The following is a 110,219-nucleotide window of genomic DNA, read 5'->3' on the forward strand; positions in this document are numbered from 1 at the left end:
AGACGACGAGAACGGCGAACCTCGGAATTGGGGTGACCACGGAAACCTCGACTTGCACGGGTGGGCGTTCGACCGTTTCACGAGGCTTCTTGACTACAAGGCGCAAGCAGAAGGCATCGACGTGGAGTTGGTGTCGGAACGCGACACGTCGAAGTCGTGTTCGGCGTGCGGTCAAACCGACGACAACCAGCGTGTCGAACGCGGACTGTACGTGTGTCAGGAGTGCGACACGGTTGCGAATGCAGACGTGAACGGTGCTGAGAATATTCGACAAAAGGTACTCCCGAGTCTCGTCACGGATGGCGGTGATAGGGATAACGGCTGGTTGGCACAGCCAGCGGTTCACCTGTTCGACTGTAGTGAGGGCGTTTTCGCCCCACAAGAACAGGTCGCTAACCGCGAACCATAATATCCCAACTCAACGGTGCGGTGCCGTGGGATTCCCGCGTCTTCAGGCGCGGGAGGATGTCAAACGGACGCTCACCGGCACGAACGGTCGTCGGCCACACGACTCGCCACGTCGGTGGCCACCAGATAGCTCCGCGCTCGGTTAGTGGAAAGGACTTTGAACGCCAGTGCAGACGGTTCACACATGATAGACGACACCGTCCAAGAGATCGAGGAGATGCAGACACACTCCTCGTCGGTCGTGGCGGTCAAAGCGGCGCAGTCGTTGACCGAACTGTGCGACCGCGACTACGTGACCGTCGAGGAGTTCCAGCGAACGCTGGACCGGAACGCACAGGCGCTTCGCCGGGCGAACCCGTCACACGCCTCGTTGTACAACGTGATGCGCGAAATCGTCGAAGCGGTCGAGAACGCCGACACCGAAGACGTCGACGAGGCGAAAGGCGCACTCATGGCGGCCATCGACACCGCGAGCGAGACCGTCGACAACGGCAAGCGCCGCGCCGCCGAGAACGCGGCGGACATGTTCGAGGACGGCATGACCATCCTGACCCACGACTACTCGTCGACGGTCCTCGAAGCCATCGAACTGGCGACGCGCGACGGCGCGTATCTCGACATCTACGTCACCGAGGCACGACCGCGCTATCTCGGCCGCAAGACCGCACGCACCCTCTCCGAGAACGACCGCGTCGAGACGCACCTCCTGACAGACAGCGCCGCCGGCTACTACATGAAGGAGTGCGACCTCGCCGTCTTCGGGATGGACTGTATCGTCGGCGACAGCCTCTACAACCGCGTCGGCACGTTCCCCATCGCGGCGACCGCGGCGACGGTCGGCGTGCCGGTCCTCGTCGTCGGGTCGAGTGCGAAAGTCATCGAGGACGGGTTCGTCTTCGAGAACGAGTACCGCTCACCGAGCGAAGTCATGCGAGAGCCAGCAGAAGGGTTCGACGTGAAGAACCCGGCCTACGATGAAACGCCCGTCTCGTTACTGGAGGCCGTCATCACGGACGACGGCCGACGAGAGTTCTGAGCTAGCTGTTTCTGAATCAGCGGTCTGGCTCGGGCGGCTGGTCGCGCCCGACCGTAATCTCGTGGGCTTCGACGTCTTCGAGCGCGGCGACTTGGCCACCGACGGTGACGATACCGTCGTCGGTCTCGACGGTCATCCCGGCGACCTCCTCCGTCAGTTCGAAGGAGATGTCCTGGATCTTCCCCTGAACGAGGCGCGGCGTCCCGGTCTCCACGTCGCGGCCTTCGATGGTCGCGTAGAACTCGCCGCCTGCCTCCATGAGTTCCTTGACTGCGCGCCGGATGGACGAATAGCGGCGCGGGAACGGCCGGTCGTCGCCGTTACTGTGGAGTTCTTCGGCCGTCGTCCAGAGGACGGTGCCGAAGAAGCCAGAGACGAGGAACCCGAGCGCGGAGCGGTTGAAGATGACGCCGTAGCGGTCCTGGTCGTCGCGCAGGGCGTCCTGCGTCGCGTAGATGGAGTAGGACCCGTCGGCGACGGCCATGACCGGGCTGGTGATGCCACGGCGTGCGCGGACCGTCGTGGCGATGCGGTCGTAGTCGAACTCGTCGGGGACAGGTGCGCCCGAGGCGGGCGTGATGAGGAGTTCAATGCTGATGCCCTCGTGGTGGCGCGTCGCGAGCAGGTCCTCGAACCGTTCGAGGAGGTCCGGCGTGAGCGACAGCGCGAGTTCGTACTCTGCGGCGTCGATGACCTCTTCGAGGTAGCGGAGGATGGTCGAGCGCGACTTGACGAGCGAGACGGCCTCCGTGTCTCGTGCCGGTGCCGTGTAGCGCGCGCCGAGTTCGTCGACCATCTCCGACAGCGACGACTGCACGTCGGAGAAGGCGTCTTCGGGGTCGACCGCGATGATCTTCATGGGTCGCGATTCGCGGAGTTCGACCAGGCCGCGGTCCGAGAGACTTCGCACGGTGTCGTACACGCGCGGCTGAGGAATCTCGGTCCGGTCGGCGATCTCGCTCGCGGTGAGCTGGCCGTGTTCGAGGACGGTGAGATAGGCGTCTATCTCGTACTCCCCGAGGTTGAACCGGTCACCCACACGTTCGATGGTCCCGTGGAGATCGTCTGATGGCATATCACCACCTCCGTCCTCCCGACCTAAATGATTTACTGAAATCCGAGTAGCACTGCGTTCCAGAATCGACTCCTGTGTGTAAAGATGGCATGGTTGCGTGGTCGGCGGCCCGGGCGTCGACGGCTGCTTCTCGTGCCCGCTTCCCAACCCTTATCTCGGGGCCGAGAGAGGGACAGTGTATGCCATCGGGCGTGGCCTTCGCGCAAGAGTCGAACAACTCGTCCACGACGACGAGTGCGACGACTACGACCGAAGGCGGTGGGTCGCCTCCGATCCCGTCCACCACCCGACAAGAACCCGGTACTGACACTGGTGGGAACACCGGAAGCGAGGCTGCAGCGGACGGGAACAGCCTCGAATGGCTCAGCCGCGAGGTGTCGAAGTTCCTCCGGGAATACCTCCCGGAATGGATTCCGACGGCCGACATCGTCAACATCGTCCTCGCCGTCGCCGTCCTCTTCGTCGGCTGGTACGCCTCGAAGCTGTTCGTCCGGGCGTTCGGCCGAACCATCGCCCAGCAGATCCAACGACCCAGCATCACACGGACCGTCCTCCGGATGGTTCGACTGTGTTTCCTCGCCATCGCCGCCGCACTCGCGTCGACCTTACTAGGACTCGGCTTCGGAGACATTCTGCTCTCGGTCACCGTGTTCTCAGCTGTGCTGGGTATCGTCCTCGCGCCCATCGTCGGGAGCATCATCAATGGGGTGTTCGTGCTGGCCGACCAGCCCTACGAAATCGGCGACATGATCGAACTCGCCGACCGCGGCACAAGGGGCTTCGTCGAGGACATCACGATTCGCTACACGAAGATTTTCACGCTCGACAACACGTTCCTCGTCATCCCGAACTCCTCGATTCGCAACCGCGACGTCATCAACTACTCCGCCGAGGACGAGCGAACGAGACTCTCGCTCCAGCTGACGGTCACCTACGAAGGTGACCTCGACGAAGCGCGAGGGTTGATGGAAGACGCGGCGAAGGAGGTCGACGAAGTGATTCCGGGCGGGCCCGACATCCGTATCGGCTCGGCACGCTACCCGGCGGCCCCGACCGCGTACATCGATAACTACGCCGACCACGGCGTCCTCATCACGCTCCGGTACTGGGCGAAACAGCCGTACAAGCTGCTTACGGTGCGCTCGAAGGTACAGGAGCAGGTCTGGACGCGACTCGACGAGGCCGACGTGGCCATCGCCTACCCGCACTCGCACGTCGTCTTCGACGAGACCAGCGGGAGCCTGCCCATCTCGCAGCGCGACGGAAGCAGTGGGAGTGGTCGGCGAGCGCGCAGTAAGGCACGGTGGAAAGAGGGACAGTCGCGTCGGCGACAGGGAGCAGGGAGACACGAGTCAGACGGCGGTGAAGAGCGCTCGACTGGGGGCGAGTGAGACGAGAGGTAGCGAATTCTGAAGTCGGCAGTGCAATAGAGCGGTCAGTCGGCGCGAACCGTCACGACCTCGCAGTCGAGGTGTTCACGGAGGTACTGGTCGATGTCCGGGTCGTCGACCAGTTTCTCGAGCATCCGTCGCCAGCGCCCGGACTGCTTGCTGCCGATGACGACCACGTCGGCACCTTCTGCGGCGACTTCGTCGAGCAGCGTCTCTTCGACGAGGAAGCCCCGACGAACGACGTACCGAGCGTTCTTCTGCGGCCCGAAGGCCTCCTCGACGGCCTCTTTGAGGTCCAGTCGTTCGACACGACGGGACTCCTGATACATGTTCACGTGGAGGACGGTCAGTGCAGCCTCTCGTTCCCGCGCGATGTCGATTGCGGCTTCGAGTGTACGGCGCGAGTGTTTCGAGAGTGGATAGCGGACGGGGACCACGACACGCGTCATTGTCAGAGACCACTCGACCGCCGGGGGTAAAGTTTCTCACTCGGTCGGCGTCACGCTGTCCGCGTCGACGTCGCCGTTCCAGACGACGCGGCCCTCGATAGTCGGTGAGAGACCGTGTTCGCGGGCGTAGGCAGCGAGCACCTCGTACTGGACATCGTCGGCAGAATCGGCCGCGTCGGCTGGGGCGTCGACCCGGTGGTGTTCGTCGAGCGCGGGGAACTCGTGGTCGGTGTGGAACAGGTAGTCGGTCGTGGCGAGGGTGTATGTCGCGTCCGGGTCGACCGGCTCGCCGGCGACTGTCGCCGAGACGAGTTCGTTGGTCCGCCGGTCCCACGTGACCGACGCGCCGGAGATGTGGGCGTGCCACCAGTCCGGTTCGCCGAAGGCGACGTTCGCGCCGCTGGCCTGTCGAAGAGTGTCGAGCAGTTCTGTGCCTGTGAGTTCGGCGACCGAGAGCGGCTCTTTGAACGGGACGACCGAAACGAGGTCGGCGACGGTCACCTCGCCGACGAGTGCGTCACCCTCGCGGATGCCGCCTGAGTTCTGGAGGCCGACGTCGGCATCAGTCGCCCAGCGATAGGCGTCGGCGACGAAGTTGCCGATTCGGCTCTCGCCCCGGAACGCCGCGGCGTTCGTCCGTTCGATGGGGTCCTCGACGTGTGCGACGACCTCGTCGAGGTCGGCGTTCGCCATGCGCTCGCGCAGGGCGTCGGCGACCGGTTCGTCGAGCGGGCCGTCGGTCGGGTCGTGGCGCGTTGCAGTCGGACCGCCCGCGCCGTCCGTGTCGGCCGGGTCGAGGTCGACCTCGTACACTGCCGCGCCGTTGACGCCCGGCCGGACGAGCAGTGTGTCGTCGATTCGCTCCTCGACGATACTGTGGACGTGGCCGCCGAGGACGACGTCCACGTCGACCGTCACGGCCAGTTCCTCGTCGTCCCGGCCGAGGTGCGAGACGGCGACGACGTAGTCTGCGCCGGCTTCGCGGAGGGCGGCGACCGCGTCTTCGGCGGCGGCGATGGGGTCAGAAAAGGAGAGACCGGTCGCTGCCGGATTGATAGACGGTGTTCTGGGGTCGGTCACGCCGAAGAATCCGACCGTCGCGCCGTCGACGTCACGGAGGGTCCACGGTTCCGTGTACTCGGCGGCGAACCGGTCGCCGTTCTCGTGGACGTTCGCGGTCAGCCACGTCTGCGGTGAGTCGGCGACGATGTCGCGAGCGGCGTCGGCCCCGAAGTCGAAGTCGTGGTTGCCGAACGTCTCGATGTCGGTAGAAATCGCGTCGAAGAAGTCGCATGCCTGTCTCCCTTCGTAGGCGAGTGCGAGAACGCCAGGTGCGGTGTTGTCGCCGGTCCCGACGACGAGCGCGTCGTCGCCATCTCGGGCACGAATCGTGCCGGCGAGTCGCCCGATTCGTTCGGGGTCGTCGTAGGCGTTCTCGACGTCGGAGTAGTGGAGAAGACGGGGGGACATACGAAGCCAGTTCGTATCGCCGTGCAAGTAGGTTTCGACACGACCTCGGTTCGCGCCGGAGCAGCCGAAATCGGTCAGTCCGCGCCGCCCCGGACGAGCACGGCGTCGAGTTTCGGTCGCTCGATGCGGCCCTCGATTTCGGCCTCAACCCCCTGCACTCGGGCGTACTCCACGATGGCCTCGTACTGCGGGCCGAGGCGGTCGGTCACGTCTGCAGGACCGAATGCGTCGAACAGGTGCGTCGAGTCGACGTAGTACCCCGAAGTCGCCAGCGAATAGGTCGCATCGTCGTCGACAGGCTCCCCGCCGACACGGACGTCCCGGGGCTCACGCGCTTCGTCGTCCCACACCAGCGAGAGGCCACTGGCGTGGCCGAAGCGACGCTGGTCGAGTTCGTCCGGGTCGTACTGTGCGAGCCCCAGATTGGCAGCCGTTCGTCGGACCTGTTCGCCGGAAATCGAGAGCCTGACGAGGTCGTTCTCGAACGGACAGACACCGATGAGGTCGGCCGCGGTCACCGCACCGACGAGCGGGTCGACCGCCCGAAGGCCGCCGGTCGAGTGGACGGCGATGTCCGTCTCGGCCACCCACCGGTAGGCGTCGGTGACGAAGTTGCCGGCCCGACTCTCGCCGCGCTTCGAGTTCGCTTTGGTGACCGGTAGTGGGTCGGCCAGCGTGTCGACCACGTCGGCCAGCCCCGCGTCTCGCTGGCGCGTTTCGAGTGCCTCGACGACTGCCTCGTCGACGGGCGCGTCGCGCAGCGGATGTCGGTACGCTCGCGGTCGGTCCTCGAACACGACTTCACCGAGACCGCTGGCGTTCGGCCCGGGGCGGACGACTAGCGTCTCCTCGATGCGAGCGATTCTCTCGTCGTGCGCGTGACCGCCCAGAATCACGTCTACGTCGAGTGCTTCGGCGAGGCTGTCGTCCTCGCTCCCACAGTGAGAGAGCAAAACCGTGTGGTCCACGTCACGCTCGCGGACGGCCGCCAGTGCGTCGCGGGCCGCGGGAATCGGGTCACGGAAGTCGAGCGCGTCGGCGTTTGGATTCATGTCGGGAGTCCCCGGCGTCGTGACGCCGACGAGCCCAACGCGATACTCACCCGCCTCGACGACCCGCCACGGAACCGTGCCCGATTCGCTGGCGAACAGTTCGTCGCTGCCCTCGGCTTCGAAGACGTTCGCACAGACCCACGGCATCGGCGAATCGGCGACGACCTCGCGGGTCGCCGCAATCCCGTGGTCGAAGTCGTGGTTGCCGAAGGTCTCGGCCGCTGGCTGCAGCGCCTCGAACACGTCGAGTGCGTGCTTCCCGCTCGTGACCAGCGAGAGGACACCGGGGGCAGTGTCGTCGCCAGCGCCGAGGACGAGCGTTTCGTCGTCGCGCAACGAGTCGACGAGGCCCGACAGTCGCCCGAGCAGTTCGGGGTCGTCGGCCGCACGTTCGAGGTCCGCGTAGTGGAGGAGTCGGAGGGACATGCAGCCCAAATCGTCACCCGGTTGGCTAATCTGTCTTTCGCTCGATGGTGTCGCGGTCGAGCCAGTCGGGCGACTCGGTCGGAATCCCCACGATGGCCGCCTGCGTCGCCATCGCCTCGTGCACCTCGCCGGGGTCGTCGACGACCATCGCTTCGGTGAGTGTCGGGAACTCCACGTCCTCGACGACGAGGTAACGAATCGTCGTCAGGGTGTAGCTGTCGTCGTCTCGGACTCGCTCGCCGCCGACGCGCATCTCGCCGACCGTCTCGGTTCGCGGGTCCCAGTCGAGTTCCACCCCGGCGAACTGACCGTTCCAGTCCGGGTCGGCTCGGTCGAGGTGGGCCCCGGCAGCCTCGCGGGCGACCGCCCGAAAGTCGGCACCCGAGCATTCGACGGTCACGAGGTCTCCCCCGAACGGGACCAGCGACCGGAGGTCGGCCCGCGTCACCGCACCGTCGAGCGGGACGCCACAGTCGCGGAGTGTGAGGCTGTTGATGAGCCCCACGTCTGCGTCGCCCAACCGCCGAAACGCGGCTGCGACGAACGTCCCGACCGGCGAGGCACCGTCGCCGACGTGGCGCGAGAGTGGCCCGTCCACCCGCGTCACCACGTCGTCCAGTCCGAGGCTGGCGAGTCGGTCGCGCAACGAGTTCGTGAGGTCGGACGCGGGGTCGAACTCGCGCACGTCGTGCCAGACGGTTTCAGTTTGGGTCGTTCCGGCCGGCCCGTGGATGTCGACTCGCACCTCGACGAGTCGTTCGCCCGCGGGACCGGGCCGGACCACTCGCGTGCCGGCCACGACCTCGTCTCGCGTCGCGTGGTCGTGCCCGCCGAGAATCACGTCTACGGCTGCTGCTTCCGCCAGTTCGGTGTCGTCGCCACAGTGCGAGACTGCGACGACGAAATCCGCGTCCTGCTCGCGCCGCAGGCTGTCGGCGAGTGCAGTACCTACAGACACCGGGTCTCGCACGTCGTAGTTGAGGTGCGGTTTGATGTCGCAGAGGTCCGGCGGCGAGAGACCGAACAGGCCGACGCGGCCCGCGGGCGTGTCGACCACCGTCGACGGCGTGGTCACATCGGCGGCGAACCGCTCACCATCGTGTTCGTACAGGTTCGCGTTGAGCCACGTCTGTGGCGACTCACGAGCGAACCGGACTGCCCGGCCGGGGTCGCAGTCGAACTCGTGATTGCCGAACACGTCGACCGTCGGCTGGATGGCCTCGAACGTCTCGACGGCGTGGCTTCCGTCGGTCTCCATCGAGAGGACGCTCGGGCCGGTGTTGTCGCCCCCGCCGGTGACGAGCGTTCGGTCGTCGCGCAGTGTGTCGACCGCCGTCGCGAGACGACCGACGCGCTCGGGCACGTCGTAGGCAGCTTCGAGGTCCGCGAAGTGGAGGAGGCGCAGTGTCACGTCTCGGGACGGGGTTTCGGGCACGAAATGTCTTGCGGGCTGTCAGTGCGAGCCTGTGATGGCAGGCAGTGGCGGTATCTCTGCGGGAGTGCTCTATCGTGTATGTCGTGGGACGAGGAGATAAGCCGGCTCTCGCTGCCGACAGTAGACAGGACGCTCGCACTGTTTCCGGGCGGTGTCCACACCAGAGACCGCGCCGTCGTCGACCTCGAACTGGTCGCCGGTGACGACGGTCCGCCGCACCTGCAGGCGACGCTCTGGAACCAGCACGACCACCCACGGACGGTACTTCTCGACGACCTGCCGTTTCACAAGTCGTCGGAAGTGGTCGACGTCCACGTCGGCGGCTCGTACCACCGAGACCGACCCGAACTATTCCTCGTTCCGACTCCGAACCACCACTTCGGACCCTGTGACGTCGAGACCGAGCAGTCTCCACGTGGGGTGTGGCGACTCACCGAACGACCAGACTACGAGTCCGTTCGGAGTCTGACCCTCGCTCCCGACGAGTCTGTCCTGTTCGAGTACGCCCTGCTTCTCGGACCGGACGGCGACGAGATACCCGTCGGACAGTACCCACTGCGAGGCTGGCCCGCACATCGCTTCGTTCCGGGACTCCGGACGTGGGCCACCCTGTCCGTCTGGCAGACCAGCCGCCCCGGTCCAGACGAACCATCGAGGTTCGCCGACGAGTCGTTTCCGTCGGTGCCACCACACTTCGACGAGACGACGTGGTTCCACGACGCCACCGCCACGACCGAGGTCTATCTGCGGCCGTCCACGGAGCGGGCAAGCTTGCCAGCCGCGGTCGAGTTCACCCTCGTCAACCGGGGCGAGCGACGCCTCCGCGGCCCGGACCTGAACTGGGGACTCTACGAACTCGTCGACGGTGACTGGGCGGCCAGACACACGCACGGGGCGGTGGACATCGAAACGTTCGTCGAAGTCGGCGAGGAGAAGACGTGGCGACTCCGTGCTCGCCGCGACGAAGTGCTCCACTGTGACCCAGACGACTACGCCGAACCGAGCGTGGGGAATCTCTCGCCGGGACGCTACGCCTTCTGGGTCGAGTATGGGACCGGAGACGGGCACGACGGCTTCGGTGCCGTCGTCGAGTTCGAGTGAGCACTCACTGACACCGCCAGTCAATCAGTGAAACCGATATTTCACTCACCTGAAAACCTTTACCGCTGGCTTTCGCCAGCAACGTCATGGACCGCCGTCACTTTCTCGCCCTCTCCGGGACGGCCCTCACGGCCGGCTGTTCCGGCCTCGTCGACGACTCGGGACGCGAGCCGTTCACCGTGGAGACGACCGCCGAACCCGAGACGACATCCCCCACTGCGACCGAGACAGTCGACACGACGGACCGACCTGCAAACCGGGGAGAACTGTCGCCGGTCGACGGCGGCAGATTCGAGTCGAGCGTCGTCGACTTCGAAACCGGGAATCGGACGGTCGCACTCACCCCGACGATGGCGTACGTGCCGGACGGGCTCTCGGTTCGGGCACAGTTCGACGCGACGGCGACGGCCGATGGTCCGGCCAGATTCCGGGTCACGGTCGAGAACACGCGTGAGTGGGTCGAACACGACCACACGTACCAGATTCCCCTGTTCGACCCCCGTGGGCTGGCCCTGCGCATCGACTCGGCGACCGGCCCGAGGGGCCGAGAGACACTGGCGTACGTGCCGACCGAGAACCACCCGCTGGCGGCCACAACCCCATCGTACGAACGGAGCGACGACGGCTTCTGGCGGCTCACGGAGAACGCGCGCGAGTGGCTCGAAACCAGTCTGAAACTCGGTCCGGGCGCCACCATCACCGGGGAGTATTTTCTCCTGCAACACCCCGACGAGTCTGGGTTGACGCCAGGCGTGTACCGACGAGCGGACGACCGCCCCGCGTTCGTCGTCTGGGAGACTGACGCGCCCGGTATCGAGGTGCAGTCGAGATTCGCTGGTGAGACGGTCCCGAGACTCTGGACAGACGCAGCGACGAACTGGTACCACGAGACCGACCGGTCGACGCCCGTGTTCGTCCAGCCGTCGACCGAGGCCGAGACGCTCCCGGCGCGGGTGGACTTCGACCTCAGGAACCACTCGAAGCGGACGCTCAACGGGAACGAGTACTTCTGGCAACTGTTCAAGTTGCACGAGGGGTCGTGGAAGCACCTCCGGTTCGGGGCGATTCCCTCGACGTCACGACCACTCCCCGCGGGACAGTCGATGGACTGGTCACTCTACGCCTTCCACGGCCCGGCGGTCGCGACCGACGAGGGTGAGGACGTCGGCTACCTCGGTGGTGGGACGTACGCCTTCAGCACCGGGTACAAGTCGGAAGAAGCCGTGGCCACACCGACGGCGCTCGTCGAATTCGACGCCCCGGACGTGACCGTCGAACCGGAGTCGGACATCGAGACCACGCGTGACGGCGACACCGTGACCGTCGAGACGCCGACGTTCGACGCCGATTCTGACCCCATTTTCGTCGTCGAAACCGCTGAATCCGGTGACGGGACGCTAATCGCAGAGCAGATCATGCAGCTCGGCATGCTCAGAAACGCTCTCCCGTACCTGAACGAAACCGGTGCCCGAAGGGTTGAGGTAAGGGGCTCGGGGCACCCGATGCTGCCCACGTTTGCCCAGACTGACCAGTATCGGTTCACCTATGACGGGAGCGCGTACCGCCTGTTCGAGCAGTCGGACGAACAGACCTAAGCCGGGTCCGGTCCAAGCCCGTTCCATGAGTGATGCCGCGCTCGACGAGCGAAGGACCGACGACGGCGAGACGGTGTACGTCTCGCGACGAGAGGGCGACCGTGGGGACAAGGGGCCGTTCTTCGTCACCTACCGCACCTCGAACCAGGAGCGAAAGTACGGCTACTTCTGTGGCAACTGCCAGACGTTCGATAACGCGATGGACTCGATGGGCCGCATCAAGTGCAACGAGTGTGGCAACATGCGCAAGCCGACGGAGTGGGACGCCGCACACGAGTGAGCTGTCGGCCCCCGATGCAGTCCCGTGAATTCGTTCGAACCGGAAACTCCGTATCTTCCTGAAATCGCGCGAATAGGCGGGTCAATACTTATTATGATGGGCGTGGTAGGTTGTACCGAATGTGCCCTGTTAACAGGAAGCGCCACATCGGCGAACAGGCCAGAACGATTTTCAGCCGTCTGGGGTACACCGTCGTCGGGGACGGGGACGAGTTCCGAGCAGAACGCGACTGGAAGGTCGTCTTCGTAACAGCCGCGACCGACGTCCGTGACCCACCGGCAGCGGACGCCAGTACACTGCAATGTTTCGTCACGGAGAAAGAACGTGCGTCGCGTCTCATGCGTCGCCTCGACCGTGAGAAGCCCGAGTACGAGTGGGCTGTCATCTCGGTCGACGACGAGAGCGACGAGTACGAGGTCGAACGCGCGCCGAGCGCCGCAGTTTAGAGTCGCGCGCTCGTCGCGGCGATACCTGCTTCTGCATCCACGTCAGCGCCCAGTTCGTCGAGCGTCGCGGCCAGCGCACTGACGAGGAAGGAGACGTTCTTCGGCCGAGCGGAGTAGCCCATGCAGCCAATTCTGAAGATGTCGCCAGAGAGGTCACCGAGACCGCCAGCGATTTCGAGGTCGTACTCGTCGAGGAGTCGTGAGATGACTTCGCCGTCTTCGACGCCCTCTGGGACGCGCACCGCGTTGAGGCTCGGCAGCCAGTAGTCGTCCGGCGCGTTCATCTCCATGCCCATCGCCTCGACGCCGGCTTTGAGCGCGCTGGCCATCTCCAGATGGCGGTCCCAGCGGTTCTCGATACCTTCCTCGGCGACCAGTCGCAGGGCCTCACGAATCGCGTAGACGTTCGTGATTGGCGCAGTGTGGTGGTACGCGCGCTCGTCGCCCCAGTAGCCTTCGAGCAAGGAGAGGTCGAGGTACCACGACCGGGCGGGTTCCTCGCGCGACAGGACCTTGTCCATCGCGTCGTCGTTGAGCGTTAGGGGCGAGGCTCCCGGCGGACAGGAGAGACACTTCTGTGGACCCGCGTAGGCCACGTCGATGTCCCAGTCGTCGACGCGCAACTCGACGCCCCCGATGCTCGTGACGGTGTCGGCGATGACCAGTGCGTCGTGCTCGTGCGCGATGCTCGTGAGTTCCGGCACCTCGGGCTGGCGGACCCCGGTACTCGTCTCGGCGTGGACGAACCCGAACACGTCCGGCTGGTGGGCGTCGAACGCGTCGGCCACGTCGTCGGGCTGGAGCGGTTCGCCCCACGGCGCGTCGACTTCGACGATTTCGCCGCCGGCACGACGAGCCATCTCGGCCATCCGGCCACCGAAGTAGCCGTTCGTCGGGACGAGCATCGTGTCGCCCGGTTCGACCACGTTGCCGATTGCGGCCTCCATGGCGGCTGAACCGGTGCCAGACACCGGAATCGTCCACTTGTTTCCGGTCTGGAAGGTGTACCGGAGTAACTCTTGTACCTCGTTCATCACCTCGATGAACGACGGGTCGAGGTGGCCGACGAGCGGCGTGCTCATCGCACGAAGTACACGAGGGTGTACGTCGCTTGGACCGGGACCCATCAGTGTTCGGTTCGGCGGCGTCAGCTCGCCCACGTCGGGCGCGTCGGGAACGTCTGCCATGACAGGCTGTTTCGTGGGTCGGACGAAAAAAGGTCGCCTCTCGTCGAAATCGGTGGGGTTCTCAGTTCGTGTCTCTGGAGAGGGGCCGACCATCGCCGAGCATGGCACCGGTGGGCTTGGAACCACTACTGCCGGCGGAACAGAACCGCCCCTCCCCAGTTCCTCCCCTGGTCCCGCCCTGCGCTGTCCTCCCGAACGACTAAATCTCGTGCACTGTTCACATTCGACAATGGCGACCGACCCGCGCTCTCCACGCCCCAGCCACGACGCCCTCGGGTTCGACCATCCGGACGACGAGCGATACACTGCACTCGCGGCCGACCTCCGCGAGGCGGTCGCCGGCGACGTTCGCTTCGACGAGTACGCACAGGTGCTGTACGCCACCGACGGGAGCATCTATCAGGCCCGGCCCGCTGGCGTGGTCGTGCCCGAAGACGCCGCCGACGTGCAGGCCGCCGTCTCGGTCGCGGCCGAGCACGACGTCCCCATCATGCCCCGTGGCGCGGGCACCTCGCTCGCTGGGCAAGGTATCGGCCCGGGCTGTGTCGTCCTCGACTGTTCGGTCGAGATGGATTCTGTCCGCTCGGTCGACGCCGACGCGCAGGTCGCCCGAGTCCAGCCCGGCGTCGTCCAAGACGACCTCGACGCGGTGCTCAGACCACACGGCCTCCAGTTCGCTCCCGACCCGGCCTCGTCGGCTCGGGCGACCGTCGGCGGCGGCATCGGCAACAACTCGACCGGCGCGCACTCGGTCCGGTACGGTATCACCGACGCCTACGTCCGCGAGGTGGCGGTCGTGCTGGCCGACGGGACGATGACCGTGTTTGGCGACGTGGTGCTCGACTCGCCCGAGTGGGACGAACTGGTCGGTGGCGACGACAGAGTCGGGAAACTCCACCAAACCGTCCGAGAAATCGTCGACGAGAACGAGGGCGAAATCGCTACTCGCTACCCCGAACTGAAGCGGAGCGTCTCCGGCTACAACCTCCACAAAGTGATTCGGGAAGAAGACAGCGAACGCGTGATGAACCTCGCCAAACTCGTCGTCGGGGCCGAGGGCACACTCGGCGTCGTCACCGAGGCCGAAATCGACCTCGTGACTCGCCCGGAAAAGCGGGCACTCTGCGTCTACGCCTACGACGACCTCGTGACCGCGCTCGCCGCCGTCCCCGATGCACTGGCCCACGACGTGAGTGCGGTCGAACTCGTCGACGACCAGGTCGTGGCGATGGCGCGCGACTCCCCGAAATACGCGGAGTTCGCCGAACCCATCCCACCCGAATCGGCCGCCTTACTCATGGTGGAGTTCGACTCCGAGTTACACCCTGACTTCGCCGCGGCGATGGCCGAGGTGACGGAGACGCTTCAGACCGAAGGGTCCGCATTCGACCGCATCGAAGCGTTCTCTCCCGAGGAACAGGCGAAACTGTGGAAGCTCCGCAAAGCGGCGATTCCGCTGCTGATGTCCATGCCGGGCGACCCGAAACCGTATCCCTTCATCGAGGACGCGACGGTCCCCCCCGAGCAGTTGGCCGACTACGTCCAGGAGTTTCAGGACGTGCTGGAACGTCACGGCACCTCGGCGGCGTACTTCGCCCACGCTGGCGTCGGGACGCTGCACATCCGGCCTATCCTGAACCTCAAATCGGAGCACGACATCGAGACGATGCACGCCATCACCGAGGACGTGACCGACCTCGTGCTGGACTACAAGGGCGCGTTCTCGGGCGAGCACGGTGACGGCATGGCCCGAACCGAGTTCTCGCCGAAGATGTACGGCCCAGCTCTCTGGGACGCGTTCAAACGAGTGAAGACTGCCTTCGACCCGAACTGGCTGTGTCACCCCGGCAACGTCGTGTATCGAGAGTCACCGGACGACCACGGTCCAGACAGCGACCGCGGCGTCGGCGCAGACATGCGCGAGAACCTCCGCTACGGCCCGACCTACCAGACCGTCGAGCCACAGACGACGCTCGACTTCGACGACGACGGCGGCTTCGCCGAACTGGTCGAACTGTGTAACGGCTGTGGGACCTGCCGTGAGACCAGTTCGGGGACGATGTGTCCGACCTACCGCGCCAGTGAGGAGGAGATTCAGGCGACCCGCGGGCGGGCGAACCTCCTCCGGGCGGCCATCTCGGGCGAACTCGACGAGGAAGAAGTTCACTCGGAGCGGTTCCAGTCGGAGGTGTTGGACCTCTGCGTCGGCTGCAAGGGCTGTTCGAGCGACTGTCCGACCGGGGTCGACCTCGCGAAACTGAAGACCGAACTGAAACACAAGCACCACGAGCGCGAGGGGTCGAGCCTGCGCGAACGGCTGTTCCGCGACATCGACCGCTGGGCGAAACTCGGGAGTACACTCGCACCGGTGTCGAACTGGGCGACGAAATTGCCCGGGTCGCGCGTCGTCGCCGAGCGAGTGGCGGGCGTCGCACCGGAACGCGAACTTCCCGAGTTCCGACGCGAGAGTCTCGTGGACTGGTTCGCCTCGCGAGGGTCTGCCGTCCCGGCCAGCGACGCCGACCACCGCGTCGTCCTCGTCGCCGACACCTACACGAACTACACCGACCCTGCAGTCGGGAAGGCTGCCGTTCGGGTGCTGGAAGCCGCGGGCGTCCACGTCACCGTGCCGGCCGACCTCGGCCCATCGGGTCGGCCCGCGTACTCGCTCGGCTTCCTGCACGACGCCCGTGCTCGCGCCGACCGGTTCGTCACCGCCGTCGCCCCGCGTGTCCACGACGGCTGGCACGTCGTCTTCCTCGAACCCTCGGACGCCGTGATGGTGCAAGACGAGTACGGTGACCTCCTCCCGAAATGTGACGACTGCGACGCGGTAATGGCCGCCACCGCGGGCATCTGTGGCTTCCTCGACGAACAGCGCCTGGACGAGGAGCTGACCTTCGACCCACCCGACGAACGACTCGTCTATCACGGCCACTGCAACCAGAAGGCCATCGGGCGGGACCACCACGCGGTCGGCTTGCTCCGACGGGTTGGCTACGACGTCGAACCACTCGACTCCGGCTGCTGCGGCATGGCTGGAAGCTTCGGCTACGAGGCCGAACACTACGACCTCTCGCAGGCCATCGGCCGACTCCTGTTCGAGCAGGTCGACGCCGCGGCTGGAACGCCGGTCGCACCCGGCGCGTCCTGTCGGACCCAACTCGGCGACCGACCTGGGGCCGAGAAAATCCCGCATCCAATCGAAAAAGTCGCCGAGGCACTCGACTCTTGACCATTTCACATGCACTGCGGTTCGAGACTGTGGTGAGGGCGAGAGACAGAGAAGTTGGTGAACGGTCGTGGCACGTGTCTTTCCCGTGTGAACTGGTCAATCAGTTCCCAGTGAGTGACCAGCTAACACGACCGGCGAGTAGCTTATCCGGCCCCACATCGTACCAGAGTCAGACATGATGGTCGGTCACGCGTTGCTCGCCTTCGCCCTCGTCGCGCTCTGTGCCAGAGCGGTCGGCGGCGACGAGCGCCGCGCGTTGCTCGCTGGCGTGATCGCTGGCGCATTCGCCGTCGTCCCCGACGCGGACATGGTGTACGCACTGGTCGGCCTCGCACAGGCGGACCTCACCGGCGTCTTCGCCGTGACGAACGCCTTCTGGTCGGCGAGCACACTCGTCCACCGCGCGATGACGCACTCGCTCGTGGTCGCGCCGGTCGCCGCGCTCGCCGCTGGCTGCTGGGTCGTCCGCGGCCGCTTCGCTCGTATCGCCAGAGTCCTCGGCACCGCGCTGTTCGTCAGCCTCGTCGTGGTCGCCGCGGCGAAACACGCCCTGCTCGGTGCGGTCGTGATGGGGACGTTCGTCCTCGCGGCCGCCGCCGTGGCTGCTGCGGTCCGCGACCTGACCGACTTCTCGGCTCCTGTGACGGTCGCCCTCGCGCTCTTCGGCCTCGCCAGCCACCCGTGGGGCGACCTGTTCACGGGCGAAGCACCGGCGATGCTGTGGCCGCTCGATGCGGTCCTCGTCGGCGAGCGCGTCGCCCTCGCCAGCGACCCGACACTTCACTTACTCGGGGCGTTCGCGCTCGAGCTCGCGACCGTGTGGCTCGCACTGTGGGTCGTCCGTGACCTGACTGCCCTCGACCCCCGGCCCGACCCGCGCGCGCTCGCAGGACTCGCCTACGCCGCGGTCGTCTTCGTCCTGCCGCCGCCGACGCTCGACGTGTCGTACCACTTCGTCTTCTCCATCCTCGGCGTCGGGACGGTCCTCGCGGTTCCGGACGTGGCCCGGGCGCGACTGCTCGCCTCGCTTCGGCGACTCCGCCGCGAGTGGGACGGTTCACGGCTCGCCTCCGCGGTTCTGAACGGGCTGACGACGGTGACAGTCGCACTCGCGGCGTACACCGCACTGTACGCACTCAGACTCCTCGTCGTCGGGTGATTCCGGCGGGTAGCCTTTTACGGAGGCGTACCGAACCACCTGCCATGTCCGGGCAGGACCTCTCTCGGCTCTTCGAAGAACACCGGCTGAACGCCAGACTGGCGTGGCTGCTCGTCGTGGTGGTCGCGGTCACGGCGGTGGAAGAACTCCTCGCCGGACAGTTCCTCTGGGCCGCCTTCGCCGTCGTCGTTGCCGCCGTCGCACTGGTCCCACCAGTCGCCTACCGGTCCCCGCGCGTGATGCTCCCGTGGGAGGTCCTGCTCATCGCTGCTTTGCCCATCGTCGGCCGCGTCCTCGCCGGTGTGTTCCTCGGCGGATTCACCACGCAGTTGGCGACCATCCCCGAGTTCGGGCAGGTCCTCGTGACGACTGTAGTGGTCCAGAACGTCGCGACCTATCTCTCGGTCGGCGCACTCGCGCTCATCCTCGCGGTCGAACTGCACGTCTTCACGCCGGTCCGGATGACGGTCGGCTTCGCCATCCTCACCGTCGTCATCATGACGCTCGCGGCGGCCGGCGTCTGGGCCATCCTGCGCTGGGTTTCACACCTCTACTTCGGGACGGCGTTCTACGCGGAGGACCAACTGGACCTGCTGATGATGGAGTTCGTCTACTCGACCATCGCTGGCGTCCTCGCCGGTGTCACCTTCGAACTGTACTTCCGCCGACGCGAGCAGGTCGCTCGGCGGGCACGCAGCGCGGCCGAAGAGGCCGCCGCAGAGGCGGACGCGGCCGTCGGTGTCCGCGACAGGGGCGACGAGGTGACGGACGAGTGAAGGTCAGGGAGTTCTTCGGCGTCTCCGAGTCGACCCAGCGCGCGGTGACGCGACTGATGCAGACGTCGCTCGTCGGCCTGTTCTTCGTCGGCCTGTACGAGGGAAACGTCGGCATCGTAGTGAACGCCGGCGTCGGCGTCGGCGTCACACAACTGCCAGCCATCCTCGAACGCGACTACGAGATACCGATGGACGCTGGGTTGACGCTGTGGATAACTGCCGCAGCGTTCCTCCACGCGCTCGGGACCGCAGGCCTCCCCGGGATGTCGAGGAACCTCTACCTCGCGCTGCCGTGGTGGGACCACGTCACGCACACCCTCTCGGCGTCGCTGGTCGCGGCTGCGGGCTACGCGACGGTCCGGGCGCTCGACCTCCACCGCGACGACATCTACCTGCCGCCGGAGTTCACTCTCGTGTTCGTCCTCTCGTTCGTGCTGGCCTTCGGTGTCCTCTGGGAAGTCCTGGAGTTCGTCCTCGGCTTGCTCGGGGACCTCCTCGGCGGAAAGGCAGTCCTCACCCAGTTCGGCGTCGAAGACACCATGGTCGACCTCGTGTTCGACATGCTCGGTGGCATCGTCGTCGCGGTCTGGGGACAGGCACACCTCACGGACGTGGTCGGTGCGATGCACAGTCGATTCGAAGATAATTCACCCTGACAGGTCACCGGTATCGTGTTCGGTTTCGCACCAGAATCGATAGACCCCGTGAGCGCTTACACTGTTGTAGAATGTCAGATTCCACAGAATTCAGAGGAATCGACGAAGATTCCCCCTGCTACGACAGACGAACCATCCTTCGGGTCGGGAGCGCCGGACTGGCAGCGACCCTCGCCGTGCCGACGCTCAGTGGGGTCACGGCGGCCCACTACCCAGAGAAACTCACCATCGACGTGCGCCCGTGGACCGAGGAGAACACCATCGACCCACATGGCCGCGGTGTCGTCCCTGTCGCCGTCTACTACACCGAGTTCCAAACCGAAGCCGGTGAGACGGTGGTCTTCGACCCGGTGAAACGGCCGAAACGATACCGCTTCGGGTCACCCGCCGCGGTCGACGATGGTGGCGGCGCGCGGCCGGTGTGGCCAGAGGTCGAACACGACGCGTCCGGTGATGGCTCTCCCGACCTGGTCTTGCTCTTCCCGGTAGAGGACACGGGATTCACCGGCGACGAAACCGTCGCGAAACTGGTCTGGGAAGGCGACGAGAGTGGGAAACACGGGTTCGCGGGAACCGACAGCGTCTCTATCGTCGGTGGGCCGCCCGACCGAGAGAAACCGATACCGCCCGGGGAAGCGACCCCAGATTCGCCAGCCAGCGCGGGGTAGCTTTACGGTGCTGTGCCGAGTGGTACCACGCGTAATGGTCTTCAAGAAGATAACACTCATCGGCACCAGCGACGAGAGCTTCGAAGCGGCCGCAGACAACGCCATCGACCGTGCACAGGACACCATCAACAACGTCCACTGGATAGACGTGAAAGAACTCGGCGTCGAAATCGCGACAGCCGACGACCGCGAGTACCAGGCGGAGGTCGAAGTCGCATTCCAACTGCAAGAGTGAGACGACGCAGTCGGTAACTCGACCGTTCCACACACGATGCGATTCGGGGCATCGGTCGGAGGATGAGGCGTGACCGGCCGTTCGTACTCACGCCTCGTAGGAAACGGCCAAACGAACGTGTGAATCAGGACGTATTTTTGTTCGATTGATGGACCATAATCGATAGACGTGGGCCGGGGGTCACTGTACCTGTTGATGACGAACGAATCTGAAGCGCAGAAACAGTCAGAAGAAGCAGCGAACGGCCCCCGTGTCGGAACCATCGGTCGTCGACGCCTCATACGAACTGTCGGTGGCGTCGCTGTCGCAGGTCTCTCGGTGCCGCTCCTCTCCGGTAGCGCCACCGCTCACTTTCCCGAGAGCCTCTCTATCGACGTCCGGCCGTGGCGTGACTCCAACCGAATCTCGCGTGCACGCGGCGTCGTCCCTGTCGCCGTCCACTACGTCGAATTCGAAGATCATCACGGTGAACAGGTCGTTTTCGACCCCACGGAACGGCCAGAGCGGTACCGATTCGGCGCCCCAGCGGCCATCGAGACGGGCGACGGCGCGCGCCCGCTCCCTCACTCGTTCGAACACGACCTCACCGGCGACGGCCACGACGACCTCGTCCTCCTGTTTCGACTCCGCGAAGCAGGGTTCGACGGCGACGAGGAGCGAGCGACGCTAGTCTGGGAGCGGGACGAGAGCGGCGACCACGGGTACTCGGGGACCGACCACATCGACTGCTGCTCCGGTCGTCGGCGTGGCGACTGGCGCTAACGGCGACGACTGCGAGACAAGAAAAAATACGTTCGACCGTTTTCTACGTCCGGAACGACTCCCCACAGCCACACTCGCTGACGACGTTCGGGTTCTCGACGTGGAAGCCAGCGCCCTGCAGGCCGCCTTCGTAGTCGAGGACACTCCCACCGATGTACTTCAGACTGGCCGGGTCGACGAACACACGCAAGCCGTCGTGTTCGAAGACCGTATCGTCGGACTCCGGTTCGTCGTCGAAGCGCATCCCGTAGGAGAGCCCCGCACAGCCACCCTGCTGGACGAACAGCCGAAGGCCAGCCACCGCCGTGTCCATGTCTTCGCCCTCCAACAACGCGAGGGCCTCGCTGACGGCGTCCTCCGTCACGGTGATGCGAGGCGACGCGTCTCCGTCCGCGGTTCCCGTACTCATGTGTGTACCTATCGTCTCGACGTGTGTTAACTGTGTTGCCGGATGGGGATAGCCGATAGCTTCAATGCCGATGAGCAACGTCTCTCGACAGATGTCGGCAGCCATCCGTGTGCTTCACGTCGACGACGATTCGGCGTTGTTGGACCTCACAGAGACCATGTTAGAGCGTGAGCACGGAAACATCGACGTGCGGACGGAGACGACCGCTGCCGACGCGCTTTCCTCCCTCGACGACGGCGCGAACGTCGACTGCGTCGTGAGCGACTACGACATGCCCGGTATGGACGGGCTGACCTTCCTCGCGGCGGTGCAAGAGCGCCAGCCGAAGCTCCCGTTCATCCTCTTCACTGGGAAGGGGAGCGAGGAAATCGCCAGCAGGGCCATCTCTGCTGGGGTCACCGAGTACCTGCAGAAGGGTGGCGGGACCGACCGATACGTCGTCCTCGCCAACCGTATCGAGAACGCCGTCGCAAAGCGACGGGCAGAACGCCAGCGGCGCGCGAGTCGTGACCGGTACCGTGCGCTCGTCGAACACTCGAGCGACCTCGTGACTGTCCTCGACACAGACGGGGACTTCCAGTTCATCAGCTCCGCTTCGTCGACGATACTCGGGTACGGGCCAGAAGAACTCGACGGGACGAGCGCGTTCGAGTACGTCCATCCGGAGGACCAAAACACCGTGGCCGATGCCTTCTACGAAGCCATCGACGACGCCGACCTCACGCCGACCGTCGAGTACCGTTTCCAGCACGGCGACGGGACGTGGCACATCCTCGAATCCAAGGGTCGGAACCGACTCGACGACCCGGCCATCGATGGCTTCGTCGTCAACACGCGGGACGTGACCGAACAACGCCAGACCGAACGCGAACTCGCGGCCGAGCGCGATCTGTTCGACGCTGCGCTCGACTCACTCCCGTTCACGTTCTACATGTCACATCTGGACGGCTCGCCGATGCGCTGGAACAGGGAGTTCGAGGAAATAACCGGCTACACGACCGAGGAGATTCGCGAACGCGAGGTGGACGACTTCTTCGACGACGAGGACTTAGAACGGGTCGCGAACGTCATCGAACGCGTCCACGACGGTGAGACGGTCGTCTACGACGCCGGTGTGCCGACGAAGTCTGGAACAGTGCTCCAGCGGCGAATCACCGCCTCGTTGCTCACGGACCGGGACGACGAACCCATCGGTATCTGTGGCATCGGCGTCGATGCCGACGCCGACATCGACCTCGACCCAGTCGCCTACACCGAAGAGCGAGAGAACAGTGAACAGCCACCGTCGCAGGACTAGCCGCGAGTGAGACGGCCCGGATTGCGCTAGTCCAGTCGCCGACGGACGCTCTCTGCGTGTGCTTCGAGGCCTTCTGCTTCTGCGAGTGTCGTCACCGTCTCGGCGAGTTCGTCGAGTCCGTCGCGGTCGAGTCGCTGCACCGTCGTCGAGCGAAGGAAGTGGTCGACCGAGAGACCACCGTGGCGTTTCGGACCGCCGTTGGTCGGCAGGACGTGGTTCGTACCCGAAGCGTAGTCACCGGCCGCGACGGGCGTGTACGGCCCGAGGAAGACGCTACCGGCGTTCGTGATGCGCGCGAGCAGCGCCTCGTCGTCGTCGGCCTGAATGGTGAGGTGTTCTGCGGCGTACTCCTCGGCGAACAGGATGGCTTCGCTCATCGACCGGGCACAGAACACGCCGGAGGCGTCGTTCGCCAGTGCTTCGCGGATGGTGTCTTCGCGTTCGCGGCCCGTGGCCTGCTCGTCGACGGCCGCAGCGACAGCCTCGGCGGTTTCCTCGTCGTCGGTCACACAGACGACGGAGGCGTTCGAGTCGTGTTCGGCCTGTGCGACGAGGTCGGCGGCGACGAACTCGGGTTCTGCCGTCTCGTCGGCGAGGACCAGAATCTCGGAGGGGCCGGCGAGGAAGTCGATGTCAACGTCGCCCTGGACGATGCCTTTCGCGGCCGTGACCCAGCGATTACCCGGCCCGGCGACCTTCTGGACGGCCGGGATGGATTCCGTGCCGTAGGCCATCGCAGCGACTGCCTGCGCGCCACCGACGGCGTACACTTCGTCCGCGCCGGCCGCGTGGATGGCTGCCAGCGTGACGGGGTTCATCTCCTCGGCCGGCGGCGTGCAGACGACGATTTCGTCCACACCGGCGACCTTCGCCGGGACGACGCCCATGATGGCCGACGAGGGATACGCGGCGGTTCCCCCGGGGGCGTACACGCCGACGCGCTTGAGCGGGCGGAAGCGTCGACCCAGTTCGCGGACGCCCTCGCCGTCGCCGAACTGGTCGCGCCAGTCCTCCGGCACCTGTCGCTCGTGGAACTCACGGACGTTCGCCGCGGCCGTCTCGATGGTCTCGCGCATCGACTCGTCCAGTCCGTCGTAGGCGCGCTCGGCCTCGTCTGCCACGGAGAGGTTCGCGACCTCCACGTCGTCGAACTCTCGGCTGTAGTTCCTGACCGCCACGTCGCCCTCTTCTCGGACTGTCGTGACGATGTCCTCGACATCGCTGCGGACGGCCTCGATGCCCGCGTCGCGCTCGAACAGCGCACGACGCTCCGAGGGACCGAGGTCCGCGACGTTCTTGACGTTCATGCCACCCGATTCGGGTGCCCGCGGAAAAACGGTTCCGTACCCGGCCGACGTCGCCAGTGGCGTGACTCGACGCCGATTCCGGGCGACTGTAGCCGTTTTCTGGTAGTCGACTGTCTTCGTGCCAGCCGCACTGGCGCGCGCTGGTGAGCGTGTCTCGCAGCGCGAGACAGCGAGCAGATACCGCGCGAGGGATGAGCCGTCTCGCCGAAGGCGAGCGGCGAGTCGGTTGGGGAGGCTGTGGCAGCGGTCATGTACACCAGCAGTAATAGACCCATTCTCGATATGTGCACTTGTAGCGACGACTCCTCCACCAGATGCAAAGAGGACCGACCACAGTACGAACAGTCAACGCGTCCACAGACCGGGATACACTTTTCACCGATTGCGGCAATATCGTCCCATGAGCCAGCACGCCCTCCGTGCCCCGAACGACCAGGTCCGGGCGGTATACGAGCGACTCGGCGACCTCGTCGACCAGAGCGACGACGCGTTCGTCGAGGAGGGACCGGCAGTCCTCCAGCGAGCGATGGCGGACCCAGAGTTCTTCGACGGCGTCGAGGCCGACCACGCACCGTCGGACGACTACACGCGGACGAAAGTCGTCGGCGACCCCGGTCGTCACGTCATCAGATACATGGAGTGGCCGCCGGGGTACAGCCTGCCCGCGCACGAACACCACGGTCGACCCTGCTTCGAGGTGCTGGTCGACGGGTCGTTGCACGTCGTCGACATGGCCGCCGAACCGGTGGCGACGGACGCCGAAGACGACACCGACGACCGCTACACACTGTCGGTCGTCGACGCCGACGTGACCGACCCCGGAGAAGCAGCCGTGGTCGACCCGCGCGAGAACGAGGTTCACGCGGTGTACAGTCCCGTCAGAAGTCGGTCACTGCACGTATACCCGGACGACGAGTGTTTCTCCTACGGCTACGTCGCGACCGGCGAGACGACGACGGATGGAGACGACGTGTACGCCAGAGAACGGTTCGACTTCGACGACTGACCGACGCTTCCTGTCGACGCAGGACTCACTCGTCGCGCGTTCCGAGCACGGTCGTTCGGACACCGTCGAGAAACAGCACGACGACGAGGACGAACGCCACGAGACCGAACGGTGCCGAGAGGTACTTGGCCGTCCCGTAGCCGAGGAAGATGCGACTCACGCCGAGGACGACGAAGCTCACCACGACCAGTCCGAACGCGACGAACGAGAGCGTGACGTACGTGTCCCGGTTCATACGCTGGACTCGGTCGCGGTTCGCTAATGGGTTTTGGGTTCGCCGCGACCCCTTGCTACGGGATAGCATATGAGTAGCCGTGTATATAAAGCGGCGGCGCGATGTCGCTCGCCGAGGAACTGTGTGTATGTCTGGGGGAGAGCGGGGGAGTACGATTTCAGACGAGTGGGAGGCCATAGAGCGAGTCCTCGAATCGACGATGCGTCGGCACGTCCTGTCGTATCTCGACCGACTGGACCGCGAAGCTTCGCTTGCCGAACTCGCGGTGTACCTCTCTGGCCCGCCTCGATATCTGGCGTGCGATACGGACGCAGACCTTACTGACTCGGTCGACGAAAACTCCGAAAACTCGGTCGCGTACCGGGACGCACACGCACGCCTCAAGCGAGAACACGTCCCCGAGCTACTCGACGCGGGACTCGTCGTATGCGACGACGAAGCCGAACAGATTCGCCTGACCGACCGGGCACGGGAGTTACCACTGTTCTCGCCGCTCAACGACAAGGTGGTGCAGACCGACGGGCCAGCATGGCTGGCAGACACGCCATCGCTGTGAGACGCGCCATCGCCGTGACTGCGTCGCTATATCGTCTCGTTTCGGTGATACTGTCGTCTCGGTAGCATAGTCGCCAGAAAATCGGAGTCGTCGTCGCGGTCAGTTCAGGCCGGCGAGGCGTCGGTCTCGGAGTCGGTCTCCGTCTCGATGTCGCCGGTGACCGTCTCCTCGTCCGTGGAGGTGGTCGTACTCTCGGTCGCCTTCGTCCGTGCGTCTTCGAGCTCTTGCTCGATTTCTTCGCGTCCCTTCTGGAACTCACCCATCGCTTCACCGCTCGCTCGTGCCAGCTTCGGCAGTTTGTCCGCGCCGAAGAGTAGAATCACGAGGAGGAAGATGACGATGAGTTCAGGGCCGCCTATTCCCCCGATGAATAGCGGTATTGTCATAATCCTATCACCCTGTACTACGCCGTCAGAGGAGATAAGCATATTGGACATATGATAGCTTTCTTGCTACTCAAATTACGTGATAGTCACCGAGTTGCCCTTCGATTGTACGTTTAGAAACCGAGTTACTGCCCCACTACCACACGTAACGTGACACATTCTGTCTGTGGCAGATGCACAGGTTTACGTGGGGTTCGCTGGTACCGATGGACGACCGATTAGATGGAGAGCCAGCACGTCTGTACCGTCGGCGACGCCCGCGACATGGCCGCTATCGAGGCCGAGTCCGTCGACCTCGTCGTCACGTCGCCGCCGTACCCGATGATCGAGATGTGGGACGAGACGTTCGTCGCCATGAACCCGGCCATCGAGGACGCGCTGGCTGCTGGTGACGGGGGGACCGCGTTCGACCTGATGCACGCCGAACTGGCGACCGTCTGGGACGAACTCGACCGAGTCGTCCGCCCGGGCGGTATCGTCTGTCTGAACGTCGGCGACGCGACACGCAGCCTCGACGGCTCGTTCTCGCAGTACCCGAACCACGCTCGCGTGGTCGAACAGCTGACAGACCTCGGCTTCCAACCGCTGCCGGACGTGCTCTGGCGCAAACCGACGAACAAAGCGAGCAAGTTCATGGGGTCGGGAATGTTGCCGACGAACGCCTACGTGACGCTCGAACACGAGTACATCCTCGTCTTCCGGAAAGGACAGACCTCCCGGTCGTTCGAACCGAAGAGCGAACGACGCTACGAGAGTGCGTACTTCTGGGAGGAACGAAACGCGTGGTTCTCCGACGTGTGGACCGACATCACCGGGACGTTCCAGTCGCTCGCAGGCGACGACGGCGGCCGCAATCGCTCGGGTGCGTACCCAGTCGAGATTCCGTACCGGCTGGTGAACATGTACTCGGTGTACGGCGACACCGTCCTCGACCCGTTCTGGGGCACTGGAACGACCACCCTCGCGGCGATGCTTTCTGGCCGTGACTCCGTCGGCTACGAACTCGACCCCGGCATCGCCGCGACGTTCGACGACCGTGTCGAAAACCTCCCCGAGAAATCGGCGGCGGTCGTGGACGAACGACTCGACCGTCATCGCGAGTTCGCCAGCGACCGGTGGGACGACACCGCGAACACCGCGGACGCCGACTACGAGAGCGAACACTACGGTTTCCCGGTCGTGACGAAACAAGAACAGCAGATTCGCTTCTACGAGGCTACGTCACTGCGTGAGACCGACGAGGGCTATCTCGTCGACTACGACCCGCGGTGAGCGTCGCACGGTTTCCTGCTTAGATGACGGACCACTGCCGGAACAGTGTCCCGATGGCGTCGAACGCTCGAAAGCCGAGCCCGAACGCGAGACTGGCGGGAATCGCGCCGACGAGCGTCGCCCGTTTCCAGCGCAGGCCGTGGACCGTCATCAGCCCGACGACGAGTAAGACTGCTCCCCAGATGCCCACGACGGCTCTGACGCGGGGGTCCGGGACGCCAGCGACCACACACGGCGCGGTCGCGTAACCGAGAATCTGGACCGTCTCACTCACCCCTCGACGCTCGCTGGCCGTCGGGATGAGCAACAGCGTCTGTAGCGCCGCGACGAGGTGGAGCGCCGCTGGCGTGACGAACAGCACTGCCAGAGCGAGCCAGAGGGTCGCTGAAAGTAGTTCGTTCCCTGCGACGATGGGGAAGGCGTCCGGGACGAGCGCGAAACGGACCAGTTCTTCGACGAGGACGACCGTCATGGCGAAGACGAGTCCCGGTGCCTGGTCGCCGGGGGCCACGCCCGTCGCGAAGAACCGCCGAGGGCGGACCAGCACTTCGGCCCATGCCCGGATGAGGGCGGCTGGCCCGCGGTCGCGCCCGCCCGACGGGTTCTCGGTCCACTGGGTCATCTACTCGCTCCGGATGGTGTGACAGCTCCGACAGCGCGCCTCGTAGGACTCCTCTGCGCCGACGAGCGTCGTCGGGTCGTCCCGGTGTGCCGGTTCCCCATCGACGAGTCGCTGGTTGCGCGTCGCGGGCTCGCCGCACTCGACGCAGATTGCCTGTAGCTTCTCGACGTACTCAGCCATGGCCATCAACTGCGGGACCGGTTCGTACGGCTCGCCGCGGAACGTCTGGTCCAGTCCCGAGACGATGACCCGACGGCCGTCGTCCGCGAGGTGTTCGCAGAGGGTGACCAGTTCCGGGCCGAAGAAGTTCGCTTCGTCGATGGCGACGACCTGTTCCCCGTTCAGGTGGTCGAGGGCGTTCCAGAGCCCATCGCCCTCGGACTCGACGGCGACGGCGTGCCACGTCCGTCCACCGTGCGAACCGATGGCCTCCTCGCCGTAGCGGTGGTCGAGTTCTGGCGTGAACACTGCGACCTCCTGTCCGGCGATTTCGGCCCGTCGGAGTCGGCGGAGCAACTCCTCGGTCTTCCCGGAGAACATACTCCCCGTGATGACCTCCACCCAGCCGCTGTTCGTGATGGCGTGCATAGGTTCACTGCCACTTTGGACCCCCAAAACGGTTGCTTATTTCGCCGTCCTGACTGGGCACTCGGGTCACAGATTCCTGGCGCGTAGCCACCGACTCGAAAGCCCGTTTCGCCGCCTCAACTGCCTTACCTCTCGCGAATAGTTACCCTCTCAGATAGCGTACTGTCCACCGACATGGGGGTTCTTCGTTCGCTGAAACTGTTGGGGGGACTGTGTTCGGTCACGGTCGTCGAGACCGTCACACTCGGCGTCTGGCTCGGACTGACGCTCGGGATGCCGACGTGGGCACTCGACCGGCTGCCGGCGTCCGCGCCGCGGCCGACCGTCCTCGCTGCGGTGGTTCTCGGGTGTGGGCTCTTGCTGGCCGGTGTCCTCACAGACGTGCTGGTCAACGGCTTTCGCCTACGACTTCCCGTCCACAGAATCGGGTTGCTGGTAGCCTTTCAGGGAGTTCTGCTCACCGCGTGGGTGTTCGTCGCGCAGTACGTCGGTGGCATCCGTGGCGTCGCACTGGCAGGTGCGACGCTGGCCCTCGTTTCAGTCCTCCTCCACACGGTCTCTGTGAACGTCCACGCCCAGCGGGGCCTGTTCGACCGACTGTTCCGGTCGGGGGCAGTCGGCGTCGGCCTCGCCGAGACCGTCGGTGCGAGCGTCCTGCTGGCGTTCGTCACCGAACCGGCGCTCGCACTGACGAAAGTTCCTGTCGCCGTACAGGCGCGAATCCCGGCGCTCGTCCTCGACTATCCCGCCGTCATCGGGGTCGTGGTGCTGTCGGTCGCACTCCTGTTCGCGCACGCGATGGCGGTCCGGCTCGCCATCCGGAGTTCCAGAGCGCGGATGACGGTCCGCGAAGCCGTCATCGAGCAGTTGGAGTGGGCCTGACGCCGACCCGACGACGCTACTCTTTCGCCCCGACGTTCTCGCGACTCTCGAACGACGCCGGGTCCGGTTCGATGTTGGCGTACTGGACCGCCCGTTCCCCGAGCGTCCGCACGCGCTTTTCCAGTCCGGAATCGACGAACTCCCCGTCGGCAAACGCCCCGGACGCCTTCGGAATCGCCGCCTGATGCGGGATGACCCACGCGTTCAGTGCCCGACAGACCGACCGAAGGTGTTCGAGTGCAGTCACCGGAAAGCTACCGCCAGAGACGGCGAGTAGGCCGACCGTCTTGTCCTCGAACTCCTCGAAGCCACAGTAGTCGAGCGCCGTCTTCAGCGGTGACGCGTACGAGCCGTGATACATCGGCGACCCCAGCAACACGGCATCGGCGTCACGGACGGTTGCAGTGAGTTCTGGCGCGTCGCCCGCGTCGTCGTCGTCCGCGTCGAACACGGGCAGGTCGTACTCGCGGAGGTCGACCAGCGTCGTAGACGCACCCACGTCGCTCGCGGCTGAAAGTGCGTGTTCGAGCGCGACCCGGGTGTAACTCTCGTCCCGAAGACTGCCACAGATAGCGATGACGTGTACGTCGTCGGTCATGAACGGACGGACGTCCGCTCGGGATAAATAGCCTCGTCAGCGCCGCCTCGCTCCTCGCTCGGGTCGCGTACTCACAACTTGAACTCGGTCGCTTGCTCGCGAATCGCTTCGAACCGCTGCTCGGCCCAACAAACCGCCTCGTCGGACGTGTTTCGAACGACTGCCTGTACGCCGTTCGCGGTGTATACGCCGAAACTCGCCTCCTCGGTCCCGTCGGCGTGTTCGACCAGCATGATCCCCAACGGTGGGAGTTCGTCGATCTGGTACAGGGTGACGTAGTCGGGGAGGTCGGTCTCCATGTACTCGGCGTAAGTCGTCGCCAATTCGGTGAACACGTCGGGTGTGAACACGAGTTGGACCTGCATTCCCGCACCGTAGATGCGTTCGTCGAACGCTTCGACGTAGGCCGCGTGTGCGGCCGGTGAGACGCCACGGACCCGAACCGCATCGGACATCAGGTCGACCGTCTCGCGGATGCCACGGTCCGGCGCGTGGATGTCGGCGCGCGTTACCTCGGCACCGACCAGCATCACCGGGTCGACGAGGTCGGCCCGGGGGAGCATGTCCAGGACGTCGCGAGTCTCTGCGATGGCGTCGAGCGAACGCTGACACTCGCTGAACTCTTCGTACACCAGTCTGCCGGAGACACTCAGTTCGTACCCACAGTCGCCACGTTCGACCAACTCTGCCGCCGTCAGTTCGCGTATCGCCCGGTCGACCGTCGACCGTGCGACGCCGCAATCATCAGCAAGCGCCGGTTTTTCCTTCGGCCCCTCGGAGAGAGACGAGAGGAATACCTGTCGCTTGGCAACGAGCGCCAACGTATCGTCGCCTCGGAACCCACCCATACAACCTACGAAATGGGCGGGTTGACATACTTATTATGGTAGACGAGTCGCCGAAGCTGACGTTCGTGGCAGCCAGTACGTCGTTTCAATCGAAGTGTCGTCTGAGTCGAATACTTTCCTGCACGACCTGTGTGGCTCAGGCGGTCGGCCCGAGTTGGAGTTTCAGACAACAGACCGAGCCGCCTGCCTTCTGGAACTCGCCCGTCTCGACCGGCACTGGCCGGTAGCCCGCGTCGGAGAGGATGTTCTCCGTCAGCGGGTTCCCAGCGCCGAGGACGACCGTGCCGTCGTCGAGTGCGGTGCAGTTACACGCGAGTCCGTTTCGTGACTCCGCGCGGGGCACTTCGAGGACGCGCTCGAACATCGCGTGTATCGTCTGCAACCCGTCGTCGGTGAACGCTTCCGGTTGAATGAGTACCGTCGTCTCGTCCAGTGGCGCGAAGCAAACGTCGAGGTGGTAGTAGTGCTCGCTCGTCAGTTCGAGCGTGATGACTGGCACGTCGAGTCGCGCCGAGAGGTCGTCGTACGCCTCTTTGTCGCTCCGAATCCCGTACCCACCCCAGAGTAGTTCCTTGCCGGGGTGCCAGATGGCGTCGCCAGTTCCCTCGAACCGACAGGCCGGTGCTTCCAGCACGTCGTAGCCTTCGGACCGACACCACGAGGCGAAGTGTGCTGGTTCGCCCGCACGCTCCTCGGTCGCCATTCTGGCGAGGACGACACCCGTCCCGTCCGGCGTCGCCAGCCCGTGGTTCGCGCTGAACACCATGTCGGGAAGCTGTTCCGGGTGGACGATGTCCTCACCTCGAACCGACTCGTCGCCGCGAACGTCGTCCCACGTCGTCGTGGGGTCCAGGACAGTCACGTCGTCGGTGTGGCGCTCGAACACGTCCCTGAGTTCTTCCCATTGTGCCATCGCCCGGTCGCCGTCGACGTGGCCACCCATGTACGGGTTGATGTTGTATCGCACGTCGAAGTACGTGGGTCGGACGAGCACGAGCGTCGAGTGTGAGGGGCGGTAGGCGAGGTCACCGAGCGAGAGTGAACAGGGCTGTGTTTCGTCGAACACCGGTGTGGCATCCGTGGACATGATTCGACTATCGAATCTCTATTGTATAATTACTTCGCCTATTCCAACCCGTTACACGAAGGCTAATCTCGAATGAGTTTCCGATTGTACTGTTTTGGAGCCAAGTTATGGCTGTGTGGCCACTTTTTAGAGATGCTTTGAGACACTCCGTCTCGAAAAATCATGTTATTTGTCCACAATGACCGCTACCCGACGGTTAGTCAGCGCTGAAGACGTGCAACTGGCTCGTCCGCGGGTTCGACGACCTCGACCAATTCGTCGTCGGTCAAGTCTGCGAGCAGTCCCTGGAGCCACTCGCGGCCGTACTCGCCGTCTGGCGAGTAGTCGACGCGAATCCGGTGGCCGAGCGTATCGAGTGCCAGTTCGTCGTGTTCCCGAAGCGCCGAGACGATGCGGCCGCGAAACTGTCGTCGACTCCCCTCGAAACTCGGCTGGGTCGGCACGTCGGGTGCGGTGAAGTCACCGGATTCGTACGCGTGACACCACGTGCGCCACGGACACGACGCTTCGTCACAACTCGGCGTCTTCTCGCAGGCGACGCCGCCCAGTTCCATGATGGCGTTGTTCCAGACGCGTGATTCGCCGTCGGGCATGAGGTCGCTCGCGGCCCACTCGAACACGGCGTCGTCGTCCGGGGCGTCGAAGGCGCGGTACAGTACTCGTTTGACGTTCGTGTCGACGACGGCGTCGCCGGTGTTGAACGCGAACGAGGCGACGGCGTTGGCCGTGTACGGGCCGACACCCATCAGCTCCTGTAACTCGTCGGGCGTCTCGGGGAACGAGCCGTCGTACTCGTCCACGACCTGCTTCGCCGCTTCGTGGAGGTACTTCGCGCGATTGTTGTAGCCGAGCGAGTGGTCGGTCCAGAAGCCGACCACATCGGCGCGGTCGGCGTCGGCGAGGGCCTCGACGGTCGGCCACTCGTCTAAGAAATCGTACCACGCTTTCTCGACGCGGTCCAGTTGCGTCTGCTGGCTCATCACCTCGGAGACGAGAATCGGGTAGGCGTCGTCGGTCTCGCGCCACGGATACTGGCGATGGTCGGCCTCGTACCACTCGACTAGCGCGTCCCGAACCGCGTCGATATCTGTCTCTTCGGGAAACGTCCACTCCTCGGCCGTGGTCATGTGGCGTGGTCGGTCCCGTGGTCGTTTCAACGTGCTGTTTCAGGGTCAAAGACCTCACCGAGCGGAACCCCCAACACGCCTGAGTAACCCGCATTAAGCATCCCGACATCTCTCTGAGTATGACCGACGTGAACGAAATCGGCGAACTCGAAGCGGACGTCGAACGAACCTACGCGGACCTCGCGACGTTCGAGGCAGACCTCGACCGCCAGACCCGCATGGAACTGGCGATGCTCGCGACCGGGCTGGGGACGGACGCCAACGACCTGGTGAAACAGGCGGTCCACCAGTTCTTCCAGATGAACACACGAAACGGGCAGCTCGACTTCCACCTGCGTGCCGAATACGACGTCACCTTCGAGGAGTACCTCTCCGGGATGTCCTTCGACGACGCCGGTGGGATGGGTGCCTATCAGGGCGCACCCGGCGGACAGGACCCGCGCCGCCAGTTCTGATTCTTCGTGGTAGGACCCGCCTACCAACCCGTAGATAACCAATTTGGTGGGTCAAGGTCCGTGCTCATGCTCGACACGCACTAAGTAGCCGCATGGCAGTCGCACCGAGACAGGTCGTCGATGTGCCGACAGACGGTGTCACGCTCCAGGGTGAACTGTTCGTCCCGACGGGCGCGACCGGTGTCGTCCTGTTCGCACACGGAAGCGGGAGTAGCCGACGCAGTCCGCGCAACAACGCCGTGGCGGCGACGTTGCGCGAGGAAGGGTTCGGGACGTTCCTCTTCGACCTGCTCACACTCGAGGAGGACCGAGAGCGCGAACGCCGGTTCGACATCCCCGAACTCGTTGACCGACTCGTCGCGGCGACGCGGGTCGTCGCTTCACGCGACGAGTGCCGAGCCCTGCCGCTCGGCTACTTCAGTGCCAGTACTGGTGCGGCAGCGGCACTCTGCGCGGCAGCAGAGTGCGAGGAGGTCGCCGCGATAGTCTCTCGCGGTGGCCGGGTCGACCTCGCACGCGAAGCGCTGGACTCGGTCCAGACGCCGACGCTCCTCGTGGTCGGTGGCGACGACGAGAACGTCTACACCCTGAACCGGCGAGCGTTCGAGCGACTCGACTGCGAGAAAGAACTGGCCGTCGTCCCGGGCGCGGGCCACCTGTTCGAGCAGCCGGGCGCACTCGACGAGGTGACCGCACTGGCCGTCGCGTGGTACGACCGGCACTTCCAGCGCGCCACCGAACGACGGCGGACCGTCGCCTGACCGTCGCTTTTCCGACTCAGTCGTCGCACTTGGTGACGACGGCCGTGAACGGTTTACCGTCGGCTTCACCCCAGCGAGTCACGAACCGTGCTTCCGCACAGTCACCGAGTTCCCAGCGACTGCTCGACGCGAAGCCGTCGGCATCGACCACGACTTCGTACGGTCCGCCAGTTCGGTCGAACCGGAACGTGTCAGTAGTGCCCGCCGGGACGACCGTCGCCGGCCACTCGTCGACGACGGTGCCGGCCTCGTCTCGGAGCGAGACGGTCACGGTCGTCGGCGTCTCGCCCTCGTTGTGGAGGTCGACGAACAGAGTGCCAGCAGACTCGCCGCCGAAGTCGGCAGCGAAGGTACAGCCCGCGAGCCCCGTAACCAGCGCGAGCGAGACGCTCCCGAGTAACTGTCGCCGAGAGAGTTGCACGAGAGAGTAACGGCCGCTGAACACATCAAGATGCCGTGAGAGGTGCTCACAGCAGCAAAACGAGAGAACGCGTACGTTCGCTTACGAGGCGTCGCTCGAATCGGTCGTCGTCATCGGGGCCGAGCGTTCGGCTGCGTCGACCGCGTCGAGGAACAGGTCGGTGCCAAGTTCGATTTCCCGCGCGGTCACGTCGAGCGGCGGGAGCAGACGGAGGCTCTTGTAGCCACAGCCGAGCGTGAGCAGCCCGCGGCCGAGTGCCTGCTTGATTACCTCCTCGCGTCGGTCCTTGGTGTCGAATTCGACCGCGAACATCAGGCCACGGCCGCGAATATCGACGATGGAGTCCTTCTCGGCGTCGGCGATGGTTTCCCACATCTGCCGACCGCGGACCTGCGCGTTGTCGAGCAGGTCGTACTCGTGGATGGCGTCGATGGTGGCGACGCCCTGTGCGGCGGCGACGATGTCACCGGCACCCCACGTCGAGGAGAGGCGGCCGGTCTCTTCCGGGAACACGTCCGAACGAGAGATGGTCGCACCGACGCGCAGACCCTTCGCGCTCGTGATGACGTCCGGGGTGAGGTCGAGGTGGTCGGTCGCCCACATCTCGCCGGTCCGGCCCATGCCGGCCTGAATCTCGTCGGCGATGACGTAGATACCGTGGTCGTGACGAATCTGCTGGATGTCGTCGATGAAGCCGCTGTGGGGGACGCGGTAGCCGCCCTCTCCCTGCACGGGTTCGAGGATGATGTAGGCGACTTCCTCGGAGTCGATGACGCCCGCCTTCTCGTCGAGTTTGTCCGCGAGGACGTTCCCACCGGGACCGTCGGTTTGCCACTTCTCGCGGTAGTCTTTCTCGGTCGAGATGTAGGGGACGGAGACGATGCCTGGGACCTCGGGGTAGCCCTTGCGGTGGACGACCTTCGAGCGGTTGAGCGAGAGCGCGCCGAGCGTGCGCCCGTGGAACGCGCCGTCGAACGTGACGCCGCGGTGGCCGCGACGGTTGTAACAGATCTTGATGGCGTTCTCGACGGCTTCCGCACCGGAGTTCGAGAGGAAGACGCGGTCCATGTCGTAGTGGTCGGTCGCGTCGATGAGTCGGTCCATCAGCTGCGTCGGGGAGGGGATGTCCGGGTCCTCGGGCGGCCAGCCACCGCTCGCGTAGAAGTCCTGTCCGGCGATTTTCGTCGGGTCAGGGAGTTCGAGCGCTTCGAGTTTGTCCATCACTTTCGGGTTGTTGTACCCGAGCGGTGCGGCGGCGACGTGGCTGGTGAAGTCGAGGAGGACGTTGCCGTCGACGTCGGTACAGAACGGTCCTTCCGCGTCGGCGGTGATGTCCCAGACGAAATCGTAGACGTATGTGCTGGGAGCGGCGAACTGGTGGTGATACTCGGCCCACTCCTGTGCTTTCGCCCCGGGCATGTGGTCGACCCGTGGCTCGGCCGTGTCTCGGTCCATGGACACCTGTTAGGAAAGCCCCCTTTTATAAAATTCGTTGTTTGGTGCAATTACTACGAGAGTACAACGAACACCGCCGAGACACAGCCTGCGACGACGAGGACGATACTGTACACGGCGACACGCCGCACGAACGCATCGTTCGGGCTGGCTGCGGCCAGTCCCGCTTTCACGAGGATGGACGACCCGGTCGCCAGCAAGACGGCGAGAACCGTCGTTTGCTGGTCGAGGGTTCCGCCGCGGAGGAGCAAGACGGCAGAGGTCGTCGCGCCCGCGCTAGAGACCAGTCCGGAGGCGACTGCCGTGGCGAGGAACCCGGCGGCACCGAACTGGGCTTCGGCGAACGCACCGACGACGAGGACGACGAGGAACATCGCGCCGAACATGAGCGCGTACCGGAGCGAGAACGGACTGTCCATCTCCAGGTCGACCGACGTGTCCCAGTCCGCACTGAACCACGCCAACACGAACGAGACACCGATGATGACGAACAGCGGTATCGTCGCCGCGACGAGTAACCCGCGCGAAAACGTGAACGCGACGACGATGAGCATGTTTCGAAGCGCCATCGCGGCGTCCGCGAGGACGATGGCTGCGACGGCGTAGGAGACGGCGTTGGCGTTCTGTCGTACCTGGTCGAGCATCGTCCCGACGACCGCGGTCGACGAGGCGAGCCCACCGAAGAAGCCGGTGACGGCGATTCCCCGGCCGCCGTACGTCAACACGATGATGTAGTTCACGATGCCGATGGCGGCGACGGTGACGACCATGAGCCAGACGACCTGTGGCTCGATGAATATCTTCTCACCCGGGAAGCCCGGGAGCGCGTACTCCTGCGTTCCCGGTGGGAGCAACGGATAGATGACGAACGCGAGGATAGCGAACTCCGCCCCAGAGCGGACCTCCTCGCGAGAGAGACTGTCCGCGAACGAGTGTAGCTCTCGCTTGAGGACGAGGACCAGTGACGACAGCACGGCGACTGCCACGCCTTCGATGACGAAGCCGGCGGCGACCAACGACCCGATGCCGTAGGCGACCAGCATCGACATCGACGTGGTCAGTGCCAGTCCACCCTCGTCTTCCGTAATCAGCCCATTGACGGCAAGCACGACACCCTGTGCGACGACGAGCACACCACCGACGAGCAGCAAGAACTCGCCGTGGTCGGTCTCCATCGCGAGGATGGTAAACACCGCGCCGACGACGCTGATGAGGGTGAACGTCCGAATGCCGGCAGCCTTTTGCGACCACTCACGCTCCAGTCCGAGGAACAGCCCGAGGGCACCAGCCAACACGATGCGAATGACCTCAGCGTCGAGCGAGGCGTTCGCCCACTGTTGCAACACTACGTCCACCCCGAAGCCTTCTCTACGTCGTCATATAAATAGTTACCCAGCCGTTCTCACGTACGCGACAGGTTTTTCACGACTCCGCGCGCGATGAAGAACATGCTTGGGGGGTTCGACATCGACCGGTCACGCATCGCGTGGTGGGCAACCGCACTCACGCTCGCCGGTGCATTGCTCTACGTCTTCTACTCGTTCATCGGCACGTTCGTCTTCGGTATCTTCATCTACTATTCGACACGGCCAGTGTACAACCGGATGAAACGACGCATCCGGCCACCGAGTCTGGCCGCAACCGTCGCCATCTTCACGCTCGCGTTGCCGTTCCTCCTCTTGCTGGCCTACGCCATCGCTATCGGCTTGCAAGAACTGAACAATTTCACGTCGAGCCTCGACACCACCGACGGTGGGCAGGCGTCCCAGATTCAGACCCTGCTCGAACCGTACTTCACGCTCGCAAACCAGATTCAGAACCCCGCGGACCTCCTCGAGAACCAGGAAGGGATTGCCGTGCTCACCGACCTGTTGAACAACAGCCAGCAGGTCATCGGTCTCGTCGGGACGGGTGCACTGCACCTGTTCATCATGATCGCGCTCGCGTTCTACCTCCTCCGTGACGGTCACAAGCTCTCACGATGGTTCACGAGTACCTTCGGCGACGACCGGGGCGTCATGACGACCTACCTCACGGCCGTCGACCGTGACTTCCGAAACATCTTCTTCGGGAACATCCTCAACGCCATCTTGACCGGTATCATCGGTGCGATTTCCTACAGTGTCCTCAACGTGTACGCTCCCGGGTCGACTGCTGGCGGCCCGGAGGTGTTCATCCCGTACGCTGCACTCGTGGGCCTCCTGTGTGGGGCAGCGAGCCTCATCCCCGTCGTCGGGATGAAACTCGTCTACTTCCCCGTCGCAGGGTTCATGTTCTACCAGTCGGCGCAAGTCGACGGTGGCAACGTGTTCTGGTTCCCCATCCTGTTCGTCGCCGTCTCGTTCGTCATCGTCGACGTTATTCCCGACCTCATCCTGCGGCCGTACGTCTCGGGGCGGAACCTCCACGTCGGGGCCGTCATGTTCGCGTACATCTTTGGCCCGCTCCTGTTCGGCTGGTACGGTATCTTCCTCGGCCCGATGATTCTCGTCTGCTCGGTCCACTTCGCCCGGCTCATCCTGCCGGAGCTGTTGCACCGAGAGACGCTCCAACCGTACGCCGTCGATCCGACCTACTTCACCTCACCGGAGGCACAGAGCGTGCCAGGTGAGGTGACACCACAAGCCACCGTCGAAGACGGGTCTGGAGCATCCTTGGACGAGTCGGCCGAGTCGGTCGATAGCGACCAGACGCAGGAGTAATCCGCGACGACCGGACTCACGAGTAGTCGGTGTGTGACTGTCCGTGACTGTCGAAAAATTCGGACTGGCACTCGACAGCGAGTACCAGTGCGCCGTGCCGTTATGCCTCTGCTTCGACGTACTGCGCTTCCCAGTCGTTTCGTGCCTCGATTTCGCGCTGTCCACGCCGGGTCAGTGTGTAGAAGTTCGTCCGCCGGTCGCGTTGACCCTTCTCGATGAGGCCCTTATCGACTAGTGTGTCGAGGTTCGGGTAGAGACGACCATGGTGGATCTCCTTCTCGTAGTACTGCTCGAGTTCTTCTTTGATCGCCAGTCCATGGGGTTCTTCTTTCCCAGCGATTACATACAACAGGTCTCGCTGGAATCCTGTCAGGTCGTGCATTGGTCAGGTCCTGTTGTACCTTGCCCATCGGTTGAAATAAACGTATCGGCCGGGCCAGCGATACACTTATATAAAAATTAGCTTTACAATCTCGATTCGGGTTACCAATGGTACCCGTCCCCCGTTCTTGTGTATCGCGGTACACCTACAGAGTTGTCATGTTTTGCTATGTTTCATGTTGTGCTATTGGCGACGTTTATGTATGTCGACTGCATAGACGGTCCTATGCCAGAAGAGGTGCTGTTCAAGACGGAGGCGAAACAGAGTCGGGCTGACATCGCGTCGCTACTCCGCGACGTGGCGGACAAACTGGACGCTGGCGAGCCGATTACGCTCTCGGCCGGAGAGCAGTCGGTCACCCTCGACCCACCTGCTCGGCCGGAGTTCGAGGTCAAAGCGGAACGGGAGACGTCGAAAGGTGCCACGCAGGGCGAGCTCAGTATCGAGTTCGAACTAGAGTGGGACGAGGGCGCGGACGACGCCGACGGCGGCAACCTCCGCATCGAGTAGCACCGAACCGCCGGCGCTGCTGGCGCGCGACGTCACCACGTACGTATTCTACGTCGATTCACAGCCCGAACCTCGCCAGTGACCCGACCGTGAAACTCGACCTGCCGATATCGAAACAGACGAGTTGCTACTGAGAACGGCCGGCTGAGTGCTGAGCGTCGTTGAATCGACGACGTACAGGCTGGCAGCTCACAAGTGTTGTACGAAACAGGAAAGCAGACCACGCGGGAAATAGTGAGCCCGCGTGGCCGCTTGCCGCCCTGAATTGGTCCCCGCTGACGCTTCGGCCCTCCAAGCGAAGCGTCACCTGAAACATACTGCCGGTACCCCTTAAAACTACCGACCTCGGTGAGTATCTCTACCACCCGAAGACCGTGGTGGGGCGGCGCGACGGCTCACGGAACAGCGACTCGGAAAAGCGGCGACTCGCTCAGTTAAGGATGGACTGCGCGATAGTGGCAAGCTGACCGTTGTCGGCGTTCCGTAGGCGCTCGTCGCCGATCTTGAGGCGGAGGCGCGGACGGCCGACGTCGATGGGGACCTTCTCGGTGTCGATGAGGCCCATGTCCTCGAGCTTGGTCTTCGTGCGGGAGAACGTCGCCTTCGAGGCGATACCCACGTCCTCGCCCCACTTGCTGATGTCGTACAGCAGAGCCTCGTTCTTCGCGGCCACGAGAAGAGAGATGGTGACCTCGTCGAGTCCTTCGCCGTCACCACGTGCGGTTTCGAGCGAGTCGAGGATGTTGGTGAAGTCGTTCTGTGCGTCGGCGGAGATGTCGGTCTTCAGCGTCTCGCGGACCCGGCTAATCGGCGGGGTGCGAAGCTTGAAGTCCGAGGCGTCGTCCCACGCGGCCTCGTAGGCGTCGTACGCGGTGGCGACGAACTCCTCGTCGTCGGTCGTCAGGCCACCGACGCGGTTGCCGGCGGTGACGAGGGCGACGACGCTGTCCTCGGTGACGAGCAGCGAGTTCTCGGGCGTCTCGTCGACCGTCCGCAGGACGAGTGCGTCCTGGTCGATGAGGTCCGCCGCGTTCGACGCGACGATGAAGTCGTCCATGACGTCCTTCAGCGTGCGCTCGTCTGCGAGCATATGGACCGTCGGGAGGTCGCCGTCGAACTTCGTGGCGACACGCACGAACTCTTCGATGGCGTCGGCGGACGGATTGACCACGAGAACAGTTCCCGTGGCGGATTCGAGCACGGTTTCGAGTATATCGTCAATCTGCCTGTCTAGTAAATTCGAAGTCATGCCTCTACACAACAAAACGTCACTCGGATACTTAATTTTATTGGCCCTGGATGGCTCAACTCTTGGGGTTTCGCACTTGAATCCGGACGATTGGACCCGACGACAAGGAACTTTCGGTTGCAGTTTTCGGGCGATACAGGCACGCTACGTGTGGTATTCGGTATCGTGGCGCTCGACAATCAGTCACTACTCGCCCGGGCGAAACCCAAGAGGAGTTCGCGACCGTCGGTGCCACCGACGTCGCCGAGTGCGGCACGCTCAGGGTGGGGCATCAAGACGGCGGTCGTCTCGTGCTCACCGAGGACGCCAGCGACGTTGTGCTTCGACCCGTTCGGGTTCGCTTCCTGCGAGAGTTCGCCGTTTTCGTCGCAGTAGCGAAAGAGCACGCGGTCGTTCGTCTCCAACTGGGTGAGTCGGTCGTCGCTAATCTCGTAGCGACCCTCACCGTGGGCGATGGGGAACTCGACGACCTCGCCCTGTTCGTAGCCCTCGGTCCAGGGCGTGTCTGTGCGTTCGACGCGGAGGTAGACGTGCTCGCACTGGAACCGGGCGCTCTCGTTCGTCGTGAACGCGCCCTCGGTCAGTCCGGATTCGCAGCCGACCTGTGCCCCGTTACAGACGCCCAGGACCGGGACGCCTTCGGCCGCGAGTTCTCGAACCTCTTCGACGACGGGGGACCGCGCCGCCATCGCACCTGCACGGAGATAGTCCCCGTACGAGAAGCCACCGGGCAGGACGATACCGGTCGTGTCCGCCGGCAGCCCGTCTTCGTGCCAGACGATTTCGGCGTCGACGCCGAGGTCGGTGAGCGCTCGCAGGGCGTCACGGTCGCAGTTGGACCCACCGAATCGGATGATTGCGACGGTCATCGCTCGTCGACCAGTACCTCGTAGTCGTGGATGGTGGGATTGGCGAGCAGTCGTTCGGCCATCTCGCTGGCCCGCTCGCGCGCGTCCGCCTCGCTCTCGGCGTCTAAGTCGACTTCGAACCGGTCGGCCGAGCGCAGTCCCTCCAGTTCGAACCCGAGTCGGGAGAGCGCGCGCTTGGTCGTCTCGGCCTCGGGGTCGAGTACCCCCTGTTTGAGTCGGACGGTCACCGTGGCGGTGTAGCCAGTCATCGGTCGATGGTGCGTAGTCATGTATGATAGGAGTTTTGGAAGCACGTCGTTGTACACAAACGTGTATACACCAGTCGAGTGCATCGCGTCCCAGCCGTGTCCCGTCTCGACGACGGTGCCCAGTCGTGCAGTCGATTCATGCTCTTCGCACACCTGTAGGACGTATGAACCGGAAGACGATTCTCGCGGGAGCCGGCGCACTCGCAGGGGGACTCGCGGTCTGGACGGCGTGGGGACTGTACGTCGACTACACGACGGAACGCGTCCCGTACGACCGCGTCGCGCACTTCGACGGTATCGAACTGCGACGCTACCCCGCGACCATCTCGGTGACGACCACGGCGAGTTCCGGTGACGAAGCCTTCCGTCGACTGTTCCGGTACATCTCCGGGACCAACACGGCCGGACAGAAGATTTCGATGACGACCCCGGTCTCGATGGAAGGCGAGAAGATTCCGATGACCGCGCCAGTCACCGCCTCCGAGGTGCCAGAAGGCGTCACGATGTCGTTCTTCCTCCCGGCCGACTACGACTACGAGGACGCGCCGGAGCCCGTCGACGACCTCGTCTCGCTGGAACTCGTCGGCCCGCGAAACCTCGCCGTCCTCTCGTTCTCGGGCTACGCGCGCGACGCGAAGGTTCAGAAGAAGGAGACAACACTGCTCTCGACGCTCGCCGACCACGGCATCGAGACCACCGACGCGCCCTTCTACATGGGCTACGACGACCCGTGGACGCCGCCGTTCCTCCGGAAGAACGAGGTCGCTGTGGCAGTGGAGTGACCTGCTAACCGTTCGCTGGTGTCGGTTCGAACGCACGAGTAGTGTGCCAATAATTGCGGTCGGCCGTGGCAGGCACGCCGAGTAATCACTCCGTAACCTTCGCGCCGATACGAAGCCTTTTGACCCATAGATGCGTGAAACTAATCTGATGTCTCCGACCATCAACCACCCGAGGTGGTACCGATGACGACCGACTTGACCGAAATCACGGTCATCGGAGGAGACAAGACTGGACTCATCGCTCGCGTCACCTCGTTGCTGTTCGAGCGCGGTATCAACATCGAGGACTTAGACCAGGCGGTCCGCGACGACATCTTCCGGATGACGTTGCACGCCGACACGTCCGAGATGGTCTGCAAGGAGGAGACGCTGCGCGACGACCTCGCAGAACTCGGTGACGACCTCGGCGTCGAGATTCAGGTCAGATTCCCGAAGGACCGTGAAACGCAGCAGATGGCCGTCCTCGCGACGAAGGAGAGCCACTGTCTCGAACGCCTGTTTCAGGCGTGGGCCAGCGGCGACCTCGGTGCGGACATCTCCGTGGTCATCGGGAACCACGACGACCTCGAACCGCTCGCCGAGAAGTACGAGGTCCCGTTCCACGACATCGGCGACGAGAAGGGGACGCCGGACGAGTCCGAACTGCTCGACTTACTCGCCGAATACGATGCCGACCTCATCGTCCTCGCGCGCTACATGCGCATCCTCAGTCCCGACGTGGTGTTCCGGTACGAAGACCGCATCATCAACATTCACCCGAGCCTGCTCCCCGCCTTCCCTGGAGCGAAGGCCTACCGACAGGCCGTCGAAGAAGGCGTCCGCATCGCGGGCGTCACGGCCCACTACGTGACGACCGACCTCGACCAAGGGCCCATCATCACCCAGCGTGCGTTCGACGTGGCCGACGACGCGACTCCGGAGGACGTGAAGGAATCCGGCCAGCCGCTCGAAGCCGAAGCGCTGCTCGAAGCGGTTCGGCTGCACCTGAACGGCGACGTGTCGGTCCACCGCGGCCGCACCCGCCTGCGCGAGGCCCGCGAGAACAACTACCAGCTTGGTCTCTCACCCGAAGCGCGCTCTGCGAACCCCGACCGGCCTGTCGACGGCCTCGGCGAGTTCGTCGCCGGTGACGGTGGCGACGACGGCGAGGAAGCCGACGACTGAGCGGCGACGCCATCGGCCCAGAAACGTCGCACCAAAATTTTCTGAAATTTTATATAACCATCCGCCGTACCGCGAGCTATGACCTCGGAATCGGTCTCACAGACCGACCTCGGCGGCCTCGTCGCCGTGACTGCCGCCGTCGTCGCCGTCCTCGGCACGAACACGTTCCAGTTCCCGACGCTCGAACCCGCGTGGCTCAGCCCGGTCGTCTCGGTCGGACTGACGGCGACGCTGGTCTTCGCCGTCAGTTACGCGACGCTCCGATTCGTGAAACGCTGACGAGGAAACGAGCGTTTCGTCCTCACGCCGATTCGTCCCAGTTTTCGAGGCACTCGTCGTCGCAGAAGTGGCGATGCTGGACGAGTCCTTCGTCGTCGACCCACGAGCGCACGCGGTGGTCGTCCTCGATTACGGTGTCGCCGCAGGCGGCACAGTCCGGCGCGTCGTCGGGGTCGACCTCGCCCACGTCGGAAGTCGGGTCTACCATGTCTATTCGTTCCACGGTCCGCAGGGCTTCAAGCCCGCCGACGCTGGCAAAAATTCCTCCCGAAATTTTTCGTCACCCGACGCCGCGGTAGCCAGTCACTCGACGCTCTCGGCCGGGCCGTCGCGCACCGAGATGCCCTTCGAGGAGAGATGTTGGACCTGCCGCTGGGCGAAGTCCTCCTCGGTGGTTCCGCGGGTCGCCAGCACGTACATCATCGCCGTGCCTTCGGGCCGCATCGTCCGCCCGGCGCGCTGGGCACCCTGTCGCCGTGAGCCGCCGAGTCCGGAGGCGACGATGGCGAGTTCCGCGTCGGGTAGGTCGATACCTTCGTCGCCGACTCTGGAGATGACGAGGACACGACGCTGGCCGCTTCGGAACTCCGAGAGGAGTCGTCGGCGCTCGCCGTGGCGCATCTCACCGGAGATGAACGGCGCGTCGAGCGCCTCGGCGAGTTGCTCGCCGTGGTCGAGATACTCGACGAACACGAGCGCCTTCTTCTCGGGATGTTTGTCGAGCAGGTGGCGGGTCTCCTGCACCTTCGCCGGGTTCATCGCGGCGAGTTGCCGGCGTTCGTGGCCCGCCTCGGCGCTGGCGTGTTCGTTCTGCGCGTCGTCGTCGGCCCACGGCACGTAGTGGATGAACACCTCCGGTTCCTGTACGTAGCCCGCCTCGAACAGCGCGTCCCAGTCCGTACCGATGGGCGTGCCGATGAGCGTGAAGATGTCCTCTTCCTTGTCGTCCTCGCGGACCGGCGTCGCGGTGAGACCGAGTCGGTGTTTGGACTGGAGGTCGGCAGAGCGTCGGAACACGCGACTGGGCACGTGATGGACCTCGTCGTAGACGATGAGCCCCCATCGCCGCGAGTCGAACAACTGTCGGTGGCGGTCCATTCCGGCGGTCTGGTAGGTCGCGATGGTGACCGGCCGGACTTCCTTCTCGCCGCCGTGATACTCGCCGATTTGGTCGGGTGTGAGCGACGTGTGGGCCAGCAACGCCTCGCGCCACTGGCTGGCGAGTTCGCGCGAAGGGACGAGAATCAGCGTCTCGCCCTCTACTGCGGCCATCGTCCCCATCGCGGCGACCGTCTTCCCGCTCCCCGGTGGGCCGACCATGATGCCGGATTTCTGCTCGGTGAAGCGGTCGACCCACGCCTGCTGGTAGTCCCGCAGGTTCAGGTGCAACTCGATGGGCAACTCGTCGCCCGTATCGAGGTCGCGCTCGTCTCTGACCGGATAGCCGGCCTCGTAGAGGATGCGTTTCACCTCGGCGATCTTCTCGTCGGCCACCCACGAAGTCAGGTCGTCGATGGGTGCCCGGAGGTGGGTGTCGTCGAGTTTCTGCCGAGCGACGTTGCCCATCAGGTTCTCGTTCGCGGCCGAAAGCACCGTGTAGCCGTCCTCGTGCGTGCTGAGGACGAACTGGTTCGCGCGCTTCCACTGGTCTTCCAGCCACTCCTCGAACCCGGGCGAGCGTTCAGGGATGACCTGTCGCACCGTCCGCAACAGTTTCTCGTACTCGTCGTAGGGGGCTTGCCAGACGTCTTCACGGCGAATCTTGTACAGGTAGCCACCTTTGCGGGTCGCGTCCACGAGGTGGGCGAACTGCGACACCTGCGCCCGGGTGAACTGCGTCGGCTGGTCGACGACGAGTTGGCGACGCTTCGGGAAGAAGACGATGCGCTCGCGGTCGACCATCTCGGCCCAATCCACGGCGTACCACACCGTCGGGTCGTTGTCGACGCTCGCGTGGTGTACGTCGCCGCGCTGTTCGAGGTGTTCGAGGGCCTGCAGGGCGCGCTCCTGTGTCGTCTCCAGTTTCCGGGCGAGTTGGCTGGCCGTGATGACGGGCCGGCCGTGGGCTTCGAGCGCGTCGTAAAATCGGTTCACCGGGATGTCGTCATCGCCGTCATCTCCGTCGCCGTCGTTGGCGACGCCCGCCTCGGACGGGGTAGGCTCGCTCCCGTCGGTCGGCTCGGCCGGTACTGCGTCGTCGGGCGTCGGCTGGTCCGCCTCGTCGTCGGTCACTGTGTGCCCGTACTGGCGGCAGGTAGAAACTGGTTTCGTCGTCGGTCAGCCGTGCGAACACCCGCGACCACGGCATCTTTCCCCGCCGCCGCCCTACTACCGACTATGACCGACGGCGCACCCGAAGGCGAGTCCAAGCGGACCGTCCCGCAGACCGACGAAGAGTGGCGTGAACGCCTCGACGACGAGTCCTACAACGTCCTCCGGCAGCAGGGGACCGAGGCGCGTTTCTCCGGCGAGTACGTCGACCACTTCGAAGACGGATCGTACCGCTGCAAGGGCTGTGGCGAAGTGCTGTTCGACTCGGAGACGAAGTTCGACCACGGCTGTGGCTGGCCCTCGTTCTACGCTGCGGAGGAGAGCAACATCGAGAAGCGAGAAGACCACAGCCACGGCATGCACCGCATCGAAGTCGTCTGTTCGAACTGTGAGAGCCACCTCGGCCACGTCTTCGACGATGGGCCGGCACCGACCGGGAAACGGTTCTGTATCAACTCGGTCGCTATCGAGTTCGACGAAGAGTAAGCCGCCCGTATCGCAGCGACGCTACTTTTCGGCCGAGATAATGACTTCGTGGGACTCCATCTCGTTCTTCCCGGAGAACATCTCTTTCGGCGGGCGGTCGCTGTGGGATTCGCGGAAGTCCTCGCTCTGGGTCCACGCCTCGAAGGCGTCTTCAGACTCCCAGTACGTGAGGACGACGTAGTGGTCGGCGTCGACGGGACGAAGGACTTCGAGGCGAACGAACCCCTCGCGCTGGTCGACCGTCTTCGCTCGTTTCTCGAAGCGTTCTTCGAAGGCGTCTTCGTGTCCTTGCGCGACCGGGATTCGGTTTGCGACGACGAACAGATCTCGTTCGTCACGGGGACGAAGCATCAAAATGTCGGGGGAAACTCACTCAGTCCGCGCCATGGGGCGGAACGTAGCCGCAGGTCGAACAGCGGTCGAGATACAGTCTGTGGTCGCTACAGTGGCACTCCGGACACGAGCCGAGACTCATACAGAGGTAGCCGCCGTCTGAGAGTATAACTCTTCTCCCGGGTTTGATACTTTTTCACACGTGCCACGACAGTGTGCAGCAGCGGTCGGCGTGACCCGGTCGACTGCCGTCGTCGTCACAGCCAGTGCGCGACTTCGATGGTCTGGCCAGTGGCGGCTGCGGCACGGTCTATCCAGTGCTGGGCGCGCTGTTCGGGGACGTTCGTCGCGTCGGCGACCATCGCTGGGGAGGCGTCGGCGAGCGCGGCGAGCGAGACGATGCCTGCGTCGTACAGCCGGGTGGCGTAAGTCGGCCCGAGGCCGTGAATCTGGGTTAGTGCCGAGATGGCTCTTGCACGTCTGGTCGCACCCGCTGTCGCGTCATTCGTATCGCTGCCAGACGGCTCGCCAATGGCCGCCGCACGCTCGTCTGTTGTGTCCTCACCCTCGCCTGCCGTGCTCTCACGCTCACTCGCTGTCGGACCGTCGTCTGTCGTGTCGGCGTCTTTCGTTTCGCCGCCTGTCGCGTCGGCGTCTCTCGTCGCCGCTTGCTCGTCGGCTTCCGGTCTTGGCGCCGCCGTCGGCCGGTCGAGGGTCGCTGCGACGTCGTCCGGCAAGACGAACTGCAAGTCCTCGTACGGAATGAACCCGACGACGTGCTTGCGCTTCTCGTCCTCGGTGAGGACGACGCCGGTGTCTATCGCTTTGAAGTTGGCACAGGGTACCGACACGCCGCTCTTGGTGATCGCTTGCATCGTAGTTTTCCCCCTCGTGGCACTCTAGAGGGGGTGACGGCGCATGAAGCCCGCGTCACGGCCGGGAGCTATTTGTCAAATGAGTACCTATACGTCTCGATGTTCTCCTCACTCCGATTCACCCAGTCCCCCGTCCAGTTAGCGACCGAGGCCACGTCTGATACCGGGACGAAGCCACCGGCCGACCAGGCCACCGCAGAGGTGGAACTGTGAGTGTCGGCCGAACGGCCGTGGTCCTCGTGCTGGTCCTCTCACTCTCGGGCGTCGTCGTCGCCGAACACGCGCTCGTCTCCGCACACCGAACCGTCCTCGACCCGGCGTTCGTCACCGAATCGTTCGACGAGACCGACGCCTACGAGACGTCGACCGACTTCGCCCTGGCCGGCCTCACCGGCGAGGACCGTCAGAACGGGAGCAATGGGAGCAACGAAAACTCGTCAAACTTCGTCGCCGAGGCGGCCACTGATGCGGTGCTCGACCCGCACTACGTCCAGTCACAGGTCGAACCGAACGTCGGGTCGCTGTATCGGTACCTCCACGGTGACGGCGACCTCGACCTGCGAATCGACACCAGACCGGTCAAGTCCACGTTCGTCTCGAACGTCGAAACCGCGGTCGCCACCCGGTCACCGGGTGAACTCGCTACCGACCTCGACCTCAACGCGAGTCTCGCCGAAGCCGGTATTCCCATCGACGCGGCCACGCTCGTCCGACTGGAACGTTCCGCGGCCGACTACGACGCAGTCCGCTCCGAGGTCCGCGCCGCAGTCGAAGCAGAAGTGGTCGCGAGCCAGCGTGACGCCGGTGTCGAACCAGACCCCGACCGGACGGCGGAACTGACCGACGCGGCACTCGCCCGACTCAACGACGAGGGACACGCCGCCATCGCGCTTCCCAAAGAACTGACTGACACCTTCGGCGAGGAGGGGACCGCAGCCGCCGAGGCACTGGGTCACACCTACGTCGACGCCCTGACGGGTGACCAGTCGTTCGAGACGTTCACCGACCGCGTCGCCGGGTCGCAGTCTGCACTCGCCGTCAGCGTCGGGGCGTCCTTCGCGGCGAAACTCGACGAGGAAGTCGCCGACGAACTCGTGCTCTCGGACGAACTCGACCCCGAGGCTGCCTCGGCACTCGCCGGTGCTCGGACGGTCGTCGGCGTCCTCGACGCACTCGTCCTCGCGCTGCCAGTCCTCGCTGTCTGTCTCCTCGGTGGTGTCTGGTGGCTCACCCGGTCGTCGGCAGCCGTCCTCGTCGGTGCGGGCGTCCCGGCGGCCATCGTCGGCGGTGGCTCGTTCCTCGCGGGGAGCCAGGTCGGTGCCACGCTCCGGGGGATGGCGACCGGTGGCGACGTGCCGGCCGAACTCGTCGAGCTCGCACTCGCGCTGGCCGACCGGACGCTCGCCGTCTTCCTCGGCCAGTCGCTCACACTCGCAGCCGTCGGTGTGGTCTGTGTTTGTGCTGGTCTCGCCCTCCATCTCCGGGCGCGTGGCTCGGACGCACGGCCGGTCGACGACCCGACGGCGCGTGACCTCGCGTGAGTCGACAGACGCTGTTCTGGGACCGGCTGTCCCGGCCCCGATATCACACCGCATGACACTGACCCTCTCGCTTCCAATGAGTTATCCGTGTGGACCGCATATTCAACCTGTGAGTGAAGAAACCGGGCGTCGGAACCTCCGAATGCCCAACAACGACGAACTGTTCGCGGTCGTCACCGAGCACCTCGGTGGCAACCACGTCCGTCTCCGGTGTGCAGACGGCAAGGAGCGGCTGGGGCGAATCCCTGGCCGTATGAAGTACCGTGTCTGGATCGAGGAGAACGACGTTGTACTCGCCGAACCGTGGGACTGGCAGGACGAAAAGGCCAACGTCGAGTGGCGCTACACCAGCGAAGACGCGGACCAGCTCCGGCGCGAAGGCCACATCGACTAATTACCGCTTTGCGGGCCGTGTCGCGAGTGGCGTGCTCGGGACCGGGCGGACTATGACGATACACGATTCTTGCGACCACTCTCGTTTTCCAGAGCGACGACGCTGAGCCACATCCTCGCGGTCGTCGCCGCCGTACTCGCTGATTCCACTGATATCGAAAGCGAGAGCGCCCCCCACACCAAGCACAGGCATTGGCAGGCAAGCCACAGAACCCGACCGAACCCCATCTCGTACCTACGGGTCATCAGCGCCCGAACCCACCATGCATACAGGAATCGAGTTGGAGCTCTGGGTCGTCGACGACCAAGGCCAACTCTGTGACGGGCACGGCATCACCGACGCCTACGAGTGGTTCGAACCGGAGTTCGTCGCCCCACTCGTCGAGGTACAGACCGCGCCGCACACGCACGAAGCACCCCTGCGCAGGGACCTGACACAGACCCTCTGGCGGGCCATCGACGAAGCCGCGGCTGCGAACAAACACCTCGTCCCGCTCGGGACGCCGCTCACCCCGACCGACCGGCCAGCGGCGAGCGAGCGCGGAGAGCTGTTCGAGACCATCTACGGTGAGGGCGTCCAGAGCGCGAAGAACTGTGCCGGGACGCACCTGCACTTCGAGAAGGGGAACGTCACGCGACAGCTGAACCTCTTGACCGCGCTCGACCCGGCGCTGGCGCTGGTGAACTCCTCACCGTACTACTGCGGAAGTAGCGGCCAGCGTTCCTCACGAGCGCTCGCGTACCGGCAGAAGTGTGGTGCGGACTTCGAGGAGTTCTGTGACCTCTGGGGCTATGTCGACAGCGTCGACGAGTGGACGGCCCGGGTTCAGCGAGCCTATCAGACGTTCGAGTCGCTCGCGGCAGACCGCGGCGTCTCCACCGAGACGGTCGCCGAGTACTTCTGTCCGGAGGACACCGTGTTGAACCCGGTTCGCCTCCGCCACGAACAGCCGACAGTCGAGTGGCGTGCGCCAGACGCCGCTCTCCCCAGTCAGGTGCTCCGTCTCGCGAGCGACGTGGGCGACCTCGTCGCCCAGACCGACGAAAAACCGCTCGACGTGGGAACACCGGGAATCATGGCGTCGTCGATCGGCATCCCGACGTTCGAGACGCTCCGAGAACGTAGCGACGAGGCGATACGCGACGGTCTCGAATCGGGTGCAGTCCGCAACTACCTCACCGAGATGGGATTCGCCGTCGACGAGTACGACCCCATAGCCAGCCAGATGCACCGGCCCGACGAACTGACCGACGACGCCGCGTGCGAGATTCGACTGGCGTACGCGAAACGGCTCCGCGAGGACGTGGCGAACCTCGCCAAGGAGTTCGTCGACCCGGGACAACCTGCCGTGCCACGGTCTGAGACGCCGCCGTGACCCCGAGGTTGCACTCGAAAGCCGCGACAGTATCTCCGGCCACCGACTCGTATCGATACGGTCGCCGCGACGGCGACTCGGACCAATCATGACAGACGCCACCGGAGACCACCGACTGGAGCGCATCGAACAGGGCCTCGACGCACTGTTCGTCACCGACGTCGCGACAGAGATACTCGCAGCCGTCGACTTCGAGGCGATACTGGCCGACGAACCGGCGACCGACCTGGTCGACGTCGACCGTCTGGCGAACGCCATCGGACGACCGGTCGGTCGACTCGTCGTTCACCACGTGGTCGGCGGACGCGGCGCGGCTGGACTCGCGAAACGCACCGTCGGCACCGAAGTCGGCGGCCGAGTCGCCGCACGGACGATTCGTGTCGCCATCGACACCATCGACGTGGACGCGGCCACGGAGACGCTGCTCGAACTGGACGCGGAGACGCTCCCCGGCCAAGCGGTTCGAGACCGCGTCGAGGGGCGACTCGGCTACAGTATCGAAGAAAGCGACGTGTTCGAACTGGATTCGCCCGCGAGCGACGCGACTGCGGGCGATGAGACCGTCATCGACATCGAAGACCGCACTGACGACCGCGACGGAGCGGACGAGTAGGTCGCGAGCGCGACGGCTGGCGCGTTCGGTCCCGTCGCAGTTCAGGGAGGAGTACGTCGTCGTCACTCTGAACGAATGGATGCTGAAAGAATCGCAGTTACACAATGCCGCCTCCCGGCGACTGCGTGAACCGTTAGTTCGTGCGGACGACGTTCGTCGCGCGCGGGCCCTTGGGTGCGTCCTCGATCTCGAATTCGATCTCGGTACCTTCCGTCAGGTCCTGACCGCCGACATCCTCCATGTGGAAGAAAACGTCCTCGTCAGAATCGTCTGTCTCGATGAAACCGTAGCCGCCCGTGTCGTTGAAGAAGTCAACCTTACCGTTTACCATTGCAACTCAACCCAACAGAGAGACACGGATAAGGGTTGGCATTTGTATGTCCAAATGTGTATTTTGAGACCAAATATTTAGAATAAGGCTCGTATTTTGTATATTTGTACGCGCATACCGAGTTATCCGTGGGAACAGTGGTGGCCTCGACAGAACCAGCGGTACTCACGGTGGTCTCGCCAGTTCTCGGCAGGATTTACTGGTTCTCTGGCTGCTCACTCGGCTCGTCGAGGTCGCCGTGGACCAATCTCGGGAACACGAGCGTCACGAACCGGAGCACGACGACGAGTACCAGCGGCGCGAGGAAGACGCCGAACCAGCCGAACACCGCGGCCCCGAGCAGGTACGCGACCAGCATCACGGGCGGGCTGACCGTCTGCCCGGCGAGGTACGGCCTGACCCCGTACCGGATGACCACGTCGAGGCCGAACAGGCCACCGAGGAGGACCAGCACCGGGAACCAGAGCTGGTGCCAGTCGAGCAAGAGCGCTTGCACACCGGTGTAGATAGTCAGTGGCACGTAGACGATAGAGCGACCGATGAGCGGAATGAACGACCCGACACCGGTGAGCAGTCCCATCAGAAGCGGGAACGGGATGGCGACACCCGGCGGTGAAATCGCGTTCAGAAGCGAGTAGAACACCCACCCGAGAATCATGACGGCGAAGATGGTCAGCATCTGCCCGTAGTAGATGGTTTCGAGTTCTCTGTCGACGCTCGTCAGATAGTCGTCGGCCGTCGAGTCCCGCTCGACGAGGTTCTGGCGGACCCACTGCGAAATCGCGGCGTCTTTCCTGAGTAACAGTGAGACGATGACGAACAGGAGCGTGACGTAGAAGAACAGGTTCGTGAAGGTCGACGCGAGGCCAGCCGCGACATCGACGGCAGACGAGAACAGTTCGTCTCTGGGCTGGCTCTCGACGAACGTGGTCACTTTGTCGACGGCGTCCTGCATCGAACTGATGTCCGTGAGTGGGCCGAACTCGGCGACGAGTTCGTCGACCCAGTCGAAGTCGCCTCTGCTCAGTTCGAGTGCCTGCGACGCGAGGACGGCGACGAACACGGCGAGGATGATGACGAACGGTGCCATGATTGCCACGACGGTCAGCGTCGTGGCGAGGTCGACGCTGACGTGACGCTCGAACCGACGGCGAATCGGGCGGCCGAAGTAGTAGAGGAACAGCGCGAACGAGAGCAGGCCGAGGAACCGGTACGAGATGTACAGCAACAACCCGACGACCACGAGTCCGAACGCCCACCAGCCGAGGTGGATACGCCGAAGGAAAGACCCGTCCACGTTCCGGTCGGTATCACCTGGTGTGCCCGGGACAGTACTCATGGAGACACTAGCCGGGCGAACAGAATAAGCGGTGTTCCCGCAGTACTGGTGAATGTCGTCGGTACCAGCAACCGTCGACAGCAGTCGAAGACGACGACGGCCTACTCCCGCGAATCGAGCTCCTGATAGATGACGTTCCCACACGCCTTGCAGTGCGACGCATCCGGGTCGTGGTACGAGAGACCGCACTCGGAACAGGTGACGGCGACTTTGTCCGAGGTCCACTCGCGGACGATTCGGCTCGCCTGCCACGGAATGAGGACGATGCCAGAGATGATGGCCGCCGTCGTCACGACTCGACCCGTGCCAGTGACGGGAATGATGTCGCCGAAGCCGACGGTCGTCAGCGTCACCACGGTGAAGTAGAACGCGTCGCCGAAGTTCCCGACCGCTGGGTTCGCCGTGTGTTCGACGGCGTAAAAGAGGCCTGCCGAGACGAAGAAGATGGTCAGGACGGTCAACAGTAACTTCAGGACGCGTAACTCGTGCGCCGAGACGGAGCCGAAGAAGAACTCCTCGTCTCTGGTGAAGCGATAGAACCGCATGAACCTGACCACTCTGAGGACCCGCAGGAAGCCGATATCGATGGCGAGCAGCGACAGACCGGGCAGTGTCAGCACGGAGAGCGTCGGTAAGATGGCGAGCAGGTCCACCATCGTGTAGAAGTCGGTCGCTTCGGTGAGGCGGTCAGATGCGCCGTACAGCCGGAGGACGTACTCGACCAGGAACACGAACGCGACAACCGCCTCTATCCCCCACAGCAGGTCCCGAACCGCGGGCGAGACGGGGTAGGTTTCGAGGACGAAGACACCGACGAACACGAGATTCAGGCCGAGCAACGCGATGTCGATGACTTTTCCGAGGGCCGTCCGATGGTCGAGCAAGTAGAACTCGACAAGCTCACGTCTGGATGCACCCCGTTCGCGTGGGTCACCTGTTCCGTCACCTGTCGCCATACGCTCACACCGAACCGTGCGACCGACGTAGCCGTTGGGGTCTCCTCGGCAGCTGGAGTACGCTGCGCAGCAGGCGAATTACTGGGCTGTTCTCTCGATGGCCCCTCAGGAGGAGTCCACGTCGGTGAACTCGACGCGGAGTCTCCCTTCCGCACACTCCGTTGGGGTGACGGTCCAGCCGTTGGCCGACGCGAGCCGCGAGACAGTCTGCAGCCCGTCGACCGCCAGCACTCGCTCACGGACGGTGACGCCCTGCGTGGTCGCCGTGTCGTAGCCAGCACCGAGGGTCGACCCGTCGTCGGTGACGACGAAGCCTGCGTGGTCGGTGAGCGGTGCGACGTGGATGGTACTGCCGCCGTCGTCACGCTGGAGGATGGCCTCGAACAGGGAGGTGAGCAGTCGCTCGACCGAGTGCTGGAACCCTCGAACGACCAGTTTCTCGTCGGGGAGGACGAGTTCCGCGTTCGCCTGGTCCAGGTCCTCGAAGGCCGTCGCCGCTAGTTCGCCGATGTCCACGTCGTCTCGCTCGCTGGTGGCCACCGTCTGGACGAGTGTGACGACCTCGTCGAGGACCGCCGTCGCGTCGTCCAGTTGGTCACGGACGGTTTCGAGTTCGTCCACCTCGTGCGATTCGGCGGCCCGTTCAGTTCGTGCGAGCACGTCACGAAGCGACCGACCGAGGTCGTCAGAGAGGAGTTCGGCGAGGTCGTGTGCGACCACACGCCGCCGTTCGAGTTCCGTTTCGTACTCCAGTTCCAGGAATTCGTGTCCGAGCCAGTCCGCCAGCAGTTCCACCATCGAACACCGGTCCTCGGTGAGTTCCGTCGGAACCTCCGAGTCGTCTACGAAACAGACGACGCCCCACAGCACCTCGTCGACGTACACCGGCGCGCCGACGTAGGAGCCGACTGGGAGGGTGTCTGCAGGTCCGCTGTCGGGAGTCGGTACGTCCGACCCATACGTGGCGACCAGTTCTCCCGTGTCGACCACGTGCTTGCAGAACGTCTCTTCCAGCGGTGTGATGGTCCCGACAGGACGGTCCGCCACGGCCCCCACAGAGACGACGACCTCCTGAACCCCCGCCACCTCGTCGACCCGACAAAGTTGCGCAGTCGTCGCCTTCAGCGAATCGGCGAGTGTCGTCATGAGGTGTTCGATGCGGTCGTGTGGCGACAGTTCCGAATCGAGCATCGTCTCGTGGAACGCAGCGAGGAGGTCGTCGACAGCGGCACGGTCGGTCATGTCCTTGCTGACGCCGACGATGCCGATGAGCCGTCCTACGTCGTCGTAGTGCGGGTACTTTCCGCTCAAGAAGACGTGTTCGCGGCCGTCGATGACCACGTGTTCTTCCTGTGTCTTCGACTGTTCGTGCTCGAGGACCCACCGGTCGACCGGCAGCAGGTCACCGTCGATGTCGAACAGTTCGCTGTCGGTTCGGCCGACGACTTCGGTGGGCGACAGGTCGAAGAACGCGGCCCCCGCCTCGTTGATAAACTCGTAGCACCCGCTGGTGTCTTTGATGTAGATCGCGTCCTGCGTCCGTTCCGCGATGGCCTGTAGCTGCCACGTCTGTCGGCGCTGTTCCGTCACGTCCTGCACGAACGAGAGGACGCTCACGGTCTCTCCGTGTTCGTCGAGAATCGGCCGGTTGTGCCACTCACAGTCTATCTCGGCCCCGCTCTTCGTCACGTTCCGGTTGATGATGTGCTCGGCCTGCGTCGCTTCTGTGAGCCGGTCCCAGACCGCGTCGACGGCTTCCCGGGACGACTCCGGCACGATGAACCCGGCGTGACGACCGATGGCCTCCGCCTCGCTGTAGCCGAACAGTTCGCTGGCGGCCTCGTTCCAGCGAGCGACCTCGAAGTCGAGTGTCCACTCGATGACGGCCATCGGCGACTGGTCGAAGAGGAACCCCAACCGCTGATTCGTCCGCTCCAGCACCTCTTCCCGGTGTCGCTGGTCGCGGTTGTTCAGCGCGATGACGGTCTGGTCGGCGAGTTCTCCGGCGAAGCGAATCTCGTCTTCGTCCCACTCCCGCGGGTCACCGCCGTCCTCGTTGCAGATGACACCGACGACCTCGCCACCTCGACGAACCGTCGCGTCTAGCATCGACGTGATGCCCAGGGGTTCGAGGTACGACTCGCGGAGTTCGGTCGTGCGCGGGTCGGTCGTGGCTTTGGCTGCAGGAATCGCCCGATGGGTCTCCAACGCTTCGAAGTAACTCGGATAGTTCTCCGGTGCGAGTCGCGTCCCCGCCTCGTGGCTCTTCGAACGCCGGTCGTACAGGTCGAGACACTGGAGCGCCTCGTCTTCGAACAGCCAGATAGACGACCGGTCCACGTCGAGGGTGGCTGCGCCCGTCTCGGTGATTCTTCGCGCCGCCTCCGTCAGTCGACCCGCTGCGATAGCGTCGTCCCGAGCGAGTTCGATGATGGCCTCGCGCTGTCGCTCCTGCCGGCGTTCCTGCAGGTACCGCTCGGTGATGTCGCGGAAGACGAGGACGACCCCCACGATGGCATCCGTGTCGTCGGTGATGGGTGCAGCAGTCGCTTCGACGTACCGTTCCGTCCCATCGGGTGCGCGGAGAGTCGTATCCTCGGTGAATTCGACCGCCGATTCACTCGCCAGTACGGTCCCCACGGGACAGTCGAGCGAGGCCCCAGTGCGGGCATCCTCGATGTGGAACACTGTTTCGAGCGGTTCGCCGACGGCAGCCTCCCGGTCCCACCCGGTCAACCCCTCCGCAACGACGTTCAACCACTCGACCTCCCCATCCGGGTTGGTCGCGATGACCCCATCCGCGAGCGAATCCAGCGTGATTCGCAGGTCTTTCTCGCGCTGTTTCAGCGCCGAGCGCGTCCAGTGGTGGTGTGACTCCTGCTCGATGGTCTGTGCGAGCAACCCGTACTGCGCAGTCGGGTCACCACCTTTCTGCAGGTAGCGGTTCGCCCCCAGATTTAGCGCCTCCATCGCCACCTCCTCGCGCCCTTTGCCGGTGAAGATGATGAACGGCAAATCCTCTTCGTACTCCTCTCTGAGTCGTTTCAGAAACTCCAGTCCGTCCATCCGCGGCATCTGGTAGTCAGAGACCACTACGTCGAACGACTCCTCGGCGATTCGGTCGAGCGCGTCGATTGCCGAATCCGTCGTCTCCACCGAGAGGTCGTCGAATCGCCCCTCCAGATACTGCTTCGTGGCATCGAGGAGCGACCGGTCATCGTCGACGTAGAGAACTCGTATCCCTCGTCGCGGTTCAGTCTCCATCCCCACCATTCGTGCGTAGAGGTAGGGCGCGATAGGAGATAGCGGACACGTTCGAGTGACGACTGCGGCGAATTACACGATTCTGAGAGCGTTCAGTTTTGATGAGCCGGTCCTGCAGGCTCACTCCCGAGGATTCGCGGCGCGAAACGCGGCCGCCGTCGCGTCCATCGTTTCGAACGACGCCCCCGGTTTCGAGCGAACGTGTTGCAGGAACGCTTCGAGGCGCACCAGGCGATGTGCTTGCCCGATGACCTGCGGGTGGAGCGTCAGGACGAACACACCGTCGTCGACGTGTTCGTACATCCAGTCGAACTGGTCGTACCACTTCTGGAAGATGGCGTCCTCCGGGACGTAGCCCATCCGGTGCGGTCGTGACCACGTGTAGGTGAACGGTGGAAAGTCGTCGCGCTCCCACGACACCGGCAACTCGACGATGTCCGTCGGTTCACCGCGCTCGTACGGTCCGTCTGCGGGCGCTTTCCACCCGCCGTTCAGGTAGTGGGGCCGAAAGTCGGCCGCCATGACGCTCGAATCCCACTCGAAGTCTAGTTCCTGCAGGATGTCCAGCGTGTGTTCGGAGAAGTCCCACGCTGGAGAGGCGTATCCAGTCGGCCGTTTCCCGGTGAGGTCACGAATCGACTCGATGCCGCGTTCGACGTCCGCTTTCTCCGCTTCCTTGCTCTCGTACGTCGACGGCCCCCGGTGTGTCCAGCCGTGGTGCTGCACACCGTGTCCCTGGTCGTGTACCTCACCACAAATCTCGGGGAAGCTCTCGATGGTGTGACCGGGGATACACCACGTCGTCGGGATGTCGTACTCGTCGAAGAGGTCGAGCAGTCTGGGCGCACCGACGTCCGCGCCGTAGACACCCCGGGAGTGCCGCGTCGGCATGTCCCACGAATCGTACGACCAGAGCCAGGTCGAGACGGCGTCGAAGTGAACCGAGAGACAGACTGTCGCGTTCGTCATTGTCTAGCAAAACGGCGTATATCTCGATAAACGTCTGGCTTGCTGTACTCATTTTTTCGAGAACGGTCGGTCGTACTCCGTCAAGAGAAAGCAGGTCTCGGCACTCACGACTCGGAATCGGTGTACTCCCCATCGTGAACGTAGCCTCTCGCTCCGCCGATGCCGGCTGTGTGGTCCCGAAAGGTCCAGAAGCAGGTCCGGCACGTCTCCCGTTTCGAACGCGACCGCGCATTCGTTCGACGGGGAGACTGCACGTCACAGTTCCTGGGTGGCTGTCGTAAACGGTGTGATGGCGACGGTCCGCCGGGAGACCGAGGAGATGCGGAGCACGAACGAGAACACGACGGCGAGTGGTGCGACTGACGCCGTCGCTGCGACCGGAGCCAACAGCGACAGTGTCTGCGAGGAGAGTACCGGCTCCGACGAGACTGCGAACAGGAGGAGCATCCCCATGGAGACGAACACCCCCGGAACACCGACGTAGAGGAGTTGACGGGAGAGCCGCGACAGTTCGTCCTGCATGTACAGCGACTTCAGGTACTGCCGGGCGACGTCTATCTGCTGGAGCAAGACGACGAGTTCGTCCAGCGCGTCGTTGCCCTCCTCGTCGAGCACGTCCGCGTAGTCGCTCTGGAGCTCCCGCGCACGGTAGATGTGCTTCGAGTAGTTGGTGGTCAGCGTCGCCGACAGCGCGTGGAAGATGCCCGTGTCCGACTGCTGGAGCAGGCTGTCGACCTGGTCGATGTGTTCGAGCAGGTCGTCGACAAGCCCATCGAGTAACTCCTGCGCCGACTGGTCGTCGACCGTCTCGAACGCGTCATCGAGGCGGTTGATGGCTTTCCGGGTCGCGCGCAGCAGGAGGTGGAGGAACTCCGTGGGTGTCACTGGCGCAACGTGCTCTTCGGGCAACGTCTCGATGACCGACCGGCGGTACTCGTTCGTCTCTTCGATTTGTTGTCGGAGTTCGCCCGGCGTCCCGAGTTGCCGCGAGACGACGAGTTGGTTGATGGAGACGATGATGGTGATGAGGGTGAAGTTGCCGCCGGTTAGCGCACTGAACAGGTACATCAGCGGCTGGCGAGCGGTCGACGTGAAGTCACCGAGGGCCGCCAGCCCGAAGAAGATGCTCAGCGCCAGTACCAGGATGAGTGAGGCGACGACCAACCGATTGCCGAGCAGAAAGAACCGTTCGACCGGGTGGTCGATGAGTCGCCCGGATGTCGCTGTTTCGCTCGCCGATGTGACGTTGGTGTCCGACGAGAATATGTCGTTCATACCACATTTAAAGCGCCTATCGAGTTAATCGACCGGCTTGCAGTGGAAATATCGGTGGTCGCAGCCACGCTCTGCAGGCCCGTCGTCGGTTCCTCGAGGCCCCACTTCGTCCCAGTCCGCTCTTCGACTTCGGAGGAGAAATCAGAGGCCTCGGCACTCATAGGGTTCGTCACCACCCGGGAGCCACCCGGGTTCGGAACGGTGCCGTCGTCATCGGCCATCTAGAGGGACACGAGTCGACGACAAGAGGATTGTCACTTTCGCCGGCGTCGAATTGCCCAAACACTCCAGAAATTGAAAAATCCAAAACGCCTCAAGAACGGTAGTAGAACATAATTACCGGCCGAACAGGACAGATAGGTAACCGTCTCGTTAATAGCGTTGGCGATAAACTGTACGATTGTACACGGAATGGGGTTGGGAGAACGCGTCTCCGTACCGATGCGTGAGTCGACGCTCGGCCGGCAGGGCAGTCGATTCCGTCATTCCGGTGCAGGGCAATCATGAGCGAACACGAACAGACAGACACCACTGACACCCACGACCGAATCCAGAGCGACGAGTTGTTCGAAGCACTCGCGGACCGCAATCGCCGCGAAGCACTGTTTCACCTCCGACAGAACCGGCTGGCGACGGTCGACGAGTTGGCCGTCGTCGCAGCGGTTCCGGACGACGACGCCGACGCGGTCCGTGCCGAGCTGGTGAACGAGCACCTCCCGGTACTCGAATCGCTCGGGCTGGTCGCCGTCGACGAGGACGAAGAACACGTCGAGTTGGTCGCCGACCCGAACGATTTGGCCGAGTGGCTCGACTTAGCGATGAAACGTGACGTCGTCGGCGATGGGAGTGGCGAGGGTGTCACGGCGGCGGACGACACGGTGGCGAACGAGGAGATCAAGGTTCTGCTGGTCGACGATGCACCCGATTTCGTGAGTGCCGTCGCGGACCTGCTCGAACGGGAGCACGACGACCTCGACGTGCTGACGGCGACGAGTGCACCGGACGCCTTCACCGTCTTGAAGAACGAGCACATCGACTGCATCGTCAGCGACTACAAGATGCCCGCAATCGACGGGCTGGAGTTCCTCGACGCGGTCAGGGACGAGTACCCAGGCGTTTCGTTCATCATGTTCACGAACAAGGGGAGCGACTGGGCAGCGGACGAGGCGGTCGCCATCGGTGTGAACGACTACCTCCAGAAGGAGGCGAACCCAGAGGGGTACGAGAAACTCGTCGCTTCGATACGCTCTGCGGTTCGTGGTGAGTCCCCAACTCGGTGAGTTGACCGGTGACTGCGAGTGAGCGAGCGAGCGACGGGCCGCCGACCTACGGAGATGCGACCATGCCGACCGGCCCGCTCACCGATACTGGCCGGGTTCGAGTACTGCACGTCGACGACGAGCAGGACTTCGTCGAGACGGTGGCAGCGTTCCTCGAGCGTGAGAACGACGGTCTCGACGTGACGACTCGAACGAGCGTCACCGACGCGCTGGAGGCACTGGACGATTCGTTCGACTGTATCGTGAGTGACTACGAGATGCCGGGGATGGACGGACTGGAATTCCTCGAAGCCGTCAGAGAGACGCATCCGAGCCTCCCGTTCATCCTGTTTACGGGTCGCGGGTCCGAGGAAATCGCCGGCGAGGCACTCTCGGCGGGCGCGACCGGCTACCTCCGAAAAAACGGTGGGACCGCACAGTTCACCGTCTTAGCGAACGACATCTACGAGGCCGTCTCGAAAGTGCGCGCGGAGACGAACTATCGCGAGCTATTCACTGCGACGGCCGACGGAATCCTCGTTCTCGACCCGGAGACCGGGACCATCGTCGACGCGAATCCCGGTTTCTGTGACATCGTCGGCCGTAGCCTCGACTCCCTGACTGGGCGGCAGTTCGACGCCGTCGCGAGCGAACGGCGCGACGAGGAAACTGCTCCCGGCCGAGTCGACGAGCGAGACGACCAAAGGTTTTCGAACGCGGTGTTGTGTGATTGGTTAGAGCGCACACTCGACGATGGGACCCAGACCTTCGAGTGGGAGGTCGTCGGTGGCGATGGCGAGTCGCTGTGGGTCGAACTCCAGTGTAACCCCACCCGACTGGGTGGTGAGGAGCGTGTGCTGGCACTGGTTCGAGACATCTCGGACCGCAAGTCACGCAAGCGCGAACTGAAGCGCCGAGAGAAGGAACTCGACGAGGCGAGAGAGCGCTACCGGTCGCTGGTCTCGAACGTCGAAGACTACGCGGTCTGTGAACTCGACGAATCGGGCCACATCGTTCGCTGGAACGAGACGGTCGCACGAGTCGCTGGCTACAGCGAGGACGAGGCGCTTGGACTACACTTCGGAGCACTCTACACCGACGAGGACACCGCCGAGGGGTTGCCGGAGCGACTGCTCGACGAAGCGAATCGGACGGGGCGTGCAGAAGACCAGGGCTGGCGGGTCCGCAGCGACGGCTCGCGGTTCTGGGCGACCGTCGTCTTCTCCGCACTCGACCACGGGGCGGGCGATGGTGCCTACGAGGTGTTGATTCGTGACCTCTCCGAGGCCAGAGAGCGCGAGAAGATTCTCGCGAGGGTACAGGACCGGTATCAGCAACTGGTCGAACAGAACCTCGTCGGTATCTACGTCATTCAGAACGACTCGTTCGCGTACGCGAACCCACGACTAGCGGAGATATTCGGCTACGAACCGGAGGAGTTGATGGACGGCCGGTCGCCGCTCGACCTCATCAGCGAAGAGTATCACGACGAGGTCAGCGACCGACTTCGTCGACGACTCGACGGCGAGGTGAAGCAGATGGAGTACCAGTTCGAAGGCGTCCGCGCCGACGGCGAACACATCCTCGTCGAGGTGCACGGCAGCGCCATCGAGTACGACGGTGCGCCTGCCGTGATGGGGTCGCTCGTCGACGTGACTGAGCGCGAAGAGCGCCGAGAGGAGCTACTGCGATACCGCCACATCTTCGAAGCGATGGGCGACGGCGCGTACAAACTCGACCGTGACGGTCGTGTGACCGACTGCAACCGGGCGGCAGAGACCATCACGGGGTACGACCGCGACGACCTCGTCGGTGAACACGTCTCGCTCGTCTTGAGTGAGGCAGACATCGAACAGTGCGAACAGGGGATTCAGGAACTGCTCACGGCGGCAGACGAGCGGGTGAAGCGATACGAAGTCGCCGTCAGACGGCCAGATGGCGAAACCGTTCCGTGTGAGCTGACGATGACTATCCTTCCGCTCGGCCCACACAACGAGTTGCGTGGCACTGTCGGCGTCCTCAGAGACCTCTCTGCGGTGAAAGAGCGTGAGCGGAGTTACGAGGCCATCTTCAACCAGACCTACCAGTTCATCGGCTTACTCGACCCCGATGGGACGGTACGTGAGGTGAACGAGACCGCGCTCTCGTTCGGCGGGCTGGACAAGGCCGAGGTCGTCGGAAAGCCCATGTGGGAGACCACGTGGCTCGGCGACGAAGGGTCCAGAGCCCACCTGCGCCAACTCATCGAACGGGCCGCAGACGGCGAGTTCGTCCGGAGCGAGCTGACGGTCTGTGGCCCGGGCCGGTCCGCAGTCACCGACTTCTCCATCAAACCGGTGACGAACGAGCAGGGCGACGTGGTCTTGCTCATCCCAGAGGCGAGAGACATCACCGACCGAGTGAGCATCGAACGTGAGTTGCGTGAGAGTCGGCGAAAGTTCTCGACGCTCCTGTCGAACCTGCCCGGGATGGCCTATCGCTGTGCAAACGAACCGGCGTGGCCGATGGAGTTCGTCAGCGACGGCTGTGTCGGCCTGACAGGGTACGAGAGACACGAGTTAGAGTCCCACGAGGTGAACTTCGGGACCCACGTCACCCACCCAGACGACCGGGACGAGGTGTGGGAGGCGGTACAGGCTGCGCTCGACGCGGGCGAGCCGTTCGAACTCACCTACCGCATCGTCACGAAAGACGGCGACGTTCGCTGGGTCTGGGAACAGGGTGAGGGCATCTACGACGACGACGACAAACTGGTCGCGCTCGAAGGGTTCATGAGCGACGTAACGCAGCGCCGGAAGATGGAAGAAGAGCTCAGAATCGCAGAGCGGTCAATGCGAGAGTTGGCGGCTGTGGCCTCCCGCGCCGACCTCGATTTCGAGACGAAGCTACGACGAATCCTCGCCATCGGTCGTGACCGACTCGGGATGGAGAACGGCCATCTGACTCGCATCAACAGAGGGACCGATTCACGCGAGGTCGTCGCCGTCAGTGGGGACGATGCGGCAGTCAGTGAGGGCGACGTCGCCCCGCTTTCGGAGGCCCACTGTGGAACGACGATGGCCATGGATGGAGTCTATTGCATCCCAGACGCTGGCGCAGACGCTGAGACGCGATTCCGGTCGTACGTCGGGACCAGAGTCGCCGTCCACAACCGACTCTTCGGGACGGTGTGTTTCGTCGACAGCGAGCCCCACGAACCGTTCACGGACGCCCAGCAGACGTTCGTCACGCTCGTCGCCCAGTGGGTCCAGTTCGAACTCGAACGAGACACGTACGAGCGACAGTTGATGCGCGAGAACGAACGACTGGACGACTTCGCCAGCGTGGTGAGTCACGACCTTCGGAACCCGCTCGACGTCATCTCGGTGAATCTCGAACTCGCCAGAGAAGACGGGACGCTGGAGCGACTCGACGCCATCGAACGTGCCACCGTCCGGATGCGCGAACTCATCGAGGACCTCCTGACCCTGACGCGGCAGGGGCGAGTGGTCGGTGAGACCGCGCAGGTCGACATCGGGGAAGCCGTCAGAGCAGCGTGGAAACACGTCGAGACGGGCAGTGCGACGCTCACAGCCGACGACGACCTCGGCACTATCGTCGCGGACGAGCCACGACTCGTGCAGGTGTTCGAGAACCTGTTCAGAAACGCGATAGAACACGCCGACAGCGACGTGACGGTCGCGGTCGGTGCGCTCCCGTCCGGGTTCTTCGTCGAGGACGACGGCCCGGGCATCCCCGCGGCCGAGCGTGGCCGCGTGTTCGACCACGGCTACACGACGACGGGTACCGGGACGGGATTCGGCCTCTCGATAGTTCACGGTATCTGTGCGGCGCACCAGTGGGACGTTCGTGCGACCGAGGGCGACGCCGGTGGCACACGCATCGAGGTGACGTTTCCACCGACCGCCACGCTGACCGAAGCAGACGACTACCCACTCGAAACGAGTCGGTGACGTGTTCGCTGACTGCCACGCTGGCCGAGGGGTCGTCAGGGTCTCACTCGACACCACAGCCATCGCAGGGTGTCGTTTTTCCTGTCGGCGGTCGTACTCCCTGACGTGACTCGTTTCGTCTGTTACGGCGGCAAGGGCGGCGTCGGAAAGACGACGCTCTCGGCCGCGACCGGACTGGCGCTGGCCGAGCGCGGCCTGCGGACGCTCGTCGTCTCGACCGACCCGGCACACTCGCTCGGTGACGCCTTCGAGACGGTCGTCGGTGGCGAACCAGTCGAACTCGCCGAGAACTGCTGGGGTGTCGAGGTCTCACCCGAGACTGGACAGGCCGCGTATCGGCGCGTCGTGGAGGCCCTCGTCGCGGACTTCCGCGACGCTGGCGTCCGCATCGACGAGGAGACGCTAGAGGAACTGTTCGCCGCGGGCCTCGTCCCGGGTGGCGACGAAGTCGCCGCACTGGAGTACGTCGCCGAGTACGCGGCCAGCGACGAGTGGGACGTGGTCGTCCTCGACACCGCTCCGACCGGCCACACGCTCCGACTGCTCGACCTGCCAGACGTGCTGTCGTCGGCGCTCGGGGCCGCAGGAGAGGTACAGGGACAGGTCCGACGACTGGTCGATTCGGCCAGAAGCGCCATGATGGGCCCAGCGGCCTTCTTCGGGCGAAACCGTGACGAACCCGACGCCGTGGTCGAGTGGCGTGAGCGACTCCACGCCGTCAGCGACCTGCTGCGCGACCCGGAGCGGACCGAGTTCCGGCCGGTTTTGCTCCCCGAAGCGATGGCAATCTCGGAGACGGAGCGACTCGTCGAGCAGTTAGAGGCCGCCGACGTGCCGGTCGGGCCGCTCGTGGTCAACCGCGTTCTCGAATCCGACGACTGCGACTGTGCACGTTGTTCGACTCGGAAAGCGCTCCACGACGAACGACTCGCGGAGGTCGACAGGGCGTTTCCCGACCGCGAGGTGTCTACGCTCCCGCTACTCGACGGTGAGGCACAGGGGCAAGACGCGCTGCTGACGCTGGCGGGACGCATCGGCGAGACGTTCGACTGGGACGCCAGTCAGTGAGTCAGCCGGGAACGAATCGCCGGGTCAGGCGAACGAAGCAGGGTCGAGAAAGTCGTCGGAGTCGCGCTCTTTGTAGGTTCCCTCGGCCTCGACGCTCACGACCTCATCACGCGTGCAGTCGTACGCACTCAGCCGGTTTCCGTACACACACCCCGTGTCGAGGCCGATTGCGTGGTCAGAGACGAACGCCGAGGAGAACACGCGGTGGCCGAAACACACCCGCTGTTTGCCGGAGTATAGTTCCCACCAGTAGGGCCGGCCACTGCCCGACCCGGCCAGTGAGCCGGTCTCCATGAGGTCCTGTGGGACGTGCGAGGCGAGCGGTTTGCGTGGGTCGATGCCGCCGTGGACCACGACGAAGTCGTCCCACGAGATGGCGACCGGGAGCGAGGCGAGCCAGTTGCAGTGGTCGTCTTCGAGGTCTGGAACCTCGGTCTGGCCGTCGAGATACTTCTGCTCGTGATTCCCCCGAACGGAGAGCATGTTCGGTGCGTCACGAACCCGTTCGACGACGCCCACACTGTCCGGGCCACGGGTGACGAGGTCGCCGACGAACACGACGAGGTCCCGCTCGCTCGGGTCGAGAGCGGAGAGTAAGGCGTCGAGCGTCGCACGGCAGCCGTGGACGTCACCGACGACGTACACGTCACGCCAGTCGTCGCTGGAGACACGTCGGTGCTGACGGCTGACGGCGTCGCCGAAACGGGGAGCGGTCATACGGTTCGCTACGTCGCCACCCCACAGAAAGGTTCGTACTGTTCCGGTTATCGTGGATGTCTGACGATGTGGACGTCGTACTGTGGGTCGTCCGAGATGGGCGACCCGACGCTCGCGAGGGGTGACGAGACGCGACCGGCGTTCTCGCTCCCGACGAATAGGATACTCGCACCCACTTCGCTGGCGACTTCACGGATGCGCCGGACCACGTCGAGCGTCACGTCGGCGACCGGTTCGACGTTCTCGATGAGTTCACAGCGGTACTCTGCGTCCGGCGCGAGGTCGTGGACGCGCTGGCGTAGTTTCCGTTCGACGACGCCCACGTCGAAGGTGTCTTCGGCGTCGAGCCAGCCGCGTTCTCTGGCGTAGTCAGGGTCGTCCGGAACGAGCGTGAGCACGACCAGCGTCTCGTTTCGGAAGTCGGCGAACTCGCGGGCACGGGAGAGCGCGGCGGTCGAGAGTTCGGACCCGTCGTACGGCACGAGGATAGACATGACAGATGGTACGCATCCCACCGAGATGAAACTAGGCCCGTCCCGGGACGGGTCAGCGACGTGCTGCCGACGCCACTATGCCGACACCACTAGTGTCACTCCTCGTGACCGACGGTGGACTGTGGGTGCTCGGACGTTTCGACCGTCCCCGACAGTTCTCGCTGTGGCGCGGGCAGCGAGATTCCGGCCGCATCGTAGCGCGCTTTGACCGCTTCGACGTAGTCCGAGCGGATACGCACGAAGTCCGTGCGGGCCGGCTGGCTAATCCAGAAGCGTGAATCGAGAATCACCGCCGAGTCGCCGAGTTCTCGGATACGGACGGTCGGGCCGGGCCGGTCCAGAATCTCCTCGTTGGCGAGCGCTTCCTCGACGAGAACCTCCTGTGCGAGGTCGAGGTCGTCGTCGTAGCCGACGCCGAACGAGGCGGTGACCCGGAGCCGGTCTTTCGCGACCGGGTTCGTGATGGCGTTCTTGGTCAACTCCGAGTTCGGCACCGTGACGAGTTCGTTGTCGAACGTGTGGATGTGGGTCACCCGGAAGCTGATGTCCTCGATGATGCCCTCTTTGTCCTTCCAGCGAATCCAGTCGCCGATGTTGTACGTCGGGTCGACGACGATGAACACGCCACTGACGAAGTTGCCGAGGACGTCCTTCGACGCGAAGCCGATGGCGATGGTCGCCCCGGCAGTGATGGCTTCGGTCGCCGCCAGATAGCTCGCGAGTCCGGAGACGGTGACCGCGGTGAACAGCCCGAACACCCCGATTCCTGCGTGGAGTAGCTTCAGAAAGGGCAGTTCCCACGTGTCGTCCACGTCGGCCGCGTCGAGGACCCACTTCACGACCGGCAGCAGTAGATAGCGCCCGGGGAGGTAGATAGCCAGCACTACCGCGACGAATATCGCGGCTTCTTGCAACACTTCGCTCAGCCTCACGAACACCTCCTGGGCGCTCCGCAACTGTGCCATTCGACGTGACACTGCGACGGCAGGGGCCTTAGTACAGGGGGACCGAATCGAGTTGCGGCGGGGCGTCGAGGCGAAACACCTTCGCCAGTCGGCCGTCTCACTTCGAGTATGCCCCTCGGAGAGAGCGACGCCGACACCATCGCCTACGAGCTGAGCCAGTCCGACTTCGACGCCGTCGAGCGCGGTGGCCTTCGCGCCGCGTGGAACGTCGAGGGGACCGAGATTACCGTCGTCGAACTCGACGGCGACGAGTCGGTGACGTACAACGCCGAAGACCTCGTGCGCGCGACCTCCGACCAGGAGGTCGAGAACGCGCGAAACACGGCACAAACCCTCTGAGACGGGGAGATGAGACGGAGAGAAATGTTTGGGCCAGGTGAACTCAGCTGTCGGTGCCGACTGAATCCTCGATGAGCGTCTTCACGGCTCTTCGAAACCGTTCGGACGCCGCGTTCTCAGAGATGCCGAGTCGGTCCCCGAGTTCGGCCAGTGTACTCTCACGCGGAATGGAGAGATAGCCGCTTTCTACGGCTGCAACCAGTAACTCGCGTTGTGCAGGCGTGAGTTTCGGACCGTCGCCAGCGCCGAACTCTGTCGCTTCGTAGATGCGGTCGAACGTGAACGGGATATCCGACTCCAGGCAGAAGTTGTACACCCGTTCGAACGCCTCTCTGCTGGGGAACCGGACGCGAATCCGCCAGCCTTCGTCGGTGCCGATGGCCCCCTGCACGACGCCGCCACCCGCCATGAAGTGCGGCATGAGGGACGTGTCCCGTCCGAGGTCGGTCAGCGTCACGAGGTAGAGCCGTCGCCGGTCGACGACCGTGAGGACGGTCGTCTCGTGGACGCTCGGGTCGTCGGCGAGCGCCGCTTTCACGGCCGCGAAGTCGTCACTCGTTATCCAGACGAGCATCTGTACGGGGCCGTCGGACCCACCATACGTCTCCTCCCAGATGACTTCGATGTCTGGAACGCGTTGCAATGGCACTCGGAGGATGGGGTGGTCGACGACGAATTCAGCGATGAGCATCAGCGATTTGTAGCGTGTCGTTGAACGCGACCGAAGTATATGAAGATTGATTACAATTTTGTGTCGGTAGCCAACCGCATCCTTGCTACCCCCGTCCTACCGCTTAGAAGTTTACTCTCTGCGTAAACATACCCCTGGCCATGTCACGGGAGACGTATTGTCTATAAACCGTTACAACCTCCCAAAGCATCGAACGATTCGACCTCGTTCTGCCACTCTCCTACCGCCAATAACGCAAGATTTCGGGGCAGTACTAATTCTATCGGGGACGAAGACACCCCAACTCATACACAAGTTTGAAGATAGACAAGACTTATGCGTGTACTGCGAAGAGCGAGAATTATGGCTCCCTCCAGACGGTCCCTGCTTCGGACGGTCGGCTTCTCACTCACCGGCGGCGCACTGGCGTCGCTGAGCGGTTGCGTGGGTGACTCGCCCGCCGCCGGCACCGGCGGCACGACCGACGACCCGACGACGACCGCCACGAGTTCGGAATCGACCGACGCATCGGACGAGTCCAAACCGAGCGGTGACCTCCCGAAACTGGCCGAGTGGCTCCCTTCGCCCGCGAACACGCCGTTCTACGACGGCTACGGCGTCGAGTACTACGACATCGCCGCCATCGAGTCTCGGAAGGACGCCCTCCACGAGAACGCCTACGAACGCCTGACGACTGAGGCGGCACGTTCCAGCAACACTCGGAAACTGTTCCCCGACTACGACCTCGCCCCGCTCGATGCCGTACTTGACTTCGGCAGACACGCCGAGGTCGCCTTCGGTTCGTTCGACACCGATGCACTGCAGGACCAACTCTCAGGCGTCAGAGGGACGTACGACGACGGGGAGGAACACACCGGCACCCACCTCGACCGCTACCGCGGGTTCGACCTGTACGACATTGGGGCGGTCCTCGCCGTCTCCGAGGACGCCATCGTGACGCCAGGGTGGTTACCCGAAGAGGCACGACCCTACGTCGAGGCTATCCTCGACGCGAAGGCGGGAGAAATCGACCGGTACGCCGATACGAACGACTACGTGAGCGCGATGCTCGGCCTCGTCGACGACCCGCACGCGCTGACCTGCTATCCGGAGGCGATGGGTGGCAATTCAACTCGCGGGTTCAGGGCAGACGAAATCACCGGCGGGCTGAAATCGTGGCGCTTCGGCGCGGAGACGACGCACCTCACGTACGCGAATACGTATCCCGATGCCGAGAGCGCGACGGCTGAGAAGCTACAGGGCTACATCGACAGCGAGTCCGACCGCTTCGGCTCGTTCGACGGACTCGACGCCCAGCAGAACGGCGGGACGGTCTGGGCGACCGGAACGACGCCGACGGGTGAGTTCGACCACCTCTCGCCCGGTGGCCCCGGCGACGGCGTCCACACGTCCAACTGACCCGGAGCAAAAGCGGCCTCAGATACCCGTCGGCACGTCGAAGAACGTCGTCTCGAACGACTCCTCCCACTCCGTCTCGATCCACGACTGGAGGTTTCTGACGCCGAACGTCTCGGTCGCGTAGTGGCCCGCGAGAATCACGGTCAGGCCGGCTTCTTTCGCTTCGTGGTACGTCTTTTGCTTCCCTTCACCCATGACGAGCGCGTCGAGACCGAGGTCGGCCGCCTCGTCGACGTAGCCCGAGCCGTCACCCGTGGTGATGCCGACGTCCTCTATCTCGTCCGGTCCGTGGTCGAGCACCTGTACGGGCTGGTCGCCGGTCGACAGTTCGTCGGCGAGCAGTTCGCGGAGGTCTTCGCTCGTCGTCGCTTCGGTGAGGCGACCCCGGAGACCCACGGTCTCGGGACCGACCTGCCCGAATCCCTCGCGCCAGTCGAGGTCGAGCAAGTCGGCGATACCCGCGGCGTTCCCGAGTGTCGGGTGCGAGTCGAGGGGCAGGTGCGAGACGTACAGCGCCACGTCGTTCTCGATGAGCGGCGCGACTCGCTTGTAGTGGCGCCCGGTCACGCGTTCGATGCCGCCCCACGAGATGCCGTGGTGACAGACGATGGCGTCTGCGTCCCACTCGGCAGCGAGGTCGAACGTCTCGGCGACGCCGTCGGTCGCGAACGCGACCCGCTCGACCTGGGCCGTCTCCGGGCCGACCTGCAAGCCGTTGGGGCTGGCGTCGATGTCGGCGAAATCAGCAGTGCGAAGCTCCTCGTCGAGACGGTCACAGAAGGCGGCGAGTTGCATGTGCGCACCCACGGGTTCCGGTGGCTTGTACGCGGCGGTACAGGCCAGTGACACGAACCCTCACTGTCGTGGGTCACCACTCAACTGTGCCCCGCGAGTAGCCAGAAGTACCCGTCCCCGTGACGGGTGAGCGGACCAATCGAGGTGACACGCTATGGGTAAATTCCGCAAGGCAATGCGCGCATGGCGTCGAATGCCACGACGATTCAGACGACGAATCAAACACAAAGCACGGCGTCTGACGAGGCGGGTTACGTGACGTCTGTCGACGACGCGTAACACGCCCGCCGCTCTCCGTTCCTCGCGACACCATCCCCACGAGCAGTCGTACCGTCTATCGTGAACTGCCGCGTGAACGTGACGACGAATCGAGCAACTGTCAGTGACACCGAACCGGGCGTCTCTGAGCGACGGGCGACCAGTGGCCACCTCCACGTGTCCTGCTGTACCGGAATGCAGCATCGCCATCGGTATCGGTCTGTTTTTAAACTGGACCGGCTGAGTTCCCAGTAGGTCTTTTCGATACAATGAGAGATCGAATACACAGTATAGATACCCTCCGAGCAGTCGCTATCTTCTTCATCGTCGTCGCCCACGTCCAACCGTTTCGTGGCTTCGAACCGTACGGGAACTACGTCTATTTCGTCGTCGACACCGTCGGTCAGTTCGACGTTCCCTTCTTCTTCCTCACCTCCGGCTACTTCCTCGCAGAGGCACTCAACGCCGACAACGTCACGGCCAAGATTCGTGGCACCACTCGAAAGCTCGGGTCACTCTTCCTGTTCGGCAGAGTCGTCTCTATCACGACCACCGTCGCGCTCGCTCTCTGGGCCGGCGACGCCGTGACCACCGTCCTCATCGACGACGGACTCGGCGAATACTCCCTGCTCGAGTTCTTCTACTACGGCAACGCACTCACCGTTCCGCTGTGGTTCTTGACGGCGCTCCTCTTCGCCATCGTCTTCGTCGCGTGCTTCGTCAAATTCGAGAAGACGCGCTATCTCTTGCCCGTCGCTGCGCTCGTCCACCTCGTCGGCATCGTCGGCACGAACTATCAGATGCTCGCGGACGTGCCGTTCCGAACGCGGGACGCCCTCTTCTTCGGGTTCTTCTACGTCGCACTCGGGTACACGGTCAACGAGAGAGACTGGACACCTCGCGAGGACCGGAGTCACGTCTACCTCGGCGCGGTGTGTGTGTTCGTCGTGGCACAACTCGTCGAGCAGTACGCGATCGGCTACCTCATCCGCGACAACGTCTTCGGGCAGGAGATTTACCTGACAGCGTACACCCTCTCGACAGTGTTCTTCGTCCTCGCCGTCTTCGCGTACGCGCTGTCGAACCCGCAGTGGGGGAAGAATACGGTACTCCCGAAGGTGGGGCGACACGCCCTCGGCATCTATCTACTGCACGTGCCAGTGTTCCGGGCCATTCACGCGTCGAAACGGCTGTGGATGCCGGCGCTCGGGTTCGACGTTACGTCGACGCTCCTGTGGCAACTGGCCATCACGCCCGTCGTGTACGTCCTGTCGCTGGCGGTCTACCTCTCGCTGGCGAGGGTGAACGTCATCGAACTCGACGGCAGCCACTTCCTGTGGCTCCACCGTCTCAAGTCACGCACGTCACGCGCTGTGCAGTCGGGACGCGGAAATTGGTCGAAGAGCGACTGAAACTCCTGTCGCTGCCGGTCTACTTTTCGTCGCAGAAAGGGCGAGTCGAGCCGATACTGGCTACCGGTTCGCCGCGTCCGCGAACACGAATTCTCGCAGCAACTTCCCGCCGAGTGCGGCGGCCTGCCCGTCGTCGCGGTCGTTCACTTCGACCACGTCGAAGCCCGTGACGGTGCCAGACTCGCCGAGAGCGCGAACCACGTCTCGCATCTCGCGCGACGACAGTCCGAACGGTTCCATCGTCCCGGTGCCGGGCGCGAACGCCGGGTCTGCTCCGTCGATGTCGACCGAGAGGTACACCTCGCGGTCGCCGAAATCCGGTTCCCAGTCGGCAACGTCTTCGGGGGCGACGACGGTCACGTCGGCCTGTGCCGCCCGGTTCCACTCCTCCTCGGAACCGGTTCTGGCACCCAGAATCACGGCTTCGTCGGCGATATCGAGGACGTGTCTCGTCACGGTGGCGTGACTCAACTCGTTCCCATCGTACTCGGCTCTGAGGTCGAGGTGGGCGTCGAGACAGACGAACACGTCAGGTTCGACCGCGCGGACGTTCGCCAGCGTGACGGTGTGTTCCCCGCCGAGCAAGAGCGGGACCGCGTCGTCCCACACGACGTCAGTACAGACACCGCGGAGGTAGTCCAGATACTCCTCGGCGTCGTCCCACGCCCGCACGTCGCCGTGGTCGTGGACTGACAGTTCGGAGAAGCGCTGTGCTGTGCGATGGTCGTAGTCGTCGTAGGTTTCGGAAAAGTGCCGGATGCGGTCCGGTCCGAACCGCGTGCCCGGCTGGAAGGTCGTCGAGATGTCGAGTGGAGCCCCGACGACCACGTACGCTGCGTCAGCGCGGTCGGCGACGGCTCCCGGGAACATCTAGACGATTTTTCGCTGTTCGTCGAGTTCGAGGTATTCGATTTCGTCGTCCGGCGACGCGTCGAAGTCTGCGGGAATGGACATCGTAATCGTCTCGTACGTCTCGAGATCCATGACCTGTGCGACGGTGTCGGACTCGACAGCGACGATCTGGCCCTGCTTTCGCTCGATGATGGGAACCCAGCACTTCGCGTCGACGGGCTGGGACATGGAGCGCTTCTTGCCGTCGAACACACCGACAGCCTCGACGCGGGCCTTTGCACTGCCGTGCTTGCCCGGCTTGGCTGTGGAGTAGTGGTTGATCTTACAGGCGGCGTCGTCGATAACCACGTAGCTGCCCTCGCGAAGGTCACGAACTTCCTTTTGCTCTTTAGCCATACTCCGGCGTTCTTCCCGCGTTGGTATAAACCGTTTGGAACGCCACAGTCGGTCGATGGCAGTGCTACGACGCCGGTCTGCCGTGGGGCCGGTACGAATACAACTCATAATTCTGGCATTAGCATAAATTATAAGCGTATTCATGTTGTGTGCTAGCATGGTATAGCACCATGGCCACCACAGAACCCGGAATGGAACTGTTCGGGAGAGAGACCGCCTTCGAATACTCCGAGACGTGGGTCGGATACGCCCTGCTCGGGATGCGGTTGACGATGGGGTGGGTGCTGTTCTACGCCGGTATCGACAAACTCCTCGCAGGTGATTGGTCGGCACGGGGATTCCTCATGGGCGCGGCGAACGGCGAGAACTTCCTCGCTGGCTTCTGGGAGACGATGGCCGCCGACTGGCTGTGGCTAATCGACCCCCTGAACGTGTGGGGGCTGACCCTCACCGGCCTCGCCCTGTTATTGGGCGCGTTCGTTCGCTGGAGCGCGTTCTGGGCAGCAGTGATGATGCTGTTCTACTGGCTCGCGAGCTTCCCGCTTGAGCACTCGTTCGTCGTCGACGACCACGTCGTCTACGCGATGCTCCTGTTCGGGCTCGGCGCGTTCGGGGCGGGCCGCATCCTCGGTATCGATATGTGGCTGGAAGACACGTCGGTAGTCCAGCAGTATCCGGCGCTCCGGTACCTGCTGGGCTGAGCGACGCCCAGCCGCAGCCCCGGGGTTCGCCGTGCTTTCGACCCCGGTGCGATCACACATCAATACAAATATAAATTCTCGTGTGACGTCTTCGGGGACATGAGTACCACCACACTGCGGCCCGAGACGAGTTCCGTCGCGAAAATCTACTACGCCGACGAACAGCCCGTACAGGTCGACGCCGCGTTCGTCATCGAGGGCTGGGATTGGGTCGTCGGCTTCGACCAGCTCCGGACCGAGGACTACGACTACGTCTCCATCCCCATCGACCGCGTCATCGGCGTCATGTCGCCGACGTACACCCAGTTCTCGCACAACGGCCGCCGAGTGACTGCCTACGGTGTCGACGACGTGGAAGTCGAGGAGTTCCTGCACCTGCTCCCGTTGTAAGTAATAGACAGAAATTCTACTAAAATTGGCTTCCGGGAATAGCCTTTGTACTGGCTATCGTCATTTCAACTGATGGCAGAAGTTCGCGGTATCGTTCGCCGATACTACGCCTACTACTGTACCAATGCGTACGGGTTCTATCTGCCCGTAAGCGTGCTATACCTCCTCGAAGTCCACGGGTTCGGTCTCGCCCAAATCGGCGCCATCAAGGCCGTGTTCTCGTTCGCCCTCGTCGCCGCCGAGATTCCGACGGGCTACGTCGGGGACCGCCTCGGCAGGCGGGCGAGTCTCGCACTCGGGAACGCCCTGTCTGCGGTCGCTCTCACGGCCTACGTCTTCCTCGACTCGCCAGTCGAGTACATGGCCCTCAACGTCGTCTGGGCTATCGGCTGGGCGTTTCGGTCGGGGACCGGCGACGCGTGGCTGTACGAGTTGCTCGCCAGCCACGGCGAGGCCGACGAGTACGCCCGGATTCGTGGCCGATCGAGTACCTTGCTCCTCGTCACCTCTGCCGTCACCGCGCTGGCGGCTGGCTTCCTGGCGACCGTCGACTGGGCGGTTCCGTTCCTCGCCAACGCGGCACTGTCCGCCCTCGGTGTGCCGCTCTTACTGACGCTCCCTCGGGTCGAAACCTGCGCCGACGGCTCCGAAGCGCCCTGTGACGACGTGTTCGGCGTCGGCGACGCCGTGCGAACGCTCCGGTTGCAGGTCGGTCGTCCCGAGGTCCGCTGGCTGGTCGTCTACGCCGCCCTCTTTGCGGGGTTGTTCGGCCTGACCCGAGCGTTCGAACAGCCGGCCGCAGCGGCCGTCGGTGTCCCGCTCCCGGCCTTCGGCGTGCTGTACGCCTGCTTCAAACTGGTGTCGGCGACGGCGGCCGCGACGACTGGCTGGCTCGAAGACCGCCTCGGCGTCGCCGGTGTGTTTCTGCTGGCCGCGCCAGTGCTTGGACTGGTCTACGCGAGCGCGCTCGTCGTCCCGGTGCTGGTCGTCCCGGTGCTGTTCGCCAACCGGACCGTCAACACGGTGCTGCAGCCGGTCAGGAACCAGTACCTCAACGACCGACTGGCGAACGTCGGCCGAGCGACCGTCCTTTCGGGAGCCTCGATGGTCCTCTCGCTCGCCTCCGGCGTCGCGGCCCTGACCGGCGGCGTCGTCGCGGAAGCAGTCGGTCCGGTCCAGACCCTCGCCTTCGCCGGCATCGCTGTCGCCGTCGTCGCTGGCGGGTTGTGGATAGCGGTCTCTCCCGTCCGGCCACTCGCCGGTGTCAGTCGAGGTGCGGGGGAGTCGGCGACCAGCGACTGAAAACCGGTTTCTCCCCGCCTTCAGGCCTGTTCGACGACCCGTGCCACTCGCGACAGCCCTTCTTCCAGTTCCTCGGTCGGCAGGCCGAAGCCGAGTCGCCAGTAGTCGTCGTAGCCGAACAGGTCGCCCGGAGCCAAGACGACGCTCTCCTCCTCGACGACGGCGGTACAGAACTCACGGCCGTCGGCGAAGCCCTCGGGTACCGAGACGAACCCGTTCACGCCGACGGGGTCGAACCAGTCGAGGTCGTGTTCCTCGACGAACTCACGGACGATGTCGCGGTTCGTCTGGGCGAGTTCGCGGTTCTCAGCCAGAATCTCGTCTTCCTGCTCGCCGAGTGCCTGTCGTGCGACGTGCTGGCCGAAGATGGGCGGCGAGATGGTCGTGTAGTCCTTCCACTCGACTGCGTCCTGTACCACGTCTTCTGATCCGACGATCCACCCGAAACGGAGTCCAGCCAGCCCGTAGGCTTTGGTCAGGCTGGTCGTCGAGATGCCGTACTCACCCATGCTGGCGACCGGCGGAACCGGGTCGTCGACGAGCAGTCGGTACACCTCGTCACAGAGCAGGTAGGCGTCGTTGTCGGCCGCGAGGTCGTACAGCTCCCGGACTTTCGCCTCGTCGTGATACCGCCCGGTCGGGTTGTTCGGGTTGTTCAGCACGACGAGTTTCGTCTCGTCGCGCATCGCGTCCGCGACGGCGTCCACGTCGAGTCGCCAGTCCCCGTCGGTGAGCGAGACGCGAGTCACGTCGCCGACGGCATCGGGCACCGCGTGCAGCGCTTGATAGGTCGGTGTGACGACGACGGCGTGGTCGCCCTCGTCGAGCAGCGAGAGGAACACGAGCAGGTTCGCCTCCTGTGTCCCGCAGGTGAAACACACTTCGTCTGGACCGCGCCCGTAGCGCTCGCCGATTTCGGCTCGGAACTCGGGGTCGCCGTCGGTCGGGATGACGTAGTTCAACTCGCCGGGGTCGGTGTCGAACCGGTCCGAGTCGAGCGGGCGGATGCCCGACTCGGCGAGCATGATATCCGCGCCGTGTTCGTGTTTGCCGAACCAGCGTTCCAGCCCGAAGGCGTCGATGTTCATCGCTCGTGACTCGCCCCGGACGCGCAAAAAGTCGACGGACCCACAGCGACCGGTGCCCAGACGAACCCGTATACTGTTAGCCGCAAGTACCATTACTAATGGCACGAATCCCGGCGCATGCGACCACCTGTCTGTCGGGTCTGCGGCGTGGACTTCCGTGAGGAGGGGCCGACCGGCCCGGGCGACCTCCTCACGTTCGCGATGACCGGCGACGACCCGACCGACCCCGATTCGACGACCGAGACTGGCCATCGTTCCTACGCCGACTGGTTCTGTGGAAGACACGTAGAGCCGGCGAGACGACTCAGACACCTCACACTCGCCGACGCGGTGGCCCGGCTTCGAGGCGACGAAGAAACACGGTAACGGGCAAACAGTCGACGACCCGACACACGCGGGACGACAGACGAACGACAGTGGCAGGCCCTGCCCTACCGCCATGCCGCTCCGCCGACCCGCCGCCCCGGCTTCTACCCGTTACTCCCGCCCACGACGCTCTCGCAAGTTCTGACGGGTGAACTGCGGTTGAGCACGGATGCCTTTCTTGTCGCGGAACGACCACCAGAGCATGACACCTGCGATGAGGCCGATGGCAGCGGAGACGCCCGCCGCGTACACCGACGCCCCCTGATACAGATACGCCGTCGACAGCAGCGAGAACGAGAAGACCAGCCCGTAGACGAGTCGTTTCGCGAGGCGGTCGATGATACCCGCGGAGTCCTGGAACTCGACTTGTACGGTGAGATTGCCGCGCTGGGCTCGGTCGAGCGTCTGTTCGAGTTTCGGTGGGATACGGACTGCCGACTGCGCAGCGTCCCACGCCTGGTCTTTCGTCTGGTCGACGAACTGTTTTATCGACTCCTCGCGGTAGCCCTCTTCGGTGAGGTAGTCCGTCGCCGTCTCGATGAAGTCGAAGTTCGAGTCGAGCGTGACACAGACGCCCTCGACGACCGTGGCGACCCGGAGGACGAGCGCGAGGTTCGCCGGCAATCGGAACGGGAACTCGTAGATGGAGTCCTCGATTTGGCCGACAATCTGGTTCACGCGATACTGCTCGATGTCGTCGCCGCGGGCGTCCGCGATGGCGAGTTCCATCACCTCGCCCATCACCTGCCGGTCGGCAGTGGGCGAGAGCGTCCCGATGGCGATGAGTGAATCGAGGATACCGTCGATGTCCTGATTCGCGACGGCGATGTAGAACTCGACGATCTTCTCCTGCACGAACTCGTCGACGTGGCCGGACATCCCGAAGTCGTAGAAGACGATAGACCCGTCCGCTTGCACCGCGAGGTTACCCGGGTGCGGGTCGGCGTGGAAGACGCCGTCTTCGATGATCATCTGGAGATAGGCGCGCTGGAGTGTCTCGGCCACCTCGGTTCGGTCGACGCCCGCTTCGTCGAGCGTCGACACGTCGTTTATCTTCATCCCAGAGACGTACTCCATCGTGAGCACGCGCTCGCTGGAGTAGTCGTCGAGCACGTTCGGGATGACGATGTCTTCGTCGTCCGCGAAGTTCGTCCGAATCTCGGTCAGCATCCGGGCCTCGCGAGTGTAGTCCATCTCCTCGCGGATGGTCTTCGCGAACTCGTCGGCGAGGTTTTCGAGCGAGAACGCCCGTGCTTCGCCGACGAATCGGAGTAACAGTGGGAGCGACCACTTGATGACCGTGAGGTCTGCGTTCACCAGCGGTTCGATACCCGGCCGACGGACTTTCACCGCGACCTGTTCGCCGCCGACGCGGGCGAGGTACACCTGGCCCAGACTCGCGCCGCTGATGGGTTCGGTGTCGAACTCGTCGAACACGTCGTCGATGGGGCCTAACTCGGCTTCGACGACCTTCTCGGCCTCGTCCCACGAGGCTGCCGGGACGTCGTCCTGCAGCGACGCCAGCACCTCGATGTACTCCGTTGGAAGGATGTCGGGTCGTGTCGAGAGCAACTGACCCAGTTTGATGAACGTCGGACCGAGCGTCAGAAGTGATTCGAGCAATCGCTCTGCGCGGTCGACACGCGTCTCGGCGTCGACCTGTCGTCGCCCCCCGAACAGGAGGTACTTCCGACGGTCACGAGCGTACGCGAGCAGGAGCGGCAGGAACTGTCGTGCGACGACGGTGAATCGCCAGTAGGCGCGCGGATTGACCAGCGTAACCACCTAGTTATTCGGCGTCCGTTATCTCGATGCGCGTCTCCTCGCTCGCGGTCCGCTTGGGGAGGCGCAGTTCGAGGACGCCGCGTTCGACGGTCGCCTCGGCGTTCTCAGGAGTCGCGTCCGGCGGGAGCGGCAGTTCCGCGTCCAAGAACATCGAGCGCTCCTCGCGCTCGTAGCGGAACTCCGGCGGCACGTCCTTCGCACGACGTGCTTCGAGCTGGAGGCGGCCTTCCTTCACAGTGATGTCGAGCGTGTCCGCCGTCACGCCCGGGAGGTCGATGACGAGGAGGTAGCTGTCGTCCGACTCCAGGAAGTCGGCGAACACGGCGTCCGGCAGGTCCCGCAACGCGTCTCGCAGCGCTGACATACCCGCACCTTGGAAGCGGGGGGCGAAAAAGGCCGCGGATACGGAACCCCCGTCTCGACTTCGGGCTCAGACGACGATGGCGGTCAAGCCCAGACAGACGACACCGAGGAGCAACGGGACCACCGCTTTCTTCAGCTGTCGTTTCACCACCCCTTCCTCGCTGGTGTCGGAGACGAGAAACGGTGGGTCGACGACCCGGCCGATTGCGGTTCCGAGCCATCCCCGTCGCTGTCGCTCTGGCGCGCCGACGATGGCGTACAGCCGAGAGCCGAACTCGCGGTCGGGGTCGGGCCGAGCGAAGCCGTAGACGTGGACCGCTTCGTTCACGTCCAGTCGTTCCTCGACGTACCGGCGGTCGTTGCCCGTCTTCATCTTGAACAATTTCAGGTCGACGTGGGTGTTCTCGTCGTCGACGTCCCGGTTCACGTCGATGAACTGTTGGATGGTCTCGGGCGGAGCAGTTCCACCGTCGACGTGGATGCGACTCGACTCGGCCAGTGAGAACTTGGCACCCTGTGGGTCGACGAGCACTCGGCCCGAGTCGTCCTCGATGCAGAACGGCTTCGCCCAGTAGCCCTCGTCGATGGTCGCCCAGTGGCTGTTCTTTCCGGAGGACCGGTACTCCTCGACTTTCCAATGACAGACGAGACAGTGGGCGTCGGTGAAGGGCGAGCGGACGAAGTCTTCGTGAAACTTCGCGGTGCCCTCTATCTCGAAGGGGCCGCCGTTCCGTGCCTCGTATGCCTGCTTCGGTTCGTTCGAGCGAATTCGGTGCGCGACGCGCAGGGTGAGCAAGCCATAGGCGAGGAAAGCGACCGCCGTGAGGAGAAACAGGGCCGAGAAGATGCTGAAGGGCATACTTCCTCTTGGCTACCGATGCGTGATAACTGTCACGTCGGCGAATAGACCACACCGGAGTCGACTGCTGCTGCCGAGTGGACTGATGCGTTCGCCGTGCACCCCCGCAGGCTTTTGCCACTCCCGGGCTGATTCTCAGCACATGGACGAGCGCAGGAAGGAGTCCGGGTTCAAAGACCGGACGCGCATCGACGACGCGCGCAATTCCCTCCACGAACGGGTCACACAGGTCGACCGGACAGAGACGGTGTCGGTGACCGACGCCGACGGCAGAACACTGGCCGAACCGGTCGAGTCGACACGGAACGTGCCGGACTACTCGAAGGCCGCGATGGACGGCTACGCGGTCCGCGCGAGCGACACGTTCGGGGCGAGCGACCGCTCGCCGGAACTGCTCCGCGTGGTCGAGGGGTCACCGATGCCCGGCGAGGCGGTTCGGGTCCACACCGGGAGCGCGCTCCCGACGGGCACCGACGCCGTGGTCATGATAGAACACACGGAGCAAGTCGGCGACGACTTAGACGTGTTCGACGCGCTCGCAGAGGGTGAGAACGTCGCGACCGTCGGCGAAGACGTTCGCGAGGGGCAGCATCTGTACAGTCCGGGTCACCGACTTCGCCCGTCTGACCTCGGTATGCTTCGCTCGGTCGGGGTCGAATCTGTCTCTGTCGTCGACCGCCCCCGCGTCGCCGTGATTCCCACCGGCGAAGAACTCGTGGGGCCGGACGAAGTGCCAGAACCCGGCGAGACCGTCGAAACGAACTCGCTCACAGTCTCTCGTCTGGTCGAACGGTGGGGCGGCGAGGCGAACCGCCACGACATCGTTACCGACGACGAGGACGAACTTGCGGCAGCTATCGAGGCTGCCTGTGCCGAGCACGACGTAGTCGCCACGACCGGCGGTTCGTCAGTCGGTGAGCGCGACCTCGTCCCCGAAGTCGTCGACTCACTGGGCGAAGTGTTCGTGCACGGGGTCGCCCTGAAACCGGGTCATCCGGTCGCATTGGGCGAAGTAGACGACACGCCGGTCGTGATGCTGCCGGGCTATCCGGTCGCCTGCATCGTGAACTCGATGCAGTTCCTCCGCCACGCGGTGAAGTGGACCGGCGGCATGGAGGCACGAGAGCCACCGACGAGTCCGGCGGTGCTCGACCGGAAGATTCCGAGCGAACCGGGCGTCCGGACGTACGCGAGAGTGAAGTTCGTCTCCAAAGGCGGCCATCGTCACGCCGTGCCGGTACGCGTTGGCGGCTCTGGCGTCCTCTCCTCCGTGGCGCTCGCCGACGGTTGGGTCGAAGTCCGCGAAGGCATCGAGGGCGTGCCGGAAGGTGACCTCGTCGCGGTCCAGGACTGGGAGTGGTCGGCATGAGGAAGGAGTTTCGCGACCTCGCAGAACCCGAGGCCGCACACGACGCCATCGCCGGACTCGACCTCGAACCCGAGACCGAAGCAGTTTCGCTGGCCGATGCCCGCGGTCGAGTCCTCGCCGAGCGTGTCGACGCGGAAATCGACGTACCCGGCTTCGACCGCGCGACGCTCGACGGGTACGCGCTGCAAGCCACGGACACCTTCGGCGCAGACGAAGCCGACCCGGCAATCCTCGACCTCGTCGGCGAGGTCCACGCCGGTGAAGAACCCGACGTGACCGTCGGTGAAGGCGAGTGCGCCGAAATCTCGACTGGCGCGGTGATGCCCGACGGCGCGGACGCGATGGTGATGGTCGAGGAGACGGACGAAGTCGATGGCGGCGAGCAAATCGCCTTCCGAACCAGTGTCGCCCCTGGCGACAACGTGATGTTCGCCGGGTCGGACGTGGCCGCCGGTGAACGCGCGCTGGGTCCCGGCACGCGACTTACACCGCGGGAAATCGGCCTGCTCTCGGCGCTCGGCGTCGACGCGGTGCCGGTCCGTGGAAAGCCGACCGTGGGCATCGTCTCGACCGGCGACGAACTCGTTCGGCCCGGTGGCGACCTCCACTCGGAACGCGGCCAGATTTTCGACGTGAACAGCTACACAGTCGCGACTGGCGTCGAGGAAGCCGGTGGCGTGCCGAAACTCTACCCGCACGCCGGCGACGACTACGACGAGATGGCCCGCATCCTCGTGGAAGCCGCCGACGAGTGTGACCTCGTGCTCTCCTCGGGGAGCACCAGCGCGAGCGCGGTCGACGTGATTTACGAAGTCATCGAAGAGCGCGGTGAACTCTTGCTCCACGGGGTAAGCGTCAAGCCCGGGAAACCGATGCTCATCGGCGAACTGGCCGATTCGGCCTACGTCGGTCTGCCGGGCTACCCCGTTTCGGCGCTCACCATCTTCCGGACGTTCGTCGCACCGGCCATCCGGCAGGCCGCTGGCCAGCCGGAACCACGAACGGCGACCGTCGAGGGTGCGATGGCCCGCCAAGAACGGTACGCCGAAGGTCGGATGCGACTCATGCCGGTCGGCCTCGTCGAAGACCGAACGGGTGACCTGCTCGTCTACCCGGTCGACAAAGGCTCCGGCGCGACGACGAGTCTCGTCGAAGCCGACGGCGTGGTCGAAGTCGCGGCCGATACCGAATATCTGGACGAGGGCGAGGCAGTCACCGTGCAGTTGTTCTCACCCGACGTTCGCCCACCGAGTGTGTTCGGCGTCGGCGAAGACGACCCGCTGCTGTCGCGCCTGCTCGACCGTCTCGCCGGTCCCCGATACCTCTCCGTGGGAAGCCGACAGGGCCTTCGCCGACTCCGCTCCGGCGTGCCCGACTTCGCCGTCTCGGCCGGTCCGGTCGACCGTGAAGTCGATGCCGACGTGCTCGCCTCGTGGACTCGCGAGTGGGGACTGGTCGTCCCCGACGGGAACCCGGAGGAAATCGACGGCCTCGCAGATTTGGCCGACCGCGACCTCAGGTTCGTCAATCGCACCACTGACTCCGGGCTTCGGACGAGCCTCGGCAACGCAGTCGCCGAACTCGCCGACGAACGCGACGAAGACCGCCACGACATCGTCTCGGCAATCGACGGCTTCGAGGTTGGCCTTAGAGCACACGAGAGTCCAGCTCGGAAGGTTCTCGGTGGGCGGGCAGACGCCGGCCTCGGCCTGCGGACGACTGCCGAGCGACTCGGGATGGACTTCGTTTCACTCGGCGACGAGGAGGTCCAAGTTCTGGGGAATCCCGAGCGTGCCGAGAAAGCGGGCATGCAGACGTTCGAGTCCGTACTGGGTGAACTCGACGACGCGATGGCGGACCTCCCCGGGTACAGCGAACGCTAATCGCACAATCTGCATTTTTGGTCGAAAACAGCCTGCTACCTCAGTCGCTCGCCGAGGTCGGCCCCGGCCGGTAGCGCAACTCGTCGAACGAGGCGATTCGGTAGTCGCCCATCACGCAGTGGCCGCGTTTCTCGTAGCCGTGTCGCTCGACGTGGATGGCGTCGAGACCGGCGTTCCACGCCGCACCGACGTCGTTCGAGCCGTCGCCAGCGAGGACACCGCGGGCCGGGCCCTTCGGTCGGCCGCCGTCGGCGGCGACCTGCGGCGGTTCGATGTCGAGGTCGGCCAGGGCGCGATAGACGGGTCCGGGGTCGGGTTTCCACCCGGTCTCGTCGGTACAGCAGACGACGGTATCGAACCAGTCCCGGATGCCGAGGTGGTCGATGACCGGGTCGGCGAGGAACTGCTGACAGTGCGTCACGAGGCCGACCGGACAGTCGAGTTCTGTGATGAATTCGGCGTCGTCGTGGAGGAACGTCTCTTCAGCGCGAATCTGGGGGTCCTCGATTTCGTGGAACGCGGGCCAGAACTCTTTGGGATCGATCTCCCAGGCTTCGAGCTGGCGGTCGCGGTTCCCCGTGAGCCCGTGCCAGAGGAGGTAGGCTTCACGGTCTGTGAACTCCCGACCCAGGATGTCGCCGACTCGGGTGAACACGTCGCGCGTGTATCCCCAGTCGACGTCGACGAGCGTTCCATCGAGGTCGAGGAGCCAGTAGTCGTACTCCGCCAAAGTCATGGATTGTAGTCTAAGCGTGAACGTTTCAAGTAGATTCCGGCTACGTAGATTGGGCCAGCAAGTATATATTTGATTGCGTGTGGAACATACTCATTCCGGCAAGCGAAGCGGTCTCCGCCCTGTTCGTGGGTTCGTTTCCCGATATATTGGTGCGAACGTTGAAGAAACCAGCACGCTGAATTTTCAGTATCGATGCCCTCGAACGGACTCGGCCTTCGATTCCGGATGCTGGTCGCCCTCGTCGGACTCGTGCTGACCACCGTCGCGCTCGCCGGCGTGCTGTCGGGCGTGCTCGCGCTCGCGCTCATGTTCGTCGCCGGTGTGTTCGGGCCAATCCCCGACCCACTCGTCACACTCGGTATCACAGTCCCTGCGACGCTCGCACTGTTCGGCTGGTCGACACGCCGTGAACTGCGGTCCTCGCCGGTCGACGCGGTCGATGCACCGGAGTCTCCGGTTCCCGACGAACTCGACCGTCTCGTTACGGCGACGAGCCAGCAACTCGACGTCCCGGTGCCGGACATACGGCTAGTCGATATCGAGACACCGCTGGCGATGGTGACGGGTGTCCGGCGTCGAGACGCGACGCTCGCGCTCTCGACAGGCGTGCTCGACTGCCTCGACGACGACGAACTCGCGGCTGTCGTCGCACACGAACTCGCACACGTCGCCAATCGAGACGCGACCATCACCAGCCTCTGTGCCGTCCCGGTGTTCGTCGCGGACGACCTGTTCACCTACGGGATGGACGAACTCGGGGACCCCGAGGTCTCGAAGAACGACCGGAACGGACTGGAGGGTATCGTCGTCGCACTGTCGGTCTTCATCGGTGGCGTGTTCTTGGCGGTCGGCCGTGGCTTGCTGATACTGTTCAGTCGCCAGCGTGAACTCGTCGCCGACCAGACGGCTGTGTCGCTCACTGGCAATCCCGGTGCGCTCGCAAGCGCGCTGGCGACGCTCGACGAGCGATTCGCGGGTGCACCGACTGTCGACGTTCGGGCGGCCGACGGCGTCGAGGCGTTCTCCATCGTCCCGCCGCCGCCAGAGGACCCGGAGCCGTCGGTGATGCTCGGCCCCGACGGCAACCGGAAACCGCAGGGGTGGTGGTATCGACGCCTCCTCATCAAACTGAAAAACCGGCTCCCAGGGACGCATCCAGCGACGACGGTCAGAATCGAGCGATTGCGGGAGGGACAGTAGCGGGCGACTCCTACGATTCGACCTGTATCGAACTCCCGAGATACTTGTTCAGCACTTCCGAGACCGTCTTCGCCTTGAACAGGTCGAGATTCGCGTCGATTTCGTCTTTCAGCGCCCGCAGATACTCCTCGTCGGTTCGCAGTCCCCGGAACTCGATGGAGAGAACCGGGACACCCAGCGCGTCCGACGCGAGGTCGCGCAGGTGCGATGGGTCGTTGCACTCGCCGCGCCAGAGGTTGTCGCGGAAGAACAGCCAGCCCTCGGACCCGGGCGCGTCGGCTTCGCGGCTGAACGTCGTCTCGAACGAATCGGGAGAGAGCGAGACGCCGCCGACGGCCGGTTCGAGCCTGAACCGAACGGCGAAGGCGTACGCTGCTCGCATCTCAGACTTCCTTGTTGAGGAACTCCGCCATCTCGATGTCCTTTGCCGTGACGCCACCTTCCTCGTGGCTCGTGAAGCTGACTTCGACCTCCTTGTAGCGGATAGTCATCGTCGGATGGTGGTTCTGTACTTCGGCTATTTCGCCGGTCAACTGTGCGAAGTTCACGCCTTTCATGTAGTCGTCGAACTCGAACGTTCGCACGATTTCCCCCTCTTCGAGCGTCCACCCATCGGGCAACTGTGCCTGAATCTCGTCCGCTGACAGCACTTCAGCCATGGGCGAAACATCGACGGGGACTCAAATAATCGTTGGGGGCGCGCTGGTGGATAGTTGGACTCGGCAATCGCCGGCGGTCACTGCTGGCGGTTTTCGACACGACCGTCGCAAATTCGACCGGTCTGGAGTGAGAGTCGTGTCACCCCAAACCTATAAGTCGACCAACGAAGCAGTATGGGGACATAGACCCATGGGCAATGGAGACACGGGAGCGGCAGGATGGACCGCGAACCGACCAGTAACAGGCGACAAAGGGAGTAGCCCGTACACCGGTCCGTGACCAGTGCGGTGACGACTCGACGGTAAATTTTTTCGTACCTCGACCGCAGAGTGACGAGGTCGGCTGACGGACAGTTCACCGTTTCAGCCCACAATTTGCAGTACTGGGCTCCAATTTGCAGTACCAGACTACGGGTTGCGGAGTCGCGTCGCGAGGTCGTCCGACCAGTAAAATTCGCCGTCGTAGATGACCGAGGTGTCGGCCCGCTCCAGAAATTCGAGGAGCGACTGCTGTCCGAGCGCGAATTCGGATTCGTTCCCACAGAGGTACGAGAACTCGTTCTGTTCGATGTAGGGGTGGTAGTAGCTACCGGCGTGCTGGAGCGAGAACTGGTCGAACGTGAGGAAGTACTGCTCGTCCCCGAGGTGTTCGAGTTCGGCCGTCGTCGGCAGCCGATTCGTCGTCTGGGTCAGCGTGTGCGTCCCGTCGCCGACGACCGCGTAGTCCTTGCCCATCATGATGCGACGACGAGCGATGCGCAGTGCGCGTTCGACCGAGAAGCCGTGGATGAGCAATCGCGCGAACGCCGAGCCGACCTTCACCGCGTGGTCGTTGAGGACTTGCGTGAAGGTGACGCCACCGGCGACTGCACCGCGTTCGATCAGTGCCATTCCTTCGTGGAAGGAGCCGCAAGCGTTCAGGAAGAAGGTCTGGGTGTTGCACTCGTCGATACTGCTGGCCGGGAGGTAGCCGTCGGGACAGCGCAGGCCCTCCTCTTCACAGTGGCCGATGTAGTGCAGGAAGTCGTTGTCGTCCTCGAAGACACGGGCGAGGTCCGCCGTCGCGAGGTGGTCCAGTACCTCGACTTGCAGGGGAAGGTCCTCGCTTCGCTCGCGGTAGATGGCGGCCACGTCGGCGTGTTCGGCGTCCATCCGCTGGTCGTTGAGGACGACGGTCACCTTCGCTGTCTCACGCTTTCGTTCGAGGTACTTCAGCCGGTTGCGGTACGCCGCTGGGGCGCACTTGAACACGTCGATGGGAACGCCGTCGGCGAGCCAGCCGTGGATGCGGCCTCCCCGCAGCGCGGGTTTCACGATGTCGACGGAGGCGACCTGTCCGGCACCTGCTCGTGCCTCGTTCCCGCGGTAGAAATCGTCCAGTGACCGCTCGACCAGTTCGGCCCCCTGTAGCGCCGAAGTCTGGGGCATGTAGATGAGGCTCAGGTTGTGGAGCATGAACGGAACCGTCCCCAGCATCTCGGCGCTGGGGTCGACGTACATCGACAGGTGCCAGTCGGGCAACCGGTGTTCGATGGCCGCGTAGGGCACGTCGAGGTACGTCTCCAGTCGGTCGACCGGGCTGCCGTGGTACAGTTCCTCGCTCTCGAGTCTGAGGGCGTCGAGGAGGCTTTCCTCTGCGAGGTTGGTCCCGTAGGGACCAGCGTTCCGAACGAGACAGTCGAGGAAGAACGCTTTGCGGAGCGTTCTGGCGGTGGTCCGTTCGAGGGTCGGCAACTGGCCGAGGTCGTGTCTGATCCCGGCACTCGGCGCACACAGCATCGGTGCGGAGAGCGAATCGACGACCTCCACGTCCGCTTGCAGGTAGTACGCGAGTGGAGCCGTGACGAACAACTCGTCGAACGACGGCGGTACGAGCAACTCGATGCCCACGTCAGGTGTCGCGTCGGCGATGTAGTCCGGGACCGCGGCCTCGGTGCTGGGGTCCGTCGTCTCCACGAGCGGCGGATGGCCACGGAGCGTCGGGTACGTCCTGTCCGCCGCGGTCGTCTTGTGCGACGCCGAGAGGTGCGTCAGTGCGGTCGCCATTCCCGCTGGGGTCGCCGGAACAGACACTCTTCCCGACGGCTGTTCGCTGCGACTCCGGAAGCCGAGGGTGAGCGTCGTCTCCGCCGGAAACGAGACGATGACCTCCTCGAAGTCACGCGTCTTGGAGATGGAGAGCGGGCCGTCCGCGCGGAGATACGTCTTGATTCGTGCATCGAGGTCGACGATGTACTCGCCACGGGGGAGATCGAGCGGGCCAACGTCGTTCTCTAACTGATAGGTCGCGTCGCTGGTCTGTGAGGCGACGTAGACGACGCTGATTGGAAACCGGAGTTCCGTCCCGACGCAGGTGAGCGTCGTGTCGACGGGGCGTGGGAGTGAGGCGTCGTCGTCGACCACGTCGAGGTCTGCACCGTGGACGACGAATTCGGAGTTTCCGGGGTCTATCACCCGGAGTCCACTCGGTGTTACCTCCCACTCTATCATTCGCGTTGGTAGATTTCACCATGACCAGTTAGAAGTATCGGGTGGCACAGGAGTGCACGCTGTACATCTCGAACGCCGACAGCATTCCCCGAAGAAGGTACACTTATGGACAAACCGAACACCGATTCGAACATGGACTACGAGCAGGTTCGGGCGGTCGACCCGGAAGTCGCAGACGCGCTCTCTGCGGAAGTCACGCGGCAGGAGAACACACTGGCGATGATCGCCAGCGAGAACCACGTCTCGAAGGCGGTCCTCGAAGCACAGAGTTCCGTCCTCACGAACAAGTACGCCGAAGGCTACCCCGGCAAGCGCTACTACGGCGGCTGTGAGAACGCGGACATCGTCGAGGAGAAGTGTATCGAGTACGCCGAAGAACTCTGGGGCGCAGAGCACGTCAACGTGCAGCCGCACTCCGGGTCGTCGGCGAACCTCGGCGTCTACCTCGCCGTTCTCGACCCCGGCGATAAGATTCTCTCGCTGGACCTGACCCACGGTGGCCACCTGAGCCACGGGCACCCGGCGAACTTCACCGGCCAGACCTACGAAGTCGAGCAGTACGAGGTCGACCCCGAGACGGGCTACATCGACTACGACGAGGTCCGCGAGCAGGCGGAAGCGTTCGACCCGGACATCATCGTCTCGGGCTACTCCGCGTACCCACGTGAGGTCGAGTGGGCGAAGATTCAGGAGGCCGCCGACGCGGTCGACGCGTACCACCTCGCCGACATCGCGCACATCACCGGTCTCGTCGCTGCGGGCGTCCACCCGTCCCCGGTCGGCATCGCCGACTTCGTCACGGGCAGTACGCACAAGACCATTCGCGCGGGCCGCGGTGGCATCATCATGTGCGACGAGGAGTACGCCTCGGACATCGACAAGGCCGTCTTCCCCGGCGCACAGGGCGGTCCCCTGATGCACAACATCGCGGGCAAGGCTGTCGGCTTCAACGAGGCACTCCAGCCCGAGTTCACCGAGTACTCCGAGCAGACCGTGAAGAACGCGAAGGTCCTCGGTGAAGAACTAGCTGACCACGGCTTCGAACTGGTCTCCGGCGGCACCGACAACCACCTCGTGCTGGTCGACCTCCGCCCGTCGCACCCGGACACGACCGGTGGCGACGCCGAGGAAGCGCTCGAAGACGTCGGCATCGTCCTGAACGGGAACACGGTCCCCGGCGAGACGCGCTCGCCGTTCAACCCGTCGGGTATCCGTGCCGGGACGCCCGCACTGACGACCCGCGGCTTCGACGAAGACGACATCCGCGTCGTCGCCGACTGCATCGCGAAGGTCATCGACCACCCGGACGACGAGGACGTGAAGGCCGACGTGGCCGAGACCGTCGCCGACCTCTGCGAAGCGAACCCGCTGTACGAGTAATTCGGGCACTGCTCTTCGAACCGGCGGTCACCTGTCGACACGACACGTGTCGTGATTACCGACGATTTCTTCTCTCTTCGTCGTCTGCACTCGTGTCTATCTGCCCGCAATGCGGTCGCTAACCGCCAATGGTGATGCTTTGATAGTAATGCACACTCGTTTTGCACGTTCCCCGAATCGATAGGTTCGGGGAGAGATGTTAGGGGATTTACAACAGCGGTTGCCAGCGGTGTCGCTAACGAACCATTTTCGGAACAGCTTAGAGCTACAGCTGACGGTGGGCGTCGGCCTCATCGGCCTCATCGGGGGGTCGTTGTCGGTGTTCCTGTTCTTCGAGACGGCGAATTACTCGCTGTTCGTCCTCGGACTGGCCACCACCGTCGCCGTGATGAGTTCACTCGGATTCGGGTCACTCTCACAGTTCGTGGAGGTACGGGCGCTCACCGAGAAGGCGAACGCCGTCGAAGCGGGGGACTTCGACGTCGAACTCGCCACCGACCGCGAGGACGAAATCGGTGAACTCTCACAGGCCATCGCCGGGATGCGCGACGAACTGCAGGCCTCACTGGCCGACGCCGAGCGCGCCCAGCAGGCCTCCGAGGACGCCAGAAAAGACGTGCAGGTCATGAACGACCATCTGGAACGAACGGCCGAACGCTACGGTCTGACGATGGCCGCCTGCGCCGAGGGCGACCTCTCACGGCGACTGCCAACCGACGAAACCGAGAACGAAGCCATGCGAGCGGTTGCGCGGTCGTTCAACGATATGCTCGACGAACTCGAACCAGCACACGCCGAGGCGAAGTCGTTCGCTCGGACCGTCGCACGGGCGAGTACGAACGCCGCAGACCAGATGGACACGGTCGGCGAACGGAGCCACGACGTACAACAGACCGTCGAGCGCATCGAGCGCGGCGCGCAGGCCCAAAGTGACCACATCACGTCGGTGAGCGCCGACATGGAAGACCTCTCTGCGACGGTCGAAGAGATGACTGCAACTGCCGAGACGGTCGCCGAACAGTCGGCAGAGGCAGTCTCGGCGAACGAGGACGGCCGGAAAGCCGTCGTCGACACGGCACAGGCGATGCGTGCCATCAGAGACAGTACGCAGGAGGTCGCCCGAGACGTGCAGTCGCTGCACGAACAAATCGACCGTATCGACCGCATGTCGAGTACCATCACCGACATCGCGTCCGAGACGAACATGCTGGCCCTGAACGCGAACATCGAGGCCTCGAAGGCACGGTCGCATGGGAGACACGAGGGCTTCGGCGTCGTCGCACAGCAGGTCAAAGAACTCTCGTCCGACGCGAAAGACCGGTCGACGGAAATCGGTGACCTCGTCGAAGGCGTCAAAACCGACACGGACGCGGTCGTCCAGGACATGCGCAAGATGACCACCGACGTGGAGGCCGGACTGCAGGCCGTCACCGAGACGCTCGACGCGCTCGAGACCGTCGACGAGAACGTCGACCAGGTCGACGACGGCGTCCAGACCATCTCGGCAGCGATCGACCAGCAGGCGACCCGAACGCAGTCGGTCCGGTCGAAGACGGCCGACGTGGCCGCTATCAGTCAGGGGACGACCCGGGCGGCAGAGGACGTGACCGCTGCGGCAGACGCACAACTCAGCGCCGTGACGACCGTTCGTGAGACCAACGAACTACTCGACAGTCGCTCTGCGGACCTCTGTGGCCTGCTCGACCAGTTCGACACCAGTGGCCGCCGAGACGGGGCGGCCGTCGCCGACGACGACTGAACGCGGTCGCCCGCGGTCGACTACGGGGCAGTCCACTGCGGTGCAGTCTACTCTTTGTATCGTCGTGCGACACCGGCGACGCCGGCGAGACTGGCCAACACCGACACCGCTGGGTATCGGTCGACGACGTACTCGGCTGTGGCGGCGGGTATATCGCCGTGCAACGGGTGGCTGGAGGCTGCCCTCGCGTTGGACGAATCGGCCGAGTTCGCGTCCATTGACGGTCGTGCAGTGGTTCGTTCTGTCGCCATCGTCGACGGAGTAGCCGACTGTGCGGTGGTGGGTCGCTCGGAAGGTGTCGGTTCGGTCGTCGGCGGAGCAGTGGTCGGTCGCTCAGTGGTCGGCTGTCTGGTCGTGGGCTGTGCGGTGGTCGGTTGCTCGGTAGTCGGCTGTCTGGTCGTGGGCTGTGCGGTGGTCGGTTGCTCGGTAGTCGGTTGCTGCGTCGTGGTCGTGGGTGCACCCGGGTTCTCGACCGCGTACTCCATCCCCTCGGTCATGGTCACGATGTCGAAGTTCAGTCGCTTGGCTTCCCGAATCACCGTCCGAATTCGTTCGGGTGCCATGTTCTTCGTGTGGCCGCCGACGATGTACAGGGCGTCTTTTTCGGCTGCATCTTCGAGGAGCGTGGTCAGATACGTCCCACTGATGAGTTGCTGCTCGAACGGCCGACGCCCGAACCGATACGGGTTGGCGTCACCGGGAGCGTTCATTCCCGTCAACCTGTAGTTGACCACCGAGTCGTAGGAATCGGCGACCACTTCCTGTGACTTCTCGCAGTGTCGACCGTAGGGATAGACGATGTGACTGGGGTCGGGGACGCCGTGGTCGCCGATGACCGCCTTCGAGTCCGCCATGGCTTGCCGGATGCGCTCCTCGGTGAAGCGTTCGGTCGTCCCGACGGGGAAGGAGGTCTCCAATTCGCCGTCGAGTGCGAGGTAGGGTCCGTCTTCGTCCTCGGCAGCGTGGCTGACGCTGACCCGGGCAGTGTTCTGGCCGTCGTCGAGCACTACTGCCGCCTCGTTCTCCCGGCCGTGGTAGTTGTAGTCGACGTACAGGCGAGTGTCTCCGGGTGACGCTGGCTTCGTCAGTTGCTGTGTACCGAGGTGTTCGTGCGACACCGTATGCGACATGATCTCCCAGCCACTGTCGTGGAGTTCACGAACTTGCGCACCGGTCAGCCGTTCGTCGTCACTATCGGCGTCCCACGCCACGTAGTTCGAGACGGCGGCGATGCTCGCGGGGACACCTTCGTCCCGGTGAATCGGGAACGCTTTCGTGTAGTCTTCCCGAACGGAATCATCATAGGTAATGACCAATTTCGCTTCTGTCTTCGACTGCCGGGCAGTCCCTACTCCCCCGAGAAGGGTCGTACCAGCAGCTTGTAACAGCTCACGCCTGGAGGGCATTGTGTCCGGAAGTTGATTCAAATTTATTGAAAAGTATAGTAATTATTGAAATTGTTTCAACAGGATTACGAGCGTCTTAGCCACTTTTTGTTGGACATATGACCCGAAATCGCTCCGTCGGTGAGGGGCGTCGCTTCGCTTCTCTCGTCGCCCGCCGAAGTCGGCCGCCGTTCGTCCCAGCGGTGTGGTCACCGCCGAGACGGGCTGTACAGTCTTTTCAGTAGTTGCCTTCGCGAGCTTACAACCGAAATAGTCACCACTAAGTTCGGCATAACGACACGATTCCAATCGCAGTCCGGTCTCGCCGACGACCCACGCAAACTGCATAGGTGGCAAATTTATACATGGTCGTGTATCATCCCGCCGTCAGAGTCGGTGAGATGGGCACGAACCCGAGGGTTGAAGGGGACTCTCCGCGAACCCCGACGCAATGACACACGTCATCGACGGAAACGCGGTCGCCGAAGCTGTTCGAGCGGACGTCTCCGACGCCATCGACACACTGGAGACCGAAGACGTGACGCCCGGTCTCGCCACCGTTCTGATGAGCGACGACGGCGGCTCGCAGACGTACGTCTCGATGAAACAGCGAGCGTGTGAGGAAGTCGGCATCGACGGCACGACCGTCGAAATCGACCCCGACGCACCCGCACAGGAACTCTACGACACTATCGACGACCTGAACGAGGACCCCACCATCCACGGCATCCTCGTCCAGATGCCGGTCCCCGACCACGTCGACACGCGCGAAGTCCTCCGCCGCGTCGACCCGATGAAAGACGTCGACGGGTTCCACCCGGAGAACGTCGGCCGACTCGTCGCCGGTGACGCCCGCTTCAAGCCGTGTACGCCCCACGGCATCCAGAAGTTGCTCGCCTCGGCAGACGTCGACGTCGAGGGCAAGGACGTGGTCGTCATGGGTCGTTCCGACATCGTCGGCAAGCCGATGGCCAACCTGCTGGTTCAGAAGGCCGACGGCGGCAACGCGACGGTCACGGTCTGTCACTCGCGCACGCAAGACCTCGAAGAGAAGACGAAGAACGCAGACATCGTCATCGCCGCCGTCGGCGTCCCCGAGATGCTGACCGGTGACATGCTCTCCGAGGGCGTCGTCGTCATCGACGTGGGGACGAACCGTGTCGACGCCGACAACGAGAAGGGCTACACGCTCACGGGCGACGTAGAGTTCGAGAGCGCGAAGGAGAAGGCCTCGGTCATCTCTCCCTCGCCCGGCGGCGTCGGTCCGATGACCATCGCGATGTTGCTGTACAACACGGTCCGCGCGGCGAGTCTGGAGTCTGGCGTCGATGTCGACCTCTGAATCGGTAGTTGAGTCTCTCTGAACTCGTTCTGTTCTCGCGTCAGTGCAGGTCCAGTCGCTGTCTCGCCCGAACCAATGCATCCTCGTCGCCGTCACGGAGGTACGTCGCGACCTCGCGCATCGCCCGAATCAACCGCTCTGACTCCTGCGGGGACACGTCGCCTTCCAGTGCCCGAACTCGCTTTGCCTGTTCCGTGAGTGCGGAGAGCGCTTCGTTCGCTGGCTGGTCCACCGTCACGTCGCCTGCGTCGGCCCACTCGCGAATCTCGCGTCGGTACTCTCTGACCGCGTTCGCGTAGGCGATACCCCGACCTTCACGGAGCGATTCGGGGACGCTGTCTGGGGTGGGCCGGGCCGACACGTCTCCCTGCAGAAGCGAGAGTAGGTACATCTCTTCGGCTTCGTCGCGACCGAGCGAACGTTCGACCAGTCCAGCGACGTGCCGGAGTTCGCCGGCGACGAGATAGGTGTCGTCGAGGTCTTGCAACTCGCCTGCATCGACGAAGCCGTGGGCACCGAGGTACTCCCGACATGCCGAGACGACCATCTTCAGCGCCTCGTCTTCGGGCACCTCGTCGATGTTCGCCCGCGCTTCCGAGAGGTCGAGTTCGACCGGACTCGCCGTGTGGAGTTTTCGTTCGTCGTCCACGCCGACGCTCCGCGGGCTGTCGCAGTCGGGGCAGTTGATGCTGCCAGTGTCGTAGTACGACCACCGCCTCCCGCAGTCCTTGCACTCGCGCTCGCCGCGTATCTCCATGCGCCGAGGTTGGGCCGGGCGGGTCAAAGGCCCGACGGTGCTGACCGACGACACAGTACATCCAGCCTGAGGTCACCGCACGGCTTCCCTGACAGAAGAAACGCACTTCCCTCCGGCACTCGGATGTCGAAGTATGCGCGACGAAGAAGCGGTCCGCGAGCAGTACGAGTTCCTCATCGAACAGCTCAACGACGAAAACATGAAACACGAGGGTGTGAAGCAGATGTTCACGTACTACAAGCGCGCCCTCGGCTGGGTGCTCGAAGAAGAGCACATGTGACGAGGTCGGTCGTCGCCGACGCGAACCGGAGAGCGTCGCACTTTTCCCGGCACCAAGTGACCGATTCCGCATGGACGTACGTATCGCGGGTGATGGCCCAGCAGCCGAGGCCGTGGTGGCCGCGCTGGCCGACGCCGACGTAGAACCCGAGCGAGTCGACCCCAGCGAGGTCGGTGGCGCGACGCTCGCCGTGGTGGTCGGCGCAGTCGGTGCCGAGTCGTTCGAGACGGCGAACGCGGCCGCTGACGGGCCGTGGCTCGCCGTGGAGTTGGGTGGCATCGGTGGCGTCGCACTTTCCGGTGTCGACGCCGCCGTGACCGGTCTCGAAACCGGTGCCGGCTGTTACGACTGTCTGCGGGCGCGGGTCGCGGCGAACGCGCAGGAGACCGGCGAAGCCAGCGTCGACGCGCCGACAGCCCGACTCGCCGGGGCAGTCGCCGGACGGCAGGGTGTCCGCTTCTGCGCGGACGACGAGTCGGTCGTCGGGGCCGTCACCGAACTCCCGCACCAGCAGCACAGCTTCTTCCCCGTACCGGGCTGTTGTACCGAGCGCGACCACACGGTTCGCCACGAGTACGAGGACGTGGACCTCGACGCGGCACTCGAACGCGCAGAGCAGACGCTCGACGGTCGGGTCGGCCTCGTCAGCAGCATCGGTGAAGTCGAGTCGTTCCCCGCGCCGTACTACCTCGCGACGAACTCAGAGACGAGCGTGTTCAGCGACGCCAGCGCGCCGCGACAGGCCGCGGGCGTCCACGAGGACTGGAACACCGCGTTCATGAAGGCCGTCGGCGAGGCGCTCGAACGGTACTCGGCAGCGGTGTACCAGGGCAGTGATTTCGAGCAACTGCCACCCAAGATGGTCGACGGCGGCGTCGCCCCCGACGCCGTGGTCCGGCGTTCGGACGCCCCGGCAGTCGACCCTGACCAGCCGATTCCGTGGGTGATGGGAGAGAACCTGGTGACCGGTGAAGAGACACCAATCGCGGCCGAACTCGCGCAGTTCCCGCCGCCGGAAGAACGCTACGTGGACTCGATTACGACCGGCCTCGGACTCGGCTCTTCGGGCGCGGGTGCGCTCGTCTCGGGACTGACCGAGGTCGTCGAACGCGACGCGACGATGCTCGCGTGGTACTCGACGTTCGAACCGCTCGCGCTGCAGGTCGAAGACGAGACGTACGAGACGCTCGCAAAACGGGCACGTGCTGAAGGGTTGGAGACGACTGCACTGCTCGTCACGCAGGACGTGGACGTGCCGGTCGTCGCCGTTGCAGTCCATCGTGAGGGTGGCGAGTGGCCGGCCTTCGCGGTCGGTTCCGGGGCAGCGCTCGACCCGGTCGCTGCTGCCAGAGACGGACTCGCCGAAGCGCTCCAGAACTGGATGGAACTGCGCTCGATGGGCCGGGCCGGCGCGACCGACGAACCCGGCGCGATTGCCGCGTTCGCCGACTTCCCGTCGGCGGCCGCGGACTTCCTCGACGTGAGTGGGCCGGTGCCCGCGACGAGTGTCGGCCCAGACGAGGTGCCGACGGGCGAGGACGCAGTGACGGAACTGGTGCCCCGACTGGACGACGTGGGACTGACGCCGTACGCGGTCAGGCTGACCCCGCCAGATGTGGCAGCAGCAGGCTTCGAGGCGGTCCGCGTCGTCGTTCCCGGTGCGCAGCCACTGTTCACCGACGACCCCGCGTTCGGCGAGCGAGCAGAGGCCGTCCCGGCGTCGCTCGGCTTCGAGGCGCGCCTGAACCGCCGCCACCATCCGTACCCCTGAACGGGAACGTCAGGGAAGCAGACGGTGTCGAAACCCACAACGAACCGTGGTTTTAAATCGTCACACTCCTTGATATGACATGGTGTGCGAACTGTTCACATGAGTAATTCGAAGATGGAGACAACAGCGACAGATGGGCAGGTATCGGAGTTCGACCTCGCGTGTGCGACCTGTGGTGGGACGCTCTCTCGGACCGAGGTGTCGTCGGACTCGCTGCGATTCGACGCAGCAGGGACACTACTCGTCGCCGAGTGTACGGACTGTGGCAGTCGGTACTTTCCTCGACAGACGCTCACCGGTCTGGAACGATAACGAGTTTTCTGGGGTTGCTGTCCGGTCCGTCGTAGGTGCGTGAGTTAGGGAACGGCGTTTATGTTGTATGATGTACAATTCGCACAGCGGTGGCACACAAATTATCATGATGGATTCACGCATACGCCACGGCGGAACCGTTTCGGAGTTCGAGTTGTCGTGCGAATCCTGTGGTGGGACACTCGCGCTGGCCGCCGTTCCGGCCAACGATGGGGAAGGAACGGCTGGTGAGACACGAGTCGTTGCGGAGTGTACTGGCTGTGGAAACCAGTACGACGGCGGTCGGACACTCGAAAATTTGTACCGTCCCTGCTGACGAGAAACGCGAGAAAATCGCCCGATTCAGACGTAGAAGGTCGCTCGCAGCATATCACGCGTGCCGGGACCGAGCCCGACCGCGACGATGGCGACGAGCAGCATGATGGTGAATCGCGGGCTCTCCTCGAACACCTCTTTATCGAAGACGGCGATGACGAACGTCGCAGCGACCATCTTCACGATGAGGAACGGGAACGCGTCCAGCCACGCCGGGAGCCACTGGCCAGCCACGTCGACGATGAATCGGTTGACCGGGTGCTTCCCCTGCAGGTTGCCCTGATTGGTCAAGACCGTCATCAGGTCGAGTCCGACGACGTTGGCCACGCCGTCGACGGCGTGCGCCCACAGGATGACCAGTCCCATCATGCCGGTTCCGTTGTTGAAGTGCGGTGCGAAGCGTTCGATGAGGCCCCACGTGAGGAGCGTCGCCACGGTCGCACCGACGAGGACGACGAGCGTCACCTGCGGGTAGAACAGCACGTAGTCCTCGGTCGCCGACGCGTAGGCGATATACCCGAGCGTCAGGCCGAGAACTGCGGCCCCGATGCCGAAGAGCGGGTACTCGAACTCGTAGTCGAGCACCGACTTCGAGAGCCACACCGCGAGCACGAGCGACGCGAGCGCGATGAAGAAGACGGTGAAGTAGATGATGGGACTGATGAGCAGCGTGTTCACTGGGTAGTCGATGAGCGGCACGAAGCCCTCTCTCGCTGCCTTGTTATTCACGTCCTCGACGACGCGCAGCGCACCCCCGAAGAACATGAACGGGAACAGGCCGTAGAACATCGCTCGGTACCGCTCGACGCGCAATCGCTTCAGGACGAGCGCGACGCCGACGAGCATGACGAGCAAGATGACGGCGTAGCCGATTTCGGAGACGACTGTGTAGCCCGGCTCCGCGACCGGCCCCATCCCTGCTGGCACGTTCGAACAGCTCTGTGGCTGTATCTGTTCACCGTTGGCCCACGCAGCACAACTCCAGCCCTTCGCGTCGGCGTACACCGGTCCCCAGAAGTAGTGCCAGACGAAGTTCGCGTACACTTCTCGACGGAACACCACCGACCCCAGCCCGAAGATCGCGACGAGGAGGCCAACCGACGCGGCCCACGCACGGCCGACTCCCACGCGCTCTATGACGTCACTCATATGCGCACGGCGGGGGCGACTCGGCATTATCCTTCTGGTCTCGTGCGCTACCGATACGCAAACACCGACTGCTCCTGCGAATTACAGCGGTAATTCCTCGGATTCGTGGGGCGTCCCGAGGATGACCATGGTCTGTGACCGGGCGAATCCGTCCATCTGGGCGATGCGGTCGAACATCAGTTCCCGAAGCGCGTCGGCGTCGGCGGCGAACACGCGGGCCATCACGTCCCACTCGCCGGTGGTCAGGTGGACTTCCTGCACGCCCTCGATATCCTGGAGTTTCTGGAGGGTGTCCTTCTCTCGGCCCTGTTCGACCCGAAGGCCGATGATAGCCGAGATACCGAGGCCGACGGCTTTGGGGTCGAGTTTCGCGTGATACCCCTCGATGATACCGGCGTCTTCCAGCCGGCCGACTCGGTCGTGGACGGTCGCACTCGACATGTCGATTCGGCGGGCTATCTCGCTGAACGTCGTCCGCGCGTTCTCCTGTAAGATACGGAGAATCTGGCGGTCCGTCTCGTCGAGGTCCATGCGCGTGGTCACACGCTGTGGACGCATAAGCCTCTCCCGTTCCGTCGAACCTTACGCCTGCGTCCGAACCGCTTCGATGTTTTGGGCGGCTTCGAGGACGGCCTCGTGTCGAGTCCCGTTCGAAGCGACCAGTCCGCGACTGTCGTGCCGCCACGGCTCACCGTCGAGGTCGGTGACCGTCCCACCCGCCTGCCGGACGAGGTGAACGCCGCCGACGGTGTCCCACGGGTTCGCGTCGACGTTCGTGATGGTCGCCTCCAGCGACCCTGCGGCGACCATCCCGAGGACGGCCTGTGCACAGCCGAACCGGCGCATGTCGCCGAATCGCTCGACGATGCTCGCACACGCCTGTGCGTACTCGTCGCGCCGGTCGAAGTCCCACCAGATGGTCGGACAGACGACGAACTGGTCGAGGTCGTCCGCGTCGCTCACAGCGATATCGTGGCCGTTCAGCGTCGCACCGGTCGAATCAGAGGCGTAGTAGTCGTCCATCGCTGGCAGTGCCGTCGCCGCAGCGACCGCCTCACCGTCGACCACGGCCGCGACTGCGGTCCCCCACACTGGGATGTCGCGCACGTAGTTGTTCGTCCCGTCGATGGGGTCGACGACCCACGCCGCACCCTCGTCCGGAACCGCCTTCAGCTCGTCGTCCTCTTCGCCGACGATGGCGTCGTCGGGGAAGTGCTCTTTCACGTACTCGACGACCCGTCGCTGTGCGTCCCGGTCCGCGTGCGTCACCACGTCCGTCTTGCCGTCTTTCCGCTCCACATCGATGTTCGTCCGAAAGTGGTCGGCGGCGACCGCCGACCCGGCTCGTGCAGCCTCCGCTGCCACACGAGCGCGTTCTGCGTACTCGGTCATGCCCTGATTCCCGAGATGTGTACGAAAATAGTCACCGATTTCGTCCTTTCGGTCCGAAAGGTTATGTGCCGAAAGCAGGTGGTCGGTACATGGCCGATTCAGTCGCTGGAGCGTTCGTCATCGTCTCGCTCTTCTTTCTGTTCGGGATGGTTCTCGCACGGCTTAGACGACTGAACAGTGGCGAACGCGACCGTCCAGAAACCGAGTACACCGACGACAGTGGGATGCGAAATCGGTGATTCGTCACGGGTCGGTTTCGAGTGCATGAGACACACAGCCACGCGGAGGAAATGTTTATCAACCGTTCGAAGTCTCATTTCACTCGTATGCGTTCGACACGCACAACCCGAGGGTCGACAACGGCCCGTGGACGGGTTCCGAACCGAGCAGTGCAGCACTAACGAGTTCTTCCTGCGCGATCGTCGACACACACGTCAGAGCGATGCGGCTCTCCGGGGTGGTCACGGTGCGTCGTAGCAGCGCGTTCTTGCCCACCAGTCGAGAGACGTACGGCGACGGGACGGAGACGGTCACCCTCCTGCGCCGTGCCGGACTCGTCCGCGAGTTCGGCAGCGGTCTCTGGGGATACACTCCCGCCGGCCAGCGCGTGAGACGAAAGCTCACCGACCGCGTCCGCGCCGCGATGGACGAAATCGGCGGCCAGGAGGTCAGTCTCCCCGGCCTGCAGTACCGCGAGCGCTGGGAACAGAGCGGTCGCTGGGGCAACTTCGAGGACGAGATGTTCACCCTCCGAAATCGCGATGGGCAGGACATGTGCCTCGCGCCCAGTCACGAGGAGGGCATGGTCCACCTCGTCGACGGGCGCGTTCGGTCGTACGACGACCTGCCCCTCCTGCTGTATCAGGTGGCCACGAAGTTCCGGGACGACCACGCCCGAAACGGCCTCGTGCGCTCGAAGGAGTTCACGATGAAAGACGCCTACAGCTTCCACGCCGACGAAGCCGGACTGGCCGAGACCTACCGAACAGTTCGTGACGCCTACGAACAGCTGTTCACCGACCTCGGCCTCCGGTTCGCCATCGTCGACGCCGACAACAGCGTCATGGGTGGGTCGGCCTCCGAGGAGTTCGTCGCACCCGTCGACGACGGGAGTGGTGCGCTCGTTCACTGCACAGCTAGTGAGGACTGTCGTTTCGGCATCACCGACGAACACGCCGACTTCGGGCAGTACACCGCGGGTGACAACTGCCCCCACTGCGGCCGCGAACTGGCCGAGAGCGAAGGCACCGAGGTCGGCCACGTGTTCAAACTCGGCACGCACTACGCCGCGGCGATGGACCTCACCTACGACACCAGCGACGGCGAGACGCGCCACGTGGTCATGGGCAGTTACGGTCTCGGCATCGACCGACTGCTCCAGACACTCGTGCAGCAACACGCCGACTGCGACGGAATTCGCTGGCCCGTCACCGACTGCGGGACGGTCGCACCCTATCGCACCAGTATCGTCCCCATCGGCGACGACGAGGAAGTCATCGAGACCGCGGCCCGCATCTACGAGGCTTGCGGGTCCGACGACGTGCTCCTCTACGACGACGGGTCGCAGTCAGTCGGGGAACGCTTCGCCGAGAGTGACCTGCTCGGGATTCCCGCGAAAATCGTCGTCGGGAACCACTTCCGTGAGACCGGCCTGGTGGAACTGGAGACTCGTGACGGTGAGACGCGCGAAGTCGAAGTCGACGAGGTTGCGGAGGCAGTCGAGCAGTTCGCCTCTGTCTCCGAACGACGCGAAACTCGATAGTCTGACTGGCACTCTCAGTCCATTTTTCGTAGTTCGTGATACGCAGTAGCTGCAGCTATGTCGAGTCGTTCTGTGAGAAGTTTGCGAGGGCAAGACGCTCCGTCTTGCCGCACTTCGCAGCGACAGCGGGTCACTGCGTCATGCGAGGGAAGGGATTTGAACCCTTGGACCACCGGAAGACGGCACTGCTCGCTCCGCTCGCAGCACCGCCTTCCGAGCCGCCGCTCACGTTCGTTCGCGGCGACTCTACAGGAGCGAATCTTGAGTCCGCCGCCGTTTCCAGCAGTGGCTCCGTCGAGTTGTACCGTGAGAAGTTTGCGAGGGCAAGACGCTCCGTCTTGCCGCACTTCGCAGCGACAGCGGGTCACTGCGTCATGCGAGGGAAGGGATTTGAACCCTTGGACCTCTACAGGAGCGGATCTTGAGTCCGCCGCCGTTTCCAGGCTTGGCTACCCTCGCACGCAGTTACATGTCTGCCGTGGGGTGGTAAAGACGTTGCGAAGCGAGCGCCTCCCGAACGGCGGACGGCAGTGAGTAGGAGGCGGGCGAGTGTCACCGAAAATTTCGTCGTGCACAGCCCTCCGTCGCGAGTCGGTCAGGGAGACCCCGGCGAGGCGCCGCCAGAATCCTCCTCGTCTATGGTCTCGGCTACGGACGTCACGCCAGCACGCGCCAGCATGGCATCAGGTTCACCGCGGTCGGCCAGGATTCCGTTGACGAATTTCGGTTTCTCCACGCTTCGGAGGGTAATCGACGAGCTCCCGGTCCCCGCCGTCGTGATACTGAGGTCCCCGCAGGAGACGAGGCGCTGGAGTTTCGTCTGGGTGAGCGAGATGTTCTGGATACTGTCGAGTCGGACCGTCTGAATGTCCTGTGTGAGGATGCCGCGTTTGCGGTACAACTTCTCGGTCGTGACGACGTACACCGTGTTCCAGACGACGACGACGGCGTACGCACCGACCAGCAATCCCGCGACGACGACGACTGCCGGAATCCATCGCCAGTCCACCGGAAACACCAGGAACCCTATGATTCCGAGGATGGTGACCCCGGTGGTGACTCCCAGCCATTTTTTGACGTGATATGGGCTGGGATTTCCCTTCCAGACGAGCCGTTCAGCGGGGCCGAGCGTCGCCCATGAGGGCAGTTCATCAGCGTCGAACATGCCTACTCTAGGCGAGCGTCGAATTTGTACTATCCACCGTATTTCTCACAACCACCGGAGGAGTTACCCGTCACCGACCGCACCGCTCCGACATGGACGACCACACGACCGACCCGAGCGTCGGCCCGCCAGCGTCGGGCACGCCGACGGGGTGGCTCCCCACCGAGGGCCGGTGGGAACACGACACGCTCAGACGGGCACTGGTCCACGGCGTGCGCCTCTACAACGCGGGCGACTTCCACGAGTCACACGACTGCTTCGAAGACGAGTGGTACAACTACGGCCGGGGGAGCGCAGAGAGCATGTTCCTGCACGGGATGGTGCAGGTCGCGGCTGGCGCGTACAAGCACTTCGACTTCGAGAACGACACCGGCATGCGCTCGCTGTTTCGGACCGCGCTCCAGTACTTCCACGGCCTGCCGGGCGATTTCTACGGTGTCGACCTCCGCGAGATTCGGACGAAACTGACGAACGCGCTGAACGACCCGAGCGAACTCGACGGCTGGCAGATTCCCCTCGACGGCGCGATTCCGGAGGCCAGAGACGTGGACTACGAGTACGCAGAAGAGACCGAACACGGGCCGTGAGTCGGCCGTCGGCGCGAGCGTTACTGCAGTCCTGCGCTAAAGAAGTTGAGAACGACGACTGACCACAGGGTCAGCCCGAGTCCATAGAAGATGAGGATAAGACCACCGCCGAACTTCCCCGAATTCGGAGCCAATTTCATATCCTTCACCATCATCTCACTCATTCCTCCCTCTTCTCCTCTCCCAAAACTAATATCCGCCCCTCCCCCAATGTCGGATCCACCCACTGTCGTTCCACCAGATGCGCCGCCGAGCACTGCTACGACGACACCAAGGGCTGCCAGGGCGACAATGTAGAGTCCCGAGTTAGTCAGGAAATAGACGAGGCCGACAGTAATCGCTCCTGCAACGACGGTGTAGAACGCCACTCCTTGCGCCAATGTTCGACTGTCCATAGACGTGACTTTTCTTCGACACGTATAGCTTTTCTGTGAAGTGAGCGACCGGTCGGTCAGCGGTTCACAGCCGTCACAGTCATCACAGCTACAAAAATCAGCACTACGAGAGGGTCACGACGATATCGCTATTCCCCACCAGCAGTAGCCCCGTACCCAATCGGCGTCCGACCATCGCCAGTCAGGAACAGGCGGTCGACCCACGTGCCGTCTTCGCGGAACGCGACGGTGATAGTGTGCGTCCCACCAGACAGGTCGAAAGTCCGGTGGTCGTGCCAGTCCTCGGTGTCGGGTTCGGGAGCGCGCTCCCAGTTCCAGCCGCGGTGGTCACCGATGCCGCCCCACGGAATCCACTTGCCGCCGTCGACACGCAGCCAGATGGAGTCGTCGTCGCCGGTCGGCCCGTGGGCGCGTGCCCAGAGTTCGTACTCGCCGGCCGCGAGGTCGACCTCGTAGGTCAGGTGCCCGGCGGAGGGCGGTTCGTGGCCCCCGTCGACGCCTTCGGCGACGACGTACTCGCCGCTGGAGGCACTGGCGTCTTCTTTGATGCGGAACGGTTCCTTCACGTCGGTCGCTTCCGCGTCGAGCCACGCTTCTGTGGGTGGCGAGCCCTGTGCAGGCCCGACAACGCCGCCAGTCACGCGCTCGTCACGGGTCGCGTCAGCCGGGGTCGGCCGACCTTTGACCGCCATCCCGTAGTCTCGGTAGAGTTGCCGGTTCGTCTTCCCGACGAGGTTCGTTGGGTCAGTTCCCGACCGCTCACGCAGGTCGTCTGTCCCTAGCTGGTTCACGGTGTCCCCATCCGGAATCGGGACGTGGTCCGGTGCCTGCGCGTCGTAGTAGACCGGCCGACCGTCGAGTTCGACGCCGCCTGCATCCGTGAACACCTCGTCGCCGCGGCGGTCGTCCGGTTCGTCGAGTGCAAGCGCGAGGTTCCCGTTCCCGCCGCGTTCGAACGTGCAGCCGTCGAGTTTGACCCGTCGAGGCGGGTGCGGATGGCCGTCCTCGAACGCGACGTTTCGTTCGTTGGCGAACCGGCAGTTCCGGTAGATACTGATGCCGCGCGGGAGTGGCTTCGCGCCGGTCGTGAACCCGGACACGTCGCAGTCCTCGTAGACGACGTTGAAGGGATACGGCCGGTTGCGGTTCATGCCGACGCTTTCCAGTCGTTCCGGATGCTCGCTCGCTTGCTCGTCGTCGACGGCCTGTTTCGTCGCTTCCTTCCCACGGCCCCAGACGAGGCGCGCGTTTGTCACCCGCAGGTTGTGGCTGTAGCGGATGCTCAGCCCGTTGTTGCCGCCTTCGGCGTTCCCGTGGTCCGGCGCGGCGACGTGCCCCCACGACCGGACGAGGGGGCCGATGTCGAACGCGGTGAAGTCCTCGACGACGCCGTAGTCGGCGAATCGCTCGTGGCCCCAGCCGAACTGGTGACGGGAGATGTCGAGGCCGCCGCCGGAGGCGAAGACCGTATTGTTCGAAAACGAGTTGAGCGGGAGGTACGCCGACGAGACTTTGTCCTCGTACACGTGGTCGGATTCACCGAGATACGGGAGTCGCTCCTCGTCGACGAACTCCAGCGGGAAGTTGGCGACCGTCCCGCGGATGTGGTCGATTTCCTCGCCCGGCCGCAGTTCGCGGTCAATGAGCGGGCGATTCCAGAAGACGAAGCCGTGGTGGCGGTGGCCTGCTGCGACGTTGTTCTCGACGACGAGTCGCGGTCCCTGGAACCAGAACCCGTGGCCGCCGTGACCGAAGTCGTCGACGTCCCCTTCACGGTGCTCGTCGCGGCTGGAGTCGAAATCACGTGAGTCCGGTAGGTCACCGCTGCCTTCCGAGCGAAGCGCGAAGTTGCCGACGAACGACCCGCGTTCGTCGCCGGCCTCGGAGACGAACCCGGCCCCGAACACGTCGTAGCTCACCGAGTTCGTCACGTGGGCGAAGCTGTGGTGGTTCACGACGCCCCAGCCGGGACTGCCCCGGACGGCGACACCGTCGACCGTGTGTGGTTCCTCGGCATCGACTCCGGTGACGTGGAAGTGCAGCGCGTACCGGGCGCGCGGGTTCGGGGGCACGTCTTTCGGTGGCGTCCCGTGCTTCGGGTCGGTGAACGCGTAGGACTTGTCGGTTCGCCCGAGACCGTCGAGTGCCGCGTAGGCGACCGACACCGACTGCGACATGAACATCGTGTGCCCACGTCGCGGCACCGCCTCGTTCTCGGAGACGAGCCTGACGTTTCGGTCGAGGTTCACCACGTACGAGGCAAGGTCGTCCTCGGGCGGGACGTGGTCGTGTTTCAGTGTTCGGTCGAGTTCGACCGTCGTCCCCGCGATACGCTGGACGAACACTTCGTCGTCTTCGTCTTCGAGTGGGTGATTTCCCGGGACGACGAGTCGGTCACCTTCGTCCCAGTTCTTCGGCTTCTCAGCGAGTTCGAGCGTCCGGCCGCCGGCGCTCGGATGGGTTGCCAGTTCGGTCCACGTCGTCTTCTCGGTGCCGTGAATCCGGACCTCGCCGAGACCGATGAGCCCGGTACTCAAGCGGTCCGGGTCCCAGTCTTCGTCGATGGGGCCGAGGTCGACGAATGTGACGCGAGCCTCGCTGTCACGGGCGATTGGCCGCTCCGCGCGGCCGATTTGGAGCACGCTCTCGGGCATCGTCACCAGCGTCTCGGCTCTGAGGTGACTGTCTCGTTTCGGGTGAAACGCGAGTGCGCCGTCGACACGGAGCGTCTTCAACCGGTCGGTAGACCCGCCGGCGAGTGTCACGGTCACGTTTTCGGGCACCTGCACGCGGGCGAAGTCGTCCGGGACGCCGCGGTTCCACGTACTCGCGTCGTGCCAGTGCCCGTCCTTAACCGCGCGATGCGTCACGTCGGACTCGGCGACGAGGGCCCGAATCGGGCCGAGGTGTTCCTCGTGGTGGGCCGGCGGACTCGCCAAGGGTCCCGGCGGTGGGACGGTCACACCCCCCGAGACCACACCAGCAAGTCCAGAAATGCCGACGCTGCCCAGTGCGGTTCCCACCGCGCCCGCACCCAGCGCAGACAGCACCAGTCGCCTGCTCGGTCCGTGTTCTTCCGCGGCGTCTCGGACCGCCGAGACGTGTTCGTCGAGGCTTCCCACACCGTGCCCACCTGTCGGGTCGATACCACTGCGTTCGTTCTCTTTCGACATCGTGTAGTGTCACCGTTGTTGCCAGTACCGCGCCGTATCCGCCGCACAGTTCGCACTATCGGCGTCCCCACGCCCACGTCCCACTGCGACGCCACCGTCGACACAGTCAGACTGCCAGTCGTTGCCACCGAAGGTCGCGTCTCGTTCCACACCACCACATGCCGAACAATAAAAGTGTTATTCAGTTTGAGTTTCACGAATGCGCAGTAGTCCACTCGAACTGGGCGAGAATGTGACTATTCGACTTTCTTCGGCCCGTACGTCTCACTGATGTAGTCGACGAGCGTGGCGACGACGGCCGGGTCGTACGTCCAGAAGCCCTCGAACCGTTGTGAGCCGACCTCGACCGCGAGCAAGGCACAGGCGTTCAGGTCGTCGTCACCGCCGTCGTACGCGACGAACCAGTACCGGCCGATTTCCTCGGATTCGACCGGGTAAATCCACACGTCGTGGAGCGTCTCGGGAATCCACTCCGGCGTGCCGTAGACGTGGACGTCGAGTTCAGTCCGACTCCCGAGCTGTGAGTACACCGGAACCTGCGCTCGCATCGCAGCGAGCGACTGAAACCCCGTGTGCAACTCGCCGCGGCCGAGTCGCCACGCCCGGTCCTCTATCTCCCGAGACGCAGCGAGCAACTGGCGCTTGTCCAGCGAAGTGAACACCGTATCGTCGAGCAGTTCGAGGAGACACCGAAACGCCGCCGACTCGTGGGTCGAACACAGTGCAGCATCGTACGTCGGTTCGAGCAAGTGTCTGACCGCGCGGAGTCCGACACTGCCGAGGTAGCCGTGTTCGTCGCTGACGACGAGGAAGCCTTCGGTGTCTTCGTCGGGGAGGGACTGGTGGACGACGGTCACGTTACGGGTGTCGAACAGCGCCTCGAGGTCGTCGCGCGGGTCGGCACCGTAGACTGTGACGGTTTTCCGACGCGCTCGCATCTCGGTGAGAATGTCGTGGAGGGACATGGCGGTCCGCCTTGCCAGAGGTAGGCACCCCAGGAGTATAGTCGTTCATCTGGGTATCTCGGCGAGGTGAGTCCGAACGGTTTTCGTTCGTCCTCGCAGTAGCCACGAGTCGATGAAGGTGAGCGAGCTGGGAGACGGTGAGCCGTCGGTCGCCGTCGTCGCCGCCGTCCACGGCGACGAA

General features: G+C 64.1%; 113 protein-coding genes and 1 tRNA gene (2 of these 114 only partly in view). 55 read left to right on the plus strand and 59 right to left on the minus strand.

From position 1 onward, the window contains the following. Both ACSC1P_RS03565 and ACSC1P_RS03570 read left to right on the plus strand, forming a co-directional pair. Nucleotides 1–409, plus strand: partial view of an RNA-guided endonuclease InsQ/TnpB family protein gene (locus ACSC1P_RS03565; RefSeq protein ID WP_435358754.1) — the 3' portion only. 866 nt of this gene lie to the left of the window's left edge; the window shows 409 of its 1,275 coding nt (coding positions 867–1,275); the start codon falls outside the window, past its left edge; it ends in the stop codon at nt 407–409. Between the two features lie 183 nt (nt 410–592). After that, nucleotides 593–1,444, plus strand: a complete 852-nt coding sequence (locus ACSC1P_RS03570) for an eIF2B alpha/beta/delta subunit family protein (protein WP_435358755.1) — start codon at nt 593–595, stop codon at nt 1,442–1,444. Between the two features lie 16 nt (nt 1,445–1,460). Here ACSC1P_RS03570 and trmB read toward each other — a convergent pair whose 3' ends face one another. Further along, a complete protein-coding gene (gene trmB, locus ACSC1P_RS03575) occupies nt 1,461–2,519 on the minus strand; it encodes an HTH-type sugar sensing transcriptional regulator TrmB (RefSeq protein WP_435358756.1) in 1,059 nt (352 codons plus the stop codon). A 179-nt stretch (nt 2,520–2,698) separates the two neighbouring features. Between trmB and ACSC1P_RS03580 the strand changes: the two genes are divergently transcribed. Then, on the plus strand, nt 2,699–3,910 hold the full coding sequence (locus ACSC1P_RS03580) for a mechanosensitive ion channel family protein (protein ID WP_435358757.1): 1,212 nt from the start codon (nt 2,699–2,701) through the stop codon (nt 3,908–3,910). Between the two features lie 44 nt (nt 3,911–3,954). On the opposite strand, the gene ACSC1P_RS03585 is transcribed toward ACSC1P_RS03580, so the two are convergent. From ACSC1P_RS03585 to ACSC1P_RS03600, 4 genes are all read right to left on the minus strand, one after another. Next, entirely contained in the window at nt 3,955–4,359 is a 405-nt protein-coding gene (locus tag ACSC1P_RS03585) for a universal stress protein (RefSeq protein ID WP_435358758.1), read from the minus strand. Nucleotides 4,360–4,395: 36 nt separating this feature from the next. Next, nucleotides 4,396–5,829 carry a bifunctional metallophosphatase/5'-nucleotidase gene (locus tag ACSC1P_RS03590; RefSeq protein ID WP_435358759.1) on the minus strand — a complete coding sequence of 478 codons (1,434 nt, stop codon included), beginning with the start codon at nt 5,827–5,829 and terminating at the stop codon, nt 4,396–4,398. A gap of 74 nt (nt 5,830–5,903) precedes the next feature. Then, nucleotides 5,904–7,307: a bifunctional metallophosphatase/5'-nucleotidase gene (locus ACSC1P_RS03595; protein WP_435358760.1), complete on the minus strand. Its 1,404-nt coding sequence runs from the start codon at nt 7,305–7,307 to the stop codon at nt 5,904–5,906. A 25-nt stretch (nt 7,308–7,332) separates the two neighbouring features. Further along, nucleotides 7,333–8,718 (minus strand): bifunctional metallophosphatase/5'-nucleotidase, encoded by a 1,386-nt coding sequence (locus tag ACSC1P_RS03600; protein ID WP_435358761.1) that lies wholly within the window; start codon nt 8,716–8,718, stop codon nt 7,333–7,335. Between the two features lie 102 nt (nt 8,719–8,820). Between ACSC1P_RS03600 and ACSC1P_RS03605 the strand changes: the two genes are divergently transcribed. The 4 genes from ACSC1P_RS03605 (at nt 8,821) to ACSC1P_RS03620 (ending at nt 12,164) form a co-directional block, all read left to right on the plus strand. Continuing rightward, complete coding sequence (locus ACSC1P_RS03605; RefSeq protein WP_435358762.1) at nt 8,821–9,843, plus strand: hypothetical protein; 1,023 nt, start codon at nt 8,821–8,823, stop codon at nt 9,841–9,843. 86 nt (nt 9,844–9,929) lie between these two features. Further along, a complete protein-coding gene (locus ACSC1P_RS03610) occupies nt 9,930–11,438 on the plus strand; it encodes a hypothetical protein (protein ID WP_435358763.1) in 1,509 nt (502 codons plus the stop codon). Between the two features lie 25 nt (nt 11,439–11,463). Next, nucleotides 11,464–11,718 (plus strand): DUF5816 domain-containing protein, encoded by a 255-nt coding sequence (locus ACSC1P_RS03615; protein WP_435358764.1) that lies wholly within the window; start codon nt 11,464–11,466, stop codon nt 11,716–11,718. 119 nt (nt 11,719–11,837) lie between these two features. Next, nucleotides 11,838–12,164: a DUF7116 family protein gene (locus ACSC1P_RS03620; RefSeq protein WP_435358765.1), complete on the plus strand. Its 327-nt coding sequence runs from the start codon at nt 11,838–11,840 to the stop codon at nt 12,162–12,164. On the opposite strand, the gene ACSC1P_RS03625 is transcribed toward ACSC1P_RS03620, so the two are convergent. After that, a complete protein-coding gene (locus ACSC1P_RS03625) occupies nt 12,161–13,351 on the minus strand; it encodes a pyridoxal-phosphate-dependent aminotransferase family protein (protein ID WP_435358766.1) in 1,191 nt (396 codons plus the stop codon). The genes ACSC1P_RS03620 and ACSC1P_RS03625 overlap by 4 nt on opposite strands. Nucleotides 13,352–13,580: 229 nt before the next feature. Between ACSC1P_RS03625 and ACSC1P_RS03630 the strand changes: the two genes are divergently transcribed. The 7 genes from ACSC1P_RS03630 (at nt 13,581) to ACSC1P_RS03660 (ending at nt 20,842) form a co-directional block, all read left to right on the plus strand. Continuing rightward, entirely contained in the window at nt 13,581–16,586 is a 3,006-nt protein-coding gene (locus ACSC1P_RS03630; protein ID WP_435358767.1) for an FAD-binding and (Fe-S)-binding domain-containing protein, read from the plus strand. Nucleotides 16,587–16,761: 175 nt separating this feature from the next. Beyond that, the gene (locus ACSC1P_RS03635; protein ID WP_435358768.1) at nt 16,762–17,745 is read left to right on the plus strand and encodes a metal-dependent hydrolase; all 984 of its coding nucleotides are present in this window, start codon (nt 16,762–16,764) and stop codon (nt 17,743–17,745) included. A 44-nt stretch (nt 17,746–17,789) separates the two neighbouring features. Then, nucleotides 17,790–18,521, plus strand: coding sequence for a hypothetical protein (locus ACSC1P_RS03640; RefSeq protein ID WP_435358769.1), 732 nt, complete (start codon nt 17,790–17,792; stop codon nt 18,519–18,521). After that, a complete protein-coding gene (locus ACSC1P_RS03645; RefSeq protein ID WP_435358770.1) occupies nt 18,518–19,177 on the plus strand; it encodes a DUF2238 domain-containing protein in 660 nt (219 codons plus the stop codon). Before ACSC1P_RS03640 ends, ACSC1P_RS03645 begins: the two co-directional genes overlap by 4 nt. A 71-nt stretch (nt 19,178–19,248) precedes the next feature. Further along, nucleotides 19,249–19,845 carry a hypothetical protein gene (locus ACSC1P_RS03650; RefSeq protein ID WP_435358771.1) on the plus strand — a complete coding sequence of 199 codons (597 nt, stop codon included), beginning with the start codon at nt 19,249–19,251 and terminating at the stop codon, nt 19,843–19,845. A 34-nt stretch (nt 19,846–19,879) separates the two neighbouring features. Next, entirely contained in the window at nt 19,880–20,080 is a 201-nt protein-coding gene (locus ACSC1P_RS03655; protein ID WP_435358772.1) for a dodecin, read from the plus strand. 195 nt (nt 20,081–20,275) lie between these two features. Beyond that, nucleotides 20,276–20,842, plus strand: coding sequence for a hypothetical protein (locus ACSC1P_RS03660; protein ID WP_435358773.1), 567 nt, complete (start codon nt 20,276–20,278; stop codon nt 20,840–20,842). 43 nt (nt 20,843–20,885) lie between these two features. Here the strand turns inward: ACSC1P_RS03660 and ACSC1P_RS03665 are convergent, their stop codons facing one another. Continuing rightward, on the minus strand, nt 20,886–21,251 hold the full coding sequence (locus ACSC1P_RS03665; protein WP_435358774.1) for a HesB/IscA family protein: 366 nt from the start codon (nt 21,249–21,251) through the stop codon (nt 20,886–20,888). Between the two features lie 64 nt (nt 21,252–21,315). Here ACSC1P_RS03665 and ACSC1P_RS03670 point away from each other — a divergent pair, with 64 nt between their 5' ends. Next, complete coding sequence (locus ACSC1P_RS03670; protein ID WP_435358775.1) at nt 21,316–22,548, plus strand: PAS domain-containing protein; 1,233 nt, start codon at nt 21,316–21,318, stop codon at nt 22,546–22,548. A gap of 26 nt (nt 22,549–22,574) precedes the next feature. Here the strand turns inward: ACSC1P_RS03670 and hisD are convergent, their stop codons facing one another. Continuing rightward, nucleotides 22,575–23,855: a histidinol dehydrogenase gene (gene hisD / locus ACSC1P_RS03675; protein ID WP_435358776.1), complete on the minus strand. Its 1,281-nt coding sequence runs from the start codon at nt 23,853–23,855 to the stop codon at nt 22,575–22,577. Nucleotides 23,856–24,255: 400 nt separating this feature from the next. Here hisD and ACSC1P_RS03680 point away from each other — a divergent pair, with 400 nt between their 5' ends. Beyond that, on the plus strand, nt 24,256–24,861 hold the full coding sequence (locus ACSC1P_RS03680; RefSeq protein WP_435358777.1) for a cupin domain-containing protein: 606 nt from the start codon (nt 24,256–24,258) through the stop codon (nt 24,859–24,861). Between the two features lie 25 nt (nt 24,862–24,886). On the opposite strand, the gene ACSC1P_RS03685 is transcribed toward ACSC1P_RS03680, so the two are convergent. Beyond that, nucleotides 24,887–25,096, minus strand: a complete 210-nt coding sequence (locus ACSC1P_RS03685; RefSeq protein WP_435358778.1) for a hypothetical protein — start codon at nt 25,094–25,096, stop codon at nt 24,887–24,889. 127 nt (nt 25,097–25,223) lie between these two features. On the opposite strand from ACSC1P_RS03685, the gene ACSC1P_RS03690 reads away from it, so the two are divergent. Continuing rightward, the gene (locus ACSC1P_RS03690; RefSeq protein ID WP_435358779.1) at nt 25,224–25,652 is read left to right on the plus strand and encodes a DUF7344 domain-containing protein; all 429 of its coding nucleotides are present in this window, start codon (nt 25,224–25,226) and stop codon (nt 25,650–25,652) included. Nucleotides 25,653–25,756: 104 nt separating this feature from the next. On the opposite strand, the gene ACSC1P_RS03695 is transcribed toward ACSC1P_RS03690, so the two are convergent. Beyond that, entirely contained in the window at nt 25,757–26,038 is a 282-nt protein-coding gene (locus ACSC1P_RS03695; protein ID WP_435358780.1) for a twin-arginine translocase TatA/TatE family subunit, read from the minus strand. A 222-nt stretch (nt 26,039–26,260) separates the two neighbouring features. On the opposite strand from ACSC1P_RS03695, the gene ACSC1P_RS03700 reads away from it, so the two are divergent. Beyond that, entirely contained in the window at nt 26,261–27,310 is a 1,050-nt protein-coding gene (locus ACSC1P_RS03700; RefSeq protein WP_435358781.1) for a DNA-methyltransferase, read from the plus strand. A gap of 19 nt (nt 27,311–27,329) precedes the next feature. On the opposite strand, the gene ACSC1P_RS03705 is transcribed toward ACSC1P_RS03700, so the two are convergent. Then, entirely contained in the window at nt 27,330–27,932 is a 603-nt protein-coding gene (locus tag ACSC1P_RS03705; protein ID WP_435358782.1) for a YIP1 family protein, read from the minus strand. Then, nucleotides 27,933–28,520: a thymidine kinase gene (locus ACSC1P_RS03710; RefSeq protein WP_435358783.1), complete on the minus strand. Its 588-nt coding sequence runs from the start codon at nt 28,518–28,520 to the stop codon at nt 27,933–27,935. Between the two features lie 174 nt (nt 28,521–28,694). On the opposite strand from ACSC1P_RS03710, the gene ACSC1P_RS03715 reads away from it, so the two are divergent. Continuing rightward, a complete protein-coding gene (locus ACSC1P_RS03715; protein ID WP_435358784.1) occupies nt 28,695–29,402 on the plus strand; it encodes a hypothetical protein in 708 nt (235 codons plus the stop codon). A gap of 16 nt (nt 29,403–29,418) precedes the next feature. On the opposite strand, the gene ACSC1P_RS03720 is transcribed toward ACSC1P_RS03715, so the two are convergent. From ACSC1P_RS03720 to ACSC1P_RS03735, 4 genes are all read right to left on the minus strand, one after another. Then, nucleotides 29,419–30,000, minus strand: coding sequence for an NADPH-dependent FMN reductase (locus ACSC1P_RS03720; protein WP_435358785.1), 582 nt, complete (start codon nt 29,998–30,000; stop codon nt 29,419–29,421). 71 nt (nt 30,001–30,071) lie between these two features. After that, entirely contained in the window at nt 30,072–30,848 is a 777-nt protein-coding gene (locus ACSC1P_RS03725) for a helix-turn-helix transcriptional regulator (protein ID WP_435358786.1), read from the minus strand. A gap of 136 nt (nt 30,849–30,984) precedes the next feature. Then, entirely contained in the window at nt 30,985–31,935 is a 951-nt protein-coding gene (locus ACSC1P_RS03730) for a dimethylarginine dimethylaminohydrolase family protein (RefSeq protein ID WP_435358787.1), read from the minus strand. A gap of 200 nt (nt 31,936–32,135) precedes the next feature. Then, the gene (locus tag ACSC1P_RS03735; RefSeq protein ID WP_435358788.1) at nt 32,136–33,062 is read right to left on the minus strand and encodes an HhH-GPD family protein; all 927 of its coding nucleotides are present in this window, start codon (nt 33,060–33,062) and stop codon (nt 32,136–32,138) included. 119 nt (nt 33,063–33,181) lie between these two features. Here ACSC1P_RS03735 and ACSC1P_RS03740 point away from each other — a divergent pair, with 119 nt between their 5' ends. Further along, entirely contained in the window at nt 33,182–33,517 is a 336-nt protein-coding gene (locus tag ACSC1P_RS03740; RefSeq protein ID WP_435358789.1) for a ribbon-helix-helix protein, read from the plus strand. A gap of 92 nt (nt 33,518–33,609) precedes the next feature. Beyond that, the gene (locus ACSC1P_RS03745) at nt 33,610–34,278 is read left to right on the plus strand and encodes a dienelactone hydrolase family protein (protein WP_435358790.1); all 669 of its coding nucleotides are present in this window, start codon (nt 33,610–33,612) and stop codon (nt 34,276–34,278) included. Between the two features lie 16 nt (nt 34,279–34,294). Here ACSC1P_RS03745 and ACSC1P_RS03750 read toward each other — a convergent pair whose 3' ends face one another. From ACSC1P_RS03750 to ACSC1P_RS03760, 3 genes are all read right to left on the minus strand, one after another. After that, nucleotides 34,295–34,699 (minus strand): hypothetical protein, encoded by a 405-nt coding sequence (locus tag ACSC1P_RS03750; RefSeq protein ID WP_435358791.1) that lies wholly within the window; start codon nt 34,697–34,699, stop codon nt 34,295–34,297. Between the two features lie 81 nt (nt 34,700–34,780). Beyond that, nucleotides 34,781–36,154, minus strand: a complete 1,374-nt coding sequence (locus ACSC1P_RS03755) for an aminotransferase class III-fold pyridoxal phosphate-dependent enzyme (RefSeq protein WP_435358792.1) — start codon at nt 36,152–36,154, stop codon at nt 34,781–34,783. Between the two features lie 53 nt (nt 36,155–36,207). Next, nucleotides 36,208–37,509 (minus strand): MgtC/SapB family protein, encoded by a 1,302-nt coding sequence (locus ACSC1P_RS03760; protein ID WP_435358793.1) that lies wholly within the window; start codon nt 37,507–37,509, stop codon nt 36,208–36,210. A gap of 93 nt (nt 37,510–37,602) precedes the next feature. Between ACSC1P_RS03760 and ACSC1P_RS03765 the strand changes: the two genes are divergently transcribed. Beyond that, on the plus strand, nt 37,603–38,856 hold the full coding sequence (locus ACSC1P_RS03765; protein WP_435358794.1) for an AI-2E family transporter: 1,254 nt from the start codon (nt 37,603–37,605) through the stop codon (nt 38,854–38,856). Nucleotides 38,857–38,956: 100 nt separating this feature from the next. On the opposite strand, the gene ACSC1P_RS03770 is transcribed toward ACSC1P_RS03765, so the two are convergent. Further along, nucleotides 38,957–39,238 (minus strand): PadR family transcriptional regulator, encoded by a 282-nt coding sequence (locus tag ACSC1P_RS03770; RefSeq protein WP_435358795.1) that lies wholly within the window; start codon nt 39,236–39,238, stop codon nt 38,957–38,959. Nucleotides 39,239–39,463: 225 nt separating this feature from the next. On the opposite strand from ACSC1P_RS03770, the gene ACSC1P_RS03775 reads away from it, so the two are divergent. Further along, nucleotides 39,464–39,748 (plus strand): amphi-Trp domain-containing protein, encoded by a 285-nt coding sequence (locus tag ACSC1P_RS03775; protein WP_435358796.1) that lies wholly within the window; start codon nt 39,464–39,466, stop codon nt 39,746–39,748. 430 nt (nt 39,749–40,178) lie between these two features. On the opposite strand, the gene tbsP is transcribed toward ACSC1P_RS03775, so the two are convergent. From tbsP to purS, 3 genes are all read right to left on the minus strand, one after another. Then, nucleotides 40,179–40,997: a transcriptional regulator TbsP gene (gene tbsP / locus ACSC1P_RS03780; protein ID WP_435358797.1), complete on the minus strand. Its 819-nt coding sequence runs from the start codon at nt 40,995–40,997 to the stop codon at nt 40,179–40,181. Between the two features lie 179 nt (nt 40,998–41,176). Beyond that, nucleotides 41,177–41,866 carry a phosphoribosylformylglycinamidine synthase I gene (purQ, locus tag ACSC1P_RS03785; RefSeq protein ID WP_435358798.1) on the minus strand — a complete coding sequence of 230 codons (690 nt, stop codon included), beginning with the start codon at nt 41,864–41,866 and terminating at the stop codon, nt 41,177–41,179. Continuing rightward, complete coding sequence (gene purS / locus ACSC1P_RS03790) at nt 41,863–42,114, minus strand: phosphoribosylformylglycinamidine synthase subunit PurS (RefSeq protein ID WP_435358799.1); 252 nt, start codon at nt 42,112–42,114, stop codon at nt 41,863–41,865. The genes purQ and purS overlap by 4 nt, the downstream gene beginning before the upstream one ends. A gap of 164 nt (nt 42,115–42,278) precedes the next feature. On the opposite strand from purS, the gene ACSC1P_RS03795 reads away from it, so the two are divergent. The 3 genes from ACSC1P_RS03795 to ACSC1P_RS03805 all read left to right on the plus strand — a co-directional run bounded on the left by ACSC1P_RS03795 (nt 42,279) and on the right by ACSC1P_RS03805 (nt 44,339). Then, nucleotides 42,279–42,896 (plus strand): SOUL family heme-binding protein, encoded by a 618-nt coding sequence (locus tag ACSC1P_RS03795; protein WP_435358800.1) that lies wholly within the window; start codon nt 42,279–42,281, stop codon nt 42,894–42,896. 183 nt (nt 42,897–43,079) lie between these two features. Then, nucleotides 43,080–44,060 carry a formyltetrahydrofolate deformylase gene (locus tag ACSC1P_RS03800; protein WP_435358801.1) on the plus strand — a complete coding sequence of 327 codons (981 nt, stop codon included), beginning with the start codon at nt 43,080–43,082 and terminating at the stop codon, nt 44,058–44,060. Nucleotides 44,061–44,138: 78 nt separating this feature from the next. Continuing rightward, nucleotides 44,139–44,339 (plus strand): hypothetical protein, encoded by a 201-nt coding sequence (locus tag ACSC1P_RS03805; protein WP_435358802.1) that lies wholly within the window; start codon nt 44,139–44,141, stop codon nt 44,337–44,339. Nucleotides 44,340–44,361: 22 nt separating this feature from the next. Here ACSC1P_RS03805 and ACSC1P_RS03810 read toward each other — a convergent pair whose 3' ends face one another. Further along, on the minus strand, nt 44,362–44,547 hold the full coding sequence (locus tag ACSC1P_RS03810; RefSeq protein ID WP_435358803.1) for a DUF7576 family protein: 186 nt from the start codon (nt 44,545–44,547) through the stop codon (nt 44,362–44,364). A gap of 95 nt (nt 44,548–44,642) precedes the next feature. Further along, nucleotides 44,643–46,571, minus strand: a complete 1,929-nt coding sequence (locus ACSC1P_RS03815; protein WP_435358804.1) for a DEAD/DEAH box helicase — start codon at nt 46,569–46,571, stop codon at nt 44,643–44,645. A 105-nt stretch (nt 46,572–46,676) separates the two neighbouring features. Here ACSC1P_RS03815 and msrB point away from each other — a divergent pair, with 105 nt between their 5' ends. Further along, nucleotides 46,677–47,096, plus strand: a complete 420-nt coding sequence (msrB, locus tag ACSC1P_RS03820) for a peptide-methionine (R)-S-oxide reductase MsrB (protein WP_435358805.1) — start codon at nt 46,677–46,679, stop codon at nt 47,094–47,096. A gap of 21 nt (nt 47,097–47,117) precedes the next feature. On the opposite strand, the gene ACSC1P_RS03825 is transcribed toward msrB, so the two are convergent. Together ACSC1P_RS03825 and ACSC1P_RS03830 are read right to left on the minus strand one after the other, a co-directional pair. Continuing rightward, nucleotides 47,118–47,447: an antibiotic biosynthesis monooxygenase family protein gene (locus ACSC1P_RS03825; protein ID WP_435358806.1), complete on the minus strand. Its 330-nt coding sequence runs from the start codon at nt 47,445–47,447 to the stop codon at nt 47,118–47,120. Between the two features lie 239 nt (nt 47,448–47,686). After that, complete coding sequence (locus ACSC1P_RS03830; protein ID WP_435358807.1) at nt 47,687–48,304, minus strand: helix-hairpin-helix domain-containing protein; 618 nt, start codon at nt 48,302–48,304, stop codon at nt 47,687–47,689. A 209-nt stretch (nt 48,305–48,513) separates the two neighbouring features. Between ACSC1P_RS03830 and ACSC1P_RS03835 the strand changes: the two genes are divergently transcribed. The 4 genes from ACSC1P_RS03835 to ACSC1P_RS03850 all read left to right on the plus strand — a co-directional run bounded on the left by ACSC1P_RS03835 (nt 48,514) and on the right by ACSC1P_RS03850 (nt 52,227). Next, nucleotides 48,514–49,845 (plus strand): hypothetical protein, encoded by a 1,332-nt coding sequence (locus ACSC1P_RS03835; RefSeq protein WP_435358808.1) that lies wholly within the window; start codon nt 48,514–48,516, stop codon nt 49,843–49,845. A gap of 109 nt (nt 49,846–49,954) precedes the next feature. Next, a complete protein-coding gene (gene eif1A, locus ACSC1P_RS03840) occupies nt 49,955–50,239 on the plus strand; it encodes a translation initiation factor eIF-1A (RefSeq protein WP_435358809.1) in 285 nt (94 codons plus the stop codon). A gap of 262 nt (nt 50,240–50,501) precedes the next feature. Continuing rightward, the gene (locus ACSC1P_RS03845) at nt 50,502–51,614 is read left to right on the plus strand and encodes a glutamate--cysteine ligase (protein ID WP_435358810.1); all 1,113 of its coding nucleotides are present in this window, start codon (nt 50,502–50,504) and stop codon (nt 51,612–51,614) included. An 88-nt stretch (nt 51,615–51,702) separates the two neighbouring features. Next, nucleotides 51,703–52,227 carry a hypothetical protein gene (locus tag ACSC1P_RS03850; protein WP_435358811.1) on the plus strand — a complete coding sequence of 175 codons (525 nt, stop codon included), beginning with the start codon at nt 51,703–51,705 and terminating at the stop codon, nt 52,225–52,227. Nucleotides 52,228–52,360: 133 nt separating this feature from the next. Here the strand turns inward: ACSC1P_RS03850 and ACSC1P_RS03855 are convergent, their stop codons facing one another. From ACSC1P_RS03855 to ACSC1P_RS03885, 7 genes are all read right to left on the minus strand, one after another. Beyond that, nucleotides 52,361–52,558, minus strand: coding sequence for a cold-shock protein (locus tag ACSC1P_RS03855; protein WP_435358812.1), 198 nt, complete (start codon nt 52,556–52,558; stop codon nt 52,361–52,363). A gap of 196 nt (nt 52,559–52,754) precedes the next feature. After that, entirely contained in the window at nt 52,755–53,897 is a 1,143-nt protein-coding gene (locus ACSC1P_RS03860; protein WP_435358813.1) for an AI-2E family transporter, read from the minus strand. Between the two features lie 101 nt (nt 53,898–53,998). Then, complete coding sequence (locus ACSC1P_RS03865) at nt 53,999–54,853, minus strand: ion transporter (RefSeq protein ID WP_435358814.1); 855 nt, start codon at nt 54,851–54,853, stop codon at nt 53,999–54,001. A 105-nt stretch (nt 54,854–54,958) separates the two neighbouring features. Next, nucleotides 54,959–58,117: a PAS domain-containing protein gene (locus ACSC1P_RS03870; protein WP_435358815.1), complete on the minus strand. Its 3,159-nt coding sequence runs from the start codon at nt 58,115–58,117 to the stop codon at nt 54,959–54,961. 120 nt (nt 58,118–58,237) lie between these two features. Then, nucleotides 58,238–59,086 carry a polysaccharide deacetylase family protein gene (locus tag ACSC1P_RS03875; RefSeq protein ID WP_435358816.1) on the minus strand — a complete coding sequence of 283 codons (849 nt, stop codon included), beginning with the start codon at nt 59,084–59,086 and terminating at the stop codon, nt 58,238–58,240. 255 nt (nt 59,087–59,341) lie between these two features. Continuing rightward, nucleotides 59,342–60,361, minus strand: a complete 1,020-nt coding sequence (locus ACSC1P_RS03880; RefSeq protein ID WP_435358817.1) for a DUF7972 family membrane protein — start codon at nt 60,359–60,361, stop codon at nt 59,342–59,344. Beyond that, complete coding sequence (locus ACSC1P_RS03885) at nt 60,358–60,582, minus strand: hypothetical protein (RefSeq protein ID WP_435358818.1); 225 nt, start codon at nt 60,580–60,582, stop codon at nt 60,358–60,360. The genes ACSC1P_RS03880 and ACSC1P_RS03885 overlap by 4 nt, the downstream gene beginning before the upstream one ends. A gap of 282 nt (nt 60,583–60,864) precedes the next feature. On the opposite strand from ACSC1P_RS03885, the gene ACSC1P_RS03890 reads away from it, so the two are divergent. From ACSC1P_RS03890 to ACSC1P_RS03900, 3 genes are all read left to right on the plus strand, one after another. Continuing rightward, nucleotides 60,865–61,641, plus strand: a complete 777-nt coding sequence (locus tag ACSC1P_RS03890; RefSeq protein WP_435358819.1) for a response regulator — start codon at nt 60,865–60,867, stop codon at nt 61,639–61,641. An 8-nt stretch (nt 61,642–61,649) separates the two neighbouring features. Beyond that, a complete protein-coding gene (locus ACSC1P_RS03895) occupies nt 61,650–65,573 on the plus strand; it encodes a PAS domain S-box protein (protein ID WP_435358820.1) in 3,924 nt (1,307 codons plus the stop codon). A gap of 105 nt (nt 65,574–65,678) precedes the next feature. Beyond that, on the plus strand, nt 65,679–66,641 hold the full coding sequence (locus ACSC1P_RS03900; protein ID WP_435358821.1) for an ArsA family ATPase: 963 nt from the start codon (nt 65,679–65,681) through the stop codon (nt 66,639–66,641). A gap of 24 nt (nt 66,642–66,665) precedes the next feature. Here ACSC1P_RS03900 and ACSC1P_RS03905 read toward each other — a convergent pair whose 3' ends face one another. The 3 genes from ACSC1P_RS03905 to ACSC1P_RS03915 form a co-directional block, all read right to left on the minus strand. After that, nucleotides 66,666–67,358 carry a metallophosphoesterase family protein gene (locus ACSC1P_RS03905; protein ID WP_435358822.1) on the minus strand — a complete coding sequence of 231 codons (693 nt, stop codon included), beginning with the start codon at nt 67,356–67,358 and terminating at the stop codon, nt 66,666–66,668. A 47-nt stretch (nt 67,359–67,405) separates the two neighbouring features. Continuing rightward, complete coding sequence (locus ACSC1P_RS03910; protein ID WP_435358823.1) at nt 67,406–67,852, minus strand: universal stress protein; 447 nt, start codon at nt 67,850–67,852, stop codon at nt 67,406–67,408. A 95-nt stretch (nt 67,853–67,947) separates the two neighbouring features. Then, nucleotides 67,948–68,784, minus strand: coding sequence for a mechanosensitive ion channel family protein (locus ACSC1P_RS03915; protein ID WP_435358824.1), 837 nt, complete (start codon nt 68,782–68,784; stop codon nt 67,948–67,950). A 141-nt stretch (nt 68,785–68,925) separates the two neighbouring features. On the opposite strand from ACSC1P_RS03915, the gene ACSC1P_RS03920 reads away from it, so the two are divergent. After that, a complete protein-coding gene (locus tag ACSC1P_RS03920) occupies nt 68,926–69,156 on the plus strand; it encodes a hypothetical protein (RefSeq protein ID WP_435358825.1) in 231 nt (76 codons plus the stop codon). A gap of 43 nt (nt 69,157–69,199) precedes the next feature. On the opposite strand, the gene ACSC1P_RS03925 is transcribed toward ACSC1P_RS03920, so the two are convergent. Next, on the minus strand, nt 69,200–69,847 hold the full coding sequence (locus tag ACSC1P_RS03925) for a helix-turn-helix domain-containing protein (RefSeq protein WP_435358826.1): 648 nt from the start codon (nt 69,845–69,847) through the stop codon (nt 69,200–69,202). Nucleotides 69,848–70,189: 342 nt separating this feature from the next. On the opposite strand from ACSC1P_RS03925, the gene ACSC1P_RS03930 reads away from it, so the two are divergent. Then, complete coding sequence (locus tag ACSC1P_RS03930) at nt 70,190–71,245, plus strand: hypothetical protein (protein WP_435358827.1); 1,056 nt, start codon at nt 70,190–70,192, stop codon at nt 71,243–71,245. Between the two features lie 18 nt (nt 71,246–71,263). On the opposite strand, the gene ACSC1P_RS03935 is transcribed toward ACSC1P_RS03930, so the two are convergent. After that, complete coding sequence (locus ACSC1P_RS03935; protein ID WP_435360256.1) at nt 71,264–72,040, minus strand: Nif3-like dinuclear metal center hexameric protein; 777 nt, start codon at nt 72,038–72,040, stop codon at nt 71,264–71,266. Nucleotides 72,041–72,567: 527 nt separating this feature from the next. On the opposite strand from ACSC1P_RS03935, the gene ACSC1P_RS03940 reads away from it, so the two are divergent. Continuing rightward, entirely contained in the window at nt 72,568–73,710 is a 1,143-nt protein-coding gene (locus ACSC1P_RS03940) for an acyltransferase (protein WP_435358828.1), read from the plus strand. Between the two features lie 60 nt (nt 73,711–73,770). Here ACSC1P_RS03940 and speB read toward each other — a convergent pair whose 3' ends face one another. Both speB and ACSC1P_RS03950 read right to left on the minus strand, forming a co-directional pair. Further along, nucleotides 73,771–74,580, minus strand: coding sequence for an agmatinase (gene speB, locus ACSC1P_RS03945; RefSeq protein ID WP_435358829.1), 810 nt, complete (start codon nt 74,578–74,580; stop codon nt 73,771–73,773). After that, a complete protein-coding gene (locus ACSC1P_RS03950) occupies nt 74,581–74,958 on the minus strand; it encodes a translation initiation factor IF-5A (protein WP_435358830.1) in 378 nt (125 codons plus the stop codon). Between the two features lie 170 nt (nt 74,959–75,128). Here ACSC1P_RS03950 and ACSC1P_RS03955 point away from each other — a divergent pair, with 170 nt between their 5' ends. The 3 genes from ACSC1P_RS03955 (at nt 75,129) to ACSC1P_RS03965 (ending at nt 77,351) form a co-directional block, all read left to right on the plus strand. Continuing rightward, a complete protein-coding gene (locus tag ACSC1P_RS03955) occupies nt 75,129–75,659 on the plus strand; it encodes a DoxX family membrane protein (RefSeq protein WP_435358831.1) in 531 nt (176 codons plus the stop codon). Between the two features lie 99 nt (nt 75,660–75,758). Next, the gene (locus ACSC1P_RS03960) at nt 75,759–76,049 is read left to right on the plus strand and encodes a hypothetical protein (RefSeq protein ID WP_435358832.1); all 291 of its coding nucleotides are present in this window, start codon (nt 75,759–75,761) and stop codon (nt 76,047–76,049) included. Nucleotides 76,050–76,121: 72 nt separating this feature from the next. After that, on the plus strand, nt 76,122–77,351 hold the full coding sequence (locus ACSC1P_RS03965) for an MFS transporter (RefSeq protein WP_435358833.1): 1,230 nt from the start codon (nt 76,122–76,124) through the stop codon (nt 77,349–77,351). Nucleotides 77,352–77,371: 20 nt separating this feature from the next. Here the strand turns inward: ACSC1P_RS03965 and ACSC1P_RS03970 are convergent, their stop codons facing one another. Continuing rightward, a complete protein-coding gene (locus ACSC1P_RS03970) occupies nt 77,372–78,439 on the minus strand; it encodes an aminotransferase class I/II-fold pyridoxal phosphate-dependent enzyme (protein ID WP_435358834.1) in 1,068 nt (355 codons plus the stop codon). A gap of 117 nt (nt 78,440–78,556) precedes the next feature. On the opposite strand from ACSC1P_RS03970, the gene ACSC1P_RS03975 reads away from it, so the two are divergent. Further along, nucleotides 78,557–78,805, plus strand: a complete 249-nt coding sequence (locus ACSC1P_RS03975) for a hypothetical protein (protein WP_435358835.1) — start codon at nt 78,557–78,559, stop codon at nt 78,803–78,805. A 111-nt stretch (nt 78,806–78,916) separates the two neighbouring features. On the opposite strand, the gene ACSC1P_RS03980 is transcribed toward ACSC1P_RS03975, so the two are convergent. The 3 genes from ACSC1P_RS03980 to ACSC1P_RS03990 all read right to left on the minus strand — a co-directional run bounded on the left by ACSC1P_RS03980 (nt 78,917) and on the right by ACSC1P_RS03990 (nt 81,812). Then, nucleotides 78,917–80,590, minus strand: a complete 1,674-nt coding sequence (locus ACSC1P_RS03980) for an ABC1 kinase family protein (protein ID WP_435358836.1) — start codon at nt 80,588–80,590, stop codon at nt 78,917–78,919. Nucleotides 80,591–80,594: 4 nt separating this feature from the next. Beyond that, entirely contained in the window at nt 80,595–80,954 is a 360-nt protein-coding gene (locus ACSC1P_RS03985) for an Hsp20/alpha crystallin family protein (protein ID WP_435358837.1), read from the minus strand. A 66-nt stretch (nt 80,955–81,020) separates the two neighbouring features. Next, nucleotides 81,021–81,812 carry a GIDE domain-containing protein gene (locus tag ACSC1P_RS03990; RefSeq protein WP_435358838.1) on the minus strand — a complete coding sequence of 264 codons (792 nt, stop codon included), beginning with the start codon at nt 81,810–81,812 and terminating at the stop codon, nt 81,021–81,023. Nucleotides 81,813–81,954: 142 nt separating this feature from the next. On the opposite strand from ACSC1P_RS03990, the gene ACSC1P_RS03995 reads away from it, so the two are divergent. After that, a complete protein-coding gene (locus ACSC1P_RS03995) occupies nt 81,955–83,181 on the plus strand; it encodes a molybdopterin molybdotransferase MoeA (RefSeq protein ID WP_435358839.1) in 1,227 nt (408 codons plus the stop codon). Beyond that, nucleotides 83,178–85,064 (plus strand): molybdopterin biosynthesis protein, encoded by a 1,887-nt coding sequence (locus tag ACSC1P_RS04000; RefSeq protein ID WP_435358840.1) that lies wholly within the window; start codon nt 83,178–83,180, stop codon nt 85,062–85,064. Before ACSC1P_RS03995 ends, ACSC1P_RS04000 begins: the two co-directional genes overlap by 4 nt. A 40-nt stretch (nt 85,065–85,104) precedes the next feature. Here ACSC1P_RS04000 and ACSC1P_RS04005 read toward each other — a convergent pair whose 3' ends face one another. Next, the gene (locus ACSC1P_RS04005) at nt 85,105–85,800 is read right to left on the minus strand and encodes an HAD family hydrolase (RefSeq protein WP_435358841.1); all 696 of its coding nucleotides are present in this window, start codon (nt 85,798–85,800) and stop codon (nt 85,105–85,107) included. Nucleotides 85,801–85,992: 192 nt separating this feature from the next. Between ACSC1P_RS04005 and ACSC1P_RS04010 the strand changes: the two genes are divergently transcribed. Continuing rightward, nucleotides 85,993–87,000: a M48 family metallopeptidase gene (locus tag ACSC1P_RS04010; RefSeq protein ID WP_435358842.1), complete on the plus strand. Its 1,008-nt coding sequence runs from the start codon at nt 85,993–85,995 to the stop codon at nt 86,998–87,000. 10 nt (nt 87,001–87,010) lie between these two features. On the opposite strand, the gene lwrS is transcribed toward ACSC1P_RS04010, so the two are convergent. From lwrS to ACSC1P_RS04025, 3 genes are all read right to left on the minus strand, one after another. Next, nucleotides 87,011–87,382, minus strand: coding sequence for an LWR-salt protein (gene lwrS / locus ACSC1P_RS04015; protein WP_435358843.1), 372 nt, complete (start codon nt 87,380–87,382; stop codon nt 87,011–87,013). A gap of 1 nt (nt 87,383) precedes the next feature. Then, nucleotides 87,384–87,659: a 4a-hydroxytetrahydrobiopterin dehydratase gene (locus tag ACSC1P_RS04020; protein ID WP_435358844.1), complete on the minus strand. Its 276-nt coding sequence runs from the start codon at nt 87,657–87,659 to the stop codon at nt 87,384–87,386. Nucleotides 87,660–88,067: 408 nt separating this feature from the next. Next, on the minus strand, nt 88,068–90,149 hold the full coding sequence (locus ACSC1P_RS04025; protein ID WP_435358845.1) for a hypothetical protein: 2,082 nt from the start codon (nt 90,147–90,149) through the stop codon (nt 88,068–88,070). A 132-nt stretch (nt 90,150–90,281) separates the two neighbouring features. On the opposite strand from ACSC1P_RS04025, the gene glyA reads away from it, so the two are divergent. Continuing rightward, nucleotides 90,282–91,529, plus strand: coding sequence for a serine hydroxymethyltransferase (gene glyA, locus ACSC1P_RS04030; protein ID WP_435358846.1), 1,248 nt, complete (start codon nt 90,282–90,284; stop codon nt 91,527–91,529). Between the two features lie 277 nt (nt 91,530–91,806). After that, entirely contained in the window at nt 91,807–93,288 is a 1,482-nt protein-coding gene (locus tag ACSC1P_RS04035) for a methyl-accepting chemotaxis protein (RefSeq protein ID WP_435358847.1), read from the plus strand. A gap of 47 nt (nt 93,289–93,335) precedes the next feature. On the opposite strand, the gene ACSC1P_RS04040 is transcribed toward ACSC1P_RS04035, so the two are convergent. After that, nucleotides 93,336–94,694, minus strand: a complete 1,359-nt coding sequence (locus tag ACSC1P_RS04040) for a polysaccharide deacetylase family protein (RefSeq protein ID WP_435358848.1) — start codon at nt 94,692–94,694, stop codon at nt 93,336–93,338. A gap of 430 nt (nt 94,695–95,124) precedes the next feature. Between ACSC1P_RS04040 and ACSC1P_RS04045 the strand changes: the two genes are divergently transcribed. Further along, entirely contained in the window at nt 95,125–96,015 is an 891-nt protein-coding gene (locus tag ACSC1P_RS04045) for a tetrahydrofolate dehydrogenase/cyclohydrolase catalytic domain-containing protein (RefSeq protein WP_435358849.1), read from the plus strand. A gap of 40 nt (nt 96,016–96,055) precedes the next feature. On the opposite strand, the gene ACSC1P_RS04050 is transcribed toward ACSC1P_RS04045, so the two are convergent. Beyond that, nucleotides 96,056–96,772, minus strand: coding sequence for a DUF7117 family protein (locus ACSC1P_RS04050; protein ID WP_435358850.1), 717 nt, complete (start codon nt 96,770–96,772; stop codon nt 96,056–96,058). A 133-nt stretch (nt 96,773–96,905) separates the two neighbouring features. Between ACSC1P_RS04050 and ACSC1P_RS04055 the strand changes: the two genes are divergently transcribed. From ACSC1P_RS04055 to ACSC1P_RS04070, 4 genes are all read left to right on the plus strand, one after another. Continuing rightward, nucleotides 96,906–97,052 (plus strand): DUF8555 family protein, encoded by a 147-nt coding sequence (locus ACSC1P_RS04055; protein ID WP_435358851.1) that lies wholly within the window; start codon nt 96,906–96,908, stop codon nt 97,050–97,052. Nucleotides 97,053–97,122: 70 nt separating this feature from the next. Continuing rightward, nucleotides 97,123–98,823 carry a YcaO-like family protein gene (locus tag ACSC1P_RS04060; RefSeq protein WP_435358852.1) on the plus strand — a complete coding sequence of 567 codons (1,701 nt, stop codon included), beginning with the start codon at nt 97,123–97,125 and terminating at the stop codon, nt 98,821–98,823. A gap of 99 nt (nt 98,824–98,922) precedes the next feature. Beyond that, complete coding sequence (locus ACSC1P_RS04065) at nt 98,923–99,135, plus strand: DUF7479 domain-containing protein (protein ID WP_435358853.1); 213 nt, start codon at nt 98,923–98,925, stop codon at nt 99,133–99,135. Between the two features lie 106 nt (nt 99,136–99,241). Further along, complete coding sequence (locus tag ACSC1P_RS04070; RefSeq protein ID WP_435358854.1) at nt 99,242–99,451, plus strand: hypothetical protein; 210 nt, start codon at nt 99,242–99,244, stop codon at nt 99,449–99,451. A 26-nt stretch (nt 99,452–99,477) separates the two neighbouring features. Here the strand turns inward: ACSC1P_RS04070 and ACSC1P_RS04075 are convergent, their stop codons facing one another. The 3 genes from ACSC1P_RS04075 to ACSC1P_RS04085 all read right to left on the minus strand — a co-directional run bounded on the left by ACSC1P_RS04075 (nt 99,478) and on the right by ACSC1P_RS04085 (nt 101,991). Then, complete coding sequence (locus ACSC1P_RS04075; RefSeq protein WP_435358855.1) at nt 99,478–100,599, minus strand: DUF63 family protein; 1,122 nt, start codon at nt 100,597–100,599, stop codon at nt 99,478–99,480. Between the two features lie 81 nt (nt 100,600–100,680). Then, nucleotides 100,681–101,130: an Lrp/AsnC family transcriptional regulator gene (locus ACSC1P_RS04080; RefSeq protein ID WP_435358856.1), complete on the minus strand. Its 450-nt coding sequence runs from the start codon at nt 101,128–101,130 to the stop codon at nt 100,681–100,683. A 51-nt stretch (nt 101,131–101,181) separates the two neighbouring features. Further along, on the minus strand, nt 101,182–101,991 hold the full coding sequence (locus tag ACSC1P_RS04085) for an inositol monophosphatase family protein (RefSeq protein ID WP_435358857.1): 810 nt from the start codon (nt 101,989–101,991) through the stop codon (nt 101,182–101,184). A gap of 89 nt (nt 101,992–102,080) precedes the next feature. Here ACSC1P_RS04085 and ACSC1P_RS04090 point away from each other — a divergent pair, with 89 nt between their 5' ends. Both ACSC1P_RS04090 and ACSC1P_RS04095 read left to right on the plus strand, forming a co-directional pair. Further along, the gene (locus ACSC1P_RS04090; protein WP_435358858.1) at nt 102,081–102,230 is read left to right on the plus strand and encodes a hypothetical protein; all 150 of its coding nucleotides are present in this window, start codon (nt 102,081–102,083) and stop codon (nt 102,228–102,230) included. A gap of 227 nt (nt 102,231–102,457) precedes the next feature. Continuing rightward, nucleotides 102,458–103,753, plus strand: a complete 1,296-nt coding sequence (locus ACSC1P_RS04095) for an aminoacyl--tRNA ligase-related protein (RefSeq protein ID WP_435358859.1) — start codon at nt 102,458–102,460, stop codon at nt 103,751–103,753. A 375-nt stretch (nt 103,754–104,128) separates the two neighbouring features. Here ACSC1P_RS04095 and ACSC1P_RS04100 read toward each other — a convergent pair. Together ACSC1P_RS04100 and ACSC1P_RS04105 are read right to left on the minus strand one after the other, a co-directional pair. Next, nucleotides 104,129–104,212, minus strand: a tRNA-Leu gene (locus tag ACSC1P_RS04100). Nucleotides 104,213–104,348: 136 nt separating this feature from the next. Further along, complete coding sequence (locus ACSC1P_RS04105) at nt 104,349–104,918, minus strand: PH domain-containing protein (RefSeq protein ID WP_435358860.1); 570 nt, start codon at nt 104,916–104,918, stop codon at nt 104,349–104,351. A 92-nt stretch (nt 104,919–105,010) separates the two neighbouring features. Here ACSC1P_RS04105 and ACSC1P_RS04110 point away from each other — a divergent pair, with 92 nt between their 5' ends. Next, the gene (locus tag ACSC1P_RS04110) at nt 105,011–105,505 is read left to right on the plus strand and encodes a DUF309 domain-containing protein (protein WP_435358861.1); all 495 of its coding nucleotides are present in this window, start codon (nt 105,011–105,013) and stop codon (nt 105,503–105,505) included. 20 nt (nt 105,506–105,525) lie between these two features. Here ACSC1P_RS04110 and ACSC1P_RS04115 read toward each other — a convergent pair whose 3' ends face one another. The 3 genes from ACSC1P_RS04115 to ACSC1P_RS04125 all read right to left on the minus strand — a co-directional run bounded on the left by ACSC1P_RS04115 (nt 105,526) and on the right by ACSC1P_RS04125 (nt 110,038). Further along, nucleotides 105,526–105,900 carry a DUF8070 family membrane protein gene (locus ACSC1P_RS04115; protein WP_492764732.1) on the minus strand — a complete coding sequence of 125 codons (375 nt, stop codon included), beginning with the start codon at nt 105,898–105,900 and terminating at the stop codon, nt 105,526–105,528. A gap of 128 nt (nt 105,901–106,028) precedes the next feature. Next, entirely contained in the window at nt 106,029–109,073 is a 3,045-nt protein-coding gene (locus ACSC1P_RS04120; RefSeq protein ID WP_435358863.1) for a G8 domain-containing protein, read from the minus strand. 236 nt (nt 109,074–109,309) lie between these two features. Continuing rightward, the gene (locus ACSC1P_RS04125; RefSeq protein ID WP_435358864.1) at nt 109,310–110,038 is read right to left on the minus strand and encodes a DICT sensory domain-containing protein; all 729 of its coding nucleotides are present in this window, start codon (nt 110,036–110,038) and stop codon (nt 109,310–109,312) included. Between the two features lie 112 nt (nt 110,039–110,150). On the opposite strand from ACSC1P_RS04125, the gene ACSC1P_RS04130 reads away from it, so the two are divergent. After that, nucleotides 110,151–110,219 carry the start of a M14 family metallopeptidase gene (locus ACSC1P_RS04130; protein WP_435358865.1) on the plus strand. Its footprint extends 714 nt past the window's final position, so the window shows 69 of its 783 coding nt (coding positions 1–69); its start codon is at nt 110,151–110,153; its stop codon lies off the right edge, out of view.

The sequence above is a fragment of the Haloarchaeobius caseinilyticus genome, from assembly GCF_051207395.1.
Taxonomy (GTDB): domain Archaea; phylum Halobacteriota; class Halobacteria; order Halobacteriales; family Natrialbaceae; genus Haloarchaeobius.

What these genes read in the sequence shown, in the direction of transcription:
- ACSC1P_RS03570 (WP_435358755.1), top strand. Translation starts at nt 593, where the DNA reads ATGATAGACGACACCGTCCAAGAGATCGAGGAGATGCAGACACACTCC.
- trmB (WP_435358756.1), bottom strand. Translation starts at nt 2,519, where the DNA reads ATGCCATCAGACGATCTCCACGGGACCATCGAACGTGTGGGTGACCGG.
- ACSC1P_RS03580 (WP_435358757.1), top strand. Translation starts at nt 2,699, where the DNA reads ATGCCATCGGGCGTGGCCTTCGCGCAAGAGTCGAACAACTCGTCCACG.
- ACSC1P_RS03585 (WP_435358758.1), bottom strand. Translation starts at nt 4,359, where the DNA reads ATGACGCGTGTCGTGGTCCCCGTCCGCTATCCACTCTCGAAACACTCG.
- ACSC1P_RS03590 (WP_435358759.1), bottom strand. Translation starts at nt 5,829, where the DNA reads ATGTCCCCCCGTCTTCTCCACTACTCCGACGTCGAGAACGCCTACGAC.
- ACSC1P_RS03595 (WP_435358760.1), bottom strand. Translation starts at nt 7,307, where the DNA reads ATGTCCCTCCGACTCCTCCACTACGCGGACCTCGAACGTGCGGCCGAC.
- ACSC1P_RS03605 (WP_435358762.1), top strand. Translation starts at nt 8,821, where the DNA reads ATGTCGTGGGACGAGGAGATAAGCCGGCTCTCGCTGCCGACAGTAGAC.
- ACSC1P_RS03610 (WP_435358763.1), top strand. Translation starts at nt 9,930, where the DNA reads ATGGACCGCCGTCACTTTCTCGCCCTCTCCGGGACGGCCCTCACGGCC.
- ACSC1P_RS03615 (WP_435358764.1), top strand. Translation starts at nt 11,464, where the DNA reads ATGAGTGATGCCGCGCTCGACGAGCGAAGGACCGACGACGGCGAGACG.
- ACSC1P_RS03620 (WP_435358765.1), top strand. Translation starts at nt 11,838, where the DNA reads ATGTGCCCTGTTAACAGGAAGCGCCACATCGGCGAACAGGCCAGAACG.
- ACSC1P_RS03625 (WP_435358766.1), bottom strand. Translation starts at nt 13,351, where the DNA reads ATGGCAGACGTTCCCGACGCGCCCGACGTGGGCGAGCTGACGCCGCCG.
- ACSC1P_RS03630 (WP_435358767.1), top strand. Translation starts at nt 13,581, where the DNA reads ATGGCGACCGACCCGCGCTCTCCACGCCCCAGCCACGACGCCCTCGGG.
- ACSC1P_RS03635 (WP_435358768.1), top strand. Translation starts at nt 16,762, where the DNA reads ATGATGGTCGGTCACGCGTTGCTCGCCTTCGCCCTCGTCGCGCTCTGT.
- ACSC1P_RS03640 (WP_435358769.1), top strand. Translation starts at nt 17,790, where the DNA reads ATGTCCGGGCAGGACCTCTCTCGGCTCTTCGAAGAACACCGGCTGAAC.
- ACSC1P_RS03650 (WP_435358771.1), top strand. Translation starts at nt 19,249, where the DNA reads ATGTCAGATTCCACAGAATTCAGAGGAATCGACGAAGATTCCCCCTGC.
- ACSC1P_RS03655 (WP_435358772.1), top strand. Translation starts at nt 19,880, where the DNA reads ATGGTCTTCAAGAAGATAACACTCATCGGCACCAGCGACGAGAGCTTC.
- ACSC1P_RS03660 (WP_435358773.1), top strand. Translation starts at nt 20,276, where the DNA reads ATGACGAACGAATCTGAAGCGCAGAAACAGTCAGAAGAAGCAGCGAAC.
- ACSC1P_RS03665 (WP_435358774.1), bottom strand. Translation starts at nt 21,251, where the DNA reads ATGAGTACGGGAACCGCGGACGGAGACGCGTCGCCTCGCATCACCGTG.
- ACSC1P_RS03670 (WP_435358775.1), top strand. Translation starts at nt 21,316, where the DNA reads ATGCCGATGAGCAACGTCTCTCGACAGATGTCGGCAGCCATCCGTGTG.
- hisD (WP_435358776.1), bottom strand. Translation starts at nt 23,855, where the DNA reads ATGAACGTCAAGAACGTCGCGGACCTCGGTCCCTCGGAGCGTCGTGCG.
- ACSC1P_RS03680 (WP_435358777.1), top strand. Translation starts at nt 24,256, where the DNA reads ATGAGCCAGCACGCCCTCCGTGCCCCGAACGACCAGGTCCGGGCGGTA.
- ACSC1P_RS03685 (WP_435358778.1), bottom strand. Translation starts at nt 25,096, where the DNA reads ATGAACCGGGACACGTACGTCACGCTCTCGTTCGTCGCGTTCGGACTG.
- ACSC1P_RS03690 (WP_435358779.1), top strand. Translation starts at nt 25,224, where the DNA reads ATGTCTGGGGGAGAGCGGGGGAGTACGATTTCAGACGAGTGGGAGGCC.
- ACSC1P_RS03695 (WP_435358780.1), bottom strand. Translation starts at nt 26,038, where the DNA reads ATGACAATACCGCTATTCATCGGGGGAATAGGCGGCCCTGAACTCATC.
- ACSC1P_RS03700 (WP_435358781.1), top strand. Translation starts at nt 26,261, where the DNA reads ATGGAGAGCCAGCACGTCTGTACCGTCGGCGACGCCCGCGACATGGCC.
- ACSC1P_RS03705 (WP_435358782.1), bottom strand. Translation starts at nt 27,932, where the DNA reads ATGACCCAGTGGACCGAGAACCCGTCGGGCGGGCGCGACCGCGGGCCA.
- ACSC1P_RS03710 (WP_435358783.1), bottom strand. Translation starts at nt 28,520, where the DNA reads ATGCACGCCATCACGAACAGCGGCTGGGTGGAGGTCATCACGGGGAGT.
- ACSC1P_RS03715 (WP_435358784.1), top strand. Translation starts at nt 28,695, where the DNA reads ATGGGGGTTCTTCGTTCGCTGAAACTGTTGGGGGGACTGTGTTCGGTC.
- ACSC1P_RS03720 (WP_435358785.1), bottom strand. Translation starts at nt 30,000, where the DNA reads ATGACCGACGACGTACACGTCATCGCTATCTGTGGCAGTCTTCGGGAC.
- ACSC1P_RS03725 (WP_435358786.1), bottom strand. Translation starts at nt 30,848, where the DNA reads ATGGGTGGGTTCCGAGGCGACGATACGTTGGCGCTCGTTGCCAAGCGA.
- ACSC1P_RS03730 (WP_435358787.1), bottom strand. Translation starts at nt 31,935, where the DNA reads ATGTCCACGGATGCCACACCGGTGTTCGACGAAACACAGCCCTGTTCA.
- ACSC1P_RS03735 (WP_435358788.1), bottom strand. Translation starts at nt 33,062, where the DNA reads ATGACCACGGCCGAGGAGTGGACGTTTCCCGAAGAGACAGATATCGAC.
- ACSC1P_RS03740 (WP_435358789.1), top strand. Translation starts at nt 33,182, where the DNA reads ATGACCGACGTGAACGAAATCGGCGAACTCGAAGCGGACGTCGAACGA.
- ACSC1P_RS03745 (WP_435358790.1), top strand. Translation starts at nt 33,610, where the DNA reads ATGGCAGTCGCACCGAGACAGGTCGTCGATGTGCCGACAGACGGTGTC.
- ACSC1P_RS03755 (WP_435358792.1), bottom strand. Translation starts at nt 36,154, where the DNA reads ATGGACCGAGACACGGCCGAGCCACGGGTCGACCACATGCCCGGGGCG.
- ACSC1P_RS03765 (WP_435358794.1), top strand. Translation starts at nt 37,603, where the DNA reads ATGCTTGGGGGGTTCGACATCGACCGGTCACGCATCGCGTGGTGGGCA.
- ACSC1P_RS03770 (WP_435358795.1), bottom strand. Translation starts at nt 39,238, where the DNA reads ATGCACGACCTGACAGGATTCCAGCGAGACCTGTTGTATGTAATCGCT.
- ACSC1P_RS03775 (WP_435358796.1), top strand. Translation starts at nt 39,464, where the DNA reads ATGCCAGAAGAGGTGCTGTTCAAGACGGAGGCGAAACAGAGTCGGGCT.
- tbsP (WP_435358797.1), bottom strand. Translation starts at nt 40,997, where the DNA reads ATGACTTCGAATTTACTAGACAGGCAGATTGACGATATACTCGAAACC.
- purQ (WP_435358798.1), bottom strand. Translation starts at nt 41,866, where the DNA reads ATGACCGTCGCAATCATCCGATTCGGTGGGTCCAACTGCGACCGTGAC.
- purS (WP_435358799.1), bottom strand. Translation starts at nt 42,114, where the DNA reads ATGACTGGCTACACCGCCACGGTGACCGTCCGACTCAAACAGGGGGTA.
- ACSC1P_RS03795 (WP_435358800.1), top strand. Translation starts at nt 42,279, where the DNA reads ATGAACCGGAAGACGATTCTCGCGGGAGCCGGCGCACTCGCAGGGGGA.
- ACSC1P_RS03800 (WP_435358801.1), top strand. Translation starts at nt 43,080, where the DNA reads ATGACGACCGACTTGACCGAAATCACGGTCATCGGAGGAGACAAGACT.
- ACSC1P_RS03805 (WP_435358802.1), top strand. Translation starts at nt 44,139, where the DNA reads ATGACCTCGGAATCGGTCTCACAGACCGACCTCGGCGGCCTCGTCGCC.
- ACSC1P_RS03810 (WP_435358803.1), bottom strand. Translation starts at nt 44,547, where the DNA reads ATGGTAGACCCGACTTCCGACGTGGGCGAGGTCGACCCCGACGACGCG.
- msrB (WP_435358805.1), top strand. Translation starts at nt 46,677, where the DNA reads ATGACCGACGGCGCACCCGAAGGCGAGTCCAAGCGGACCGTCCCGCAG.
- ACSC1P_RS03825 (WP_435358806.1), bottom strand. Translation starts at nt 47,447, where the DNA reads ATGCTTCGTCCCCGTGACGAACGAGATCTGTTCGTCGTCGCAAACCGA.
- ACSC1P_RS03830 (WP_435358807.1), bottom strand. Translation starts at nt 48,304, where the DNA reads ATGCAAGCGATCACCAAGAGCGGCGTGTCGGTACCCTGTGCCAACTTC.
- ACSC1P_RS03845 (WP_435358810.1), top strand. Translation starts at nt 50,502, where the DNA reads ATGCATACAGGAATCGAGTTGGAGCTCTGGGTCGTCGACGACCAAGGC.
- ACSC1P_RS03850 (WP_435358811.1), top strand. Translation starts at nt 51,703, where the DNA reads ATGACAGACGCCACCGGAGACCACCGACTGGAGCGCATCGAACAGGGC.
- ACSC1P_RS03855 (WP_435358812.1), bottom strand. Translation starts at nt 52,558, where the DNA reads ATGGTAAACGGTAAGGTTGACTTCTTCAACGACACGGGCGGCTACGGT.
- ACSC1P_RS03860 (WP_435358813.1), bottom strand. Translation starts at nt 53,897, where the DNA reads ATGAGTACTGTCCCGGGCACACCAGGTGATACCGACCGGAACGTGGAC.
- ACSC1P_RS03865 (WP_435358814.1), bottom strand. Translation starts at nt 54,853, where the DNA reads ATGGCGACAGGTGACGGAACAGGTGACCCACGCGAACGGGGTGCATCC.
- ACSC1P_RS03870 (WP_435358815.1), bottom strand. Translation starts at nt 58,117, where the DNA reads ATGGAGACTGAACCGCGACGAGGGATACGAGTTCTCTACGTCGACGAT.
- ACSC1P_RS03875 (WP_435358816.1), bottom strand. Translation starts at nt 59,086, where the DNA reads ATGACGAACGCGACAGTCTGTCTCTCGGTTCACTTCGACGCCGTCTCG.
- ACSC1P_RS03880 (WP_435358817.1), bottom strand. Translation starts at nt 60,361, where the DNA reads ATGAACGACATATTCTCGTCGGACACCAACGTCACATCGGCGAGCGAA.
- ACSC1P_RS03885 (WP_435358818.1), bottom strand. Translation starts at nt 60,582, where the DNA reads ATGGCCGATGACGACGGCACCGTTCCGAACCCGGGTGGCTCCCGGGTG.
- ACSC1P_RS03890 (WP_435358819.1), top strand. Translation starts at nt 60,865, where the DNA reads ATGAGCGAACACGAACAGACAGACACCACTGACACCCACGACCGAATC.
- ACSC1P_RS03905 (WP_435358822.1), bottom strand. Translation starts at nt 67,358, where the DNA reads ATGACCGCTCCCCGTTTCGGCGACGCCGTCAGCCGTCAGCACCGACGT.
- ACSC1P_RS03910 (WP_435358823.1), bottom strand. Translation starts at nt 67,852, where the DNA reads ATGTCTATCCTCGTGCCGTACGACGGGTCCGAACTCTCGACCGCCGCG.
- ACSC1P_RS03920 (WP_435358825.1), top strand. Translation starts at nt 68,926, where the DNA reads ATGCCCCTCGGAGAGAGCGACGCCGACACCATCGCCTACGAGCTGAGC.
- ACSC1P_RS03925 (WP_435358826.1), bottom strand. Translation starts at nt 69,847, where the DNA reads ATGCTCATCGCTGAATTCGTCGTCGACCACCCCATCCTCCGAGTGCCA.
- ACSC1P_RS03930 (WP_435358827.1), top strand. Translation starts at nt 70,190, where the DNA reads ATGGCTCCCTCCAGACGGTCCCTGCTTCGGACGGTCGGCTTCTCACTC.
- ACSC1P_RS03935 (WP_435360256.1), bottom strand. Translation starts at nt 72,040, where the DNA reads ATGCAACTCGCCGCCTTCTGTGACCGTCTCGACGAGGAGCTTCGCACT.
- ACSC1P_RS03940 (WP_435358828.1), top strand. Translation starts at nt 72,568, where the DNA reads ATGAGAGATCGAATACACAGTATAGATACCCTCCGAGCAGTCGCTATC.
- speB (WP_435358829.1), bottom strand. Translation starts at nt 74,580, where the DNA reads ATGTTCCCGGGAGCCGTCGCCGACCGCGCTGACGCAGCGTACGTGGTC.
- ACSC1P_RS03950 (WP_435358830.1), bottom strand. Translation starts at nt 74,958, where the DNA reads ATGGCTAAAGAGCAAAAGGAAGTTCGTGACCTTCGCGAGGGCAGCTAC.
- ACSC1P_RS03955 (WP_435358831.1), top strand. Translation starts at nt 75,129, where the DNA reads ATGGCCACCACAGAACCCGGAATGGAACTGTTCGGGAGAGAGACCGCC.
- ACSC1P_RS03960 (WP_435358832.1), top strand. Translation starts at nt 75,759, where the DNA reads ATGAGTACCACCACACTGCGGCCCGAGACGAGTTCCGTCGCGAAAATC.
- ACSC1P_RS03965 (WP_435358833.1), top strand. Translation starts at nt 76,122, where the DNA reads ATGGCAGAAGTTCGCGGTATCGTTCGCCGATACTACGCCTACTACTGT.
- ACSC1P_RS03970 (WP_435358834.1), bottom strand. Translation starts at nt 78,439, where the DNA reads ATGAACATCGACGCCTTCGGGCTGGAACGCTGGTTCGGCAAACACGAA.
- ACSC1P_RS03975 (WP_435358835.1), top strand. Translation starts at nt 78,557, where the DNA reads ATGCGACCACCTGTCTGTCGGGTCTGCGGCGTGGACTTCCGTGAGGAG.
- ACSC1P_RS03985 (WP_435358837.1), bottom strand. Translation starts at nt 80,954, where the DNA reads ATGTCAGCGCTGCGAGACGCGTTGCGGGACCTGCCGGACGCCGTGTTC.
- ACSC1P_RS03990 (WP_435358838.1), bottom strand. Translation starts at nt 81,812, where the DNA reads ATGCCCTTCAGCATCTTCTCGGCCCTGTTTCTCCTCACGGCGGTCGCT.
- ACSC1P_RS03995 (WP_435358839.1), top strand. Translation starts at nt 81,955, where the DNA reads ATGGACGAGCGCAGGAAGGAGTCCGGGTTCAAAGACCGGACGCGCATC.
- ACSC1P_RS04000 (WP_435358840.1), top strand. Translation starts at nt 83,178, where the DNA reads ATGAGGAAGGAGTTTCGCGACCTCGCAGAACCCGAGGCCGCACACGAC.
- ACSC1P_RS04005 (WP_435358841.1), bottom strand. Translation starts at nt 85,800, where the DNA reads ATGACTTTGGCGGAGTACGACTACTGGCTCCTCGACCTCGATGGAACG.
- ACSC1P_RS04010 (WP_435358842.1), top strand. Translation starts at nt 85,993, where the DNA reads ATGCCCTCGAACGGACTCGGCCTTCGATTCCGGATGCTGGTCGCCCTC.
- lwrS (WP_435358843.1), bottom strand. Translation starts at nt 87,382, where the DNA reads ATGCGAGCAGCGTACGCCTTCGCCGTTCGGTTCAGGCTCGAACCGGCC.
- ACSC1P_RS04020 (WP_435358844.1), bottom strand. Translation starts at nt 87,659, where the DNA reads ATGGCTGAAGTGCTGTCAGCGGACGAGATTCAGGCACAGTTGCCCGAT.
- ACSC1P_RS04025 (WP_435358845.1), bottom strand. Translation starts at nt 90,149, where the DNA reads ATGATAGAGTGGGAGGTAACACCGAGTGGACTCCGGGTGATAGACCCC.
- glyA (WP_435358846.1), top strand. Translation starts at nt 90,282, where the DNA reads ATGGACTACGAGCAGGTTCGGGCGGTCGACCCGGAAGTCGCAGACGCG.
- ACSC1P_RS04040 (WP_435358848.1), bottom strand. Translation starts at nt 94,694, where the DNA reads ATGCCCTCCAGGCGTGAGCTGTTACAAGCTGCTGGTACGACCCTTCTC.
- ACSC1P_RS04045 (WP_435358849.1), top strand. Translation starts at nt 95,125, where the DNA reads ATGACACACGTCATCGACGGAAACGCGGTCGCCGAAGCTGTTCGAGCG.
- ACSC1P_RS04050 (WP_435358850.1), bottom strand. Translation starts at nt 96,772, where the DNA reads ATGGAGATACGCGGCGAGCGCGAGTGCAAGGACTGCGGGAGGCGGTGG.
- ACSC1P_RS04055 (WP_435358851.1), top strand. Translation starts at nt 96,906, where the DNA reads ATGCGCGACGAAGAAGCGGTCCGCGAGCAGTACGAGTTCCTCATCGAA.
- ACSC1P_RS04060 (WP_435358852.1), top strand. Translation starts at nt 97,123, where the DNA reads ATGGACGTACGTATCGCGGGTGATGGCCCAGCAGCCGAGGCCGTGGTG.
- ACSC1P_RS04065 (WP_435358853.1), top strand. Translation starts at nt 98,923, where the DNA reads ATGAGTAATTCGAAGATGGAGACAACAGCGACAGATGGGCAGGTATCG.
- ACSC1P_RS04070 (WP_435358854.1), top strand. Translation starts at nt 99,242, where the DNA reads ATGATGGATTCACGCATACGCCACGGCGGAACCGTTTCGGAGTTCGAG.
- ACSC1P_RS04075 (WP_435358855.1), bottom strand. Translation starts at nt 100,599, where the DNA reads ATGAGTGACGTCATAGAGCGCGTGGGAGTCGGCCGTGCGTGGGCCGCG.
- ACSC1P_RS04080 (WP_435358856.1), bottom strand. Translation starts at nt 101,130, where the DNA reads ATGGACCTCGACGAGACGGACCGCCAGATTCTCCGTATCTTACAGGAG.
- ACSC1P_RS04085 (WP_435358857.1), bottom strand. Translation starts at nt 101,991, where the DNA reads ATGACCGAGTACGCAGAACGCGCTCGTGTGGCAGCGGAGGCTGCACGA.
- ACSC1P_RS04090 (WP_435358858.1), top strand. Translation starts at nt 102,081, where the DNA reads ATGGCCGATTCAGTCGCTGGAGCGTTCGTCATCGTCTCGCTCTTCTTT.
- ACSC1P_RS04105 (WP_435358860.1), bottom strand. Translation starts at nt 104,918, where the DNA reads ATGTTCGACGCTGATGAACTGCCCTCATGGGCGACGCTCGGCCCCGCT.
- ACSC1P_RS04110 (WP_435358861.1), top strand. Translation starts at nt 105,011, where the DNA reads ATGGACGACCACACGACCGACCCGAGCGTCGGCCCGCCAGCGTCGGGC.
- ACSC1P_RS04115 (WP_492764732.1), bottom strand. Translation starts at nt 105,900, where the DNA reads ATGGACAGTCGAACATTGGCGCAAGGAGTGGCGTTCTACACCGTCGTT.
- ACSC1P_RS04120 (WP_435358863.1), bottom strand. Translation starts at nt 109,073, where the DNA reads ATGTCGAAAGAGAACGAACGCAGTGGTATCGACCCGACAGGTGGGCAC.
- ACSC1P_RS04125 (WP_435358864.1), bottom strand. Translation starts at nt 110,038, where the DNA reads ATGTCCCTCCACGACATTCTCACCGAGATGCGAGCGCGTCGGAAAACC.